Here is a 113597-nt window from a genome sequence, read left to right as displayed (position 1 = left end):
GCCCGAGGTCAACGACACGAAGAGCTACGACAACAAGGTCAAGGTCGTCCCGACCTTCCTGTTCCAGCCGACGGTCGTCACGAAGGACAACTACAAGGAAGTCCTCGTGGACTCGGGGTACTACACCGAAGCCGACCTGAAGTAGTCAGGCCCATCTCACGGACCGGAGGCGCGGTGCCAGACCGCACCGCGCCTCCAGTCCGTCTCCACCAGCGCGCCCACGCGCGCACGACGGAAAGGCGTCCACATGGCGGACACCATCCTCGAGATGCGGGACATCACCAAGACGTTCCCCGGCGTCAAGGCCCTGCAGGGCGTCTCGATCGAGGTCGAGCGCGGCCAGGTCCACGCGATCTGCGGCGAGAACGGCGCGGGCAAGTCCACGCTCATGAAGGTGCTGTCGGGTGTCTACCCGGCCGGCTCCTTCGACGGCGAGATCCTGCTCGACGGCGAACCCGTGCGGTTCGCGAACATCAACGACTCCGAGGCTGCGGGCGTCGTGATCATCCACCAGGAGCTGGCGCTCAGCCCCTTCCTGTCGATCGCCGAGAACATCTTCCTCGGCAACGAGCAGTCCAAGGGCGGCTTCATCGACTGGAACAAGACGAACCTGACGGCCGCCGAGCTGCTCAAGCGCGTCGGGCTGAAGGACAGCCCCGTCACCAAGGTCGTCGACCTCGGTGTCGGCAAGCAGCAGCTCGTCGAGATCGCGAAGGCGCTCTCGAAGGAGGTGAAGCTCCTCATCCTCGACGAGCCCACCGCCGCGCTGAACGACGACGACTCCGCGCACCTGCTCGAGCTCATCCGCTCGCTGCAGGCCGAGGGCATGACGGCGATCATCATCAGCCACAAGCTCAACGAGATCAAGGCGATCGCGGACAGGGTCACGATCATCCGCGACGGCAAGACCATCGAGACGCTCGACATGCGGGCCGACGACGTGTCCGAGGACCGGATCATCCGCGGGATGGTCGGCCGTGACCTGTCGAACCGGTACCCCGAGCGCGAGAACCCCGTGATCGGCGAGGAACTGCTGCGGATCGAGGACTGGACCGTCCACCACCAGCTCGACTCGTCGCGCGAGATCATCCACCAGGCCAACCTCAACGTCCGCGCCGGCGAGGTCGTCGGCATCGCCGGGCTCATGGGCGCCGGCCGCACGGAACTCGCGATGAGCGTCTTCGGCCAGTCCTACGGCACCGGCATCAGCGGCACCGTCTACAAGCGCGGCACCCCGATCAAGACGCACACCGTCTCGCAGGCCATCGACAACGGCATCGCCTACGTCACCGAGGACCGCAAGCGGTACGGCTTGAACCTGATCGACGACATCAAGCGGAACATCTCCGGGTCGGCACTCGGCAAGCTCGCCAACTGGGGCTTCGTCAACTCGTCGGAGGAGACCACGGTCGCGACCCAGTTCCTCAAGAGCCTCAACATCAAGGCGCCGAACGTCGACGTCGTGACGGGGAAGCTCTCCGGCGGGAACCAGCAGAAGGTCGTCCTGTCGAAGTGGATGTACGCCGACCCCGACGTGCTCATCCTCGACGAGCCCACCCGCGGCATCGACGTCGGCGCGAAGTACGAGATCTACACGATCATCAACCAGCTCGCCGACCAGGGGAAGGCGGTCATCGTGATCTCCTCCGAGCTCCCCGAACTGCTCGGCATCTGCGACCGCATCTACACCCTCTCCGAGGGCACCATCACGGCCGACGTCCCGCGCGCCGAGGCGACGCCCGAGGTCCTCATGCAGTACATGACCCAGGAACGGGAGACCCCTGTCAATGAACGCGCTTAAGTCCGCCGTCGGCTACCTCACCGGGCAGCTCCGACAGATCGGCCTGTTCATCGCGCTGATCGTCATCGTCATCTTCTTCCAGGTGACCACGAACGGCATCACGCTGGCCCCGATCAACGTCTCGAACCTGATCGTCCAGAACAGCTACATCCTCATCCTGGCCATCGGCATGGTCATGGTCATCATCGCCGGACACATCGACCTGTCGGTCGGCTCGGTGGTCGCCTTCACCGGGGCCATGGCCGGCGTGATGATCACGCAGTGGAACATCCCGTGGCCGATCGCGGTCGTGCTCTGCCTGGTGGTCGGTGCGCTCGTCGGCGCCTGGCAGGGCTTCTGGATCGCGTACTTCGGGATCCCGGCGTTCATCGTGACGCTGGCGGGCATGCTCGCGTTCCGCGGCGCGGCGCAGATCGTCCTGCAGAACCAGCAGATCTCGCCGTTCCCCGCCGGCTTCCGCTCGCTCGGCTCCGGCTTCCTGCCGTCCTTCGGCACCACCGGGTACGAGCCGCTCACGATGATCCTCGGCTTCGCCGCCGCGGCCGTCATGGTGATCGCCGCGTTCCGCGGTCGCATCACGCGTCGCAAGTACCAGCTCGAGAGCGAGCCGTTCGCCTGGTTCATCGTGAAGACGGCGTTCGGCGCCGTGCTCGTGATCTACGTGGCACTCCTGCTCGCCAGCTACAACGGCACCCCGATCGTGCTCGTCGTGCTCGGTGCCCTCGTGGTGATCTACTCGGTCGTCATGCGGAGCGCGGTGTTCGGCCGCCACATCTACGCGATCGGTGGCAACGCCCTGGCCGCGCAGCTGTCGGGTGTGAAGACGAAGCGCGTCACGTTCCTGCTCTTCGTCAACATGGGTGTCATCTCGGCCCTGGCGGGCGTGGTCTTCACCGGCCAGCTCAACCTGGCGGCACCGGGCGCCGGCAACGGCTTCGAGCTCGACGCCATCGCCGCCGTCTTCATCGGTGGCGCGGCCGTCACCGGCGGCATCGGCACCGTGCCGGGTGCGATCGTCGGTGGTCTGATCATCGGCCTGCTGAACAACGGCATGTCGATCCTCGGTGTCGGCACCGAGTTCCAGTCCCTGATCAAGGGTCTGGTGCTGCTCGCCGCCGTCGCGTTCGACGTGTTCAACAAGCGCCGGGCGGCGTCCGCGCGCAAGTAGCGGTTTCGCGCGTGCGCGTTCGCGCGTTCGCTTGGTGAGCAGAAATGGTCGGGTCCTCGATGGGGACCCGACCGTTTCTGCTCACGATCGCGACAGGACGGCCCAACCCCCGGCCGGGAGGCGCAGGGTCCCGTCCCCGAGATCGGCCCCGCCCGCCTCGACCTGCGTCGCGTCGGCCACGGGCACCTCGACGGGATCGTCCGACAGGTTCAGGGCGGTCACCACGGCGGCGTCCGCCGTCGCGGTCCGCAGCACCACGGCGGTGTTGGTCAGGTGCACGAGGTCGGTGTGCGCGCGGTGCAGCCACGGGTTCCGGCGACGCAGGGCAATGAGCGCCTCGTACGCGTGGGTCAGGTCCGTCGGCTCCGGCACCTCGGCCGGGAACTCCGGGCGGACCGCGTCGTCGCCGCCCTCGCGTTCCTCCTTCACCCCGGTCCAGCCGTACTCGTCGCCCGCGTAGACCACCGGGGTCCCCGCCACCGTGAACAGCACCGCGGCGGCGTGCCCGGCGAACCGCTCCCCCACCGCGCTCACGATCCGGGTGACGTCGTGGTTGCCGACGAACGTCGTCGGGGCGAAGGTGGCCAGCAGCGCGTCGTGCCGCTCGATCGCGTGCGCGAGCTCGTGGCCGTTGCGGTCCGCGATGCCGTGCCAGATCCCCTGCCACAGCTCGTACTGGGTCAGCGAGTCCATCGTCGAGTCGCGTGCGATCGCCGCCGCGTCGCCGTGGATCACCTCGCCGCTGAACCAGGCGTCCGGGAACCGCTCCCGCACCCGCGGCAGCACCCGTGCCCAGAACGCCGGTGGCACCGCGTACGCCGCGTCGAGCCGCCAGCCGTCCACCCCGCGGTCCAGCCAGTGGGTCATGACCTGCACCACGAGGTCCTCGGTGGCGCGGCTGTCGTGGTCGAGCGCGACGAGGATGTCGTGGCCCTCGAACAGCCCGACGGGCACGGGCTCCCCCGGCTGCCACCCGGACCAGTCGATGGCGAACAGGTCGGCGGTCGGCGCCTCCGGGCCGTGGTCGGACAACGCGCGGAAGGCCGGGTGCTCACGGCCGACGTGGTTGAACACCCCGTCCAGCAGCACCCGCACGCCCCGCTCGTGCGCCGCGGCGACCAGGGCGTCGAAGTCGGCGTCGTCGCCCAGGCGCGGGTCGATGCGGAAGTGGTCGACCGTGTCGTACCCGTGGGTCGAGCTCGCGAACACCGGGCCGAGCAACAGCCCGTTCAGGCCGAGGTCGACGACGTGGTCGAGCCATGCGGTCAGGCGGTCGAGGCGGTGTTCGAGCGGACGCTCCCCCACCGGTGCCGTCGGACGGACCTCGGCGCCGACGAAGCCGAGCGGGTAGACGTGCCACCACATCACGTGCTGGACCCAGGCCGGCTCGGACGGACGGGCGGGGACGGTGTCGGGGTTCACCGCTCCGATGCTGCCAGGCGCACCTGGACCGTGTGCGTGGTCGCTGTGCACTGCCCTGCCGGGCAGGACGAGGATGGGGCCATGGGACGGGCGATCAGGACGGAAGCCGATGCGTCGGCGTCGGAGTCGGCACACGTCGAGCGCACCTGCGCCTCGTGCGGACGACGGATGCCGTCGTCGGCGGCGCCGGAGGCGAAGTGGTGTTCCGGAGCCTGCCGTCGACACGGTCTCGACGACACCGACCGGGCTCTGGAGCAGCGCATCGACGAACTGCTCGCGGCACGGGCGCGGACCTCGAGCATCTGCCCGTCCGAGGTGGCACGCTCGCTGGACCCGGACGACTGGCGACCGCTGATGGAGCCCGCGCGTCGAGCCGCCCGCCGCATGGTCGCGCGCGGCGAGGTCGAGATCACCCAGGGCGGGTCCGTCGTCGACCCGTCGACCGCCAAGGGTCCGATCCGCATCCGCCGTCCGCGGTGATCCCGGGTGCCGTGCGCCCACCTCAGGTGCGCTCGTGGACCGTACGGATGAGCCGTTCGAGCGCGGTCACCAGCGCCCGTGTCTTCTCCTGGGTCACACGCGACGTCGAGTACTGGAAGTTCGTCTTCTCATCGGTCAGGCGCTTGAAGTGCAGGCCGGGTCGGGTGTCCGGTGCGCAGGCCGTGTCGAGCAGCCGTCGAGCGGCGGCGTGGTCGTCGCCGAGATGGTGGTGGCCGAGGATCGCACCGCAGATCGCGTCCGACGCCGCGATCCCGCCGAGCACAGCGTTCGCACCGGCGGCCTTCCAGTCCGCGTGACTCGTCGACTCGACGTAGAGGAGCGCGACCTCGAGGTAGGACTCCGCTTCGTCTCGGCGCATCGCGACTGCGGCCCTGTCGACGGCGCGCACGCGGGAACCCATCAGATGTACGTCCTGATCTCCTCGCCGAAGACTGTTCGGGCTTCTTCTCGCCACGACCCGACGAGCGGGTCTCCCTCGACCACGAACCGACGGAGATCAGCGCGGGTCACGTCGAAGACCTGGCACTCGTTGCCGGTCCACCGCCGGACGAGGTCACCGAGGCGGACGACGACGTCCGTGTCGACGGTCTCCTCGAAGACGACGAGGAGGTCCAGGTCGGACGTCGGCGTCGCGGTGCCTCGGGCAACTGAACCGAAGATCGAGACCGAGAGGACCCCGGCCTGCGCCGACGCGACGTACGCGCCGATCCGACGTTCGAGTTCGTCGCTGGCTTCGAGTCCGAGTTCCACCGCCGGCCAGAGCAGGTGTTCCCGGTTGACCCGGTAAGCAGAGTGCTGCAGACCGCGCTCGACCTGCACGAGCCCTGCCGCCTCGAGCTTGTCGAGCGCTCGTTTGATGCCGGTGTGCTGCGGAGCGCCCGCGACCCGCGCAACCTGTCGTCCGGTCATGCCCGAATCGGTCCGGGCGAGGACGCGGAGCGCGTCGGCCTGTGTGGCTCCCAGCAGCGTGGCGAGTGGTTGTGCGAGTTGCATGTCGATTCCTCCGCGGGGAGTGTACCGCTCAACGGTACAAGTGGTGCGTTCCTGTGTACACAGGACCGGCGCCGGGGCGCGGTGAGGGAACACGTGTCGCCCAACGTGGGTTGCATCGAGGGATGACTGCAACCGGATCGACCGAACCGACCCCTGCCCGCCGCGAAGCCCTGGTCGTCGGAGCCAGTGGCATCACCGGTTCCGCCCTGGTGCGCCACCTGCTCGACCTGGGCTGGGACGTGACGGCGCTCTCCCGCCGACCGCTCGCCGAACAGGGCGTCCGGACCGTCGCGGCCGACCTGCGCGACCCGGAGAGCCTGACGGCCGCACTCGCCGACGAGCACCCGACCCACGTCTTCTTCACCGCATGGCAGCGGCAGGACACCGAGGCGGAGAACATCCGCGTGAACGGCGGCATGGTCCGCGACCTGCTCGCCGCACTGTCGCACGCTCCGCTCGAGCACGTCGCCCTCGTCACCGGCCTGAAGCACTACCTCGGCCCGTTCGAGGCGTACGCCGCCGGCGAGATGCCCGACACCCCCTTCCACGAGGATGAGCCGCGCCTCGACACCCCGAACTTCTACTACGCGCAAGAGGACGAACTCTTCGCGGCCGCCGAGCGCCAGGGGTTCACCTGGTCGGTGCACCGCTCCCACACGGTGATCGGGCACGCCGTGGGCAACGCCATGAACATGGGCCTCACACTCGCCGTGCAGGCCACGCTGGCGAAGGAACTCGACCTGGACTTCGTGTTCCCCGGCAGTGAGGCGCAGTGGAACGGCCTCACCGACATGACCGACGCCGGCATCCTCGCCGAGCACATGGTGTGGGCCTCGACGTCACCCGAGGGTGCGGACGAGCCGTTCAACATCGTGAACGGTGACGTCTTCCGGTGGCGCTGGATGTGGCCGCGCCTGGCCGCGCACCTCGGTGTCGACCCCGCGCGCGTGGTGGGCTACGAGGACGCTCCGCGACCGCTCGAGGAGCAGATGGCGCCGTACGAGTCCGAGTGGGCCGGCATCGCCGAGCGCCACGGTCTCGCCGAGGCGGACATCACCCGGCTCGCCTCGTGGTGGCACACCGACGCCGACCTCGGTCGAGCGATGGAGGTCGTCACCGACATGGGGAAGAGCCGCGACGCCGGGTTCACGGCGTTCCGCCGGACCGAGCAGGCCTTCGCGGACCTGTTCGCCCGGTACCGGGCGGACCGGCTCATCCCCTGATCGGGGAGGTCGCCGATCAGAAGGCGTACCGGATCCGGCACGACGGCAGGTGCTCGGCCACGAGTCCGCGGAAGCGCTCGACGAGCTGCCCCTTCATGCCGGACCGGTAGCGCACGTTCACGGCACCGTTCTGGGACACCTTCTGCTCCTGCAGGTCCGGACGCCACAGCAGGTCTTCGGCCTTGGGATGCCACCCGAGGTTGACCTCGTGCAGGGGCTGGTTGTGGGTCAGGAAGATCACCTCGGCAGCGAGCTGCGCCTTGGCGGCCGGGGACAGCACGTCGTCGACCTGCCGGAGCAGTTCGGCCCAGTCCGACTCCCACGTCGGCGTGAGGATGACCGGCGAGAAGTTCAGGTGGACCTCGTACCCGGCGTCGACGAAGTCGTTCACCGCGGCGATGCGCTCGGCGATCGGGCTCGTGCGGATGTCGGTGACCTTCGCGGTCTCGTGCGGCATCAGTGAGAAGCGGATCCGGGTCCGTCCCATCGGGTCCCAGTCGAGCAGGTCGCGGTTGACGTACTTCGTGGCGAACGAGGCCTTGGCCGTCGGGGTCATCCGGAACAGGTCGCAGAGGTCGCGGACGTTGTCGCTGATCATCGCGTCGACCGAGCAGTCGCTGTTCTCGCCGATGTCGTAGACCCAGGCTTCCGGGTCGCACTGGTTCGGTTCGGTCTTCGGCCCCTGCTTGGCGATGTTCCGAGCCACGTGCTTGCTGATCTGGTCGATGTTCGCGAACACCGTCACGGGGTTGCTGTAGCCCTTGCGACGCGGCACGTAGCAGTAGGCGCACGCCATCGCGCAGCCGTTCGCGGTGGACGGTGCGATGAAGTCCGCGGAGCGACCGTTCGGCCGGGTCACCAGCGACTTCTTCACGCCGAGCACGAGCGCCTCGGTCTTGATCCGCACCCAGCGCTGGACGTTCCGTTCGTCGCCGTGCACCTCGGGGATGTTCCAGTGCGACTCGACCGGGACGATCTCGGCGTCCGGCCAGCGCCCGACGATCTCCTGCCCACGCTGCAGTTCGAGCGCGGCCGGCTCGGCGTAGATGCGTCGGACGTCGAGCATCGGGCGGACGCGTTCGTGGCTCATCGGCTCCTGTCTACCCGGCACCACCGACGGTGCAGACTCGGACCATGACCGCCGAACCCGACGACCACTTCTTCGCCGTGGACGGCCGACGCTGGCGCCGCACCGACCCCGCCCTGCCCGAGGAGCTCGCCGCCGCACTCCGCTCCCACCTGGGGCGCGGGCGCAACGCCGTGAAGACCGCGAAGCGCGCGGGCGACGACGAGGCCCTGGCGGCGGCGCGGCACCGGAACGGCCTGGCCAAGCACGGGCTGGGCGAACGCGGCCCCGAGTGGTGGAGCCGCCCAGAGGCCGACCGGATCGCCGACGCCGAGCACGCCCTCGCCGACCTGGACGCCTTCGACGCCGACTGATCCTTCCCACAACGCCCGCGATGGAAAGCAGAATCGGGCGTACCTGGTCGAAACTTCTCACCAGGTACGCCCGATTCGACCAGGTACGCCCGATTCGACCAGGCCGCGCGACTAGGCCTCGGTGTGACCCAGGTCGGGCTCGACGAGCAGGCACGCGGTACGGGAAGCGGCGGCGTGCAGTTCGAGCACGACGAGCTCGTTGCGACCTTGGCGGAGCACCGGCCCCGGGATCGCCAGGGTCCGCTGCGGACCTCGCGACCAGTACCGACCGAGGCAGAACCCGTTGACCCAGGCGACACCCTTCCGGAACCCGTCGAGCGACAGGTACCGGTCGTCCACGGTGTCGAGGTCGAACGAGCCAGCTGCGAACGTCGGTCCGGCGAGCACCTCACCACCGGTCGGAGCGACCTCGGACAGCGCGGTCACGGCGGCAGGTGCGATGGGGTCGAGGGCGAGCGGCGATGCCGTCCACCGGGCAACCGGGACGCCGTCGATCGAGACGCCGCCGATCAGGCCCTTCGGCTCGCCGATGCGGATGCCGTAGTCGACGCGGCCCTGGTCCTCGACGAGGAGCTCGAGCGTGCCGGCTACCGGCGGCAGGGCGATGGCGCGGTCGTGGTGCTCACGCTCCAGGACCCCGACGACGACACCGTCGGCCGACACGATCGCTCGGTCGCGCACCTCGGTGCCGACGGTCAGCACCCCTCCGGTGGGCAGGTCGACCTCGGCGCGGTAGGCGACGAAGCCGCTCGCGGCCCCGAGGGCGTCGAAGGTCGGCGGCTCGTCGTGCGCGGACCACGTCGTGAGCGTGGGCAGCAGGGAACGGAGCGACGCGACGCGGTCCAGACGGACGGCGAGGTCCGTGGCGGGGGTGATCCGGGCCTCCAGGCCGTCGCCGGACGCGTCCACGGGACCGAGGCGACCCGATCCACCCGGCTCCATCGTCGCGGGCAGCGGCGGGACGGGCGCGTAGCGTGCGATCACCGAGCGGAACGCGTGGAACTTCGACGTCGGCCGACCGGCCTCGTCGAGCGGCGCGTCGTAGTCGTACGACGTCGCGATCGGGCGGTAGACGCCCTTGTCGTTCGCGCCGTTCGTGAAGCCGAAGTTCGTGCCGCCGTGGAACATGTAGATGTTCACCGAGCCGCCGGCCGCGAGCAGGACGTCCAGGTCCTCGGCGCTGGCGGACGCCGGCGTGGTGTGGTGGTGCTCGCCCCAGCTGTCGAACCAGCCGTCCCAGAACTCCGAGCACATCAGGGGCCCGGTGGGCTGGGCCTGCCGCAGGCGCTCGAGCCGGGCGGCGGAGCGTGAGCCGAACGAACCGGTCTTGTGCAGTGAGGGCAGGGAGCCGTCCTCGAGCATCGTGCCCATCGGCTGGTCGACGCTCGTGAAGGGGACGGTCAGCCCGATGTCGCGGTGCATCTGCTCGAGTGCGCGCAGGTACTCGGGGTCGGAGCCGTAGGCGCCGTACTCGTTCTCGACCTGCACCAGGACGATGGGCCCGCCCTGGTCGATCTGCCGCGGGACCAGCACGGGGGCCAGGTGCTGCAGGTACGTCCGGACCGCTGCGAGAAACCCGGGCTCGTTGCGCCGGACGCCCACGGAGCCGTCTGCGAACAACCAGTACGGCAGCCCGCCGTTCGTCCACTCGGCGCAGATGTAGGGGCCGGGGCGGACGATGGCGTGCATGCCCTCGGCTGCGACGAGGTCGAGGAAGCGGCCGAGGTCCAGCCCACCCGACAGGTCGAACACCCCGGGCGACGGCGCGTGTGCGTTCCAGGCGACGTAGGTCTCGATGGTGTTGAGGCCCATCAGCTTCGCCTTGCGGATCCGGTCGGCCCACAGGTCGGGGTGCACGCGGAAGTAGTGGATCGCGCCGGAGAGGACCCGGTGCGGCTCGCCGTCGAGCAGGAAGTCGGTGTCGCCGATGGCGAAGCGCATGGTGTGGTTCTTTCGTTGCCGGCCGGGCCGGGCGTGGAGCGGGGCCGGGCGTGGAGCCGAGCCGGGCGTGGAGCGGGGCCGTGCGGACGTGTCCGCACGGCCCCGCGGGGATGCTGTCGAACTACTTCGACGAGACCGTGAAGCCCTGGTCCTTGCCGTACTTGGCGAGGGCCTTCTGCCAGGCCTCGAGGCCGGCGTCGAGCGAGGTGCCGTTCTCGTACGCCTGACCGACGGTGTCGGCGTAGACGCTGTTCGCGTACACCTGGTACGGCAGGTAGGTGAAGTCGTTGTCCGAGGACTTCGACGCGTCGACGAGCACCTTGTTGATCTGCTGGCCGCCGAAGTACTCCGGCTTCTCGTCGAGGAACGCCGACGAGTCGAGGTCAGCGGTGGTCGACGGGAAGCCGCCGGACTCCATGAAGACCTTCGTGGACTCCTTCGAGGAGTTCAGCCACTTGAGGAAGCCCGCGGCGAGTGCCGGGTTCTTCGACTGCTTCATGACGACCTGGGCGCTGCCGCCGTTGTTCGCGGTCTGGGCGGTGCCACCGTCGTAGGTCGGCATCGGGGCGACGCGCCAGTCACCCGAGGCCTGGGCGACGCCGGACTCCAGGTTGCCGGGCATCCAGGCGCCGGTGATCATCGTGGCGATCTCACCGTTGCCGAGCTGCTTGTACCAGTCGTCGGTCCAGCCGACCGTCTTCGACAGCAGGCCCTGCTCGACGAGCTCGTTCCAGGTGCTCGTCCACTTCTTGGTGCCCTCGTCCTGCAGGTTGATGGTCACCTTGTCACCGTCGGTGGTGAAGGGGGTGCCACCGGCCTGGGCGATCATGCTCGTGGTGAAGCCGGCGTCGCCGGAGTCCGCCGCGATGTAGGCCTTCGGGTCTGCCTCGTGCAGCTTCTTGGCCGCGGTGACGTACTCGTCCCACGTCTTCGGCACGGCGATGCCGTGCTTGTCGAAGACCTTCTTGTTGTAGAACAGCGCCATGGGGCCGGAGTCCTGCGGCAGGCCGTAGACCTTGCCGTCGATCGACACCGAGCTCCAGGTGCTCTTCGCGAAGTCCTTCTCGAGCGAGTCGAAGCCGTAGCTCGACAGGTCGAGCAGCGACTCGGACAGCGCGAACTGCGGCAGGGCGTAGTACTCGACCTGGGCGACGTCGGGGGCGCCCGAGCCGGCCTTGATCGTGTTCTGCAGCTTCGTGTACTGGTCGGCACCGGTGCCGGCGTTGACGAGCTTGACCTTCACCTTGGGGTACTGCTTCTCGAACGCGGCGACCTGGGCCTTCGCCGACGGGGTCCACGACCAGTAGGTCAGGGTGCCACCGTCCTGCAGGGCCTTGTCGATGTCGTCGGCCGATCCGCCGGAGCCGGAGCCGCCGGAGGCGCACGCGGCGAGGGCGATCGCGGCGGTGACGCCGATGGCGAGGGCGCTGAGCCCGCGCCGGAGACGCTTGTTCATGGGAGTGCCTTTCACTTCTTCGTGGAGGGGGTGGTGCTGCTGTGTGCCGGACCGGGCGGCGCGTGGCGGGGTCGCCGTGCGCCTGGTGTCCGAGGGGTCAGGCCTTGACCGACCCGGCCGCGAGGCCGGACTGCCAGAAGCGCTGGAGGAAGAGGAACGCGACCACGATCGGGATGATCGTGAGGAGCGATCCCGTGACGACGAGGTTGTAGATCGGCTGCGCGCCGGACCCGGTGGCCTGCGCGTTCCACTGGTTGAGGCCGACCGTCAGCGGGTACCACTTCGGGTCGCTCAGCATGATGAGCGGCAGGAAGTAGTTGTTCCAGGTGGCGACGACCGCGAACAGCAGGACGGTGACGACACCGGGCGCGAGCAGGCGGAGCGCGATCGTGAAGAAGATCCGGAACTCACCGGCACCGTCCATGCGGGCGGCCTCGAGCAGTTCGGCCGGGATCGCGTCGACCGCGTAGGTCCAGATCAGGTACATGCCGAACGGGCTGATCAGCGAGGGCAGGATGATCGCCCACGGGGTGTTGGTCAGGCCGACCTGCGAGAACAGCAGGAACGTCGGGACCGCCAGGGCCGTGCCGGGGACCGCGATGGCACCGAGGACGACGGCGAAGACCGCGCGGCGACCGGGGAACTGGAACTTCGCCATGCCGTAGCCCGCGACGGTGGCGAGCAGGGTGGCCCCGCCGGCACCGACGACGACGTAGAGCAGCGTGTTGCCGAACCACTGCAGGAAGATGCCGTCGTTGTACGTCAGCGTGTCGACGATGTTCTGCCAGAGGTTGAAGTCCCCGCCGAACCACAGACCGAACGTGGAGAGCAGCGACGCCTGCGTCTTCGTGCTGTTCACGAGCAGGTAGAACAGCGGCGCGAACGAGTACACGACGAAGACGACCATGACCGCGGTGAGCAGGCCGGAACGCTTCGGCTTGCGTCCGCCTTCCGCGGTGCGGAGCTGCCTGGAGGCGCGGATCGAGCGGGTGCGCGGCGCACGTTGCGTCGTGGTCGCCTCGGTCACCGTGGCCGCTGCGGGCCCGGCGGGGTGCTGGATGGTGCTCATCGGTTCTCCTCGCGGGTGCCGCGGACCTGGACGACGTAGGCGATCACCGCGGTGATCACGCCCATCACGATCGCGACCGTGGCGGAGTAGTTGAACTGCTGACCGCTGAAGGACAGCGAGTAGGCGTACATGTTCGGGGTGAAGGCGCTGCCGATGACGTTCGGGGCGAGCGTCTTGAGCAGGTTCGGCTCGTTGAAGAGCTGGAAGCTGCCGATGATCGAGAAGATCGTGGCGATGACCATCGGGCCGCGGAGCGCCGGGAGCTTGATCGAGAAGACCGTGCGCATCGGGCCGGCACCGTCGAGCTCGGCCGCCTCGTACAGCTCACCGGGGACGGTGCGGAGTGCGGCGTAGAAGATCAGCATGTTGTAGCCGAGGAACTCCCACGTGACCACGTTGCCGATCGACGTCAGGACCCAGCTCGGGCTGAACGGCTGCAGCAGGTCGATGCCGAGCGCGTCGTTCGCGGCGCCCGTCAGACCGAACTGGTTGCCGTAGATGAAGCCCCAGATCAGGGCCGCGACGACCCCGGGGACGGCGTAGGGCAGGAACACCGCGATGCGGAAGAAGCTCGTCCCCCACAGTCGGGCGCTGTCGAGGGCCAGGGCGGCGACGAGCGCGAGGCCGAGCATGATCGGCACCTGGACGACCAGGAAGATCGCGACCCGACCGAACCCGGACCAGAACTTGGCGTCCTGGAAGAGCTGCACGTAGTTGGCGAACCAGACGAACTGGTTGCCGCCGATGAGCTGGTCGCGGAACAGGCTGAGCCAGAGCGCGTAGCCGATCGGCACGATGAGCATCAGGACCAGGACGACGACGAACGGGCCGACGAACAGCCATCCGGTGAACCGTCCCCGCGGCTTGGGGCGGCGGCCGGCGGGGCGCTCGGCGGTGGGGCGCGGTGCTGCCTCACCGGGGCGCGCTGCGAGCGTGCTCATGTGACTCCTTCGTCTGCTGCGTTCGGGTGGTCGATGTCGGCGGCTCGGCCCGGGCCGGATCAGGGTGTCCGGGCGGTCACCGATGTTGACGTCAACATCGAACGACGCGACGATAGCATGGCAACGTCAACATGCGCTAGCGTCCGGGGAGGCCGACCGCTCGGCCCCTCGATCCGGAAGGAGCGCCAGCGTGACGATGGAGTCCCCCGCCGGCACCCGCCGCGCCCCCTCGATGGCCGCCGTGGCCGACGCCGCCGGGGTGTCGATGCAGACGGTCTCACGCGTCGCCCGTGGCTTCGACAACGTCAGCCCGGAGACCCGCGACCGCGTCCAGCGCGCGATGGAGTCCCTCGGCTACCGGCCCAACCGTGCCGCCCGCGCCCTGCGCTCCGGCCGCTTCCGCACCATCGGCGTGATCATGTTCACGCTCGCTTCCTTCGGCAACATGCGCACGCTCGAGGCAATCGCCGACGCCGCCGGGGTCGCCGACTTCACGATCACCCTGCTGCCCATGGCCTCGCGCACCGAGGCCGGCGTCCGCTCCGCGTTCTCGCGCCTGCACGAACAGGCCGTCGACGGCGTCGTGATCATCATCGAGTCGCACATCATCGACACCGCCGAGGTCGTGCTGCCCGACGGCGTGCCCATGGTCATCATCGACTCCACGGGCAGCACCGACCACCCCGCGATCGACACCGACCAGGCCGACGGCGCCCGGCAGGCCACGCAGCACCTGCTCGACCTGGGGCACGAGACCGTCTGGCACGTCGCCGGGCCGGAGTCGTCGTACTCGGCAGCCCGTCGTCTCGCCGCGTGGCAGGACACCCTGACGCGCGCAGGTCGGCCGGTCCCCCCGGTGTTCCGCGGCGGCTGGACGACCGAGCACGGCTACGAGGCCGGGCTCGAGATCGCCGCACGACCGGAGATCACCGCGGTGTTCGCCGCGAACGACCAGACCGCCCTCGGGGTCCTGCGCGCCGCACACGAGTCCGGTCGCCCGGTGCCGTCGTCGCTGAGCGTGGTGGGGTTCGACGACTCCCCCGAGTCCGACTCGTTCTGGCCGCCGCTGACCACCGTGCACCAGTCCTTCGACGAGGTCGGCCGCCGAGCGGTCGCGAACCTGCTCGCCCAGATCGACGGCGAGCGGGTCAGCGTCGCGGCCGACCTGGTGCCGGTGCGGCTCGTCGAGCGGGCGAGCACGGCCGCGCCGCCGGCGCGCTGACGGGGCGCGCGTTCGCGCTCCGCGACACTCCACGCGCGCGCGTCCCCGCGAGGTGTCGCCCAGGCCGTGGAGTCACCACGCGCCGGTCGGGAGGCCCGGGGCCAGGCCGCCACGGGCCTCCCGGCCGCCGCGCGGGCCACGTCACGGGCCCAGCGACAGTCCACGCGCCCGTCAGCCCGTGAGGTGTCGCCCACCCCGTGAACTCGCGCCCGGCGCGCGCGCCGCGCACGCGCAACGCGCAGAGGACGTCGGGCGCGAGCGCCCGACGTCCTCTGTGCTCACTCGACGCCCGCCGTGGCGTGCGCCGAGGCGTCTTGTCAGCCGATCGAGACGGCGGTCCAGGAGACCGGCGGGAGCTCGATCGTGACGGTGTCGCCCTCGCGGCGGACCGACTCGTTCGTGCGGAGCCCCACGCGCGAGGTGTTCTCCAGGTCGTTCACGGCGTGCAGGTCGTCGTCCCAGACACCCTCGGCGTGGACGTCACCCGTCGCACCGATGCCGGCCAGGTCGATCGTCACCGTGGTCGGCTCGGACGGGTGGCGGTTGACCAGGAAGACCGCTGCCTTGCCGTCCTCGGACACGGTGGCGGCGGAGTCCACGACCGGGACCTCACCGTGCTTGCCACCGTCGACCGTGTCACCCGAGGCCTTGACCTGCAGTGAGGTGCCCTGCGCCAGGCGCGAGGTGACCGAGAACGGGAAGAACGTCGTCTGGCGCCAGGCCGGGCCACCGGGCTCGGTCATGATCGGGCCGATCACGTTGACGAGCTGGGCGAGTGAAGCCGAGGCGACGCGGTCGGCGTGGCGGAGCAGCGAGATGAGCAGGCCACCCACGACGACGGCGTCGGCGACGGTGTAGACGTCCTCGAGCAGACGCGGGGCGACGGGCCACTCGTCGAGCGTGAAGGTCTTGGCCTTCGCCTCCCACTTCTTGATCGACCAGACGTTCCACTCGTCGAACGAGATGTCGATGCGCTTGTCGGACTTCTTCTGCGCCTGAACGTGGTCGGCGGCCGTGGTGACCGTCTTGATGAAGTGGTCCATGTTGGCGCCCGAGGCGAGGAACGACGGCAGGTCGTCGTCCTCCTCGTAGTAGGCGTGCGCGGAGATGTAGTCGACGTCGTCGTAGGTGTGCTCGAGGACGGTGCGCTCCCACTCGCCGAACGTCGGCATCGACGCCCCCGAGGAACCGCAGGCGACGAGCTCGAGGTCGGGCTGGATCTGCCGCATGGCCTTGGCGGTCATCGCGGCGAGCTTGCCGTAGTCGTCGGCGTTCTTGTGGCCGAGCTGCCACGGGCCGTCCATCTCGTTGCCGAGGCACCACATCTTGATGGCGAAGGGTTCCTGGCGACCGTTCGAACGACGGTATTCGGACAGTGCGGTCCCGGCGTCGATGTTCGCGTACTCGAGGAGCTCGATCGCCTCCTGCGTGCCGCGGGTGCCGAGGTTCACGGCGAGCATGAGCTCCGAGCCGACCTGGTCGAGCCAGTGCTGGAACTCGTGCAGGCCGACCTCGTTCGTCTCCGTCGAGTGCCAGGCCAGGTCGAGGCGGCGGGGGCGCTGCTCGACGGGGCCGACGCCGTCCTCCCACTTGTAGCCGGAGACGAAGTTGCCACCGGGGTAGCGGATGGCGGAGACGCCGAGTTCCTTGACGAGTTCGACGACGTCCTTGCGGAAGCCGTGCTCGTCGGCGGTCTCGTGGGTGGGCTCGTGGATGCCGTCGTAGACGTGGCGGCCGAGGTGCTCGACGAACCCGCCGAACAGGCGACGTCGCACCGGCCCCACGGTGAACGCGGCGTCGAGGACGAGGTGTGTGCGGGGCATGGATCTCCTTCGATCGTGGCAGTGCGGTTCGTGCGGGGAGCGGGTGGGGCCACGGACGGGAACCGAAGCGGGCCGTCACGAAAGTGAGCGCTCACCTGACAGAAACGCTACCGGGTTCCACGCCGTCGCGAAAGGGGTGGCGGATGCCGGGAGCGAGCGCTAATGTGAGCGCTCACGGAGCACCGGAAGGTCGTTCCGTGTCCGGAGCAGCAGTGCTCCGGGTCCGGAGCAGCGATGCTCCGGCGGGAGCACCGACCCTGTTCCCGAGCCCGGCCCATCCCGATGGAGTGATGCCATGCCGATCCCACCCGCAACACCCGCGTCGCGCCTCTCGCGCCGGGGCTTCCTCGCCGCCGGTGCAGCGGCCGCGACGGTCCTGCCGCTCGCCGCCTGCTCGAGCCCCCTCGCCGCCGGCCTCGCCGGCAGCGCACTCAACCCCGAGACCCTCGTCTTCTGGAACCTGTTCGGCGGCGGCGACGGCGTCCGCATGCAGGCCATGGAGGACGGCTACGCGAAGCAGCACGGCGGCTCGAGCGCGCTGCAGGGCACCACGTTCGCGTGGGGCAACCCGTACTACTCGAAGCTGACACTGGCGACCGTCGGGAACAAGCCGCCGGACGTCGCGGTCGCGCACCTGACCCGCGCGAAGCCACTCTGGGACGGTGACCTGCTCGACCCGATCACGTCCGACGACCTGGCGAGCGTCGGCCTGAGCGCCGCCGACTTCAACCAGAAGGCCTGGGCGGCGCAGAAGACCGACGGCAACAACATCGCGGTCCCGCTCGACACCCACCCCTTCGTCCTCTTCTACAACGTCGACGTCTGCAAGAAGGCCGGCCTGATCGACGGCGACGGCAACCTCGTCGACCTCAACGGCATGGACAACTTCGAGAAGGCCCTCGCCGCGGTCGCCAAGGTCACCGGCGGCACGGCGCTCAACGTCGCGAACGTGGTGCCGGAGACGGCCACCCCGTGGCGCTTCTTCTGGACCATGTACAACCAGCTGAAGGACGCCACCCCGTTCATCAGCGACGGCGGATCGAAGCTCACCGTCAACGAGGACGCCTACAACGAGGTCACGAGCCGCACCCAGAAGTGGGTGAAGGAGGGCTGGCTGAACAAGGCCCTCGACTACGCCACCGCGCAGTCGCTCATGTTCGACGGCAAGGCCGGCTTCTTCATGCAGGGCGAGTGGGAGATCAGCACCGCGCAGTCGATCAAGGGCCTGAACTTCGGCATGGCGCCGATCCCGCAGCTCTACGACAAGCCGGCGACCCAGGCGGACTCGCACACGTTCGTCCTGCCGAAGAAGGCCCGCACGCCGGAGCAGCGCAAGCAGCACATGCTCTTCATCAAGCAGATGCTCGAGCAGAGCCTGACGTGGGCCGAGGGCGGGCACGTGCCGGCCTACATCCCGACGTTCGACAGCGCCGCGTACAAGAAGCTCACGCCGCAGTCGAACTACGCGGCCGCAGCCGAGACCGCCGTGTTCGACGACGCCGCCTGGTACGGCGGTTCGGGTTCGACGTTCGAGGGCACGGTGGGCGCCCAGCTCGCCCTCGTGCAGCAGGGCAGCTCGTCCCCCGCGCAGGCCCTCAGCGCCATCAAGTCGCAGCTCGCGACGTACCTCAACACCCCGAGCCCCCTGTGACCCGGCACGCAACCGCCCGGCCGGACCACCCCGGGCAGACGACCCCCGCGATCGCCGTGAACACCGCGCGAAAGGCACGATGACGTGACCACAGCACCTGTCCTCGACCGGCCGACCGACGCGGCCACCGCGCCGCGTCTCCGCCGGAACCGCTCCTACGGCTCCAGCGTGAACCGCGGCCAGGGCCGCAGCGGCTGGCTGTTCCTCGCCCCGTTCGGCCTGTTCTACGTGGCCTTCCTGCTCGGCCCGACGGTCTGGATGATCGTCACGAGCTTCTTCAACACCTCGACCGTCCGCACCGGGCTCGGCAGCTTCGCCGGGTTCGCGAACTACGCCGAGATGCTCGGGCGCAGCGACTTCTGGTCGTCGCTCTGGCACACGCTGCAGTTCACGCTGTACACGACCCCGCCGCTCGTCATCCTGGCGTTCGTCTTCGCCGTGCTGACGAACCGGATGAACCGCGGGCAGTGGTTCTTCCGTCTGGCGTTCTTCCTGCCGTTCATCCTGCCGTCGGCGACGATCTCGCTGATCTGGGTGTTCATCTTCACGCCGAGCACCGGTCTGTGGGCGAGCCTGCAGTCGGCGATCGGCATGACGCCCGGCTCCGGAATGCTGTCGAGCCCGAACACCGCCATGATCGGTGTCGCGATCGCGACCGTGTGGTGGACCCTCGGCTTCAACTTCGTGCTCTACCTGGCCGGTCTGCAGGAGATCCCGCGCGAACTGTACGAAGCAGCCGCCGTCGACGGCGCGTCGAACTGGCAGCAGATCAAGTCGATCACGCTCCCCCTGCTCGGCCGCACGACGACGCTGGTCGTCCTGCTGCAGATCATCGCGAGCCTGAAGATCTTCGACCAGGTCTACCTGATGACGAACGGCGGGCCGGGCATCTCGACCCAGGTCTCGCTGCAGCTCATCACCGGCGTCGGCTTCACCGACAACCGTCTCGGTGCCGCATCGGCCGCGTCGGTCCTCCTGTTCATCGTGATCGTGGCGATCGCGGTCATCCGGCAGCTCGTCGAGCGCGCTGCCGCCAAGCGAGAGATCGGGGCCTGACATGACCGCCACCGAGAGCATCACCACCGGCCGCAAGCTCCGCACCGGCGTCTCGTCCGCCGCTCCCACGAGCGCCGCGAAGATCGGCGTCAGCGGTCGTGGCTTCACGATCGCGTCGGGGATCGTCCTGACGATCTTCGCGATCATCTGGCTCATCCCGAGTGTGTTCGCCCTGAAGACGTCCCTGTCCGACAACGGCGTCGCCGCCCTCGGCGCGAACGCGATCCTGTCGAACTGGAACCCGACGCTGCACTCGTACTCGTCGCTGTTCCAGGCCGGCGACATCTGGAACTGGTACCTCGCCAGCGCCATCACGAGCGTCGTCACGGCGGCACTCACCGTGCTGTTCGCGTCGATGGCGGCGTTCGCCCTGTCGCGGCTCGTGTTCCGCGGCCGCAACATCGCGTTCCTGCTCATCATCCTCGGGATCATGATCCCGACGCAGGTGCTGATCATCCCGATCTTCCAGGAGCTCAACGCGGTCGGCCTGCTCAACACCTACTGGTCGGTGATCTTCCCGCAGGTGCCCGCCGTGATCGCGGTGTTCATCTTCAAGCAGTTCTTCGACGGCATCCCGAAGGAGCTCGAAGAGGCGGCGCGCATCGACGGCGCCGGCATCTGGAAGGTCTACTGGTCGGTCATCCTGCCGCTGTCGCGTCCGGTGATCGCGGCCGTGACGATCCTGACCTTCGTCGGGGTGTGGAACAACCTGCTGCTGCCGCTGTTCGTGCTGTCCAACCCGGACCTCATGACGATCCCGGTCGGGCTCGCAACGGTCCAGGGCAGCTTCGGGCAGCGCTACGCCGACATCCAGGCCGGTGCGATCCTGGCGGCGCTGCCGCTGATCATCCTCTACCTGATCTTCCAGCGGCAGATCGTGGAGGGCGTGACGGGCTCGGGCCTCAAGGGCTGACGCCACCCACCACGGACGGGAGGCCCGGTGCCAGCTGGCACCGGGCCTCCCGTCCGTCCGTTGGTCGCGTCGCGTGCGCGGCGCGGCTGGCGAGAGCGGGCGTACCTGGCGGAATCGGGCGTACCTGGGCAGAAGTTCTGTGGCGGTATGCCCGAAAGCACCAGGTACCGCGCCCGCCAGGGGAAGGACCGGGCGTAGCGGGCGGAACCGGGCGTGCCTGGTCAGAACGGGGCGTACCGGGCCGAACCGGGTGTACCTAGCGCGACCGGGCGTACCTGGTCAGAACGGGCGTACCCGGGCAGAAGTTCTGTGGCGGTATGCCCGAAAGCACCAGACAACGCGCGCGCAAGGGGAAGGACCGGGCGTACCTGATCAGAACGGGCGTACCTGGCGTGCCCGGGCATACGTGGGCAGAACGGGCATACTCGGGCGGAAGTTCTGTAGCAGTACGCCCGAAAGCACCAGGCAACGCGCGCGCAAGGGGAAGGACCGGGCGTACCTGGCAGAACCGGGCAGACCTGGCAGAACCGGGCATGACTGGCGGGACCGGGCGTACCTGGCGGAACCGGGCGTACCTGGGCGGAACGGGCGTACCTGGGCAGAAGTTCTGTGGCGGTACGCCCGGAAGCACCAGGTGCCGCGCGGGTCAGGCGGGGACGGAGACCTTCGTCTCGTGCTTCCAGAACCCGGAGAACGTGATGCGCGACTTCGGCAGACCCGCACGGTGCAGGTGGCGGCGGCCCTCCGTTGCGAGCCGCGACTCCCCCACGACGAACGCGTAGCCCTGGTCGTCGGACGGCACGTGCCGCTGCAGTTCGGCAAGTGCACCACTGCCTGGGACGGTACCCGGCTGCCGGACGATCCAGGTCACCTGCACGCCGGTGGGGGCGTCGAGGTCGCGGATGTCGGCGGCGGACGGGACCTCTTGGATGATGCGGCCGACGGTGTCGCGCGGCAACGAGGCTGCGATGCCGACGACGCCGGGCAGGCCGGTCTCCTCGGCGGCGACGATGACCTCGCTGGTGCCGGCGGGGACATCGAAGATGCAGCCCTGGTCGAGCATCGCGAGCTCCTCGCCCGGACGTGCAGCGCAGGCCCAGATTGCGGCGCGGCCCTCGAGCTCGCCGCGGTGGTCCAGGTGCACGACGAAGTCGATGTCGAGCTCGGCGGTGCCGTCGGCGAGCAGGCGGTACGCGGCGACGGTGTAGTTCGCGCAGTGGGGACGGACGTCCTCGGGGATGCCGAGGAACGTCGGCCACCACTTCTTGCCGTCCAGGTCGGGCATCCGGAAGGCGTCCTGGTCGGGGCGTCGGACGAACAGGCGGAACCAGTGGTCGAAGCCGAGGTAGCCGAACTCGTGCAGGTCGTCCCCGGTGACGGTGACGCGCTGCATCGAGGGGGTCACCCGCTGGGTCCGGAGGACACGGGCGCGGAAGAGCCGGGGGTTCGTCGGCAGGAGCCGCGGGGTCTTCGCCATGAGGCAAGGCTAACCTAAGATGACTTCCGTGCCAGCCCCCAATCCCGTTCTGGCTTCCGGTCCGGAGGCCCCCGAACCCGACGCGTCCCGAGCCCGAGCCGGCGATGCGTCCCGCGCCCTCGGCGTCCACCGGACCGCGATGCGGCGACGGACCGCGGTGATCATCGGACTCGTCGTCGCCCTGGTGCTCGTCGCCGTGGCGAGCATGCTGCTGGGCAGCAACCGCATCGGTGTCGCCGAGGTGTGGGCGGGGCTCACACGCTCCGGGTCGAGCACCGACGAGGCGATCGTGTGGGGCTCCCGCATCCCGCGCACGCTGATCGGTGCTGCGGTCGGTGCGGCTCTCGGCATCGCCGGACTCCTCATGCAGGGACACACCCGCAACCCGCTCGCCGACCCCGGCCTGTTCGGCGTCTCGTCGGGAGCGGGGCTCGCGGTGGTGCTCGGCGTCTACGTGTTCGGGGTGACGAGCACGAGCGCGACCGTCTGGTTCGCCCTGGTCGGGGCCCTGGTCGCCAGCGTCGTCGTCTTCTCGGTGACCATCGCCGGCAGCGGCACGGCCAGTCCGGTTCCGCTCGCCCTCGCCGGGGCCGCGGTGTCGGCACTGCTCGCCGCCCTGACCTCCTTCGTCGTGCTGACCGACCAGGCCTCGCTCGACGCGTACCGGCTCTGGGTCGTCGGATCGCTCGCCGCACGACAGCTCGACATCCTCGGGGCGGTGTGGCCGTTCCTGGCCGCCGGGCTCGTGCTCGCGGTGCTGAACGTCCGCGCCCTCGACGCCCTCGGGCTCGGGTCCGAGCTGGCGAAGGGGCTCGGCGAGAACGTGCTCGTCGCCCGGCTCGTCGGCCTGGGCGGGATCACGCTGCTCGCCGCCGGCGCCACCGCTGCTGCCGGCCCGATCGGCTTCGTCGGCCTGACCGTGCCGCACGTCGCCCGCGCGCTCGTCGGCACAGGACACCGCTGGACCCTGCCGGTCTCCGGTCTGGTCGGCGCCGCCCTCGTGCTGCTCGCCGACGTCATCGGTCGCCTGATCGGCGGGTTCTCCGAGGTCGAGGTCGGCATCGTGCTCGCCGTCATCGGTGGCCCCGTGTTCGTCGCCGTCGCCCGTCGCCGATCGCTGGTGTCACTGTGAGCGGGGCAGCGGTGCGCAGCACCGGCAGCACGCCCGGCAGCACCGGCAGCACGCCCGGAAGCACGCCCGAGACCACCACGCCGGGCACGCCCACCCCCGCTGCCCACACCCCCGGCCGCGCCGGCATCCGCATCGGCCCCGTCGGCCTCGCCTGGCGCCCGCGGGTGTTCTGGTACACCGTCGGGTCGCTCGCCACCGTCCTGGTGCTCATCGTGATCGGGACGGCGGTCGGCTCGACGTGGATCGCTCCCGGGGTCGTCATCCGGTCCCTGCTCGGCCTGGAGTCCGGTCCGGACGCCTTCATCATCACCACCCTGCGCCTGCCCCGCGTGCTCACCGGCGCACTCGTCGGCCTGACGCTCGGGGTCGCCGGGGCGCTCACCCAGACCTTCACCCGAAACCCCCTCGGGACCCCGGACATCATCGGTGTCACCGCGGGCGCGAGCGTCGGTGCGGTCGCGGCCATCGTGCTCGGCGGCGGGACGTACTCGGTCTCGTCCCTGCTGCTCGGTGGCGGGATCCCGGTGGCTGCCACGATCGGCGCCCTGGTCGCTGCGGTCCTGGTGTACGGCCTGGGCTGGCGCGGCGGTGTGCAGAGCTACCGGCTCGTGCTGGTCGGCATCGGCGTGAGCGCGACGCTCGACGCCGTGACGAGCTACCTGCTCGTCCGCGCGAAGATCACCGTCGCCACCGCGGCGTCGCAGTGGCTCGTCGGCAGCCTGTCGAGCACCTCGTGGGAGAGCGTCTGGCCGCTGCTCGTGGTGGCCGTCGTCGCGGTGCCGATCGCACTGGCGACGAGTGCGGCGCTCGGCATCGGGCAGCTCGGCGACGAGGTCGCGACGGGCGTCGGTCTCGGCGTCCAGCGGCACCGGCTGCTCGTCATCGCGCTCGCGGTCGTGCTGACCGCCGCCGCCGTGGCCGCCGCGGGGCCGGTCGGCTTCGTCGCGTTCGTCGTGCCGCAGGTCGGGCTCCGGCTCGCCGGCACGAACCGGCCGCCGCTGCTGCTCGCCGGTGCCCTCGGCGCCGTGCTCGTGCTCGGCGCCGACCTGCTGTCCCGGTCCGCGTTCCCGTGGCAGGTGCCGGTCGGCATCATCACCACCGTGATCGGGGCGCCGTACCTGATCTGGCTCCTCGTCCGTCACCGCAAGGAGATGTCCCGATGACAACACCGCACCAGCAGCAGCACCCGCACGAGCACGATCACGAGCACCAGCACGAGCACCCGCACGACACCCCCGTCCTCGAGGCCACGGCCCTGTCCGTCGGCTACGACCGCCAGCCCGTGCTGCGCGACCTGGACCTGCGCATCGAACGCGGCACGGTCACGACGTTCCTCGGCGCGAACGGCTGCGGCAAGTCGACGCTGCTCAAGGCGTTCGGCCGCGTGCTCAAGCCGCAGGCCGGCGAGGTCCTGCTCGACGGCACCCCGATCCGCCGGGAACCGAACCGCCAGGTCGCCCGCAAGCTCGCGATCCTGCCGCAGTCCCCCGTCGCCCCCGCGGGAACCAGCGTCCTCGACCTGGTGATGCGCGGCCGGAACCCGCACCAGTCGTGGGCGAAGCCGTGGACCGCCGAGGACGCGGCCGTCGCCGAAGAGGCCATCGCCGCCACCGGTCTGACCGAGGTCGCGCACCGCGACGTCACGAGCCTGTCCGGCGGGCAGCGCCAGCGCGCCTGGATCGCCATGGTCGTCGCACAGCAGGCCCAGACGCTCCTGCTCGACGAGCCGACGACCTACCTGGACCTCGCGCACCAGCTCGAGGTCCTGCGGCTCGTCCGGCGGCTGAACCGCGAGCAGGGTTCGACGATCGTGATGGTGCTGCACGACCTGTCGCTCGCGGCGCGGTACTCCGACCGGCTCGTGGTGCTGCACGACGGCGGGGTCGTGGCCGACGGCACACCCCACGACGTCCTCACCCCGGCACTGCTCGAGCAGGCGTTCGGTCTGCACGCCCGGGTGTTCGCCGACCCGGTGACCGGTGCGCCGATGATCGTGCCCGAGGCGGACGAGCACGACCCCGTGCCGAGTGCCCCGACGGAGCACACGGCCCCGAGCGCCCCGACGGAGCACACGGTCCCGACGAAAACCGAAGACGTGCTGGCGAGTGCCGCGAACTTAGGTTAGCCTCTCCTAACGTGAAGACCTCCCGACGTGGCCACCTGCGCGCCGCCCTCCTGACCTCCGTGACCGTCTCGGCACTCCTCCTGACCGGCTGCTCGAGCACCGGCAACTCGAACGACTCCGACTCCGACGGCGGCACCGCCGCGTCGAAGGCGTGGTCGTACGAGGACGCCACGGGCGCCACCGTGAAGGTCGACCACACGCCGAAGCGCGTCGTCGTGCTGAACGACATCGCCCTGTCGTTCATCGAGTACGGCCTGAAGCCCGTCGGCACCTTCGGGCAGCTGACGATGGCGAAGGACGCCCGCTTCGAGGGCCTGGACACCGACGGCATCACGCAGCTCGGCACCGCCTACGGCGACATCGACCTCGAGCAGCTCGCCGCGCTCAAGCCCGACCTCGTCGTCACGTCGGTCTACCCGACCGACGCCAAGGGCACGCTCGACACGAAGCAGCCCGGCTACGGCTTCAAGGACAAGCCGCAGGAGAAGCAGATCGAGGCCATCGCGCCGGTCGTCCAGGTGAAGTGGGGCGGCAAGGGCGAGGACGTCATCGAGAAGATCGCGGAACTGTCCGAGTCCCTCGGCGCGAAGGAGTCGACGGTCGACGCCGCCGAGAAGCGCTTCGACACCGCGGCCGACGAGCTCGAGAAGGTCTCCAAGGAGAAGGACCTGTCGGTCGTCTCGATGTACGCCGACGGTGACGGCGCTTACGTCACCCGCCCGACCGACGAGCCGTCGCTGCAGATGTACGCGTCGTACGGGGTCGACTTCGTCAACCCGAAGCCCGAGGGCTTCTACTGGGGCATCTACTCGTGGGAGAACGCCGGCCAGATCACCGGTGACGTGCTGCTGCTGTCGCAGCAGGGCTACCAGGTCGCCGATCTGGAGAAGCAGCCGACCTTCGCCGACAACGCCGCGCTCGAGGCGGGGCAGGTCCACAGCTGGACGTTCCCGGCCCTCGACTACGCGTCGCAGGCCGACTACATGACCAAGCTCGCGGGTTGGCTCGAGGACAGCAAGAAGCTGTCCTAGGGCCCACGCCCAGGGCGGCCTGGAGGCGCGGTGCCAGCTGGCACCGCGCCTCCAGGCCGTTCGTGGTTCCGTTCCGGGCCGTCAGCCGACCGCGTCCGGACCGCCGCGCTACGATCCGGACATGACCCCGCTCGCGCCGCGTGTGCTGCACATCCTCTGCACGGCGTTCCTCGTCGTGGCGTTCCTGGCCTCGTTCCTCGGTGGGTACGCGAACGCGAACGAGTCCGGCGAGGGCGGCGCGAACATCGGTGCCGGTGCCCTGATGTCCTTCGGTGCACTCGCCGGCGCGGTCGGCATCGGGCTCGGCGTCACGGCGCTCGTCTCCGGCCTCGTCGCCGCCCGGCGCAGCGCAGCCTGACCACCGGTCGCGCGCCGTTCCGGACACCACGGTTGCGGTGGTGGCGGGATCGCCGGGGCCGGAGGATCATCGGCCCATGGAGTACTCGACGGCGATGCTCACCGAGGAGACGTGGCCCGACTTCGCCGCGCTCGTGACCCGCAGCAACGGCGTGTGGGGCGGGTGCTGGTGCATCGGTTTCCACCCGGACGGTCCACGCGGGACGCCCGATCCGACGGTGTCCCACCAGGAGGCGAAGCGCCGACACGTGCGGAACGGCACGAACCACCAGGTGCTCGTCTACGCCGACGGCACGGCGGTCGGCTGGTGCCAGTTCGGGCGGCCGGTGGAGCTGCCGACGATCCTGAACCCCGGCGCCTACGCCCGGGATGCCCAGGCGCCGCCGGACTGGCGGATCGGCTGCGTGTTCGTCGAGTCCCGGCACCGCGGTCAGGGGGTCGCACGCGCCGCGGTCACGACCGCGCTCGACGAGATCCGGCGGGCGGGTGGCGGGACCGTCGAGGCCTACCCGGAGCAGACGGTCGAGCGGAAGCCGCAGCGCGGGGCCTACCTGCACACCGGACCGGAAGAACTGTTCACGCAGTTCGGGTTCGTGCGCGACCGCCGCATCGCCAAGTGGCGGTGGGTGATGCGCACGACGGTGTGACCGGCGTGCCCGCTCGACGCCGCACTGCCAGGCCGGCGCGCGTACCGTGGGCACCGTGACACGCACCGCTCCGGTACGACCGCACCGCCTCGCCCTCATCGGCGCCGCCGTGGCCCTGGTGATCGGGGTCGGACTGCTCTTCACCCCCTGGGACGGGCCGGTCATCGTGCTCGCCTGGGCGCTCATCGTCGCCGCTGTCGTCCTCGGCGCCGTGACGCTGTTCCTGGTGCGGGCTCCCCGCAGCTAGACCGGGACCCCGCCGGCGCGACGGGCTGGCGTGACCCGCGCGGGTACGACCGCCTGCCCCGGCCGTCCCGTCAGCTGCGCCGTCGCGCGCCCGCCGATCGAGGCGGGTTCGCGCGCAGGTGCTCGGCCGCTCCCCCGAGGATCCGCGCGAGGTCGTCGACGTCCGCGTCCGACATCGACGCGAACAGCAGGGTGTGCAGCGCCTCGATGTGCCCGGGGAAGACGGCGGCGAGGACGTCACGACCGCCCCGGGTGATCGTCACGACCGTGCTGCGTTCGTCGTCGGGCGAGGGCCCGCGGGTGACCAGCCCACGCTGCTCGAGCAGTTGCGCCTGGTACGTCAACCCGCTGCGGCTGTAGACGACCCCGTCCGCGAGGTCGGTCATGCGCTGCTGCCCGCCCGGTGCGTCACCGAGCCGGGCGAGCAGCTGGAACTGCACGTAGCTCAGGCCGCCCACGTCGCGCAGCTGCCGCTCGACCGCGTGGCGCAGCAGGCTGCTCACCTCGGTGAAGGCGAAGTACGCCCCGAGCTGCGTCGGGGTCAGGGAGTTCGGCGCATCGGTCACGGAACCCATCCTACCTATTGCTTCGAGTTCGAAGCAGTGCTAGCGTCTCCGCTAGTTGCTTCGAACTCGAAGCACAACGAGCAACACCGACGAAGGGCACGATCATGCAGGCAGTACGGTTCCACGAGGTCGGCGGTCCCGAGGTGCTCCGCACCGAGGACGTCGAGGAGCCCACCCCGGGCGCCGGGCAGGTGCGACTCCGCGTCGCCGCCTCGGCGTTCAACGCGGCGGACAACGGGATGCGGGGCGGGTTCCTGCCGATCCCGGTCCAGCTGCCGCACGTCCCCGGCTACGACGTGTCCGGCACCGTCGACGCGCTCGGCGACGGCGTCGAGGGGATCGCGGTCGGGGACGCCGTCATCGCGTTCCTGCCGATGGAACTCGACGGCGGGGCGGCCGAGTACGTCGTCGCACCGGCCGATGCGGTGGTCGCCGCACCGACGAGCATCCCGCTGCCCGACGCGGCGGCCCTGCCGTCGGTGGCACTCACCGCCTGGCAGGCACTGTTCGACGACGGGCGGCTCGAGGCGGGTCAGCGGGTCCTGATCACGGGCGCCGGCGGTGTCGTCGGGAAGTACGCGATCCAGCTCGCCGTGCGCGCCGGGGTCCACGTCATCGCGACGGCGAGTCCGCGCAGCATCGATGCCGTCCGGGCAGCCGGCGCCCACGAGGTGATCGACCACAGCACGACCGACGTCCGCGCCGCCGTGACGGAGCCGGTCGACGTGCTGCTCAACCTCGCCCCGATCGACCCGCAGGACTTCGCGGCACTGGTCGACGTCGTGCGCGACGGCGGCGCGGTCGTGAGCACCACGGCGTTCATGGCCACGCCGGGCGACGAGTCCCGCGGGGTCCGGGCGGCGACGGTGTTCGTCCTGCGCAACCGCGAACGCCTGGCGGAGCTGGTGTCCCTGGTCGACGCCGGGGCGCTCACGGTCGAGGTCACCCGGCGCATCCCGCTGACGGAACTGCCGTCGCTGCACGCCGAGGCGGCCGCGGGACGGATCAGCGGCAAGGTCGTGGTCCTGGCCGGGTGACGGCCACGCGACCCCGCCGCACCCGCACCACCCGCAGCAGCGCCGGATACGCTCGGCGCATGACGGACCAGGGGTGGCACGAGGACGTGCTCGGAGCACCGTACGAACGGCTCGAACTGCCGCTCGGCACCGACTCCGAGGGACCCGTCGTCGCCACCCTGGTCCGCCGCCGGCACACCCCGACGGACCTGCTGCTGCACGGCCGTGGGCCCCTGCACGGGGTCGACGTGCTCTACGTGCACGGCTGGTCCGACTACTTCTTCCAGGTCGAGCTCGCCGAACGCCTCGAGCGGCTCGGTGCCCGGTTCCACGCGCTGGACCTGCGGAAGTACGGTCGGAGCCTGCGCCCGTACCAGACCCCGGGCATGGTCGACGACCTGGCGGTGTACGACGAGGACATCGCCGCGGCGCTCGACGCGATCTCGGCCGAGCACCCCGGCTCGGACCGCCGCCGGCTCGTCCCGATGGGCCACTCCACGGGTGGCCTGACCCTGTCGCTCTGGGCCGCCCGGCACCCGGAGCTCGTGCACGGCCTCGTGCTGAACAGCCCGTGGCTCGAGTTCCAGGCCACCGCGGTCGGCCGGGCGATCGTCGCACCGGTCATCAAGCTCGGTGCCCGTCGGAACCCCCTCGCTCCGATGCCCGCCGTCGACCCCGGCTTCTACACCCGCACCGTCTCGGCCGAGGGCGAGGGGTCGTGGACCTACGAACAGAAGTGGCGGCCGGAGCGCGGCTTCCCCCTGCACCCCGGGTGGCTCGCCGCGGTCTTCGACGGCCAGGCACAGGTCGAGAAGGGCCTCGGCATCGGGGTCCCGACCCTGGTGATGCTGAGCGACAAGAGCATGCTCCAGCCGCGGTGGGACCCCGGGATGGCGCGCGCCGACGTCGCCCTGAACGTCGACACGGTGGCGCACCGTTCGCTCTCCCTCGGCGAGGAGGTCACGGTCCGCCGACTCGAAGGTGCCCTGCACGACGTGGTGCTGTCCGCGCCGGAGGTGCGGGAACGGGCCTACGACGCCATCGGGCGCTGGGCGACCACCCTCCGCTAGTCCCGCGACGACAGTCCCGCGACGCTGGTCCCGCGACGCGTGCGACTCAGTCGCTCAGCCCGGCGACCGCGGCACGGGTCGCCGCGGCGACGAGCGCGTCCGACGGCTCCGCACCGGGATCGGCCCGGCTCGTCATCACGACGAGCACGATGGGCGCCCGCCCGGGCGGCGTCACGATCGCGATGTCGTTCCGCACCCCGTAGGACGCCGTGCCGGTCTTGTCGGCGACCCGCCACGACGGGTCCACCCCGGCACGGATCGTCGCGTCGCCGGTCGTGTTGCCGAGCATCGCCTCGCGGAGCACCCGCCGGTCGGCGGCGTCGAGGGCGTCCCCGAGCAGCACGGTCCGGAGGTCCGCTGCGAACCGCTCCGGCGTCGTCGTGTCCCGTGGGTCGCCCGGGGTCGCCTCGTTCAGGTCGGGTTCGACCCGGTCGACACGCGTCGTCCGGTCCCCGATGCCGCGCAGCCACCGCTCGACGGCGTCCGGCCCGCCGAGCCGCTCCACCAGCAGGTTCGCCGCGGTGTTGTCGCTGGAGCGGAGCGCGGCGTCGATGAGCTCGCGCACCGTCATCCCGGTGTCGACGTACCCGCTCGTCACGGGCGCGTACTCGAGCAGATCGCCGCGGTCGCAGTGCACGACGGTCGCCAGGTCGGCGTCGGACGAGGCGTCGAGGACCGCAGCCGCGATGAACACCTTGTTCGTCGACGCGAACGCGAACCGCTCCCCCGCACGGTGCTCGATCGTCCGACCGTCCCCGGTGTCGACGGCGACGACCCCGAGCCGTGCGTCGTACCGCCGCTCCAGCGCCGCGAAGGCCCGGGCAGTGGCCGGGTCGGTCGACGGCGCCACGGACTCGGAAGCCGACCCAGAACCAGAAGCCGTTGCGGCCCCAGAAGCCGACGCCGACGCCGACGACGTCGGCCCGGTCGACGCCCCACCCGGGCCGCCGGAGCACCCCACCAACCCGACCAGCACCAGGGCCGTCAGGGCCGCGGTCGTCGCCTTCGTCCCACCTCGCACGCCCCGAGCCTGCCCGATGACCGTGCAACTACCCTGAGCGGCATGCCAGCTCCCGCCGTCCGCCTCACCCGCCTGGACCCCACCGGCACCGACCGCCAGGAGTTGCTCGCGTTCCTGACGTCCGAGGAGTTCCCGTTCCACGTCCGACGCCGCATCAGCGCCGCCGATGCGGCGAGCGCCGTCGACTCCGGTGCCTACCGCGACGACGAGCACGACACCTCCTGGCTCGACCACGACGACCTTGGGCGGATCGGACTGGTCCGCCTCGAGGACCTGGCCGACCCCGTCCCCCTGTTCGACCTGCGCCTGGCCGGTCGGTTCCGGGGTCGGGGCCTCGGGGTCCCCGCCCTGCGTGCGGTGACCGACCACGTGTTCACGACGATGCCGGCGATCACGCGCTTCGAGGGGCAGACCCGCGAGGACAACACCGCCATGCGCCGGGTCTTCGTCCGTGCCGGTTGGGTGCAGGAGGCCCACTACCGCGAGGCGTGGCCCGTCGACGGCGGCCCGGCCGTCGGGTCGGTCGGCTACGGCGTGCTGCGCCGCGACTGGGAGACGGGCGAGACCACCCCGGTGCCGTGGGACGACGTCGCGCGGTGAGCGACTGACGGTTCCGGTTCACGATCCTCGGGGTTCGCGAACCGGAACCGTCAGCGCGCGGACACGAACCGCCGTCCCGCGCCCGTCACGTGGGCAGCAGGCGGACGGGAGGCCCGTGGCGGCGCCGCCACGGGCCTCCCGTCCGTCGGTCGGTCGCGTCTCAGGACCGCGACAGGCGCGCCACGGTGGCGTGCGCGCCGTCCGCGATGAGCCCGTCCAGGGCGTCGCGGTACGCCGCGACGAACCGTTCGTCGTCGACCAGGTCGCCGAAGACCGGGCGGTTCGCGATGAAGGCGAGGCGGTCCTCGCGCTGGGTCAGGGCGATGCGGTGCAGGGGTTCGGCGAGCCGGTCGACGATCTCGATGGGTTCACCGGACTCGTCGGTGCCCTCGTCGTAGCGGGCCCACGACGCGACGATGCCGGCAGACAGCGTGACGGGGCGACCGGCCGCCAGGTTCTCGCGCACGACGGGGAGCAGCCACTTCGGGATCCGGTCGCTCGACTCGGCGCAGAGCCGGGCGAGGGTGTCGCGCACCTCGGGGTTCCGGAAGCGCTCGATCAGGGTCGACTTGTAGTCCTCCAGGTCGATGCCGGGCACCGGGTGCAGCGTCGGCGTGCCCTCTTCGTCCATGTAGCGGCGCAGGAAGGTCGCGATCGCCGGGTCCTGCGTGGCCTCGTGCGCGTAGCGGTACCCGGACAGGTACCCGAAGTAGCAGAGCCCCTGGTGGCTGGCGTTGAGGAGCCGCAGCTTCATGAGTTCGTACGGCTCGACGTCGTCGACGAGCTGGACGTCGGCGTCCTCGTAGGGCGGGCGGCCAGCGGGGTGGCCGTCCTCGAGCACCCACTGGAAGAACGGTTCGGCGACGACGGGCCAGGCGTCGTCGATGCCGAGCTCGTCGCGGACCCAGGCGCGGTCCTCGTCGGCGGTGACCGGGGTGATGCGGTCGACCATCGAGTTCGGGAACGCCACGTGCTCGTCCATCCAGTCCGCAAAGGCCGGGTCCTGCAGCCGGGCGTAGGCGGTGAACATCGACCGGGCGACGTGCCCGTTGCCCTGGATGTTGTCGCAGGACATCACGGTGAACGGGGCGAGGCCGCGGTCCCGTCGGCGGCGCAGTGCCTCGACCACCAGGCCGAACACCGTGCGGGGTGGGCCGTCGCCGCGCAGGTCGGCCGCGACGCCGGGCTCGTCGGCGACGAACTCGCCGGTGACGTGGTCGAAGTTGTAGCCGCCCTCGGTGATGGTCAGGCTGACGATCCTGGTGTCCGGGTGCGCCATCTTCTCGACGACGGCGTCGGGGTCGTCGACGGCGAGGAGGTACTCGACGATGCTGCCGACGACACGGGACTCGCGGGTGCCGTCCGGGTGCTTGAGGACGAGCGTGTACAGCCCGCCCTGTTCGGCCATCGCGGTCGCCATCCGACGGTCCTGCTCGAGCACGCCGACGCCGCAGATGCCGTACTCGCGGGCGTCGCCCTGCTGCAGGAGCCGGTCGATCACCATCGCCTGGTGCGCGCGGTGGAACCCGCCGACGCCGAAGTGGACGATGCCGGCGGTGATGCCGTCGCGGTCGTAGGTGGGCACGGCGACACCGCTCGCGGCGATCTCGTCGAGGGTCTCCGGGGACAGGCGGACGGGCATCGGGTACTCCTTCGTACGGCGGCGGATCCGCGAGCGGTGACGCGGCGGTTCGTCCGTCCAGTCTGGCACCCGACACCTCCGGCTGAACAGTGGTGCAGCACAGGCGTTCTGCTCCGGGGGACGAACCTGGGGATGCACTCAACCTCGTTGCACCGAGTGCATCGATGCACCTAGTGTTCCATCTCGTGACCATCGCGACCGACCGCCGTGCTGCCCTCAAGGCGAAGCACCGTGCGGCGATCCTGCAGGCCGCTCGCGACCTGATCGACGAGCGCGGCGGCCGCGACTTCAGCGTGGACGACCTCGCCGCCCGGGCGGACATCGCCCGGCGCACCGTGTTCAACCACTTCGCCTCGCTCGACGAGGTCCTGCTCGCCGTGTGCGAACAGGAGCTGTCCGTCATCATCGACCGGTTCCTCGCCGACATGGCCCGGACCCCGGTCGGCGACGGCAGCCGCGCGTCGATGTTCGACGAGCTCGAGTCCGCGGCCCGCGGCGCCGACCTGGCTCCGGCGATCGCCAGCATGTACCGGATCCTCGGCGACCCCGGCAAGGACGACCCGAAGGCCGCGGTCCTGACCCAGACGGCGTTCTCGCGTGTGACCGAACGGCTCCGGCACGAGGTCGCCCGGCGCTACCCGGCCGCCGACCCCCTCGACGCCGCGCTGCTCGTCGAGTCGCTCATGAGCGGCATCGTCGTCATCGCGGAGCACTGGCTGGCGACGTCCGGCCCCGAGCTCGACCAGCCGGCGCTCGACGCGTGGGACGACCTGCTCGCCCGACTCGTGCACAGCGTCCGCAGCGGCTACATGGCCGACGACTGACACCGCCCTACCTCCTCACCCCCCAGGGGTCCACCGGCGCACCCCGCACCACCAGCACCTGACAACGAAAGGACCGCAGGCACCCGCATGGCCGGTCTCCTCTACCGTCTCGGACGGTTCTCCGCACGACGCCACTGGCTCGTGATCATCACCTGGGTCGCGATCATGGCCGTCGCGGGCGTCACGTACACGCTCTTCGCCGGCACCATCTCGTCGTCGATCACGATCCCGAACACCAAGACCAGTCAGGTGCAGGACCAGCTCGCCGACAAGTTCCCGTCGGCGAACGGCGGCAACGGCACGATCGTCTTCGAGACGAAGGACGGCAAGGCGATCTCGTCGTCGCAGCAGTCCGAGATCGACGACTTCCTGACCAGCCTCGAGAAGCTCGACGGCGTCAAGGGCACGACGAGCGGCTTCGCCACGCAGCAGCAGCTCGACGACCAGCGGCAGAAGATCGTCGACGGGCGTGACCAGATCGAGTCCGGTCGCGCGAAGATCGAGACCGGCCAGCAGCAGCTCGACGCCCAGAAGGCGCAGCTCGAGTCCGGCAAGCAGAAGATCGCGGACGCCCAGGCGCAGCTCGACGCGCAGAAGGCCCAGGCGCAGGCAGCCGGCGGCGCAGCCGTCCCCGCCGCACAGGCGCAGGCCGCGGCCGCCCAGCTCCAGCAGGCGCAGGCACAGATCGACGCCCAGCAGGCCCAGATCGACGCCGGTGAGCAGCAGATCGCGACCGCCCAGAAGACGATCGACACGAACAAGCAGAAGCTCGACGACAACGAGCAGCAGCTCGAACAGGGCTCGGACCTGCTCGACCTGTCGAAGGACATCCGCTTCGTGTCGGACAACGGCAGCGCAGCGATCGGCACCGTGCAGTTCACGAAGTCGACCTACGAGGTCCCCGCGGACACGAAGACCGCCATCGCGGACGACGCCGAGTCGGCCGACATCCAGGGCGTCAACGTGTACGTCTCGAACGACATCGCACAGGGCGTGCCGTCGATCCTCGGCCCGGGTGAGATCGGCGGTGTCATCATCGCCGCGATCGTGCTGCTCCTGATGCTCCGCACGGTCATCGGCGCCGCGGTCCCGCTCGTCAGCGCCGTCCTCGGCGTCGGAGTCGCTTCGCTCACCGCCCTGTCGTTCTCGAGCGTCGTCGAGTTCATCTCGGTCACGCCGGTGCTGGGGGTGATGCTGGGCCTGGCGGTCGGCATCGACTACTCGCTGTTCATCCTGAACCGGCACCGGACCCAGCTGAAGCAGGGCATGCAGGTGCACGAGTCGATCGGGCTCGCGAACGGCACCTCGGGCAACGCCGTGGTGTTCGCCGGTGCGACGGTCATCGTCGCGCTGCTCGCGCTGAACATCACCGGCATCCCGTTCCTCGGCCTGATGGGCACGGTCGGTGCGGTCGCAGTGCTCTTCGCGATCCTCATCGCGACCTCGTTCACCCCGGCACTGCTGTCGCTCATCGGCATGCGGATCCTGCGGAAGAAGGAGCGCGCGAAGATCGGCAACACCGACTCCACGCGGATCCCGAACAAGCCGATGTCGAGCTGGCGCGCGGTCATCACGCTCGTCCTCGGCGTCGCGGTGCTCGGCACCATCGCCCTGCCCGCGACCCAGATGCGCCTCGGCCTGCCGAGCGGTTCGTCCGAGGCGGTCGAGTCGAGCCAGTACAAGGCCTACAAGACGCTCGAGAAGGAGTTCGGCGCTGGTCAGAACGGCCCGCTGCTCGTCGTGGCGACCCTGCCGGAGTCGATCAGCAAGAGCGACGTCACCGCGACCGAGGTCACCATCGGCCAGGCGATCGCGAAGAACGACGACGTCAAGGCCGTGCTGCCCATCGGGGCCTCGAAGGACCGCGACATCATCGCGTTCCAGGTGAAGCCCGCCGGCGGCCCGGACAGCGTCTCCACCGAGAACGTCGTGAAGGACCTGCGCGAGCAGACCGTCTCCACCGACGACGGCAAGGTCACCCTCGGCGTCGCCGGCAACGCGTCGGCGAACATCGACGTGTCCGAGAAGCTCTCGAACGTGCTGCCGCTCTACCTCGTGGTGGTCGTCGGGCTGTCGCTGATCATCCTGATCATCGTGTTCCGGTCGTTCCTCGTGCCGATCACCGCCACCGCCGGGTTCATCCTGTCCGTGCTGGCGTCGTTCGGCGGGCTGACCGCGATCTACCAGTTCGGCTGGCTCGGCTCGGTCTTCGGTGTGCACGACCCGGCACCGATCCTGAGCTTCCTGCCCATCATCGAGATCGGCATCCTGTTCGGTCTGGCGATGGACTACCAGCTGTTCCTGGTGTCCGGCATGCGTGAGGCCTACGCCCACGGTGCGAGCGCGAAGGTGGCCGTCCAGCGCGGCCTGCACGCGGGTCGCGCGGTGGTCACGGCGGCGGCGATCATCATGATCTCCGTGTTCGCAGGCTTCATCTTCTCGGACTCGTCCACCATCAAGCCGATCGGCTTCGGGCTGGCGTTCGGTGTGCTGATCGACGCCTTCGTCGTCCGCATGCTGCTCATCCCGTCGGCGATGCACCTGCTCGGCAAGAGCGCCTGGTGGTTCCCGAAGTGGCTCGACCGCATCGTGCCGGACGTCGACGTGGAGGGCGCGAAGCTCGAGCGCACCCACCCGGTCGCCGGCCACGAGGACACGCACACCGGCACCCACGCGCTCCCCGTGGAGCCCGACGCGAACGCGCACGACTCGGGGCACCCGCCCGCGCACCGCGCGTAGTCGACGCACCAGCGCCACCACCCTGGAGGCCCGGTGCCGGTCCACGAGACCGGCACCGGGCCTCCAGGCCGTTGCGCCCACCGCCCCGGGTCGCGACCACGCCGCTTCGTGCACGAACGAAGTACCCTGAACGCATGACCCAGACCGCCCCGGACCCGCTCGCGCTCGACCGGCAGCTCTGCTTCGCACTCGCGGCGACGAGCCGCAGCGTCATCGGGCTGTACCGCGACCTGCTCGAACCGATGGGCCTGACCCACCCGCAGTACCTCGTCATGCTCGCCCTGTGGGAGCGGGACCCGCGGTCGGTGCGCGAGATCGCCGGCGAACTGCGACTCGACTCCGCGACGCTGAGCCCGCTGCTCAAGCGGCTGGAGGCCTCCGGCTACGTCCGCCGTACCCGCAGCGCCACCGACGAACGCCAGCTCGAGGTCTCCCTGACGACCGCCGGGCACGCCCTGCGCGACCGGGCCCAGGCGGTCCCGCTCGCGGTCGCCGACCGGCTCGGGTGGCCACTCGCCCGGCTCGAGTCCCTGAAGGACGAGCTGACCGAGCTGCTGGAGCGCGTCGACCAGGTGTGATCCGCGGCCATCGGTGCCATAATGGTTCGTGCACGAACGAAAGGATGCACCGTGGGACGCTTCGGCCAGTGGTACGAACGGTGGAACACGACGCTCATCAACAAGATGGGCCCCTCGCAGATCGGCGCCGGTCGCCCCGAGGGCATCGACGACCGGACGATCGACCGGGGGTGCCCCCTGTGCGGCAAGCCCCTCTCGCAGCACCAGGTGATCCGGCCCGAGGGCCAGGTCCGCTCGTCGACGCTGGTGTGCCCGCGCGACTGACCGCGCTGCCTGAAGAAGTGCTCCGAGGCGGAATTGCATCGGACAACTCGTCGTTCGCCCTGAGGTGAAGCTCTTCGAACCCGCCTCCATCGGCGCCCTGTCCCTGTCGAACCGCGTCGTCATGGCCCCGCTCACGCGCACCCGCGCCGGCGAGCACGGCGTCCCGAACGACCTGCTCGTCGAGCACTACCGGCAGCGCGCCGGCCTCGGCATGATCATCACCGAGGGCACCTGGCCCGTGCAGGAGGGCCGCTCCTACCCCGGGCAGCCCGGCATCGAGACCGACGACCAGATCGCTGGCTGGCGCCGCGTGACCGACGCCGTGCACGCCGCCGGCGGCACGATCGTCATGCAGCTCATGCACGGCGGCCGCGTCTCGCACACCGACATCTCGCAGACCCCACGCATCGTCGCCCCGTCCGCCATCGCCGCCCCCGGGCAGACGCACCTGGCCGACGGCTCGAAGGCCGACATGCCCGTCCCGCACGAGCTGACCACCGCCGAGGTGCAGGAGGCCGTGCAGGGCTTCGTGCAGGCCGCCCGCAACGCGATCGCCGCCGGGCTCGACGGCGTCGAGGTCCACGGCGCCAACGGCTACCTGGTGCACGAGTTCATGTCGCCGGTGTCGAACACCCGCACCGACCAGTACGGCGGCTCCCCCGAGAACCGCGCACGCTTCGCGATCGAGGTCACCACCGCCATCGCCGAGGCCATCGGCGCGGACCGCACCGGCATCCGCCTGTCGCCCGAGCACGGGATCCAGGGCGTCATCGAGGACGACGCCGCCGACGTCCGCGCCACCTACACCGCCGTCGCCGAGGGCCTCGCGCCGCTGGGGCTCGCCTTCGTCGACGTCCTGCACGCCGAGCCGACCGGCGACCTGGTGCAGCACGTCCGCCGCACCGCGGGTGCGCCGTTCATCGTGAACTCGGGCTTCTCGTCGCTCACCACCCGCGACGAGGCCATCGCGATCGTCGAGGGCGACCACGCCGACGCCGTCGCCGTGGGCCGCGCCGCGATCGCCAACCCGGACCTCGCGCACCGCTGGGAGCACGACGCCGAGCTCAACGAGCCCCGTCCGGAGCTCTTCTACGGCGCGACCGCCGAGGGCTACACCGACTACCCGTCGCTGGCCGAGGCGCGCGCGACCGTCGCGTAGTCGACGCACCACCTGACGGACGGGAGGCCCGTGGCGACACCGCCACGGGCCTCCCGTCCGTCGTGCGCGACTGAGCGCTTCATCAGACGATCGTCTGTTGAAATGCAGGGCCGTCCCAAGTTGAGGGACGAAGTTGCTCGGACCATGCCGCGGCCATCAGCATCGCACAGTGCGATCAACGGCCAGCGGACGCTCGAGGCAACTGAAGGGGCACCCCCGTGCACATCTCGCGCCGAACTGCGCTCATCGGCATCACCGCCACCGTCCCGCTCGTCACGACCGCGCTCGCGGCCCCGGCCGACGCCGCCACCCCGTCGGGCGCCGCCGACTCAACCGGATCGACCGGCTCCTCCGGTTCCGCTGACTCGGGCGTGCTCGCCGTGCAGCGCTGGCTCAACACGACCTTCGGGCACCTGCACGGGTGGGTGCACGTCGACGAGGACGGACTGACCGGCAGCGGCACGGTGCTCGGGATCGTGCAGGCCGCCCAGTCGCTCCTCGGCATCTCCCCCGTCGTCGCGACGTTCGGGCCGACGACCCGTCGGAAGCTCGAGCAGCACGGCGACGTCGGGGCCGAGACGGGTGCCGACGCCGCGACGTGGTGCCGGCTCGTCCAGGCCGGACTCGTCTGCAAGGGTGCGGCGACCGTGACGCTCACCGGCGAGTACGACGCGGCCACCGTCGCGGCCGTGCAGGCGCTCCGGTCCGACCTGGGTGCCGAGCCCGGCGCACTCCCGCTGTCGGCCCACCTGTTCGGCGCCCTCCTGACCGTCGACCCGGTCCGGCTCGCCTCCGGCGGATCCCGAGCGGTGCGCGCGGTGCAGCAGTACCTCAACCGCACCTACGCCGAGGCGACCGGCGGCGCGTACGGCAGCACGAGCGGGCTCGTGGACACGAGCACGTACTCCGCGGCGATCCGCGCGGTGCAGGTCGCGGTCGGCGTCACGGTCGACGGCGCCTGGGGACCGGGGACGGCTGCCGCGCTCCGTGCCGCGGGACCGAGCGTCGTCGGGGTCGGGGCCACCGGCGCCTGGGTGCTGCTCGTCAAGGCGCTCCTGGTGCTGAACGGCGAGCGCGTCGTGTTCAGCAGTGCCTACTCGGCAGCGGACGCCGCGGTGGTCCGTGCGTTCCAGCAGTTCCAGGCGTTCCCGCCGGCCGAGCAGACCGGGACGTGCGACGCCGGCACATGGGCGGCCCTGGCCGCGAGCACGGGCGACCCGGACCGTGCGACGACCGGTGCCGACACCGCGGTGCGCCTCGACGACGCCCGCGCGGCCGCCGTCCGTGCGTCCGGTGCCACCGGCGTCGGCCGCTACCTCACCAACCACCAGCAGTCCGGAGCGCTCGACAAGGCCCTGACCCCCGACGAACTCCGTGTGATGGCGAGCGCCGGGCTCGGGCTGTGGCCGATCTTCGAGGAAGGCGGGTTCACTGCCTCGTGGTTCACCGAGGAGCAGGGTGTCCGCGACGCCCACCGCGCCCACGACGCTGCCCGACAGCTCGGGATCCCGAAGCAGACCACCGTCTACTTCGCCGCCGACTTCGACGCTTCGGCGGCGCAGGACGAGTCGCTCGTGGTGCCGTACTTCCGTGGCGTCGCCGCCGGCCTGCGGGACCGCGGGAACCTGTACAAGGCGGGCGTCTACGGCTCCCGCGCCACGTGCACCGCCGTGAGCAGCGCCGGACTCGCGCACTTCTCGTTCGTCGCCGGGATGTCGCCAGCCTGGGCGGGCAACCAGCTCGAGCCCCTGCCGGGCAACTGGTCGCTCAACCAGATCCAGAACCGCACGGTCGGGTCGGGCAACGGATCCACCGAGATCGACGCCGTGGTGGACTCCGGGCGCGACCCCGGCGTCCCCGCGGCTCGGCTGGTCGGCTGACCGGCTGCCGACCGGGATCGAGCACCGCCGTGACCACCACGACCCCGCGTGACGACGAGCCGCACGCCGCGTTCCCGCACCGTGCCACCTACGTCTTCTCGAACTTCGAGGAGGCGATCTCGATGGACTGCTACTGCGACGAGGGCGCCGACCACTTCGGCGTCTACCCGTTCTACGACGAGGTCATCAAACCGATCATCGACGATCTGACCCGACGCGTCCGGCGCCGGTTCGGGAAGGAAACCCCGTGAACACCGCACACCCCACCACCCCGACCACCGCCCGGCACCGCAGCCGCCGGACCGCCGCGACGGCCCTGACCCTCGGGCTGCTCGCGGCGGGCATCGCCCTGCCGACCACGGCTGCGAACGCCGAGCCCCTGCCCACGTCCGCCGAACCGACGGGTTCCACGATGACCATCTCCCACGACGGTTCCCGTCCCGCGGCGTCGACGGCGGAGCTCGACACCATCGGCGCGCTCATCCTCCGACGGCTGGAGCTCGCCGACCCGGTGGCGGAGTCGAAGTGGCTTAGCGGCAAGCCGATCGCCGACCCGGTGCGCGAACAGGCCGTCGTCGACGAAGCGGTGACCCTGGCGGAGCAGCAGGGCGTCGACCCCGTCCTGGTCACCCGGGTGATCCGCGCGCAGATCGCCGCGAGCAAGGTCGTCCAGCGTGGCCTCATCAACCACTGGACGCACAACCCGTGGACCGCACCCACCACGGCGCCGGACCTGACGACCATCCGGCCCCAGCTCGACGCCATCGACACGGACCTGGTCACCGCGCTCGGCCAGGCCCAGACCGTCGCCCAGGACCACCGGTGCGCACACCTGGTGGACGCCGAGCGGAAGCACCTCGACGTCGGACTCGACTCGCTGCACCGGAAGGGGATCGACGTGGCCTGGCACACGTTCTGCGCCGCCTGACGCGGGCAGGGGACGGGCCGTCATCATGAGCGGCCCTAGGATGTGGTGTTCACTGATCGCTCAGCTCCGGGCGAGGAAGGACACCACGCCAGATGAACCAGCGGCAGCTCGCCATGGAGGCGTCTCGTCGAGCCATCATCGACGCCGCGGGGCAGCAGTTCGCGGCCTTCGGCTACGAGGCGACCACGTTCTCCCGTGTCGCCGAGGCGATGGGCAAGCCGAAGTCGGCGATCGGGTACCACCTGTTCCCGTCGAAGAAGGACCTGGCGACGGCGGTCATCGAACTGCAGCAGCAGCGCTGGCGTGAACTCTTCGACGCACTCCCCGCGCAGCCCGGCATCGAGCGGCTGACGGTGTTCCTCCTGACCACCGGGATGGACGTCCGCCGGGGCTCGGTGGCGGGCGGCGCGGTCCGGCTCCTGCACGAACTCGGCAAGGCCGGCGTGCCGGTGCCGCGCGGCTTCGACTGGTTCGAGATGACGCGGGGCGAGCTCGTCAGCGCCGGGGTCGCGGCGGCGGAGGTCGACGCGGCCGCGGTCCAGCCGTCCGTCCTGCTGCTCCTCAACACGACGCTGGGCATGGTGGACGGTTCGACGCAGCTGACCGACGACGAGCTCGTGGCCCAGCTCAAGGCCCTGTGGGCGCCGCTCTTCACGTCGTTCGGCATCGCCGGCGCCTCGGAGGTCATCGCGGCGGCCCAGCCGTACTCCCCCGAGTCCTGACCCGGGTCGCTCAGTCACCCTGCCGCGGGACGTCGTCGCGGAGCGTCTGGCTCGGTGACCGGCCGTAGGCCTCGCGGTAGGCGGTGGAGAACCGCGTCGCGTTGCTGAACCCCCATCGCAACCCGATGGACGCGACCGTCGCTCCGGCGTCCGGATCCGCCACCAGCAACTCGAGGTGTGCCTCGGCCAGCCGCACCCGCCGGACGTAGGCTGCCGGGCTCACCCCGAGCTCGCGCTGGAACGCGGACTGCAGCCCGCGGGACGACACCCGGGCGGCCGTGGCGATGTCGGGGACCGAGATCGGTTCGGTGAGGTGGTCGTCGATGTACTGCACGGCACGGCGCACGACCCCGCCGGCAGTCGCCGAGGTCGGGACGATCGCGTCCGGCTCGATGTGCACCGGGAACACCTGGAAGGCCGCTGCGGCGACGTGGCGGAACACCTCGGCGCGGACCAGGTCGTTCCCGAAGGCCCGCTCATCACTCGTGACCGCGTGCGCGTGGCCGATGACACTCGCCCAGTAGCCCGCCAGTTCCGGACGAGGCGCCCGACCGTCGACGACGAGCCGTCCTCGCTCCGCGCCCTGCTGCTGCAACCCGACCCCCAGCAGGACCGACACCGGCAGGCTGACGACGCTGAAGTCCACGTCGAGGGTGTCGTTGTGGACCATGCCGAGGCCGTGCAACGACCCGTTCGGCACCCCGCCCGTCCCGCGCGGGGCGAAGTCGCCGCCGTGCACCTGGACCGACACCAGCGTGTCCGCGATCTCGGCGGTCGTCTCCATCGAGCCGCCGAAGTGGTGCCGTTCGACGGTCATCACGCCGTCGCCGCGCACGTGCTGCTCGTACCGGAAGAGCGGGCCGACGTCACGGATCTCCGGGCGGTCGTACAGCGCCCCCAACGCCGTGGCGGCGACCTCGGCGTCACGGGTCGCGAAGTCGATGGACAGCACAGGCACCTCGTTCTCCGTTCGGACCGACTCACCATCGTCACCCCGTGGACCGGGGATCGCCTGCGAAGACGCGCCGCCGTGCAACGACGAAGGGCCCCGGTGGAATCCACCGGGGCCCTTCGTCCTGCTTGCCTGTGCGCTCGAAGGGACTCGAACCCCCAACCTTCTGATCCGTAGTCAGATGCTCTATCCATTGAGCTACGAGCGCGTGGCCTTGCGGCCGTGGAAGACTCTACAACAGGTGCGGCCCGGGCGCCAATCGAGGCGCTCCGGCCCCCGTGCTCGGCGTGTCGCGAGCGGTCTCCGACGGCCGCACCGTCACAGCGCCGCGGGCTCCTCGTCGAACACCTCGGCCAGGAACACGCGGAGCGCCTGCCACGATCGGCGGTCGGCACGCTCCTGGTACTGCGCGCCGTGGTCCGGGGCGTCGGTGCCGGGCACCGCGAACGCGTGCATCGCACCGGAGTACGTCACGACCTGCCAGTCGACGTCCGGCGCCGCCCGCATCTCGTCCTGCCACGCGTGCACGGCCTCGTCCGGCACGACGGGGTCGGCGCCCCCGGTGAGGACGAGCAGCTTCGCCCGGATGTCGGCGGCGTCCGAGGGGTCGTGCGCGATGAGGCCGCCGTGGAACGCCACGGCACCGACCAGGTCGGCCCCGGTCCGTGCGAGTTCGAGTGCGGTCGAGCCGCCGAAGCAGTACCCCATGACGACGACGCGGGCGGGGTCGACGTCGGGGTCGGCGAGCAGTCGCTCGAGTCCGGCGGTGGCGCGGGCGCGCAGCAGCGGCAGGTCCTGGTAGAAACCGCCGGCGACCTGGGCCGCGGTGTCGTCACCGGGGCGGACGCCCGCTCCGTAGATGTCCGCGCCGAAGGCGACGTAGCCCAGTCGGGCGAGCATCGTCACCCGGGCCTCGACGTGCTCGTTCACGCCGTGCCAGTCGTGCACGACGAGGACGGCCGGACGACGGCCCGCGATCGCGGCGTCCTTCGCGAGCACGCCGAGCAGTTCGGTGCCCTCGTGGTCGTAGGGGACGTCGTCGACACGGATGTCGGCGCCGGCGGGTTCGGGAACGGTCTGCAGGACGTCGTCGGTGGTGTTCACGTCGCCCGACGCTACGCCGCCGCTCGGACTCAGGCCTCGATGTTGTCCCAGCCGTCGGGGCCGACGGACCCGGCGGCGTACTCGTCGAGGGGTGCCTTGCCTGCCTTCCACGCGTCGAGGAACGGCCCGACGACCTTCCAGCCCTGCACGGCGCTGTCACCGCGGACCGACAGCGTGGCGTCACCCTCGAGCACGCCGGCCAGCACCTCGCCGTAGGCGCTCAGGCGCCCGGGGTTGAAGGTCACCTCGAGGCTCGTGTGGTCGATCGTGTACGGGTCACCGGCGCCGTTGACGTTGAGCTCCAGCTGCATCTCGTCCGGGGCGATCCAGATGCGCAGCCGGTCGGGCAGCTCGGTGCCGGTGAGCCCCTCGGGCACGTGCGGGGAGTCCTTGAACGTGATGACGATCTCGCGGCGCTGCGCGGCGAGCGCCTTGCCGGACCGCAGGGTGAACGGGACGCCGGCCCAGCGCCAGTTCGCGATCTCCAGGGTGAGCTGGGCGAGGGTCTCGGTGCCGAGCGACGGGTCCACGCCGTCCTCGTCGACGTACGACGGCAGCTGGCGGTCCCCGACGGTGCCGGCGGTGTACCGGGCGCGCTTGCCCGCGGTGACGACGTCGCCACCCCAGGGCCGGACGGCCCGCAGCACGAGCTCCTTCTGGGTGCGCAGGTCGTCGGCCTTGATCGAGGCGGGGGCCTCCATCGCGACGACGGCCATCACCTGCAGCAGGTGGCTCTGGATCATGTCGGTGAGCGCCCCGGCCTTGTCGTAGTAGCGCGCCCGGCCCTCGAGCCCGAGGGTCTCGTCGTAGACGATGTCGACGCGCTCGACGTGCTGCGACGACAGCAGCGGCTCGATGATGCGGTTGGCGAAGCGCAGCCCGAGCAGGTTGAGCACGGTGGAGCGGCCGAGGAAGTGGTCGACGCGGTGGATGCGCTCCTCGGGGATGAACGAGTGCAGCAGGTCGTTGAGGTGCGAGGCGCTGTCGGCGTCGGTGCCGAACGGCTTCTCGAGCGCCAGGCGGGTACCGGCGGGAAGGTCGAGGTGGGCGAGCTGCTCGCAGCTCTTCTCGGTGACCGCCGGCGGCAGTGCGAAGTAGATCGCCGGGTCGTGGTCGCACGCGGCGAGCAGCGCTCGCAGGTCGTCCGGGTCCGTGACGTCGGCCTTCCGGTAGGTCGAGGCGTCGACCACGGCCTGCAGTCGGTCCGGCAGTGACGTCTCCCCCGAGGCGCCCTCGTCCTCCTCGTTCTTGGACGCCTGCGCGTTCTCGAAGGACTCGCGCACCTGCGCCTTCCAGTCGGCGTCGGACAGGTCCTCGACACCGGCCCCGACGAGCTGGACGTCCCAGTCGTCCTTCACCTGGAGCAGGGTGGCGAGGCCGGGCAGGAGCAGGCGCTTGGACAGGTCGCCGCTGGCTCCGAGGATGAGCAGGCTGGTCTGGAGGCTCGACATGCACCAGACCGTACTCACCGTCCCCCGGGGACGGCCGGGCCGCTACGGTGGTGTCAGTCCGGCGCGAGGGAGCACCATGAGCAGTGGGTACGAAGGGCGACGCCTCCGTGTCGCCGTGGTCGGGACGGGCATGATCGCCGGGGTCCACGCCCGGGCGGCCCGGGCCTCCGGTGCCGAGGTGCTCGGGGTGCTCGGCCGGAACGCCGCCCGGTCGGAGCAGGTGGCGGCGCAGCTCGACCTGCCCCGCGGTTACGCCTCCCTCGACGAGGTCATCGCCGACGCCCCCGACGTCGTGCACATCTGCACCCCGAACGACCAGCACCACCCGCAGGCGCTCGCGGTGATCGCGGCCGGCATCAACGTGGTGTGCGAGAAGCCCCTGGCGATCGACCCCGCGCAGGCCGCCGAGCTCGTCGCCGCCGCTGCCGAGGCCGGTGTCGTGGCCACGGTGCCGTTCGTGTACCGGTACCACCCGATGGTCCGCGAGATCCGGGCGCGCATCGCCGACGGGGAGCTCGGCCGACTGCTCGCGGTGCACGGCCACTACCTGCAGGACTGGATGCTCGACGAGGACGCCTCGAGCTGGCGGGTCGACCCGACCTCGAGCGGGCTGTCCCGCGCCTTCGCGGACATCGGCTCGCACTGGTGCGACCTGGTCGAGTTCGTGACGGGTGAGCGCTTCGCCTCGGTGTCCGCGGCGACCGACATCGTCTACCCGACCCGGCCGGCCGCGTCCGGTCCGTCGTTCTCCGGCTCCCCGGACCCGGACCCGGTGGCCGACGCGGCCGAACGCGCCGAGGTCACCACCGAGGACACCGCCGTCGCCACCTTCCGCACGGCCACGGGCCGCATCGGCAACGTCGTGATCTCGCAGGTCGCCTCGGGCCGCAAGAACCGCCTGTGGTTCGAGGTCGACGGCACCCGCGGCAGCGCGGCCTTCGACCAGGAGCAGCCCGAGTCGGCCTGGTTCGGCAACGAGCGCGGCGCGCAGATCGTGGTCCGAGACCCGTCGCAGGGGTACCCGGACCAGCGCCGGCTGGCGATCGTGCCGGCCGGGCACCCGCAGGGGTACCTCGACGCCTTCGCCGCCTTCGTCGCCGACACCTACACCGCGGTCCGCACCGGGGTGGCCCCCGACGGGTTGCCAACCTTCGCGGACGGCGCCCGCTCCGCCGACATCATCGAGGCCGTGATCGGCAGCGCGGCCGAGACGACCTGGCGGGAGATCCGGTGAAGCTCGGCATGCTGACCGCCTGCCTGCCCGGCTGGTCGCTCGACCGGATCGCCGGGTTCGCCCAGCAGCAGGGCTACGAGCGGCTCGAGGTCGCCGTCTGGCCGGGCGCCGGCGGCCGTGACTTCGAGGCGGCGCACCTGCCGGTCGCCACGTTCACCGACGAGGACGCCCTGGCCACCCGCGACCTGCTCGACCGCACCGGGCTCGAGATCTCCGCGCTCGCCTACTACGAGAACAACCTGCACCGGGACCCGGAGCACCGTGCCGCGGTGCGGACCCACCTCGAGCACGCGATCGACACCGCGCAGACGCTCGGCATCCCGTACGTCGGCACCTTCATCGGGCGCGACACCACGAAGTCCGTCCGCGAGAACATGGCCGAGGGGAATCGGGTCCTGCCCGAGCTCGTCGACTACGCCGGCGAGCGCGGTGTGCGGCTGGTCATCGAGAACTGCGTGATGGAGGGCTGGCACCCGGACGGGTACCCCGGCAACCTCGCGTACTCCCCCGAGCTCTGGGGCTGGGTGACCGGTCTGGGCTTCGGGCTGAACTGGGACCCGTCGCACCTGACGTGGATCGGCATCGACCCGGTCGAGACGATCCTGCCGTTCGCCGAGCACATCGTGCACGCCCAGGCGAAGGACCTCGAGCTCTTCCCCGAGCGGCGCAACGAGTACGGGTTCTTCGGCAAGGTCGACAAGGGCGACGACCCGTGGGACATGGGTTGGTGGCGGTTCCGCGTGCCGGGCCGCGGTGTCGTGGACTGGCCGCGCGTCGTCGACCGCCTCTACGAGGCCGGCTTCGACGGCACGCTGAGCGTCGAGCACGAGGACCCGCTCTGGGGCGGCACCGACGACCGGGTGCTCGAGGGGCTGCGCATCGCGCACCGCACGCTGCGTCCGCTGATCGCGCAGGAGCCGTAGGCGACACCGAGCACCAGCCAGCACAGGCGCCCTGGTCTGGAGGCCCGGATCACGTGACCGACGTCGGTCACGTGATCCGCGCCTCCAGTCCGGTGCCTGTGAACGGACCCGTACGCGCCCGCGCACGCTGGTGCCATGAGCACGACCGTGAGCGACTTCGTCATCGACCGCATCAAGGCGTGGGGGGTCTCCCGCGTGTTCGGGTACCCCGGCGACGGGATCGGCGCCTTCGACGGCGCGCTCGGCAAGGCGGCGTCGACGGGCGACGGCCTGGAGTACGTCCGCCCCACGCACGAGGAGATCGCGGCGCTGATGGCGACCGCACACGCGAAGTTCACCGGCGAGGTCGGGGTCTGCGTCGCGACGTCGAGTCCCGGCGCCTTCCACCTGCTGAACGGGCTGTACGACGCGCAGATGGACAACCAGCCGGTGGTGGCGATCGTCGGCCAGCAGGGGCTCGCGGCGATGGGGTCGTTCACGCAGCAGGAGTCGAACCTGGAGCGCGTGTTCGCCGACGTCGCCTGCTACGTGCAGACGGTGGCCACGCCCGAGGCCGTCGGCGTGGTGCTCGACACCGCGTTCCGCACTGCGTCGCTGCGCAAGCAGCCGGCCGTCGTCGTGCTGCCCCACGACGTGCAGGCGATGAATTACGACGCACCGCCGCTGGAGCACTGGGCCTCGCGGTCGAGCGACGTCCCCGCGTCCACCCGGATCACGCCGCCCGCCGACGAGGTCCGGAAGATGGCGGAGATCATCAACGCCGGGTCGAAGGTGACGTTCCTGGTCGGTGCGGGCGCGCGCGGTGCGACGGCCCAGGTGCTCGCCGCCGCCGAGAAGGCGGGCGCGGGGATCATCACCGCGCTCCGTGGCAAGGACGTGATCCCGTCCGACGTGCCGTACCACTCGCAGCAGCTCGGGCTGCTCGGGTCGCTGCCGTCGCTGCACCAGATCCGCGACTGCGACACCCTCGTGCTGCTCGGCACGAACTACCCGTACGGCGAGTACATGCCGAAGTCGGGGCAGGCCCGGGGCATCCAGGTCGACATCAAGCCGGAGCAGCTCGGCCTGCGGTACCCGACCGAGCTGAACCTGTGGGGCGACGTCGGCTCGACCCTCGACGCCGTGCTCCCGCTGCTCGAGCAGAAGACCGACAGGTCCTTCCAGCGGACAGTCGCCCACGAGATGCGCGAGTGGGAGTCGGAGATGCGTGCGCAGTCCGAGGTCGCCTACGACGACGGGGTGAACCCGCGCCGGGTGATCCAGGCCGTGAACGACCGGCTGCCCGACGGCGTCACGGTCACCGCGGACGCCGGCACGACCGCCGACTGGTACGGCCACCACGTCCGGCTGCGCGAGGGCATGCGCGGCGACATGTCCGGCAGGCTCGCGACGATGCTCGCGGCGATGCCGTACGCGGTGACGGCGAAGTTCGCGTTCCCGGACCGTCCGGCGGTGTGCACGATCGGCGACGGTGCTTTCCAGATGCTCGGCATGAACGAGCTGATCACCGTGAAGAAGTACCTGGCGGCCTGGCCGAACCAGCAGCTCGTCATCGTGGTCATGCACAACGACGACCTCGGCCAGGTGTCGTGGGAGATGCGCACCGAGGACGGCAACCCGATGTGGCGGGGCTCGCAGGACGTCGAGTCGATCGACTACGCCGGGTACGCGACGCTGCTCGGGTTCCAGGGCATCGCCGTGCACGAGGACTCCGAGGTCGAGGCCGCGGTCGATCGGGCGTTCGCCCACCAGGGGGTGACCCTCATCGACGCGTACGTCAGCCGGAGCGTCCCGCCGCTGCCCCCGCACATCACGAAGGAGTACGCGATCAACACGGCGAAGAGCCTGCTGAAGGGCGACCCGGTCGAGTTCGACGTGGTGAAGGATTCCGCCAAGGCGATGGCGACCGAGGTCACCGAGCGGGTGAAGGGCGCCCTCGGCCGCGACTGAACCGGGTCGGGCGGGCCCAGGGGGACGGCCGTGTGAACGTCGTGTGACGACTTGCGACGGGGTCTGGCGCGTCGCCTGTGCGTCTTCGTAGGTTCGACGGCGATGAACACTTCCCACACCACCGGAACCGCCGGTGCGACGACCCGACGACGCCTCGGCGCCGGCGCGGCCCTCGCCACCGCCGGGGTCCTGGTCGCACTCTCCGTCCCGTCCGCAGCCGTCGCCGCCGAGGGCGACACGACGATCGACATCATCGACGTCAACGACTTCCACGGTCGCATCGAGTCCGAGGGCACCGGTGCCGACAAGGCCGCCGGTGCCGCGAAGCTCGCCGGCGTCGTGCAGTCGTACCGCGAGGCCAACCCGAACACGATCTTCGCCAGCGTCGGCGACAACGTGGGCGCCTCGACCTTCACCTCGCTCATCCAGCAGGACTCCCCCACGATCGACGCCCTGAACGCCATGGACCTCGACGTCAGCGCGATCGGCAACCACGAGCTCGACAAGGGCCAGGACGACCTGCGGAACCGCATCGACGACCGCGCCGACTGGCCGTACGTCTCGGCGAACATCGTCAAGGCCGGCACCACCGACCCAGCGTTCACGCCGTACTCCATCGTGGAGAAGGGCGGCGTCAAGGTCGGCTTCATCGGCGCGACCACCGAGGACCTCATCCCCGGGCTCGTCAGCCCCGGCGGGGTCGAGGGCCTCGCGATGGCCCCGATCGTCAGCCAGGTCAACCGGTACGCCGTGCAGCTCACCGACGGCAGGGACGACAACGGCGAGGCCGACGTGCTCGTCCTGCTCGTGCACGAGGGCGCCACCACGAGCGCGCTCGCCGACGCCACCGGCACCGGTGCCTTCGGCAAGATCACCTCCGGCGTCTCGTCGAAGGTCTCGGCCATCGTCTCGGCGCACACCCACGCGACGTACAACCACTCCATCGCCGGCCCCGACGGCACGAAGCGTCCGGTGATCCAGGCCGGGTCCTACGGGGTGAACCTCGGACACCTGCGCCTCACCGTGGACGCGGACAAGCAGCTCACCGGCATCACGTCCTCGGTCACCTCCGTCAACGACGACAAGCGTGTCCCCGCCGACACCACCTCGGTCACCGAGGTGAGCGACATCGTGACCGCCGCGAAGGCCGTCGCCGACGTCAAGGGCGGCGAGAAGCTCGGCGAGATCACGGGTGACCTGCGTCGCGCCGTGCAGTCCGACCGCAAGGCCGAGAACCGCGGTGGCGAGTCCGTCCTGGGCAACTACATCGCCGAGGTCCAGCGCAGCGCGACCGCCCGCAACGGCTCGAAGATCGCCTTCATGAACCCGGGCGGCCTCCGCACCGACATGGTCTACGCGTCCAGCGGCGCCGGCGACCCCGACGGCACCGTCACCTACAAGGAGGCCGCGCTCGTCCAACCGTTCGCCAACACACTGGTGACGAAGGACATGACCGGCCAGCAGATCAAGAACGCCCTCGAGCAGCAGTGGCAGCCGGACGGCCTCGAGCGTCCGTTCCTGAAGCTCGGCGTCTCGGACGGCTTCGCGTACACCTACGACCCGTCGAAGGGCCGCGGCGAGCGCATCACCGGCATGACCCTCGGCGGCAAGCCGATCTCGCTGACCGACACCCTCAAGGTGACCGTCAACTCGTTCCTGTCGACCGGTGGCGACAACTTCGCCGCCTTCGCGACCGGCACGAACGTCGCAGACTCCGGCCAGGTCGACCTGCAGGCCCAGGTGGACTACTTCGTGGCGAACAAGAAGGTCACACCCCAGGTCGACCAGCGCGCCGTCGGCGTCACGGTCACGCCGACCCCGGCCGGTGGGTTCCAGCCCGGTGACGAGATCGAACTCGACCTGTCGTCGCTCGTGTTCAGCAGCGAGGACCCCGCGAAGGCCGGCACCGTCTCGGTCAGCGCGGACGGCAAGGAGCTGGCGTCGTCGGCGATCGACCCGACGATCACCGACAAGAACGACGAGCAGGGTCGCGCGACCCTGACCGTCACCGTCCCCGAGATCGAGGCCCCGGCGGCACGCGCCGCCGCCCGCACCACCGGCTCCGTCTCGCTCGCCGCGGTGGCCGAGCCCGTCGCCACGACGGACGCACCGCTCGTGGTCACCCTGCCCGGGCAGACCATCACCCTCGCCGTGACGATCCCGGTCGCCGCAGCGGTCGACCCGACCGACCCGACGGACCCCACCGACCCCACGGACCCGACGGACCCGGTCGACCTGACCCCGGGCACGGGCGGCGGGGTCACCCCCGGCCCCGGCGCGGGTGGCGCTGATGACGCCGGCATCGGTGGCGTCGGCGGGACCGACGACGACCCGCGCGCCGGTGGCGACCTCGCCTACACGGGTGCGGACCTGACCGCTCCGGCGATCGCGGCGGGCCTGCTCCTGCTCGCCGGGATCACGGCGCTCGTGGTCCTCCGCCGCAACCGCGCACGACGTGCCGCGACGGTCCTGACGGACTGACCCCGAGCCTGCGGGCACACACGCGAACGGGCCGTCTCACCCTGGTGAGGCGGCCCGTTCGCGTCGGTCAGGAGGCCCGGCACAGCTCCGGCGCACGCGTCGCGCGACCCGGCGGTCACGGTTGCTGTCCCATCCCGGTCGATCACTGCGGATCCGCGGATCCGCGGGGTACTCTCGGGGTTGTCGCACCGCGACGCGTCGTGCCGGGTCGCTTTCAGCAAGTCGACGGTGGTTCCGTTCGGCGAGACTCCGCGACGCGGGCGTCCTCCGCCTCCAGGGAAACGGCGGAGGGCGCCCACCCTGGCGTCTCAGCGACTCAGCTCATCGGAAGAGCTGCTCGCCGATGTACGACCCCTTGCGGGGTGCCGGCGGGACGGCGAACACCGCGGACCCGATGTGCGAGACGTACTCGTTCAGCCGGTCCGAGGCGCCGAGCTTCCGCTGCAGCCGCGTGAAGTGGTCCGGGTCGTTCACGTAGGCGATGAACAGCAGCCCGGCGTCGAGCTGGCCGTACTCGTTGAGCCCGTCGGTGTAGTTGTACGGCCGCCGCAGGATCTTCACGCCGCCGTTCGCCTCGTGCGCTGCGAGGGCGATGTGCGACGTCGCGTCGATCTTCGTCGCACCGTCGTCGTCCTTCGCGTGGAAGTCCGGCGTGGTGTGCTCCTGTCCGCCGGAGAGCGGTGCGCCCTGGATCTTCGTCCGCCCGAACACCCGCTGCTGGTCGCTGACGACGTCGGCGTCCCAGGTCTCGATGTTCATCCGGATCTTCCGCACCACCTGGTAGCTGCCGCCGGCCATCCACCCGGCGTCGCGGTCGAGCCAGACGAACCGGTCGTGGTCGGCGTCGGTGGTGATGTTCCGCGTGCCGTCCTTGAACCCCATCAGGTTGCGGGGCGTGCTCTGGTGCGGTCCCGCCGATGCCCGGCCGAAGCCGAGCACGGTCCAGCGGACGGTCGCGGTGCCGCGGGCCATCCGTGCCAGGTCGCGCACCGCGTGGTACGCCACCTGGGGGTCGTCGGCGCAGGCCTGCAGGGACAGGTCGCCGCCGGTCAGCCCCGGCTGCAGGTTGTCGCTCGGCAGCGTCGGGATGTCGGCGAGCGACGCCGGGCGCCGGTCGGCCAGCCCGAAGCGCTCGTCGAAGACGCCGGGTCCCAGGCCGACCGTGACGGTGAGGGACGCGGGCCCGAGGTCGAGCGCCTCGCCGGTGTCGGCGCCGACTCCGTTGCCGTGCGCCGGTTCGACGCTGCCGACGGTCTTGCCGGCCTGCAGCTGGGCGATCGCGGCCGACCAGCGGGCGAGGAGCACCTGCAGGTCGGTCGTGACGGTGGTCGACAGGTCGAACGTCATGTAGACGCAGTACCGCTGCGGGGTGGTGCGGATCCCGCCCTGCGGCTGCCGTGCCGCGGTGGCGTAGAACGGCTGGCTCTGCGACAGGTCGATCGACTCGTCACCGTTCGTCGCCGCCGTGAACGGGTTCACGCCGGTCGCCGCGGTGGCGCCGCCGATCCCCGCTGCCGCGCCGACCCCGGCACCGGCCACGGCCAGGCCGGCGCCGAACAGCCCGCGGCGGGAGACGTTCGCCCGGGGTGCCTCGTCCGGCTCGGTCACGCGGTCGCGACCTTCTCGGCCAGGCGGGACAGCGGGTCCTGGAGCGCCTGGATCTGCTGCGAGATCGTGTTCGCGTCGGACTTCTTGGTGGCGGCGTCCCAGCTGGCGAAGCCGCCCAGGTCGTCGGCGTCGCGGTAGCCGTCCATCAGCGTGTTCGTGGCGTCGAACTGCTTCGCGATCTGCTTCGTCAGGGTCGGGTCGAGCTTGGTCAGCCCCGGCTTGAGGTACGCGAAGGCCTGACGGGCACCCTCGACGTTGGCCGCGAGGTCGACGAGGTCGATGTGGCTGTACGCCTCTTCCTCGCCGGTGATCTTGTTCGACTGCACCTCTTCGAGCAGGCCGGCGGCACCGTTCGCCAGGTCCTCCGGCTTGTAGTCCAGGGTCGGCACGAGCTTCGCGAGCAGCTGCACGTCCTCGGTCAGGTCCGCTGCGGTCTGCTTGGTCGACGCGGTGATCTTCCCGGCCTGGAACAGGTCCTTCTCGACGGCGTGGAACCCGCTCCAGCCGACGGCCGGGTCGAGGTTCGAGGCGCGCATGTCGATCAGGTAGTCGAGGTTGCCGGCGTTGTCGGTGGCCTTGAACCCCTTCTTGACGAAGCCGTCGACGTCGCTCTCCACGTGCTCGTAGAACGGACGGGCGTTCGCGTAGTCGGTCTTCGCCGCGTCGAGGTCGCCAGCGTCGATGTCCTTCTGCAGCTGCTGGACCGCGGCGACCATGTCGGTGACCTGGCCGTCGACGTAGGTCGCGTAGCCCTTCGTCCCGTCGCGGAGCAGGGTCGAGGCGCTGCTGTTCGCGGTCGACGCGGCCTTGCCGGTGACGGTGAAGTCCGTCAGCTCGGTCTCGGCGCCGGGGCAGTACACCTGGTACTTCCCGCCGGTCAGCGTGGCGGTGAAGCGGACGGCGTCGAGGCCGGGCGCCAGGTTCTCCTTCTCGCCGAGGATCCGCTGGTCCTGCAGCAGCTCGACCTCGGTGATCGCGGTCGACGACTCGTTCTTCACCGTGAAGGTGACGGGGCCCGCGGGGACCTTCGTCGAGGACACCGCACAGGCGTCCTGCCCGTCGTTGGTGAGCGTGATGGTGACGCGGGAGACCTTCGCGTCGCCGGAGCCGGAGCCGCCGGCCTCGGCGGACCCACCGGCGCAACCGGTGAGTGCGAGGGCGGTGACGGCGCCGAGGGCGCCCAGGGTGATCAGGGGTCGGACGGGCTTACCGAAGGACATGGTCGGTGCTCCTTGCAGGGTCCGCGGCCGGAGGGCCACGAGCGGGGACGGGTTCGGGGGTGGGGACGGTGGGGAGTCGCCGGCGACGGCGGTCACGGAGGGCCAGCAGCGCCTGCACGGCGGCCGCGGCGCCGAGGGCGATCGGCAGCCAGGCCTTCCAGAGCAGCAGGTCGGCTGATCGCGAGTCCGCTGCGGCCACCGAGGCGGCCGACCGCTCGACGCGGGCGTCGGGGACGGACCAGACGGTGCGGTCCAGGGTCGTGGTGCGCGCGGACGGGAGGCCCCCACCGCTCAGCGTCAGCACCTCGCGTTCGTCGCGGGTCGCGTCCAGGACCCCACCGCGGACCGTCCACAGGGTCACCGTGTCGCGCACGGCCCAGCGGGCCGCGAACGGACCGGGGTTCGTCGACGGGGAGACCCCGACGGGCAGGCGGCCGAACAGGGTGACGAGGTCGTCCAGGGTCAGCGTCGACGGACGGTCGGCACCGCTCCCCTGCCCACCGGCCCCGTCCTGCACGACGCGCCACCGGTCGGCGGTCACGCCCGCGCGGGTGACGCGGCGGTGGGCCGACGTCGGCAGGGCGAGTCGGGCCTCCTGGCCGGTTCCGGTGCCAGCCACCCGCAGGACACCGGACGCACCGTCGACGCTGGCGGAGACGGAGCTGGCGTCACCGCTGACCGCGGTCGTGCGGGGCAGGTCGACCCCGCCCGTCGGCACGGCGATCGCGAGCGCCGCTGCGGCCACGGCGAGAGCACCGGCGACGACGGCGCGCACCCGGGGCACGCGGTCCGGCGACGGACGCCAGGCGCGCGGCCAGAGGGTCAGGGCCAGCACCGGGACGACGTAGAGGAACCAGCCGAGCACCTCGATGACCCGCGGGTCCGGCGGGATGCCGAGCACGCCGGTGACCAGGGCGCCCTGCACCGAACCGTTCGGGGCGAGCCACGACAGGTCGACGGTGCGCTGCTGGCCGATGACGATCCAGCCGGCCTCGTGCGCGCGGCGGAGGACGGTCAGCACCAGGCCGCCGGCGACGAAGACCAGGAAGACCCCGGTGCCGGTGAAGAACCGCGACAGGTTGAGGCGGACGCCACCGGTGTAGATGCCGAAGCCGACGACGACCGCGGCCGCGATGCCGATCACGGCACCCAGGGCGGCGAGGCCGGTGTCCGACGACGCCTGGAACGTGGCGAGGAGGAACACCGAGGTCTCGAAGCCCTCCTTCAGGACGGCGAGGAACGCCATGCCGGCGAGTGCCCAGGCGGTGCCCCGGCCGAGCGCCGCGGTGGCACTGGCCTCGAGGTCGGCCGTCAGGGTGCGCGCGTGCGTGCGCATCCAGACGATCATGCCCGTGACGAAGACGACGGCGACGATGCCGATGACCGCTTCCATGCCCTCCTGCTGGGCCTGCGGCAGCGCCTGCTCGACGGCCTGCAGCCCGAAGCCGACGGCGATGCTGAGCAGCACCGCGAGCCCGACGCCCGACCACATCGGGGTGAGCGGGACGCGGTTGCGACGCAGGAACGCGGCGATGATGCCGACGATGAGCGTGGCTTCGAGGCCTTCACGGAGACCGATGACGAGAGTGGCGAGCATGACGAAGGTGAGGCTAACCTAACCGCGGAACGGCCCGCCAGTCGTGCGACGTGATGTTTGATGGTTCTCATGAACCTGCTGTCCGTCGACGGCCTGGCGTCGGTCACGAACGTGCTCGACCTCGCCGGGGTCTTCGCGTCCGCCCTGCTCGGCGGCTCCATCGCCCGCGCGATGGACTTCGACCTGTTCGGGTTCCTGGTCGTCGGGTTCGTCTCCGGACTCGGCGGCGGGATGCTCCGCGACACCCTGCTGCAGAACGGACCACCCGTCGCGCTCGTCGACCCGCTCTACGTGCCGGTCGCCGTCGCCGGGGCGCTCATCGCGTTCCTCGTGTCGTTCTCCGAGGTGACGTGGGACCGGTTGTTCACCGTGCTCGACGCCGCCGTGATCGGTTTCTGGGCCGTGGTCGGCGTGCAGCGGACCTACGACGCCGGGCTCGAATGGCCGGCCGCGATCATCATGGGGACCATCACCGCGGTCGGCGGCGGGGCCATGCGCGACCTGCTGCTGCGGCGGGTGCCGGCGGTGTTCGGCGGGAACGCGCTGTACGCCACCGTGGCCGTCGCCGCGTCGGCCGTGATGGTGATCGCCTCGGCGCTCGGGTCGCCGTCGCTCGGCATCCTGCTCGCGATCACCCTGTCGCTCGGGCTCCGCTGGGGAGCGGTCCGCCGCGGCTGGGGGCTGCCGAACGGCCGTGAGTGGCAGCCGAAGTCGACCCTCGGTTCGCTGCTCCGGCGGGGTCGGAGCCTGCGACCTGACGCGCTCCGGTTGCTCCGGCGCCCGGGCCGTCGGACCGGCGCCGGCAGTGTCCGAGAAGAGCACGAGGACTGAGGGGCTGTCCCCCGCGGCTCCGCGACGCTACGATCAGTACCGCCGGGTATCGTCCTGGCAGTTCTACCGGGGATGATCCCGGTGAACGCTGTCCGCACAGCACCGACGCGACCCGAACGCGCCGGTTCCGAGCAGACGTGGGGATGGGGGCTTCGCTGATGCCGCGCGGGATCAGACGCGCGGCGCGGCAGGTCTCCCCACCACGGCACGGCCGAAACAGGAACCGATGAGCGACGACGCCTCCCCCACCCCGCGCATCCCGCGGGCCGAGGTCCGAGAACGCCTGCTCGCCGCCGGTGCCGAGGTCTTCGCCGAACAGGGCGTCTACGGGGCGCGACTCGACGACGTCGCAGCGCGCGCGGGGTTCAGCAAGGGTGCGGTCTACTCGAACTTCTCGTCCAAGGAAGACCTGCTCGCACAGGTCATGCAGCGGTCCACGAACGTCGTGCTCGGCTCACTGCAGGAGCTCGTGCACGCCGACATCGCCGCCGTCGACGTCGGGGACGTCCTGCGCGCTGCGTTCGGCCAGCACGACCAGAGCGAGCAGTTCGCGCTGCTCTCGGCGTTCCGCGGGTACGCCGTGCGCCACCCGGAGTTCCTGCCCGAGTTCATCCGGCAGCGCCGGGTCCTGCAGGACGGGGTGCTCGAGTTGGTGCGGCTGTGGCTCGGTGCCCACCCCGAGGTCGACGTCGGCATGACCCCGGAGGAGTTCGCGACCGTGCTCATCGGGGCGAACGTCGGCCTGGTGTTCGACGCGCCGGCGCTGCCCGGGGTCGACCCCGGCGAGCTCGTCGCGACGCTGGTCGAGGCGGTCGTCCGCCGGCGCTGACGCGCGGCGCGGCGCGCTCGAACGGTGCCGCGGCCGCGCCGCTCGAACGGTGCGAGGTTCCGTAGTCCGTGCGGGGCCGCGCCGGTCGCACGGAGTACGGAACCTCGCACCACTCGGCGCACCCCTCGCACGGTGCGAGGCTCGCACGGTGCGAGGCACGCGCAAGCGCCCGCGTCAGGCCGTGCGACGATCGCGACGCCGGGGCTTCGGCCCGTCGTGGGACCAGGCGGACGACGGCAGCAGGCTCGGCGGCAGCAGGCGCGACCGCACGACGCGCAGGGCGGGCACCGACGCGTCGAGTGCGGCTCGAGCTTCGCGGACGTGCCGCTCCAACGCCGAAGTGTCCACCGATGCGACCCCGTCGGCGGCGAAGCGCTCCCGATCGACCGCGTCGACCGTGGCCTCGAGGTGGGGCACGACCGAGGCCGGCAACCCGGGCCGTAGTCGTCCGAGCACGGCTCGGGCGGTCCGGGCCACGGCGGCGGCATCACCCGGCGGCGCGATGCCCGGGGCGTACCCGTGGTCGGCGACATCGTCGAGCAACTCCCGCCAGGCCTGCACGGCGGGCGACCGGCCGGCGGCGATCGCCGACAGCCTCGACCGGCGGCGGACAGCGCGCACGAGGCCCGGGGCGACGAGGACCGCGAGCACGAGCAGCAGCCCCACGAGCAGTCCGACGGGGCCACCTGCGTCGCCGGAGCCGGACGCACCCGCGGCACCCGGCGCCGGGGAGGCCGACGGGGTCGGTGACGCGGAATCCTGCGCCGGGGTGGTCTGCTCGGGCGCCGGCAGCGGGGTCTCCGGTGCCGCCGCGGTCGGCGAGGCCGAGGGCTCCTCGGACGGCGCGGCCTCGTCGGAGTCGGGCGTCGGCTCGAAGGCGACCCACCCGGCGCCCTGGATGTACAGCTCGGGCCAGGAGTGCAGCTGCCGGTTCGACACCGCGTACTCGCCGTCGGGCTGCGGCGACCCGGCCCGGTACCCGACCGCGATGCGCGAGGGGATGCCGAGCGTGCGGGCCATCACGGCCATCGCGGACGAGAAGTGCACGCAGTACCCGTCGCGGACCCGCAGGAACGTCGAGACGACGTCCATGCTGTCGCCGTCGTACCCCTGCTCGACGGGGGCGGTCTCGGAGTACGTGAACAGGTCGCTGCGGAACCACTGCTCGAGTGCCCGCGCACGCCCGTAGTCGTCGGTCGCGGCTGCGGCGACCCGGGTCGCGGTGGTCGAGATGTTCGCCGGCAGGTCGTCGGGCAGGGCGAGGTCGGTGCGCAGCTGCTGGCGGCTGGGCTCCCGGAAGCCACGGCCGTCGGAGCGGGCGAGCACCCCCGAAGCGGCGACCGCGTCGAGGTAGTCGTTGGCGAAGGTCGAGGCCCCGTAGACCTCGTACATCGCACCGCGGGCGGTCGCGGCTCCGGTCGACCGGACGGTGCTCGAGTTCCCCATCCACCGCCACTGCGACAGGTCGAGGTTGGTGGACTGCGACTCGATCGACACCGCGCCCGACGGCACCGGCAGGTAGGTGCTGGACAGCCCGGTGATCCGGACGGTCACGTCGCCGCGGCTCGCGAGGCGCGGGTTGACGCCCTCGGCCCACTGCTGCTCGTCGGCCGTGTCGGCCTCGGCCGCGTTCGTCACGGTCGGTACCCAGTCCCCCGTGCCGAACTCGTCCAGGTCGGCGAGCTTGAGGTACTCGGGCTGCCCGTCCGACGAGCGGTAGCGGAACACCTCGAGCTCGCTCGGGCGGCGCAGGTCGTTGCCGAGTTCGAGCAGGGTGCCGGGCCGTCCGGGCTGGATCGGCGACTGGATCGCACCGGTCACGCCGGACAACCAGCTGGCGTTGAGCGGCACGATCGTCGGCAGCCCGATGGCCACGACGAGCCCGATCGCCCCGACCACGGCGGCCGGCAGTGCGCGCTGCACGGGGCGGACGGACAGCCAGAGCAGGGCGAGGAACGCCACCGCCGTGGTGATCACGAGCGGGGTGCCGGCGGGCTGCCCGGTGATGACACCCGGAACGATCAGGATGACGAGGGCCGGGGCGGCGGCGAGCGACGGGATCCGCGCGATGGCGGCGAGGAACAGCGAGACCGCCGCGACCCAGCCGATCGACGCGGTGACCACGAGCCGGATCGCGTCGGTCTGCGGCAGCGGTGCAGGGTTCAGGCGGATCGCGGCGAGCGTCTCCCCGAGGGCCCCGTCCGCGTCGAGCCACCCGAGCGGTTGGATGTCGTTGACCAGGGCGGCGGCGCACGAGCAGGCGATGACCGTGCCGACCAGGACGACGAAGCGGATACCGGGCGTCTGGCGGCGCACCGCGAGCATCACGGCGACGAGCACGGCGACGACGACGACGCCCGATGCCCACCAGGCGATGCCCTGCACGAGCGGCCGGATGGCGAGTGCGGCGAGGAGCACGGGCACCGGCGCGAGGGCCACGACCCAGGCGCTCGGGACGTCACGCAGGTCGTCGTCGCGCTCGAGGATCTCGCGCACGTCGGCACGGCCACGCGCGGGTGCGCTCACCCCGGTCACCGTGCGGCTCCGGACGGCGTCGCGCCGACGACCGGCACCACGAGGGTCCGCCAGCCGCCACGGTCGAGGATGCCCCGCACGGCCGGGTCCGGCGGCACGATCGTCGCCAGGATGCCGCGGCTCGACCCGCTGGTCGCGCTGACGAGCTCGGCGGCTTCGTCCGCGGTGCAGGTGCCGGTCACGACGGCGGTCATGCCGTGCACGTCGCGGCCACGGACCTCGGGCAGGACGTCGGTCACCTGTCGCGCGTCGGAGCGGAGCCGGACGTCGGCGAGCCCGACGAGCACGTCGGTGAGCCCGCCGACGTCGCCCGCGTGCCGGGTCGCGCCTTCGGGACCGTCGAACACGAGCACGACGCGGGAGGTCCGGGCGGCGAGCGCCCGGGCGACACTGGCGGCCACCACGACGGCGTGCTCGAAGGCCTGGTCGCCGCCCAGGTCGGAGAGCTCGGCGAGGTCCTCGCGACCGAGCCGCTGGTAGGACTCGCGCCGGACGTCGAGGGCGATCACGGCCTCGGGCGGCTGGGCCTGGGTGGTCTGGCGGACGTGGAGTTCACCGCGCCGTGCACTCTGGGCCCAGTGCACCCGGCGGATCGGGTCGCCCGGTCGGTACGGGCGGAGTTCGCTGTCGTCGGCGGAACCACCCTGTCCGACCCGGCCCTCGTCGGCCGAGACCGCACCGGCGAGCGCGCCGGCGTCGATCGCCCCGAGGGGTGCCGAGGCCGGGACGACGACGACCTCTTCAGCAGCGACGACGGGACGGTCGATCCGGAGCAGGCCGAACGGGTCCTCCACCCGGATCGTCACCGGCCCGACGAGCGTCCGGCCGCGGTGCATCGCGAGCGCCTCGACGTCGAGCACGGCCGGCGGCAGGTTCGGCCCGACCTCGGCGTAGGTCTCCGCCTCGGCCAGGCTGGCGAAGGCGTCCTCGAGCTGTTCGCGCACGAGCAGCGTCGCCCTCGGGCCGATCCGCAGACTGGTGCTGCCGAGGGTGATGCGTTCCCGGTAGACCTCGCCCACCTGGACGATCGCCCGAGCGGTGCTGCGGCTGCCGCGGAGCGGGGTGGCGACGACGAACGCCATCGCGATGCCGAGCACGACGAGCACGAGCAGTAGCAGGCCGGCCGTGACGGCGACGCTCGTGGTGCCGACCAGGCCGCCGCCGACCAGGCCGATGCCGACGGCGATGACCGTCCAGCCCCGGATCGTCGGGCGCGGGAACGGGGTGCGGCGTGCCAGTGACAGCCCGCGGCGGCCGAACCGTGCCGCCGTGGACCGCGCGGCACCGACGCGTCGCAGCAGCGACGGCGGTGCCGATGGACTGGCCATCAGGAGCGGACGGGGGTGGCCGTGAACGGGATGGCGGTGTCGGAGACGATGCGGACGACGATCTCGCGCACGGTGTCCTCGCCGGTGCCGCCGAGCCCACGGGCGACCGGCACGAGCCGGTGGGCGAGCACGATCGGGGCGAGCGTCGCGACGTCGTCGGGGGTGACGAACGGGCGGCCGAGCAGTGCGGCGTGCGCACGGGCCGCCTGCGCCAGGTGCAGCGTCGCTCGGGGACTCGCACCGAGCACGAGGTCGGGGTGGGTGCGCGTCGACCGGACGATCGCGATGATGTACGCCTCGACGTCGGGGGCGATGTGCACCCCGGCGACGGTCTGGATGATCGCCCGAAGCGTGCCGACGTCGACGATCGGCCGCAGGCGCGACAGCGGGTCGCTGCCGCCACGGTTCGCGAGCATCTGCCGTTCGGCGTCCACGCTCGGGTAGCCCATCGCGATGCGCGCCATGAAGCGGTCCCGCTGCGCCTCGGGCAGCGGGTACGTACCCTCCATGTCGATCGGGTTCTGCGTCGCGACGATCATGAACGGCCGGTCGAGCGGGCGCGTGACACCGTCGACGGTGACCTGCGACTCCGCCATCGCCTCGAGCAGGGCCGACTGGGTCTTCGGGCTGGTGCGGTTGATCTCGTCGCCGATGACCACGTTCGCGAACACCGGGCCGGGCGAGAACCGGAAGGTGCCGGACGACTGGTCGAAGATGTTCACGCCCGTGACGTCGGACGGCAGCATGTCCGAGGTGAACTGGATGCGGTTCACCGACCCGCCGACCGAGGCACCGAGCGCCTTCGCGAGCACGGTCTTGCCGACGCCGGGGACGTCCTCGACGAGCAGGTGTCCCTCGGCGAGCATCACCGTCAGGGCCGTGCGGATGGCTTCCGCCTTGCCGTCGATCACCGTGGCGACGGAGGCCACGATGTCGTCGCCCACCGCCCGCACGTGTTCGAGCGGGAAGGCGGGGTCGGTCGGGTCCGGCACGCAGGGCTCCATCGTCGGGGACAGGTGTCGTGCATGCTACATCGGGCCGGTGACAGCACCCGGTACGGGTGCACGGACTGGTCGTTCCGCGCACCGGTGGCCGATCCGCGCGTGGTGGGGCCGGGAGGCACGACCCACCACACGCCGATCCGTCACCCCGTGCGCGGAACGGCCCACGGGCCTCCAGGCAGGGACCGGGTCAGCTGACGGACGGTCAGGACCGGGGCGCCAGCGCCGCGTCCGCGGCGCGCAGCACGCGCGCGGCGACCGCGACCCCTTCTTCGCGCCCGAGCTCGGTGTCCTCGTGCTCGATGTTCACCCACATGTCCGGGTCGATCGCACGCAGGGCCTCGAGGAACGTCGTCCAGTACGCCTCGTCGTGCCCCTTGCCGAGCGCGACGAAGTCCCATGCCGACGGCTTCGGCCACTCGTTCGCCCACTCGTCGCCGCCGAGGTTCGTGCGCGACTCGTCCGGCGACAGCCGTCGGAACGAGTTGTCGAGCACCCCGTTGATCGCGGCGTGCGGGTTGATCCTGACGTCCTTGGCGGCGGCGTGAAACACGAGCGGACCGAGGTCGCGGGCGACCGCCACCGGGTCCATCTGCTGCCAGAACAGGTGCGAGGCGTCCAGCTCGACCCCCACATTGGTCAGCCCGCCGCGCTCGACGAGCTCCCGGATCGACGCCGGGTTGAACACGAGGTTCTGCGGGTGCAGCTCGAGCGCGACCTTGACGCCGTGCTCCCGGGCCAGGTCGTCGATCTCCTGCCAGAACGGCACCGCGACGCTCCACTGGTGCTCGAGGACGTCGAGCGCGGCCGAGTTCCAGGCGTTCACGATCCAGTTCGGCCGCGTCCCGCCCGGCTCCCCCGCCGGCAGTCCGGACATCGTGACGACGCGGTCCTGCCCGAGGCGGGCCGCGAGGCGGATGCTGCGCCGGACGTCCTCGGCGTGCGCGGGGCCGATCGCCGGGTCGGGGTGCAGCGGGTTGCCGTTGCAGTTGAGCCCGGCGATCTCGACGCCGGTCCCCGCGAACTGCGCGAGGAACGCGTCACGCGCCCCGTCGTCCTGCAGGATCGCGTCGATGTCGGGCACGTGCACCGGGGGCAGGAACCCGCCGGTGTTCAGCTCGATGCCGGTGAGGCCGTTGGCCGCGATGACCCGGAGTGCGTCGGCGAGGGGCCGGTCGTGCAGGATCGCGTTGTAGAGACCGAGCTTCATGCGCGGACCCCCTCGGCGGTCACGGCGTTGGCGGTCACTGCGTCGGCCTCCGCCACGTCGACGGATGCACCCCCGGCCGCTGCGGACCGTGCCACGGCGTCGAGGACCTCCATGTTGTGCACGCCGTCGTCGAACGTGGCGTTCGCGGGCAGGGCGTCGGGCACGGCGCCGGTCAGCCCGGCGATCTCGTCGAGGAACGCCCGCGCCTGGTACTCGAACATCTGGTTCTGCCCCCAGCCGACGCCCGGGGCGTCCATCGCCATGCCGCCCGCGACGTAGGGGTGGTCCGGGCCGAGCACGACCTGTCGGTACCCACCCGTGCGCGAGCCGTCGGACTGCAGCGCGAGGCCGATCTCGGAGGCGCGCTCCTGGTCCCAGCGGGCGGCGCCGCGCTCGCAGAACACCTCGATCACGAGGCCGTTCGGGTGCCCGGCCGCGACGCGCGAGGCCTCGAGCGACCCGACGACCGTGCCGTCACCGAACCGTGCGCTGAACGTGGCGTAGTCGTCGTTGCCGACGGCCGCGGTCTCACCGGTGAGCGGGACGGCCTGCCCCCGCAGGGCGTGTCCGGCGGCGACGGGGCGCTCGGTGATCGACGTGGTGAACGTCCCACCGCTGACGCTCCGGACCGGACCGGCCAGGAACTCGGCGACGTAGGACAGGTGCGAGCCGACGTCGGCGAGCGCGCCGGACCCCGGCTCCCCCGCGAAGCGCCACGAGAACGGGACGTCGGGCGAGGCGCCGTAGTCGGTCCAGTACCGGCCGGAGACGTGCAGGACCCGGCCGAGCGTGCCGTCCTCGACGAGCTCCCTGATGGCCGCGAGGCCGGGAGCCCGGCGGTAGGTGAACCCGATGCGGCCGAGCACCCCGCGCTGCGCGGCCTCGGCAGCGGCGGACGCCATCGCGCGTGCGTCGTCGAGCGAGTCGGACAGCGGCTTCTCGCACAGCACGTGCTTGCCGGCGGCGAGCAGCCCCTCGACGATCTCGCGGTGCAGGGTGTTCGCGACGACGACGCTCACCACGTCGATGTCGTCCGCCGCCGCGATGGCCCGCCAGTCGGTGTCGTGCCGCTCGTAGCCGAAGCGCCGTGCGGCCTCGGCGGCGAGGGGCTCGTAGACGTCCCCGACCGAGACGAGCCGGACCGGCGGCAGCGTCGCGGTGAAGAGGGAGGGTGCGTTCCGCCACGCAGCCATGTGGGCCTTGCCCGCCATGCCCGCGCCGATGACGGCGACGCCGATGCTGTCGCTCATGTTCTCTCCTTCGAGAAGGTCGCTGGATCCCGATTCTGGAACGTTCCAGAACGTGTCGGTAGACTGTAGCCGCACCAGCCCATGTCCTGTCAAGCACCGTGCCGGAAAGGCTCAGCGTGACCCCTCGCCCGCCGACGATCATCGACGTCGCCGCACGCGCGGGCGTCTCGAAGTCCCTGGTGTCGATGGTGCTGCGCGACGACCCCGGGGTCTCCCCGGCCCGCCGCTCCGCGGTGTTCGCCGCCGTCGCGGAGCTCGGTTACCGCCCGAACCGCGCCGCCGCCATCCTCGCCGGCACCCGGACCCGCACCATCGGGGTCATCGTCGACGACTTCCGGAACCCCTGGTACGTGCCGATGCTCGACGGCATCCGCGAGGCCCTCGCCCCGCACGGACTCCGCCTCACCCTGGCCGACACCCGGGCCAACGCCCACCTCGGCTCCTCGCCCTTCGACGACCTGGTCTCCCTGCGGGTCGACGGCGTGGTGCTCGCCGCCGAGGGCTTCCCCGACGTCGTCATCCCCGCCGACACCCCGGTCGTGATCGCCGGCGCGCGCGAGGACGTACCGGGCGGACTCGACGTGGTCGCCTCCGACGAAGCCGCCGGCGGGCGGTTGGCAGCGGATCACCTGATCGGCCTGGGTCACCGCCGCATCGCCCACGTCACCGGCTCGGGAGGCCCGGCTGCCGTCCGCCGCCAGGCCACCGTCGCGCAGCTGGCCGCGTCCGGCATCGAGCCGCTGGTGTACGGCTCCGGCCCGACCTCGGAGACGACCGGCTACGAGGGCATGCGGCTCGCACTCCGGGAGCACCCCGACCTGACCGCGGTGTTCGCCGCGAACGACGTCATGGCGATGGGCGCGATCGCCGCCGTGCAGGAAGCCGGACTCCGCGTGCCGCAGGACGTCTCGGTGATCGGCAACGACGAGACCCCGCTGGCCGCATCACCCCTGCTGCGCCTGACGACGGTCGACCCGCACAACGACGAGGTCGGGCGCCTGGCGGCTGCGCGGTTGGTCGAGCGGATCGGCGCGGTTGCGCGGACGCCGGCGGATCCCCTCCGGACACTCGTGCCGCCGACGCTCGTCGTGCGGTCGACGACGGGGCCGCCGCGCGCCTGAGTGGTGACCGCCCCGGGGCCGACGCCGGCGGGGCGGAGGTGCGCCGGGCCTCCAGGCCGGGTGCGAGGTGACCCGAGGTCAGACGCGCGCGCCCTCGAGCCGCTCGACGGACTCGGCCAGGTCGGCGAGTTCGGGGACCTCGTGCGCCTCGGCGAGGGCGCCCTCGAGCGCCGCGGCGTGGATCGGCGTCGCACGCTCGAGCAGGACCTGCCCGGCATGCGTGAGCTCCGTGTAGAGCCCGCGACGGTCGTCGGCGCACAGGACGCGGGTCAGCAGGGCGCGCTCCTCGAGCCGGTTCACCAGCCGGGTGGTCGCACTCGGGCTGAGGGCGGCCGCGCGGGCGAGCTGCTGCATGCGCATGTGGAAGCCGTCCTGGCGGCGCAGGGCATCGAGCACCGTGAACTCCACGACGGACAGGTCGACCTGCCGGAGGTCCCGCTCCAGGCGCGTCTCGATCAGGCCGTGCAGTGCCGCCAGGGTGCGCCAGCCGTGGGCGCGGACGGCGGTGGAGGTGTCGTCGACGGACATCGGGGCTCCTTCGGTCGGTGCAGACGGCAACAGTTGCTTGCGCGGATACCCCGCGTGTGCAACTATCAATGTCCCGCGTCTGCAACAATCAGCGTACGCGGCACAGCTGCACGACGGAAGGACATCCATGCCCGCGGGACTCATCGCCCTCGCACTCGGCGGATTCGGCATCGGCCTGACCGAGTTCGTCATCACCGGCCTGCTGCCCGAGGTGGCGGCCGACTACGGCGTCACCGAGACCACCGCCGGCTGGCTCGTCACCGGGTACGCCCTGGCGGTCATCGTCGGGGCCCTCGGGCTCACCGCCGCGACCACCCGGCTCCCCCGCAAGCCCGTCCTGCTCGGGCTGCTCGTGCTGTTCATCGTCGGCAACACCCTGTCCGCGATCGCCCCGACCTACGGCGTGATGATGACCGGCCGTGTCATCGCCGCCCTGTGCCACGGAGCGTTCTTCGGCATCGGCTCGGTCGTCGCCGCGAACATGGTCGAGCGGTCCAAGCGCGCCTCGGCCGTCGCCCTGATGTTCACCGGGCTCACCGCGTCGAACGTGCTCGGCGTGCCGTTCGGCACCTTCCTCGGCCAAGCCGCCGGCTGGCGTGCGACGTTCTGGGCGATCGCGGCCATCGGTGTCGTCGCCCTGATCGGCGTCCTCGTCCTCGTCCCCGCGGTCCGCTCCACCGAGGTCCCGTCGCTCGCCCGCGAACTCAGCGCCTTCCGGTCCGGGCAGGTCTGGCTGTCGCTCGGCATGACCGTGCTCGGCTACGGCGGGATGTTCGGCGCCTTCACCTACATCGCGTACACGCTGACCTCGGTGTCCGGGTTCCCGTCGTCGGCGGTGCCGTGGCTGCTCATCGTGTTCGGGATCGGGCTGTTCGTCGGCAACTTCGCCGGCGGCAAGCTCGCGGCCCGCTCGATCGACCGCACGTTGCTCGTGGTGCTCGTCGCGCTGACCGTGGTGCTCGCGGCGTTCGCCCTCGTCGCGACCTCGCCGGTGCTCACCGTGATCGCCCTCGTGCTGATGGGGGCGTTCGGGTTCGCGACCGTCCCGGCCCTGCAGACGCGGGTCATGCAGTACGCCGACCACGCGCCGACCCTGGCGAGCGGGGCAAACATCGCCGCGTTCAACCTCGGCAACGCGCTCGGGGCCTGGATCGGCGGTCTGACCATCGCCGCCGGGCTCGGGTACACGTCGCCGATCTGGGCGGGGTCGGGGATCACCCTGGCGGCCGTGGTGCTGACGCTCGTGGCCATGGGCGCGGTGCGTCGGGGGCGCGCGGGAGTGCGGACCACGACGACGGGGAGCATCGCGACGGTCTGACGCGAGCGCTTCGGGCGCCAGGAACGACGAAAGCCCGGTCCGATCGGACCGGGCTTTCGTGCTGCAACTGTCAGGGCTGCAGTTTTCAGTACTGCGGAGACGGAGGGACTTGAACCCTGTCCGACGTTATCTGTATGCGTCTCACTCGTGCTCATGCGTTGCATCTTCCGGGATCGACCCCTCCAGAATGCCGCCACGTCCCTCATGGCTCTCTGGAAAGTGTGTGCGATTGGTGCGGCCCTGAGGGGTCTGCCCTAACCCCGTACTTGTACGCTCCACACCGATGTAAGACCTGAGCCGATCGAGGCGTGGTCGTTCGCGCTTCGCTTGCCCTCCCAGCGGTCCGCGACGGGTTCCACCTGCACCTTCTTGTCGCCGACCTTCACGACTGCAGCTTCGTGGAACGTCGCGGACGATCGCGCGATTCGATACGCCCACCGGCGCCCGCGCCGCAGTTCACCCAGCTCCGCCATGCCAGGCATCGTCCCAACAGATACGGCTCGGACGCTAGCGCTGTGCCGCAATCCAAGCAACCGCGGCTTCGGGGAGGCGGAACTCGTAGCCTTGGCCCTCCCACGCGGTTCCGGGCACGATGCCCCCTGCTGCCACGACGCAATGAAGCACTTCAGTCGGGATCCGCTCCTCAGCGTGCTCGAGGAGACATGTACGGATGCACTCATTGAGCTTCGGCCACCAGTTCTGGACCCCGAGGATGCCGCGATCGCGCCACTCGCCGTCGACGAGCTCGGAGACCACGTTGCCGTACGGACCCGTGCGGAAGGGTCCGTCCGCCTGGTCAGGCCGTTCGTTGTCGTTCTCGATCGCGTAGCTCGTGGCGGAGATCGTGGCAGCTGTGGTCCGCTCTGGCCAGGGTGCTGAGCATAAATCAGTACTCGATCAACATCCTCAATGCGACCAAGAACACGACCATCTCAGCCAAGTATTTCGACACCGACGACACGTTCATGTACTTCTACGACGAGGAAAACGTCGTCGTCTACGCCCGCCAGAAGAGCACAGTGCTGTCGGTCCGGAAGGCCTAGTAGCCAGTCAAGTACCACAGACCCCCTCGAGCTCCCAAAGGAGCCGAGGGGATCTGTGTGTTCAGTACGTCGCCCCGGGTGATGCTCCGCAGCGGGCGCGTTACGCCGGGGTGTTGCCCGAAGACGGGTCGGCCGGAAGCGGCCCACGCTTGCCGTCAGTTATGTACCGCCACTCCCCGGTCGCCTCGTACCGGCGGACCGTCTTGTAGTGCGCGTTCATGCCCTGCGTAACGGCTGCGCGGATCAACACGAATGAGATCGTCAAGCTGACGGCAATGATCAGGATGATGAAGATGAGGCTGCCGAGACCGCTCGCGCCGGAGTTTTCGTACATGGTGGTTCCCCCTTGGAGTCGATCAGACGCTACTGGTTTCGCGGGCGAGGCGCGGCCCCCAGAACTAGGGAAAGCCTTGCCCCTCGCATGGAGGGGCAAGGCTTTGTTGCGTCGGAGCGAGAGCCCTCCTCGACCTCCCAGAGGAACCCGAGGGGGTCCGTGGTCTGACCCGGGTTGATGAGCGGTGGGCTACCGGCGGTGATGACCGCACCCGCGACATGCCGTGAGAGGTGACTTGACAAGGATCCCCGGGCTTCTTGGTATACCTGCGTCGACACAGTATGCCCGCCCGAGATGGCGGGCATGCTGCCTTAGTGGGTCACTCGCCTGTCGACACGATCGCCTCGTCGTCCTCGTCCGGCAGGACGGAGTCCGAAATGAAGTTGAACAGCTCTTCGGCGAGTGCCTCTTCGCTCCCATGAGTTTCGCCCAAGCGGTTTACGACACCCATCAGGACCCAGTGCCAGCCGACGTCGTCCGCCCGGTTGTCCGACTCCGCCTCGATCAAAGCGGCGAGAAGTTGGTACTTGGTCGCCATCAGTGCTTCGTGTCCTTCATGCTCGATTCGTGACCTCGATGCGTGGTATCGCTGTCGCGCCACTTCCCATCGCGCCCCTGGATGCGTACGTCACCGCCACCAGCGTTGTCGGTGATCTCCTTGGCACGAGCGATCGCCTCTGCCTGAGTGCGCGTGTGTGCCGACGCTCGGTCTGCGTCTTCCTTCTTCACGTCCCATCCCCCTCGCTCCGAGTTCGGGGCGACATAGCGGTTGTTGTCGTTGCCTGCAGGCATCTGAACCTCCTCGTTCCTAGCGGACGCTACCGAACGGCTTCGATTCCCGCTACCTTCAGCCGTCGCGAGCGCGGCCGCTCCTTGTCCTTCTCCTTCTCCTTCTCCCTTTCCTTTTCCTTTTCCTTTTCCTTTTCCTTTTCCTTTTCCTTTTCCTTTTCCTTTTCCTTTTCCTTTTCCTTCGACTCTTTCACGACGTCCTCGAACGCATCGCGGTAGGCCACGGCAATCCCCTGCTGCCACGACTGGACTGCCACGACGACGATCATCAACACGACGAATGCGATGAGGGTGGTTCCCACCAGCGCGAACGTGTTGAAAGCCGAATTGAACGCACGGTCGACCATGTCTGAGGCAAGCTGCTTCGTAACCTCTCCTCGCTGCGTTTGCCCAGCGGCAGTAAACTCGTCTGACTTCTTCAGCCAGTACTGCGAAAAACCGATGCTTGAGTTCGACGTCGCGATCACGATGCTGAAGCCGATCGCGATCAGTGAGGTCATGCCGGCGACGGCGGCGGAGACCGTCGGAGCCAGCCATGCGCCCGTTGTCGTCGCACGCGCACGCCACATTGCGAGTGCATCGGTTCGTTCCTCAGGGCTCGCCTGGCCGAACTTCTTGACGCGGGCAGCGAAGTCCCGGCGCGTGAAGTATTTGTGCTTCCCCATTTGAGATGCCCCCCCCCTTTTCCCGGAGACACAGTACCGGAACGCGAGCGACCCTCATTTGGGGGTGATTCGCTGTCGGAGCCACTTCGGGTTGGCTGGGTCAAGGATGGTGACCTAGCACCCGCAGCACACCGCGCCTGCGACAACAACCGCGGTTCGACTCCGGGTACCTAGAGGTGTAGCGAGCGGCGTGTGACGGTGAACCGCTGCGAACGAGGGGTACCAAACGGGGTCTCCCATCGGACCTCGGCGAAGGTGACTCGACGGCGCCATCGGGGAGTGCGCGCCTCAAGATGCTGGTGCGCGATGAGGAGCTCTAGGCTGTCGGGAAGTTGGGCGTCGGGAAGCCTTTCAACCTTCCCTCCCGCCGCTACTTTGACCCAGGCGAACGCCCCATAGGCAACACCTGCGGGGTCCATCTCGAGCATCAGCCGAACGTTGTGGGCCGACCCTGCCCCGATGTTCTCCAAACCGAGGGGCTTGATCTGATCGTGGTTAGGGCCAAGGTGCTCGTTCTCCGGCCAATCGAGGGTGAAGCGCGCCTCGAACTGCAGTCGTCGTTTCGTGATTTCGTTCCAGACGGCATACCCGAGGTTCAGCGCGCTGATCCCAAGGGCTAGCCACGCAACGGGGCCCTGTTCCATACGGAGCAAGTTAGCGGACCTCATCGGTCCGCCCCTACGCGATCCTGACGGTCGAGACGCGGCGGCGTCCGCGGTAGTCGGTCCAGTCGACCCGTACACGCTTGTCGAGAATCCGCTCGCGTCGCCCATTCGGACGTTGGATGTCTCCTGTCCTCGATTCTCCGCCGCTGTCCGGCGGGGACGTCGCCGAAAACGCACAAGCGGCGGACGCTCGTGTTCCCGAAGCTGCTCGTGCCGGCGCTCGCCAAGGCGTGCGATGGCAAAGATCCCGACGACCTGGTATTTCCCGGCCCGGACGGCTCCTACACGCGGCGCACGAGGGCGTCGAAGGGCAGCAAGTCCTGGTTCGTCTCTGCGCTCGCGGAGTGCGGGCTGGACCCGATGACGCCCCACGATCTTCGTCACCCGGCCGCGTCGCTGGCGATCAGCTCGGGCGCGAACGTGAAGGCGGTGCAGCGGATGCTCGGTCACGCGTCCGCGGCGATGACCCTGGACGTGTACGCGGACCTGTTCGACGACGACCTGACAGCCGTCGCGAACGGGCTCGACGACGCAGCGCGTGCAGCAGATGTGTTCGATCTGTGGGGCTCGGCCGCTTCCTGAAACGGCGGAAGCCCCTCCGTCCCGCGTGTTCATGCGGATCGAAAGGGCTTCTCGTGTGGTGCGGAGACGGAGGGATTTGAACCCTCGGTCCCCTCAAAGGGGACTCCACCTTAGCAGGGTGGTGCACTCGGCCGGACTATGCGACGTCTCCAAGCGCTCTCGCGAGCGCTGCGACCACCATACAGGAGGACCGCGCCACTCTCGACCCGACGCACGCCCGCGCGTGGCACGACCCGTCGCACTCGGTCCCCCGAAGTGGGGACACGTGGGGGTTGTCGGGGCGTACCCCACTGCATAGCATCATCGGGACGCGGCAATCACGTTCCGGGGCTCGTCCCCGTCGTCGCGACACAGCACCCGACGTCGTTCCCCGCGCGGGCCCGGCGCGCCCGATCGCGTGGCGCCCGGCGGGGAGCGACTCCCCTGGGGGCGCGGCCCACCACCGCGCCCCCGTTTCTGCGTTCGGGGCGGGTGCACTGCTGACGTCCCGGCGCACGCGCCCACGGCAACGGCTGGGCCCACGAAAGCGACACTGCGCTGCGGAGCTCGGCCGTCACTGGCGCCAGGGCGACAGAGTGCCGCGGATGTTCGGCGGCAGTCTGTCGCTTTCGCGAAAGGGGCGAGGGACCAGGCGCAGCCGACCGCGCCCGCGCCGCGCCTCAGTACCCGAACGCCTTGGAGCAGGTCTGCTGGTCGGCGGACTGCCCCTCGAGTCCGTCGATGGTCTCGGGCGTCGCCGAGGGGGTGCGCGGCGCGGCGGACGACGGCGCTGCCGGGGTCGCGGGGGTCGCGGGCGCCGGCGCAGCCGCTGGCGCCGAGGGTGCCGCGTTCGGCTGCGTCGGACTCGTCTCGGACCCGATGCCCGTGCTGTTGGCCCCGAGGGAGAACGACTGGTCGGCCTTGATCTTCGCGAACAGCCGGTCGGCCAGGTACGTCGTCGGCTCGACCTTGCCCTCGTAGACACCGGTGCCGCCCGTGGTGCCCGGATACTGCACGAAGTTCACCTGCGCCAGCGGCAGGTCCCGCAGCGCCAGGCCCATCTGCACCATCGTCCCGATGTCGTTCAGGCTCTGGGACAGCTGCATGTTCGACGCCGCCGCCCGGGCCAGCTTGTACAGGCGGGCCGGCGAACCGAGGGTGTCGTTCGACTTCACGGTGCGGAGCAGCGACGACAGGAACACCTGCTGGCTCGAGATCCGGCCGAGGTCCGACCCGTCGCCGACCCCGTGCCGGGTGCGCAGGAACGCCAGGGCCTCGTCGCCCTGCAGGGTCGAGGTACCGGCGGGCAGGTTCAACCCGGTGTACGAGTCGGTGATCGGCTGGGCGACGCAGACGGGCACGCCGCCGATCGCGTTCGACATCTCGATGACACCCTTGAAGGACACCGCGGCCGAGTACTGGATGTCGAGTCCGGTCAGCCCGGCGACCGTCTGCGTGACGCAGTTCAGGCCACCCTCGCCGAACGAGGTGTTGATCGGCTGCGCGGCCATCGCCGGGGCCGTGCCCGTTTCGTCGGTCTTCTTGCAGGCTGGGATCGGCGTGACGAGGTCACGCGGGATGCTCACCGCGGTCGCGTTGGTGTGGTCGGCCGAGACGTGCAGCAGGATGTTGACGTCGTTGAGGGTCGCGTCACGCTCCCCGAACGCCGCGCTCTGGTCGGGGTCGTTGTCGGTGCCGACGACGAGCATGTTGAACCCGCCCGTGAAGGCGCTGAGCGGCTTCGCGCCGCCCTGCGCCTGCGGTGCGGGCTGGCCCTGGATCTCCACGCCGTCACCGAGGTCGTCCGTGACCTGCTTCGCCGCGATCGCCGTCACCGAGACCGAGCTCACCAGGGCCACTGCGACGACGGCGGACACCGTCTTGGCAGCGGTCGCCAGGGGACTCGAGCGCCGCAGACGTCCGTGCCGTGCGATCCCGGGTGCTCGGTTCAAGCGGTGGGATCGATCGCGGACGTCGTTCACGGGCACTCCTGTCGTCGGTGGACACGCCGGGGACGGCAACCGGTCAAGGCTGCCACGACGTTGCCTGACGATCCAGTGCGAGGGGCGCCGCCACCGCGCACTGCGCGGCGGCGGGACCTGCGGACCACGGCGGCGGACGCGGACCTGAGCGGATCCGCAGCCGCCGCCGGTTCAGGCCGACACGACCACCCGGAAGCGGTCCGGCAGCGCGATCAGGGCCGACGACAGGTCGAGGAGCGCCGCGGCGCAGTCGTCGAGGGCGTCTCGCTCCGCGGCGTCCGCGGCCCGTTCGACGATCTCGACCCGTCGTCGCCGGTCCACAACGGCGTCGATCCCGTTCGCCAGGGCGACGTCGTCGGTGAAGAACATGTCGAGCACGATGCGCTGCGACAGCAACCAGTCACCGCTGACCGACGACCCGCGCCGCCGCAGGTACCAGGCCCCGAGTTCGACGAAGGCACCGGCTTCGGTCCAGCACTCGCGCAGCCACGCCCTGTCGAACCGGTCGTGGTACCCGACGGAGTTCGACGGCGGATCGACGAGCAGGGCCTGGGCGATCCGCAGTCGCTCGATCATCTGGTCGACCGACCACTGCGCGATCACGACACCGACGTACCGCTGCACACTGGCCAGCTGCAGGGACTCGAGGGTCACGAGGGCTTCGCGCACCGGTGTGCGCGACACCCGCATGTCCGATGCGAGAGTGTCGAGCCGCAGCCGCTGCCCACGGCGGTACTCCCCCCGCAGGACGTGGTCGAGCAGTCGCAGGAACACCGCGTCGCGCAGCAGACTGCGGCGCAGGCCGTGGGGATCGAGGCCGTCGGCCCCGGCTCGGGCGGGAGTGTGCTCCATCACCCCAGGTTCACGCACGGGCGGCACCCCCGAGGCGAGGGCGGTCGCTGCCGTGGATCGTGGTCGCCGGTGTCGTGCTGTGGAGGAGTGCCATGCACGCACAGTGACAGCGCTGCGACGGCGGCGCTAAACACTCTGAATACAGAATGTCAGGCCGCCGCCGCCGGGTTCACCTCCGGTCGGACTTCGCGTCCCCGGTGAGCACCGAGAGTGGTTGGGTGACGTCCTCCAGCCCCTTCCGCGCGGCGTCGACCCCGAAGATCAGGGCCACCACGCCGCCGCCGATCATCACCGCGGACCCGAGCAAGTACCCCCAGAACAGCGGCTCCCGCGACGACCCGTCACCGATGAAGGCGCCGTAGATGGCCGGCGCGACCGCACCGAAGATCTGCGCCAGGGCGAAGAAGTACGAGATGGCCTGCGACCGCAGCTCGAGCGGGAAGATCTCACTGACGGTCAGGTAGGCGCTCGACGCCCCGGCCGAGGCGAAGAAGAACGAGACGCACCAGAACGCGACCTGCACCGTCGCCGAGATCGCGTCGGCCCGGAACAGGAACGCCGACGTGGCGAGCACGAGGCCGGACACCAGGTACGTCAGGAAGATCATCTGGCGACGACCCCAGGTGTCGAAGAAGCGCCCCAGGATGATCGGGCCGAGCAGGTTGCCGATCGCGAACGGGAAGAAGTAGACCGCTGTCTCCGCCGTCTTCAGGCCGAAGAAGTTCGTCAGGACCAGGGCGTAGGTGAAGAAGATCGCGTTGTACAGGAACGCCTGCGTGATCATCATCGTCGCGCCGACGAGCGTGCGGGTCGGGTACTGCTTCAGCAGCACGCGCGCGATGGCGAGGAACCCGACGCGGTCGGTCGGCGTGACGGTCATCGCCTTCGACTGGTCGACCTCCGGCAGGGGCTTGCCGGTCGCCTTCTCCACCGACTCCTCGATGCGGGAGACGGTGGCCTCGGCCTCTTCCTCCCGCCCGTGCGTCATCAGCCAGCGCGGACTCTCCGGGATGTGCCGTCGCAGGAAGATGATCGCGATGCCGAGCACCGGGCCGAGGAAGAACCCGATGCGCCAGCCGATGTTCTCGGCGAAGTAGGACGTGTCGAGCAGGTAGATGTTCGCGAACGCGCCGAGTGCCGCACCGCCCCAGTACGTGCCGTTGATGGCGATGTCGACGTGCCCGCGGTACTTCGCCGGGATGAGCTCGTCGATCGCCGAGTTGATCGCCGCGTACTCACCGCCGATGCCCAACCCCGCGACGAACCGGAAGGCCGCCAGGAACCAGAAGTCCTGCGCGAGGCCCGCGATGCCCGAACCGACCAGGTAGATCGCGAGCGTCAGGATGAACAGCTTGCGGCGCCCCAACCGGTCGGACATGCGCCCGAACACCAGGGCACCGACGACCTGGCCGACCAGGTAGATCGTGCCGAGGGACGTCACCTGCTGCGTGGACAGGTTCAGGTCCGCCTGGAAGCCCGCGTTCGACACGATCTGGATCTCGAGACCGTCGAGGATCCAGGACACGCCGAGTCCGACGACGACGCTCCAGTGGAACCGGGTCCACGGCAAGCGGTCCATCCTGGCGGGCACCAGGCTCTTGATGGTTGCGTTCGCGCTGCTCACGAAATGGGACCGTACGCCGAGATCGCCGATGTGGTTCAGATGCGGAACGAGCAACCGGGGGCGGAGCCGGATCCCCCTACTTCGAATCCGGCTCCGTCGCCGGGATCTCAATGATCGCAAGTGCGATGGAAACCCACAAGCGGACGGACGGGAGGCCCGTGGCGGGCCCCGCCACGGGCCTCCCGTCCGACAAGGCGTAACGTCCAGAACGTGACCCGACCTGACATCCGCACGGTCGGCGAGCTCCGCACCTCTGGTCACGTCCAGAAGACGGTCCGCGCCGAGATCCGCGACAACCTGCTCACCGCCCTGCGCCAGGGCACCGATCCGTGGCCCGGCCTGCACGGCTTCGAGACCACCGTCATCCCCCAGCTCGAACGCGCCCTGATCGCCGGCCACGACGTCGTCCTGCTCGGCGAGCGCGGCCAGGGCAAGACCCGGCTGCTCCGCACCCTGCAGGGCCTGCTCGACGAGTGGACACCGGTCATCACCGGCTCCGAGCTCGGCGAGCACCCGTACGAACCGATCACCACCGCGAGCATCCGGCGTGCCGACGACCTCGGCGACGCCCTGCCGATCAGCTGGCGGCACCGCGACGACCGCTACGTCGAGAAGCTCGCGACACCGGACACGAGTGTCGCCGACCTGATCGGCGACGTCGACCCGATGAAGGTCGCCGAGGGCCGCAGCCTGGGCGACCCGGAGACCATCCACTTCGGGCTCGTCCCCCGCGGGCACCGTGGCATCGTCGCGATCAACGAACTGCCCGACCTGGCCGAACGCATCCAGGTCGCGATGCTCAACGTGATGGAGGAGCGCGACGTCCAGGTCCGCGGCTACGTGCTGCGTCTGCCGCTCGACGTGCTCGTCGTGGCGAGCGCGAACCCCGAGGACTACACGAACCGCGGCCGGATCATCACACCGCTGAAGGACCGCTTCGGCGCCGAGATCCGCACGCACTACCCGATCGAGCTCGACGACGAGATCGCCGTCATCCGGCAGGAGGCCCAGCTGACGGCCGAGGTCCCCGACGCCCTGATCGAGATCCTCGCCCGGTTCACCCGGGCACTGCGTGGTTCGAGCGCCGTCGACCAGCGCAGCGGTGTGAGCGCCCGGTTCGCGATCGCCGGTGCCGAGACGGTGTCCGCCGCCGCGGTGCACCGCGCAGCACGCCAGGGCGAGGACGAGGCGGTCGCGCGGCCGATCGACCTCGAGACCGCGGTGGACGTCCTCGGCGGCAAGATCGAGTTCGAGAACGGCGAAGAGGACCGGGCCGACGAGGTCCTCGAGCACCTGCTCCGCACCGCGACCGCCGAGACCGTGCGCTCCCGGTTCAAAGGCCTCGACTTCGCGGTGCTCGTGGACGCGCTCGACGGCGGAACGATGGTGACCACGGGCGAGCGGGTCAGCGCCCGGGCGTTCCTCGAAGGCCTGCCGTCGATCGGTGAGTCCGACCTGTACGACCAGGTGTGCGACCGGATGGGTGCCACGAACGACGGCGAACGCGCCGGCGCGATCGAGCTCGCCCTCGAGGGCCTGTTCCTGGCCCGGCGCATCAGCAAGGAGTCCGGCGGGGGCGAAGCCGTCTATGGCTAGGCAGAACCGGCGCCTGACGCGCGACACCCGGTACGGCCGGTACACCGACGGACCCGACCCGCTCGCCGCCCCGGTCGACCTGGCCGAGGCGCTCGACGCCATCGGGCAGGACGTGATGGGCGGCACATCGCCCGAGCGCGCGATGCGGGAGTTCCTGCGACGCGGCGGCCGGACGCAGCGCGGCCTCGACGACCTGGCCCGACGGGTGGCCGAGCGCCGCCGTGAGCTGACGAGCAGGAACAACCTCGACGGCACCCTGCAGCAGGTGCGCGAGCTCCTGGACCAGGCGTTGCTCGCCGAGCGCGGGGAACTCGCCCGCAACGTCGACCTCGACGACGGCGACCGGGCCCTGGCCGAACTGCAGCTCGACAGCCTGTCGCCCTCTCCCGCCGCCGCGGTGCAGGAACTCGGCGACTACGACTGGACGAGCCCGACCGCGCGCCAGAAGTACGACGAGATCAAGGACCTGCTCGGCCGCGAGGTGCTCGACCAGCGCTTCGCCGGCATGAAGCAGGCGCTCGAGGGTGCCACCGACCAGGACCGGGCCGCGGTCAGCGCGATGATGCAGGACCTCAACGCGCTGCTCGAGGCGCACGCCCGCGGCGAGGACACCCGGCAGCAGTTCGACGACTTCATGGACCAGCACGGGGAGTACTTCCCGTCGAACCCTGCGAACGTCGACGAGCTGCTCGACGACCTGGCAGCCCGCGCGGCCGCGGCACAGCGCATGCGGAACTCGATGACCCAGGAGCAGCGGGACGAACTCGACGCCCTCGCCCAGCAGGCCTTCGGCTCCCCCGACCTGATGGGGCAGCTGTCCCAGCTCGACGGCACCCTGCGCGCGCTGCGTCCCGGCGAGGACTGGGGCGGATCCGAGCGCATGGAGGGCGAACAGGGCCTCGGGCTGGGCGACGGCACCGGGGTGTTCCAGGACATCGCGGACCTCGACGCCCTCGCCGACCAGCTCGCCCAGTCCGGGCCGGGCTCGGAGCTCGACGACCTGGACCTCGACGCGCTGTCCCGGCAGCTCGGCGACGAGGCGGCGGTCGACGCGAAGACCCTGCAGCGCCTCGAGCAGGCGCTCCGGAACTCCGGGGCGATGCGCCGCGGAGCCGACGGGCAGCTCCGGCTCACCCCGAAGGCGATGCGGCAGCTCGGCAAGAGCCTGCTCAAGGACGTCGCCCAGCGGATGTCCGGTCGCCAGGGCGCGCGGGACCTCCGTCGCTCGGGCGCCGCGGGCGAACCCTCGGGGGCGTCGCGGCAGTGGGCGTTCGGTGACACCGAGCCGTGGGACATCCCCCGCACGATCACGAACGCCGTGGTGCGGACGGCGGCCAGCGGTCGACAGGGTGCCGGCGTGCACCTGAGCATCGAGGACGTCGAGGTGCAGGAGACCGAGGCACGCACCCAGGCCTGCGTCGCGCTGCTCGTCGACACGTCGTTCTCGATGGCGATGGAGGACCGTTGGGTGCCGATGAAGCGCACAGCCCTCGCGCTGCACACCCTGGTGTCGACCCGGTTCCGCGGCGACGACCTGCAGCTCATCGCCTTCGGTCGCGAGGCCGAGGTGATGGACGTCGAACAGCTCGTCGGTCTCGACGCGATGTGGGACAAGGGCACGAACCTGCACCACGCCCTGCTGCTCGCCAACCGGCACTTCCGCAAGCACCCGACGGCCCAACCGGTGCTCCTCATCGTCACCGACGGCGAGCCGACGTCGCACCTCGAGCCGAACGGGCAGGTCTGGTTCGACTACCCGCCCGACCCGGTGACGATCGCGCTGACCGTGCGGGAGCTCGAGAACGCCGGACGCCTCGGCGCCCAGACGACGTTCTTCCGGCTCGGTGAGGACCCGGGGCTCGCCCGGTTCATCGACGCGATGGCGAAGCGGGTGGACGGCAGCGTCGTGGCACCGGAGAACGACGACCTCGGGGTCGCCGTGGTCGGCTCGTACCTCGGCTCGCGTCGCGGGGCCGGTGGCGCGCTCTTCCGCGACGACTGGGGGCTCTGAAGCCCACACGAAACGGACTGGGGGCCCGTGGCGAGACCGCCACGGGCCTCCAGTCCGTTGTCGGGTGCGTCTAGAACAGTGGCCAGGGCACGGCGGGGCCGTGACCGGGCGGCGGCGGGAAGATCCCGACGGCACGCAGGGCCGCGCAGCGCGCCCGGAGCGTGTCGATCTCCTCGTCCGTCAGGTGCTCGGCGAGCTCGTCGCCGAGACCACCGCGCAGGGCTTCGGACACGCGGTCGAGGCCCTCGAGCTCGTCCGGACCGAGGGGCTCCCCGATCCAGCCCCACAGGACCGTCCGGAGCTTGTGCTCGACGTGGAAGGTGAGCCCGTGGTCGACGCCGAAGCGGTGGCCGTCGGGCATCGCCAGCACGTGCCCGCCCTTGCGGTCGGCGTTGTTCACGACGACGTCGAAGACGGCCATCCGGCGCAGGGCCTCGGAGTCCTCGTGCACGAGCGTGACGGGCTGGTCGTGCTCGTCGATGGCCTCGAGCACGGGCAGCCAGGGCGAATCCGCTGCCTCGGCGAGCTCCGGCGTCACCAGGTCGACGGCGTCCTGCTCGGGGTCGACGTCCTGCCAGCGCTGCACCATGCCGGGCCCGAACGGACCGTCACCCATCCACGTGGGCGGCACGACCCCCCAGCCGAACGCCTCGGAGACCAGGTGCGCGGCGATCTCGCGGCCGGCGAGCGTGCCGTCCGGGAAGTCCCACAGCGGGCGCTCGCCCTCGATGGGCTTGTAGACGACGGTCGCACCGTCGAGTTCGGCGAGGAAGGTGGCGTTGGACGCCTCGCGGATGCGCGCCCGGACGGAGAGCGAGCCGTCGCTCATGCGTCGCCGGGCGGACGACCGGCGGCGACGACCTCGCGCGTGCGCTCGACGAAGGCCCGGGCGGTGCCGACCGGGATCTTCACCTGGAACAGCTCGGCGGGCTCGGGGATCTCGACGACGGCCTCGATCTCGATGCCGTCCTCGCTCTCCTCGGACACGATCTCGACCTCGTCGTCGATCGGGTACGCCTCGATGACGACCTGCGCGGTGGCCGGGTCGAAGCCCAGGCTCAGGGCTCCGGCGCGGAACTCGGCCTCGACGGGCTGGTCGAGCGGCTCCGGGTCGCGGAGCTCGGCAGGCACCGACGGCGGCACACTGAAGCGGTTGTCGTCGACGGTCGCGACCTCGTCGAGGAGCTCGTCGATCTTGTCGGCGAGCACGGCGGTCTGCTCCTTCTCGAGCGCGACGCTGGTGACGCGCCGACCGGAGCGGGCCTGGATGTAGAAGGCGCGCTCACCCGGACGGCCGATGGTGCCGACGACGAGGCGGTCCGGCCAGTCGAAGCCGTGGACGATGGTGGGCATACCCGCATTGTAGGAGCGCTCGGCTCCGGCCGTTCAGGGTCGGGCAGGACCCGCGGGCGCGTCGGGTGCCGGGTTGCCCGCGCCGCCGCCGACCGCGGCGTCCCCGCTGGGTGCCGGGGCGGTGCGCAGCCAGGACAGGTCACCGGACTCGGTGTTCGTCGCGACGACCTCGGGGCGGTGCTCGCCGTAGCGCACGACGGACACCGAGGCCGGGCCGACACCGATGCGCTGGAACAGGTCCAGGTGCATGCCGAACGCGTCGGCGAGGACGCTCTTGATGATGTCGCCGTGGCTCACCGCGACCCAGACGGCGCCGGGCCCGTGCTCCGCCTCGACCTCGGCGTCGATGCGACGGACAGCCGCGACGGCCCGGGACTGCATCGTCTGCATGGACTCACCACCGGGGAACACGACGGCGCTCGGGTTCGCCTGCACCGTGCGCCAGAGGGGCTCCTTCGCCAGGTCGGCGAGCTTCCGGCCCTGCCACTCCCCGTAGTCGGCCTCGGTGATGGCCCGCTCGATCAGCGAGGCGGGTGGCCCGGCCGGCCGGTCCGTCTGTCGGTCCAGGATCGCGCGGGCGGTCTGCCGGCAGCGCTCGAGCGGACTCGACACCACGGCGACGACGGGCACCGCGGCGATGCGCTCCGCGGTCCGCTCGGCCTGGGTGCGGCCGACGGCGTCGAGTCGCACGCCGGCGGTGCGTCCGGCCAGGACGCCGGTGGCGTTCGCGGTGGTGCGTCCGTGACGGACGAGGAGGACGGTCGCCATGCGCCCGATCCTAGGCGCGGGACGCGGTCGCCCTTGACGGGCCGCCCGGGGACCGATCAGATGGGGGGCATGGCCGGGCGGCATCGACTCGCACTCTTCGCCACGTCGACGGTGACCGGGTTCGGGATCGCGACGTGGATCACCCGGACGCCCGCGATCCGCGACGAGCTCGGTGCCTCGATCGAGGCGATGGGCCTCGTCCTGCTCGGGCTGTCGATCGGGTCGATGATCGGGATCCTCGGTGCCGGGGCCCTGGTGCGACGGCTCGGAAACCGCCCGCTCATCCTGCTCGGGGGCGCGCTGCCCGTCGTCGGCACGGTGCTCGTCGCGCTGCTCGCCCCGGCGCAGGTCGCCGCCGGGGTGTGGGTCGGGCTGTTCCTGATCGGCTTCGGGGCGGGAGTCGCCGAGATCGGGCTGAACGTCGAGGCCGCCGCGGTCGAACGGCTGATCGGGCGACCGGTCGTGCCGGTGCTGCACGCCTGCTTCAGCCTCGGCAGCGTGGTCGGCGGGGTCGTCGGCATCGCCATGACGGCGGCGGGGACCCCGGTCCGGGTGCACCTGCTCGTCGGCGCCGCGGTGATGGCCGCGCTGGCGGTGTTCGCGGCGCTGAACCTGCGGCCGGTGCCGCGTGACGCACCGACCGATGCGCCTGCCGTTGCCCGTGGCACCCGTCGGGGAGCCCGCCGCTCCGTCCTCACCGTGCAGCTCGCCATGATCGCCGTGATCACCCTGGCGATGGCCTTCGCCGAGGGTGCCGCGAGCGACTGGCTCCCGCTGCTGATGACCACCGACCACGACGCCCCAGAGTCCGTCGGGTCCCTCGTGTTCACCGGGTTCGCCCTCGCCATGCTCATCGGTCGTGCGGCCGGCACCCCGCTCGTCGCCCGGTTCGGTCGCGCCCCGGTCGTCCGGGTCTGTGCCGCGGTCGGTGCGGTGGGGGTCCTGCTCGTCGTGCTGTCACCGAGTCCGGTCGTCACCGCGGCGGCCGCCGGCGTCTGGGGGCTCGGCATCGCCCTCGGGTTCCCGCTGTCGATCTCCGCCGCGGGCGACCACCCCACCGACGGCGACCGCCGGGTGTCGGTGGTGGCCACGGCCGGGTACATCGCGTTCCTGGTGGGGCCGCCGCTGCTCGGCTTCGTCGGGGAGCACCTCGGCCTGCAGACGGCGATGCTCGTGCCCCTGGTCCTGCTGGTCGCGGCGTTCGTGGTCGCCCCGGCGACGCGGGGACGGGACACCGGGCGGACGATCGAGCCGACGGAACCGGCGCGTCGGCCGTCCGGTCGGTAGCGTCTCGGGCATGCCGTTCTTCCGCGACGCTCCGCGCCCGATCACCCCAGCCGCTCCGTCCAGGGTCCAGGCCGCGTGGTCCGACTCCGCCGGGCACCTCGCGACCCGCTGCCTGCAGCTCATCATCGTCGTGGTGGTCGTCGCCGGCATCGTCTGGGCGAGCAACGTCCTGAGCGTCGTCACGATCCCCGTGCTCCTCGCGCTCATCATCGCGTCGGCCATGCACCCCGTGGTGTCGTGGCTCCGCAAGCACCGGGTGCCGTCGGTGCTGGCCACCCTCGCGGTGCTCATCGGCGTCCTCGCGATCCTGGGGCTGATCGGCTGGCTCATCGTCGTCGCGGTCGAGAACCAGTGGGCACAGCTGCAGAAGTCCGCCGTCGACGGGTTCCAGCAGCTGCAGACGTTCGCGAAGAACCTGCCGTTCTCGATCTCCGGCAAGCAGATCGACGACGCTGTCGCGTCGGCGTCCGACTTCGTCACGAGCGCGCAGTTCGGCTCCGGTGCGCTCGCGGGTGCGTCGGCCACCGCGAACTTCCTGACCGGGCTCGTCCTGATGATCGTCGTGCTGTTCTTCTTCCTGAAGGACGGCCCGAGCATCTGGGAGTTCCTGCTCCGCCCCTTCACCGGTGAGCGCTACGCCCGTGCACGCCGCGTCGGCGACCGGGTCGTCTCGACCCTCGGCGGGTACGTCCGCGGTACGGCCACCGTCGCCGCAGTGGACGCGATCGGCATCGGTATCGGCATCGCGATCGTCGGCGTCCCCCTCGCCCTGCCGCTGGCCGTCATCGTCTTCATAACGGCGTTCATCCCGATCGTCGGTGCCACCGCGGCCGGCATCCTCGCCGCCCTCGTCGCGCTCGTGGCCCTCGGCCCGGTGCAGGCGCTCATCGTGATCGGCATCGTGATCGTCGTGAACCAGCTCGAGGGCAACTTCCTGCAGCCGGTCCTGATGGGTCGCACCCTCAAGCTGCACGGCCTCGTCATCCTGATCGGGCTGACCGCCGGCACCGTCCTCGCCGGCATCACCGGCGCGATCATCTCGGTGCCGCTGATCGCCGCGGCCTGGGGCGCGATCCTGGTCTGGGACGGCCCGAACACCCCGGCACGACCGTGGCGGAAGAAGCGCAACGAGGACGTCACCGCGCACGAGCTGCCGCAGGGCTGATCCGCGGCGCCGATCCACGGGGCGCGTTGCGGACATCCGCTTCGCGCAGCGGCCTTCCACCCAGCAGGATGGAGGAGTGCTCGTCTCCATCGTCTACATGAGCCGTGCCGTCGTCCCCTTCGACGACCAGGCCATGGCGGTGCTGCTCGCGGAGTCCCGGCTGCGCAACGAAGCGCTCGGGGTCTCCGGGCTCCTGCTCGCCAAGGGCGGTCGGTTCATGCAGCTGCTCGAGGGGCCGGCGTGGAGCGTGCAGGACCGGTACGACGTCATCGCGAAGGACCGCCGTCACGGCGAGGTCAAGTCGCTGGTGCGCGAGGACATCGAGCGCCGACGGTTCGACGGCTGGTCGATGGCCTACCGCGCGCTCGACGACTCGGACCTCCGCTCCGAGGAGGGCTTCAGTCCCTTCCTGTCCGGCACGATGGACTTCCCGCGCTCGTTCGACCGGACCAGTGCGGCCTGGCTGCTGAAGTGGTTCCGCGACCGCGAGCTGCACGACCTCTGACCCGCCGGCAGCGCCGCACCGCACCGCATGCCGCGCCGTACCCAGCGGTTCAGTCGGTGCCGAACGCGTCCTCGACGACGGCGAGCAGCCGATCGCGGTGCTTCGGGTCCGCCGTCGCCGCGATCACCACGCGCCACATCGTCGCCACCGCCGGCATCAGGTCGGTGCGCCGCGTCCGGACGTCGGACACGAGCTGCACGCCGGTGAAGTACGGCACCACCGTCGAGCCGAGCTGCTCCGCGGTCAGGTCCGTCCGGAGTTCCCCGCTCGCGATCGCCAACCGGAACACGTCGACGATCCCGCCGATCCACTGCTCGTAGAAGCTCAGCGTCGCGGTCTGGAACTCGCCGCGCTCCAGCGACAGCCGGATGCCCGCCCGCACGATCGGGTCGGTCCGGAGCAGGTCGGCGATGCCGTGCGACGCCCCGATCAGGGCGGCGACCGGCGAGCTGTCGGTGTGGCTGACGACGTCGAAGGTGCGGGCGTTCTGCTCGCCGATGACGCCGAGCGCCAGGGCGAGCTTCGTCGGGAAGTGGAAGTGCAGCGTGCCCTGCGAGACGCCCGCCGTGCGGGCGATGCCCGCGATCGTCGCGCCGGCGAAGCCGACGCGGTCGAACTCCTCCGCCGCGGCCACCAGGATCTGCTCACGTCGTTCCACGGGACCAGTCTGTCGGTCTGGAGGGACGGTGCCAGCTGGCACCGCGCCTCCAGTCCGAGGGGTGGTCCGTCTCAGCGCGTGCCGGCGGTCCGAGGGGTGGTGCGGCTCAGGCCGCGTGCCGGCCGAGCGTGATGCGCTCCTCGGGCAGGTCCTGCAGGTCGCGGCCACGGAACCAGCGGAGCAGCCAGTCGGCGGGCGTGCCCGCCACCCCGGTCGGCAGACCGGTGCGGTCGCTGAGGAAGGTGCTGAACCCGGGCTCGTCACGGAGCTCGTCCCCGGTCGGGCTGCCGAACGCCATCGCCCAGCCGTCGAACCGACGCGTGCTGATGGACTCACGCGACAGCGACTTCACGCCGGTGTGCCGCGGGTCGCGCTCGATCGCGGCGAAGCGGTCCTCGACACTCCAGACCGGACCCTCGAGCACCTGCATGAAGCGGCCGCCCTTGGCGAGCAGGAGCCCGGAGACGCCGAGCGCGTGGTTGCGGAGCCGCGCCTCACGCAGCATGGCGACCAGCTGGTCGTCGGTCAGGTCGTCGACGGCGACGGACATGTAGACGAGGGAGGTGAGCGAAGTCATCCCCTGCAGTCTGGATCGTGGTCGGCGGCACGGTCAACGCGTCGTCCGCACACCGCACCGGACGGTGCGGCATGCGGACGACGGGCGGGGTGTCGGGTGTCGGGTTTCGGGTGTCGGGTTTCGATCAGGTGAGGGCGAGCAGGTTGTTGACCTGTTCGTTGACCCCGGTCAGCGTCGAGATCGGCTTGCCGTTCGCGTAGACGTCGTCGAAGGCGGGCTGCAGCAGGGCCTGCACGTCGGCGGGGTTCTTCGTGACCGGGAACAGGAACGTGGTGTCCTCCTCGACCTGCCGGGTGAACGCCGAGACGTCGAGCCCGCGCTTCCGGAACGAGGCCACCGCGGCCTCGGTGCCCGCGGGACGAGCGGGGAACACGATCCCGCTCTCACCGACGATCCGCTGCGCCTCGTCGCTGCCCAGGAACGCCACCCACTTCGCCGCGGCCTCGGGGTCCTTCGCCTGCTTCGTGATCGAGTCGCCGAGCCCGTTGAACATCGACGCCCGGTGACCCGACGGGCCGATCGGGGTCGGGGCGACCGCGACGTCGAGGTCCTCCATGCCGAGGTACGAGCCGATCATCCAGGAGCCGTTGAAGGACAGCGCGCACTTGCCGGCGCCGAGCTGGACCTCGGGGCCGGTCGTGGTCGAGAACACCCCGTACTTCGCCATGTAGCCCTTCTCGGCCAGCCGGTAGTACCAGGCGAGGGTGTCCTGCACGACCCGCTCGTCGTAGCGGAACCGGTCGCCCCACGGGTTCTCGTTCGTGTAGAACCAGTCGACCGATCCGGTGAACGGCGACCACTGGGTCTGTCCGAAGCCGTCGCCGCCCGAGCCGTTCGACGAGATGCCGTAGACGGCGACGTCGTCCTTGTCGAAGCCGTCCTCGTCGCCGCGTCGGCCCTTCGAGTCCACCGTCAGCCGCGCGAGCATCCGCTCGAACGTGCCGCCGTCGTCCGGGTTCCACGCGAGCGACCCGAGTTCCTCGGCGGAGACCCCGGCCTTCGCCATCGCCTTCTTGTCGTAGAACATCGCGACGGTGTCCCAGTCCTTCGGGGAGCCGTAGCGGTGCCCGTCCTGGCCCTTCCACAGTTCGGCGAGCCCGGACTGGTAGTCGTCGTCACGGATGCCCTTCGTGGCGTCGAGTTCGTCGAGCTTGTAGAGCACGTCGAGGTCGGCGTACTGCGGGAACTTCGTCAGGTGGTCGGTGAAGACGTCGGGCGCGGTGCCGGCGATGAAGCCCGCGGTGAGCTTGGTCCAGTAGTCGTTCCACCCGAGCTGGGTGATCTTCACGGTGATGTCCGGGTTCGCGCGGTGGAACGCGTCGGCGACGGCCTGGTACGCGGGCTGCTGGTTGGCGTCCCAGAGCCAGTAGCTCACGGTCCGCGCACCCGACCGGTTCGTCGTGCGGCGACCGGGCGACGAGCAGGCGGCGAGCGCGCCGAGGGCCAGTGCAGAGGCGCCGCCGGCGAAGAGCGTGCGGCGGGTCAGTTGGTTCGTCATGGTGTTCGTCCTGTCCGACAGCCGGGTCACTTGATCCCGGAGAAGCCGATGGAGTTGACGATCCGCTTGGCGAAGACGCCGAACAGCAGGATCATCGGGAGCGCCGCCACCAGGGTCGCGGCCATGAGCCCGGCCCAGTCGGTGCCGGACTGCGGGGTCTGCGACTTGAAGACGCCGAGCGCGACGGTCAGCACCCGCGAGCTGTCGGTGTACGACACCATGAGCGGCCAGAAGTAGTCGTTCCAGCTCGTGATGTACGTCAGCACGGCGAGGGTGGCGATCGGGGCCGCCGCCATCGGGATGACGAGCCGGAAGAACACGCGGACCTTGCCGGCGCCGTCGATGAGCGCCGCCTCTTCGACCTCCTTCGAGATGCCGAGGAAGAACTGCCGCAGGAAGAACACCGCGAACGGGGTCATGAACATCGTCGGCAGGGCGATGCCGAGCAGGTTGTCGACGAGCCCGAGCTGCTTGATGAGCGTGAAGTTCGGCAGCAGCGTGAAGATCGCGGGGACCATCAGGCCGGCCAGGAACACCCCGAACACCTTGTCGCGACCGGGCCAGCGCAGCCGGGCGAAGGCGTAGGCGGCCGCTGCCGAGAAGAACACCTGGCCGACGGTGACGAGCGTCGACACCAGGATCGAGTTGAGCAGGTACCGCCAGAAGTTCAGCGCGGCGCCGGACCCGCCCTGGGCCAACGCCTCTTCGGTGGACTGCAGACCGAAGACCCGCTCGAACCCGCCCAGGCTGAACCCGACGGGCAGCAGCGAGGTGGGGTCGGAGTTGATCGCGGTGTTCGACGACAGCGCGGTGCGCAGGATCCAGTAGAACGGGAACAGGGTGACGACGATGACGAGGATCATCGCGACCCAGGCGAGCACGCGGCCGAGTGACGGGCGACGACGGTGGCCGGCCCCCATCCGCGGCGGGCGGGACGTGGTGACGGAACGGGTGAGTGTCGTGGTCATGGCGCTTCCGTTCAGTCCAGGTCGGACTCACCCGAGCGGGTGAGTCGGTACTGGATGATCGTGATGATGCTGAGGACGATGAGGAGCGCGACCGAGACCGCGGACGCGTAGCCGAACTGGAACCGGCCGAACGCCAGGTTGTAGATGTAGTTCTGCACGACGTTCGTGGCGTTCGCGGGGCCGCCCTGCGTGGTGACGGCGACGGTGTCGAACACCTGGAACGACCCGATCACGGTGATGATCAGCACCAGGGACAGGATCGGGCGGAGCAGCGGCACCGTGATGCGCCAGAACATCTTCCACTCGCTCGCACCGTCGATGCGTCCGGCCTCGTACACGGTCTCGGGCAGCGACTGCAGGCCGGCGAAGATGAGCAGCGCCGTGTAGCCGACGTGCCGCCAGACGTTGATGAGCGCGATCGAGGGGATGCCCCAGACGTCGCTCTGCAGGAACGGGATGCGATCGAGCCCGAGTGCGGCGAGCATCTCGTTGCCGATGCCGAGCTGGGTGTCGAGGATCCAGAGCCAGACGAGGGCGGCGACGACGTTCGACACCAGGTACGGCGCGAGCACGATGCCGCGCACGAAGGTCGACTTGGTCAGGCGGTGCATCATCACGGCGATGAACAGCGCGACGACGGTCTGGATGACGATGTTGATGAGCACGTACTCGACGGTCACCACCATCGAGTGCCAGAAGATCGAGTCCTGCACCAGGCGGGCGTAGTTCTGCAGGCCGGTGAACTCGGGCTCGGTGAGCAGGTTGTACGAGGTGAAGCTCAGGTAGATGCCCCGCACGGTCGGCCAGGCGAGGAACACCGCGAACCCGACGGCTGCCGGGGCGATGAAGACGAGCGCGAGCCACAGGTCGTTCCTGGGGCGGCGCCGTGGTGCGGTGGTGCGGGCACGGGCGAGGTCGGCGGACCGACTCCTCCGTCTCGTGCTGGCGGTCGTCAAGGGTGACGACACAGGGCTCTCGGTTGCCATCGCGACTCCTTCGTCTGCGGTGGACTGACGTGCAGCAGTCCGTGAGCCGGGAATCTACACGTGGGGACCACCGCTGGCAAGAGTGGGTTTCCGGGCCGTGGACAGGGGTTGTCACGTGTAGACAACGTGTGTCAGGATGGCGCTCGATCGCATCGGAGCGACCCGCTCGGCGACGCATCCCACACCCTGGAAAGGTCACTGATGATCTCTGTCGGAATGGTCGGCGCGGGCCAGTTCGCCCCCCAGTTCGCCAAGCTGTTCAAGCTCCACCCCGACGTCGACCGGGTCTACGTCACCGACCTCGTCGGCGAGCGCGCGTCCGAACTCGTCGAGACCCAGCACCTCGACGGCACGTTCCCGGACTTCGACGCCGTCCTCGCCTCGGACGTCGACGCCGTCGCGATCTTCACGCAGCGCTGGACCCACGGTCCGCTCGTGGTCAAGGCCCTGCGCGCCGGCAAGCACGTGTACTCCGCCGTGCCGATGGCGATCTCCGTCGACGAGATCCGCGACATCATCCAGGCGGTCCGCGAGACCGGCCTGACCTACATGATGGGCGAGACGAGCTACTACAACCCCGCGACCGTGTTCGCCCGCAAGCAGGTCACCGCCGGTGCATTCGGCCGGGTGTTCTACGCCGAGGGTGACTACGTGCACGACATGGACCTCGGCTTCTACGCCGCGTACCAGTACAGCGGCGGCGACGAGTGGAAGCGCACCGCCAGCTACCCGCCCATGCTCTACCCGACGCACTCGGTCGGTGGGGTCCTCGGCGCGATCCCCGGGCACGCGGTCAGCGTCAGCTGCATCGGCGTGAAGGACGACCGCGGTGACGGCGTCTTCGACAAGGACGTCAGTCAGTTCGACAACGACTTCTCGAACGCCACCGCCCTGTTCGAGCTCGACAACGGCGGGGTCATGCGCATCAACGAGATGCGTCGCGTCGGCTACCCGTCGCACATCCGCGAGTCACGGTTCCGGTACTTCGGCACCGAGGCCAGCTTCGAGCAGCTCGCGAAGACCAGCGTCTGGCAGGACAAGGAGGACTCGTACGACATCAGCGACAAGATCGACACCCAGGCGACGATGTCCCTCGACGACCCGCGCCTGGCCGACGTCGACCCCTCGCTGCGCGACGCGTTCGTCTCCGGCTACGCCGAGGTGCACGACACCGACCGTCTGCCCGCCGAGTACGACGGTGTGCCGACCGGACACGAGGGCAGCCACCAGTTCCTCGCCGACGACTTCGTCCGTGCCGTGGTCGACCGAACCCTGCCGCCCGTGAACGCCTGGACCGCCGCACGCTTCACCCTGCCGGGCATCATCGCCCACCAGTCCGCGCTGCAGGGCGGCGCCCGCCTCGAGGTGCCGGACTTCGGTGACGCACCGGAGACGACGAGCACTGCGACGACGAGCGCACCGACGACGGCCGGAGCCGCACCGTCGGCTACGATCGCGTCCGAGTAACACGTGTCGTTCGGGTGCCGGTCCGTCGTGGGCCGGCACCCGAACGACGCTCCCGGACCCGACGAAGGTGGCACCCGTGACCGTCCCGACGAACCCCAGGGCGGTCACCCGTGCGGACGTCGCCCGCTACGCCGGGGTCAGCACCTCCGTCGTCAGCTACGTCGTGCACGACGGACCGCGCCCCGTCGCCGCCGCCACCGCCGCCCGGGTGCGCGAGGCCATCCGGGTCCTCGGCTACCGCCCGAACGCGAGCGCCCAGGCCCTGCGCACCGGCTCGTCGAAGATGCTCGGCCTGATCGTGCCCGAACTCGACAACCCGTTCTGGTCCGAGCTCGCCGTCGCCGTCACCCACGCCGCCGCTGCACGCGGCTACGACGTCCTGCTCGCCAACAGCGACGGCGACGCCGCGCAGGAACGCGAACGGCTCCGCAGCCTGTCCGCCCGCCAGGTCGACGGCATCATCGTGACGAGCATCATGACCCACCCGGACCTGTCGACCGTCACCGACCCCGGTCTGCCGATGGTCCTGCTCAACACGTTCTTCGAGGTCCCCGAGTACGCCAGCATCGGCGTCGACGCCCTGCGCGGCGCCCTCGACGGCACGCAGCACCTGGTCGAGCACGGCTACCGCTCGATCGGCCTCGTGATGGGGCACACGGGCTCGATGGAGCTCCGCGAGCAGGGCTGGATGCGCGCTCTGCGCCAGGCCGGCCTGCCCGACGGCCCCATCGTCCGCACCGACTTCACCCGGCGCGGAGGCTACGAAGCCGGCCTCCGCATGTTCGCCGACGAGACCGGCCCCCGAGCCGTCTTCGTCAGCTCCGATATGCAGGCGATCGGCGTGATGCGCGCACTGTGGGAACTCGGTCTGCGCGTCCCCGAGGACGTCGCGATCGTGTCGTTCGACGGCGCGGCCGAGGCGGACTACACGAACCCGCAGCTCACCACGGTCCAGCAGCCGATCGAGACGATGGCGGTCGCCGCGGTCGACCGCGTGCTCGGCCTCGACGCCGACAACCAGTGGCACCGCGACCTGGTCCCCGCCGAGTTGGTCCTCGGCGCGAGCTGCGGGTGCGACGTGCGTCGCTGACGCACCCACCGACAGTCTGGAGGCGCGGGGCGGGGCCGCCACGGGCCTCCTGGCCGTCAGCTGGTCGCGTTCACCGACATGCTGCTCCGCACTCGCTTCCACCATGGCCTGCGTTCCGCCTCCTCGTAGGCGGCCAGCCATACGGCAGCGACCCTCGACTTCAGCTGCCGAACGATGGCGCTCAGGAAACAAACCACGAAGAGAATCACGGTCGCGGTGACGATCGCCACGTAGAACACGATGCTGAACTCAAAGGCGGTTTCGGAATCCGATGCCGCAATCGATGAGATGACCGATGCTGCCGTCGTCGCCAAGACTGCGAACATCGCCGTCCCCGCCCCAAGCAGCTGCAGGAACATGCCCGGACCGAGCTGAGACCGATCTCGCAATTCTCCGAGGACCTTCTGCCGCAGATCCGCGTCGTTCGCTGCCTGCAAGTACGCGATGACGTCGGCCTCGGTTGGTACGCGCCCGTTCGTCCGTTTGGGCATGAACCGCTCCCAGCGTTCCTGCTCGGACTCGGTCTCGATTCGATCTCGTTCTCTCACATCGATGACTATCGGCATCACACACATCCACGTCACGAAGCTGGTGCGTCCTCCATGACGGCGCGGAGGCGCGCGGTCGGGATGCGCTGCTGCGCATCCACCGTCACGGCGGCGGCCTCGACCGCCTCGCCGGTCTCGGCGTCAACGAAGCGCAGGTCCGACGCCCGCTCGGACGGGCGGTGCCGGTCGGCCCAGCCGCCGAGGGCGAGCAGCACGAGCGACAGGTCGCGGCCGGCGTCGGTCAGGACGTACTCCTCGCGGGCACGTGCCCCCTCGGGCTTGTAGGTCGTGCGCTCGAGCACTCCCCCGTCGACGAGTGAGGCCAAGCGTGCGGTCAGGACCTCGCGCGGGATGCCGAGGCTCTGTTGGAACTGGCTGAAGCGGGTCGAGCCGCCGACGGCGTCGCGGACGATCATGAGCGTCCACTTCTCGCCGAGGACGTCGAGGGAGCGTGCGATGGGGCAGCGCTCGTCGCCGCCGAGGATGCCGAGCATGTGTTCATCCTAGCTGGGTTCGATTTCCGGACACAACGTGCTAGGTTCGGATTCCGTACTCAACTTCTCTCGTCTGGAGCACTCATGACCGACCTCACCAACGCCGTCGTCCTCGTCACCGGAGCGAACGGCGGCCTCGGCGCCGAGTTCGTCCGCCAGGCCCTGGAGCGTGGCGCCACCAAGGTCTACGCGACCGCCCGCAACCCGCGCACCTGGGACGACGAGCGCATCGTCCCGCTCGCCCTCGACGTCACGAGCCAGGAGAGCGTCGACGCCGCGGCCCGCACCGCAGCCGACGTGACCATCGTCGTGAACAACGCCGGGATCGCCGGCTCCGACCCGCTCGTCGACGTCTCCGTCGAGGAGGTCGAGCGTATCTTCGCCACCAACGTCTTCGGTGCGCTCCGCGTCGCCAAGGCCTTCGCCCCCTCGATCGCCAACGGCGCGTTGATCGACGTGCACTCCGCCCTGAGCTGGGTCGCCCTCGCCGGCGCGTACTCGGCGTCGAAGGCCGCGTTCTGGTCGATCACGAACTCCCTGCGCCTCGAGCTCGCCCCCCAGGGCACCCAGGTCGTCGGCGCCCACCTCGGTTACACCGACACCGGCATGATCGCCGACCTCGACGTCGAGAAGTCCGACCCCGCCGACATCGTCCGGTCGATCTGGGACGCCGTCGAGGCCGGCGAGCACGAGGTCCTCGCCGACCAGGTCAGCCGCGACGTCCGTGCCGGCCTGAGCGCCCCGCTCACCGCGCTCTACCCGATGCTCGCCAGCGCCTGAAGGCCGTCCCCGTCGGGTCAGCCGCCCGCGCCGCGGTCGGTGATCCGACGGTTCGTCGCGGTGATGGCGGCGCGCTCGTCGTCGGACAGGCCACCGGCGTGGAGGATCCGGCTCAGCACGTCGCTCTTCCGCTCGATGTAGTCGTCGATGTCCTCGGCCTCGGTGGCCGCCCGGCGTTTCACGGCGGCGTACTCGTCGCGGAGCGCCGGGTCGGCACGCAGCACGTCGCGGACGCCCAGGTGGTTCCGCAGCGCGAGCGACCCGGCTGCGACGACGTAGGTGTTCGTCGGGGCGAAGCGCGCCGGAGCCCGGAACGCCTGCCGCCCCGGAACCCCCAGGTCACCACGCGGCGCGAACCCGATCGTCGCCATCGCCGCCACCGCGGCCGGCACGTCATCGGTGTCCACCACGACGTCGACGTCGAGCACGGGCTTCGCCGCCAGGCCCGGCACGGACGTGCTGCCCACGTGCTCGATGCTCCGGAACGGCACGTCGGCGTCGTCGAGTGCGGCGGCGTACGCATCGTGCAGCTGCCGGAACCGCTCGGGCCAGGCAGGTCGGTACTCGACGACCTCGATCACGGGGCCGGCGTCGGCGCGAGGAGCTGGAACATGACGTGGTCGCGCCAGACCCCGTCGATCTTGATGTACTCCGGCGCGAAGCCGTAGCGGGTGAAGCCGGCAGACTCGAGTGCGCGCTGCGAGCCGACGTTCTCGGGCAGCGTCTCGGCCTGCACGCGGTGCAGGCGGAGCACGTCGAACGCGTGGGCCGCAGCGGCGCGGACGGCGCGGGATGCGTGGCCCTGGCGCGTGCGGTCAGAGCGGATCCAGTAGCCCATCGCGCACGACTGCAGCGCACCGCGGGCGACACCGCTCAGCGTGATCCGGCCGAGGAGTTCCCCGTCGGTCGACTCGATGACGAACGGCACCGCGTTGCCGGCCCGCTGCGCGGCGAGGGCCTGCGTGATGACGTCCCGCTGCCCGGACTCCGTGTAGTACGACGGCGCTCGGGCCGGTTCCCACGGACGCAGGAACTCGGCGTTCTCGGTGATGACCGCAGCCAGGACGGCCGCGTCGTCGAGGCGGAGTGGGCGCAACCGTGTGTCCATCGCGGAGGTTCACCAATCGGTCTGTGCAGAGAGATCCCGCCAGTCGGCGTCATCCCCTGTGGGGACTGCATCCGGACGACAGCGAGGTGTGCGTTACATCACGGTAGCGGCAAGGGCTCTGTGGCACGGCGGTCCTCTGAGCCCGCTTACGTGCTCGACGACCTCCGATCGGTCCGCCTCCAGGTGAGTTCTTGAAGGCATCGTGGATCCCCCAGGTGATCGAGGTCTCCTCACTCTTGATTCAGCTCACACTGCCGAAGACCGACCTCGATGCGCCAGATCTCGAGTGCACCACCCAGCCGAGCGCGGCCGCTCCAAACGACATCGCCGCAGCTAGCCAGAAGATTGCCGGGGAGTACCCCGGCACCACGAGCGGCAACAATGCGCCGAGAACCGTCCCCACCTGCGTCACCGCCATGTACGCGCTCGCCCCAGCCCCCGCATCCGACCCTCGAACGTCAGAGAGCAGCAACAGGCCGACACTCTGGAATCCGGCTCCGACGAATGAGTAGAGAGCTTGCACGATGAAGAGTGCCCAGATGCCGGTCGATGAGGCCATCAGGACGAACACGGCGATGGAAACGCTAGCGACGACGACGGAGGCGAGAGCAGATCCCTGCCGTCGCATAAGCATGCCGAGAATCGGCAGCATCGCAAACTCCAGCAGTGACCCGACCATGAAACTCGCCGAGATCAGTGACGGCTCGATACCACCGGAAGCCGCAACCAAAGGAAGGTAGAGCCCTCGAAGAGTGTCCACCGACTTGAGTAGAGCGACAACGACCAGCGCGGCGCAGACCACCAATGCTGGCGGACGCCGAAGCGGTGAGCGCGTCGCCTCCCACAAAGCCCTAGGCGACGGAGCCACCTTGCCTCGAAACACTGAGGACACCGGTCCGGTCAGGCACAGGCTCGCGACGAGTGCCGCTACGAGAAGAGGGTCCAGGTGCAGCGCTACACAGACGCTGTACAGGAGGAGACCGGCGATGTAGCCCGCGATGAGCACTCGCCTGAACCGCAGGACCATCGTCGTCGTGATCTCTCCACCCAGGGCAGTTCCAGCTCGCCCGAAGATCTGGGGCACGACCGCACTCACGCAGAGCATGAGCACTCCGCCGGTGTAGAGGACCTCAGGCTGGTCCGCCGAGCGCGCCACGAGGAGAGTCCCGACCGGCACACAGCAGAGCGTTCCGATCAACGCCAGCCGCGGGTACCCCGCCCGGCGGATCCTCGGGACGAGCACAGTGTTGTAGAACACTGCCACGAACGCATTGGACACGAAGAACACGGCTATGGCGGCCTTCGAGAGGCCTGCACTGTTCAAGGCGAGTGGGAGTCCGACGGCCGTGAGCCCTCCGAACATCGCGTTGAAGAGCAGAACCAGTTCGTAGGGCCGAGATCCCGGGCGACCCGATGGGCTTGGCGCAGGTGCCTGCTCGTGACCTTGTTCCCCCTCTCCGCGCCTCATCGGCTACCTGTCCGATCGACTCGATGAGCGAGTCGTGAGGCCTCCGCGGTCACGAATTCAGACCAATGGGCAAGGAGTGGTCTGAACCGCTGCGTTATGACTGCCCGATCGAATTGACCTTCGTTGAAGAGAGTCGCCATGCCGAGAGACGAGACGAGACCGGGGTCGTGCTCCGAACGGCTGCGGTGGACGCATGGGTCGAGGACCACGTCGTCAGCGCCAATCGGAATCTCCGGGACACCGAAGTAGACAATCCGCTCCGGGCCGGGCTCCGTGCGTCGTAACGGAGCGCACGGCGTCATCCGTCGAAGCTCCGCTTCGAGGAGCTCGCCTTCGACTTGCTCGCTCCGGGCCGAGGGACGGACTGCGCGGTAGAACTCCACCCACACATCGTCGTACTTCCGTTGCATCGCCCGGAGATTGCTATCGTTCTCGGCCGCCTTTTGCGTCGAGCTCAGATCAGCGACTTCAGGAATCTCCAAAGCCCAGGCCGCCCGTTCCCACCTGACCTGACATCCGGAGGCAAGAAGACGGTATCCGAGATCGATGTCCTCGACTCCATAGCTCCTGAAGTTCTCGTCAAATCCGCCGACATCGGAGAAGGCGGTCGCAGCCACCGCTACGTTACGGCCCCAGAACAAGCGCCACGGCATCATGATTTCGGCAGGGTGAACTGCGGCTGCGAGGGCCAGCTCTCGGTAGTCCGCAACGCCGGGGATACCGAAGAAGCGATGCGGCTGGAAGTCGGCGCCAGCGTCGCAGAAGACCCTTGCGACGTAGGAGGCGTACGGCGGCGCGACGTCATACCCGTACGTTGGCCCCATCGCAACGAAGTCAACCGACGATGCTCGCTCTGCTGCTGCAAGGTATGTCTCCACCAACCGCGGTCCGGGCAACGTCCCGCAGTCAAGGAACACGAGGAGCGCGCCGCTCGCTGCGCTCGCCCCCAGGTTCCGTGCCGCCGCCAGTCGAAATCCGTCACGCTCCTGCCGAACGTGCGTCATCGGGAACGAGAACGTCCCCTCGACTTCATCAACAACGGGGTGTTTTGAACCATCGTCAGCCACGACGACCTCGAACGAAGACGACGTCTGCCTGTCGAGTGCCTCGAGTGTCTGGGAGAGTTCCCTCGATCGGTTGAAGGTCGGGATGACGACCGACACCTCGGTGCGCGTCATCCCGCTTCCTCGTCCATGAATCTCTTCGCGAATGCCCTGGTGGCATCGAAGACGTCCATCTGTTCGAGGATCTCGGCGCGCGTGAACCAGCCGCACGCTTCCACCTCTGCAAGGTCGACGGTGGTCGTCAAACCCGCGCCTTCTCTCACGGACAACCGAAAGATGTGATCGATGTGAATATGCGGTTTCCCGATTCGAGAGTCGCCGTGTCCGATGAACTGCGCGGATACCGCGATCGGTGCGGGCAGTTGCACGTCAATAACACCTCCGAGTTGCAGGTCCCACTGGACTGCGGGGTGAATTGCTTCGACCCCGGTCTCCTCAAGAACCTCACGGAGGACTGCGTCGTGTGCAAGTTCGCCGTCCTCGACGTGCCCTCCCGGAGGTAACCACCGCCGCAGCTTGCGGTGGGCGACGAGCAACAGCCGCACCTGGTCCGGCGTGGTCACGTATCCGGAAGCAGTGTCGTGACGCTGGTAGTCGTACATTCCCTCAATCACGCTCACGCTGACGTTCCCATCGTCTCCTCAATCGCGCGCTCGATCCGGCCGAGGTCCGACTCGGTCAACCCCTCATGCGTTGGGAGGGTCACAAACTCGGCCAGAGCTCGTTCCGCATTCGGCGTGTCAGCGGATCTGTACTCCGCGAAGAGCGGCATGCGGTTCAGCGGTACGCCTCCGAATCGGAAGATGTCTGACACGATGCCTCGACTGTGCAGGACACGGCCAACGCCCGTGGCGTCGGAACCACGGGGCCCCTCGACCACCAACGAGTAGTGATTCGGCGTTCCCGACTCGACAGGCCGTGGTCGGTAGTCGTGGCGCAAACGACGAACTGCCTCAGCGAGACGTGCCGCGTTCGCCGTCCTTGCCGCTATCTTGCGGTCGAGCTTCAGCAATTGCTGCCTTCCCAGAGCCGCCGCGATCGCTGATGTTCTGAAGTTCAGCCCGAATGCGTGCCCGTAGGTCCCCGCCAGAGCCGCAAGAGACGGATGGGCAGGGTCGATCTTCCCGAAGTCACGGATCTCCCGGACTCGACGCGCGAGGTCGACGTCGTCTGTAAGGATGAAGCCTCCTACTCCGGTGGACACCATTTTTCGCTCCTGAGTGCTGAAGAAACTGGCATGGCTGGTGCGGCCGGCCAGTCGCCCGTTCCCCTCAACGGTCCCGTGCGCGTGCGAAGCGTCTTCGATCACTGGAATCGCCCAGTCAGAAGCAAGGCTTTGCACCTCTTCGACGTTCGTCGGATATCCCCACATCGGCACCGTGACAATCAGCCGAGTGCGGGCGGAACGCGCGAGCTCGAGGCCCCGCAGGTCTAGGCCGAACGTCGTCGCAGCGATATCCACGAACACCGGGCACGCCCCCGAAGCGATGATCGGAAGCACCGTCATCACCGGAGCAGTCGGTGGAAGAATCACCTCGTCACCCGGGCCGATGCCGTACGCATAGAGCAGGACTTGCAATGCCGCCGTACCGCTCGAGACAGCAAGCGCGAACGCCGATCCGAAGTACTCAGCGAGCTCGGTCTCATAGACTCGAACCAGGGGCGAGGTTCCCGAGAGCGCTCCTGACTGTACGGCCGCCACGACTGCCGACACGTCTCGCTCATCGATGTCGATGTTCCGGTTCTCAAGCAGCTTCAAGGACATTCGCCGCCTCCATCCTGTCCATCAACTCGTACATCGGCAAACAGGCAGCCAAAGTCGGAGCCATTTGAGCATGCGAGGTTTTGTCGTTCAGAAAAGATTCGAACTGCAGAGTGAAGCCATTGCGCCTGTGACCGGTCGACACCGGACTCGGTCGCCAGCTGCTTCGCCACCACTTCGGGCCGACCCCGAGAGGATGAGTGACTCCTTGAGTCGATATCTCGATCTCCAGCAGCGAGTTGATCGTGATCATCGAACCGTTGTCAGAGATTGCTTGGAGACTCCAATCGAAGAACGGAGCGGACGACGAGGCGACCAATTCAAAGGTGAAGGGGTTTCCAGATCGTCGGCTCACGAACTGTTTGTTGAGTGACATGAGTACCCCAACCTGACTGTCGTACGCAGTGAAATGCTCGTCATCACTCGCAGGCTCACCAGCCTCGAAGACGACACCCAACGCATGGATAACTTGTGATAGAAGAAAATCCCGGCGGTGATTGTTCTGCAACCAAAGCGGCTGGTCGGGTTTGTTGTTCAGATGGTTGATACGCATGTACGCCAGGTTGCCAAAGGCCGCGTCCTGCATGGCCTGGAGCGCTATCTGCACTGGCTCGGAGTAGCTGAAGTTGAGCCCCACCCGGGTAGGCGTGCCCGACGTGCGATTCAGCCGCAGGAGTTGTTGAAGGCCACTCGTCGTCAACGTAGGAGGCTTCTCGACGAACGTCGGGATCCCGCGCGGGATAGCCATTTCCAGAACACGCTGGTGCACTGTCGGAGTCGACGCGACGATCAGTGCATCCGGTGTAACTGAGCCGAGGAGCTCTTCAACTGATCCGAATTGAACTGCTTTCAACTTCTCCGCAGCTCGGGAGCGCGCGACCGGGTCGGTGTCACAGACCCAATCGATACGCACGTTCGGTATGGTCGCGAGGCTGGGCACGAGATTCGTCCAGGCCTGCTCACCAACCCCGATCACCGCAATTTTTTCATACTCGCCATTGAGTCCCCCTCGTGGTCAGTGAAGGTACCACAACGTACCCCCATCAGGGCACGCTAGCATGAGCTCCGGTTCGCATCGAATCAGTTCTCGACGAATCGAGGAACGGAGGGATTCCCTTGCGGGTGTTATTCTTCCCTTGGGGTGGCGGGAACGGGCACGTCGGCCGACTTCTGCATATCGCGCGTGAAGCAAACGAAGCCGGCCATTCGTGCGCGATGGCGGTCTCGACTCAGAAGCACGTCGATCTCGTCGCACGGTCCGGTGTGCATCCCGTCGTGTACCCAGAGGGTCTCATCTCGGCCGGTTACTGGGACCGCTGGACCGACCCGGCGTACTTTTCCTTGTCAGTCGAATGGGACGCGAGCACGCTGCGAGCGTTCAACGCAAACCTCGCGGTGCACGACGGTCGCCCATCAGTGGGATCGGCCGCGGCGCGGTTCGGCATACCCGTGACGTCCGTGCTCCAATCGCTGCATCTTCCCGGGCACCGGTACGCCGGGCGAGCGTCCGAGCAGATCTGGACAGACATGGCGGATTCACTCGGCGCAGGGCGACTCGTCGACGGCCGTGAACTCTTGGCAGTAGGCGGCGTTGGTGTTCCGAGTGTGCCGCAGATCGATCAGGTACCGAAGGGCTTCAGGGGGAAGGTCACGTACCTCGGACCGTTGACGGGTCGACAGACGCCTTCTGGTCCAACGTCGCCAGACGGCCATCGAACGCTCTTCTACGGCGTCGTTCCCGAGTCCGACGACGTGGACGCCTTTCTTGGCGCTTTCGCTGATCTGGGCCCGTCACTGTCCGTGGCGTGGGGGCGAACGCCCCCGACGCGGCTGGCGCGGACGTTACGTGCGATCGGTGTCGATTGCTTGGAGCTGGCCTCCGACGATGTACTTGCTTCGTGCGACAGCGTGGTCTTTCACGGCGGCCACGGCACAACTTTGCTGCTCCTTCAGTTCGGCCTCACCGGGGTTGTCCTGCCTGGGGGAAGCCCCGAGCGGTTGGCGAATGCGCACGCCCTCCGGCGCCTCGGGCTTGCTCAAATCATCGAGACCAGCGGTGAGACGTCGTGGGCGGCACACGATGCGGGCACCGTCCGACCCGATTGGCGGGGAGTCCGCGCTCGACTGGACTCGCTGCGCATCGATGAGTCAGCACGGGCAGCTGCTCATCGTTGGAGGAAGACGTTGGCAGGAGCTCCTACCGAGAGTCCATGGACCAAGGTGCAAGCAATCGCAGCGCAGCCGCGAACAGTGGTGGATCGCTAGCACGTTCTTGGGCCGTTCGGACTCCGAACGGCCCACCGCGGAGGGTGTGGGATTCGAACCCACGAGACATCTCTGCCCACCTGTTTTCAAGACAGGCTCCATCGGCCGCTCGGACAACCCTCCAGTGACGCGACCACGTGGCGAGACGTGATCGCGTCCCGGGAAGTCTACCCGGGCCTCCAGGCTGGGGTGCGCGCGAGCGTGGACTAGCGGGGCAGGGAGTCGAGCGCCGCTGCCAGGCCGTCGTCGGTGATGCCGCCGGTGAGCTCGTTGCCGGCGTCGACGACGTCGTCGGGAGCCTGGCCCATGACGACCCCGCGACCGGAGGTCGAGGCCCAGCGGAGCATGTCGATGTCGTTGCGGCCGTCGCCCGCGGCGAAGACGCGCGATCGCGGGATGTCGAGCCACTCGCGCACGCGCTCCATCGCGGTGGCCTTCGTCACGCCCTCGGGAGCGATGTCGAGCCACGACGTCCAGCCGACGGAGTACGAGACCTTGTGCAGACCCATCTGCTCGACGATCTGCAGGAAGTCCTCGGTGTCGTGGCCGGGCGAGATGACGACGACGCGAGTGGCCTCGACGCCGAGCAGCTGCTCGAACGGCACGTGCTCGCCCTCGACGGTCATGGTGTCGTCGGGGAAGTTGCCGGACAACAGGAAGTGACCGGTCTCGTCCTCGACGCCGAACGCCGCGTTCTCGAGCGCGCCGTGGATGGTCTGCAGCACCTCGGACGGGTCGAACCGCTCGACGTGTTCGCGCACGTAGGAGCCGTCGGCGCGGCGGGCCAGGATGAGCGCACCGTTCGCGCACACCAGGTACTTGGGCCGGATGCCGAGGGTCTCGAGCAGGGGCACGGTCATGCCCTCGCTGCGGCCGGTCGAGAGCATGACCTCGTGCCCGGCGGCCTCGGCGTCACGGACGGCGGCGACGACTGCCTCGGTGACGACACCGTCCTCACGCATGGTGGTGCCGTCGATGTCGAGCGCGACCAGCCAGCGCTTGGTGCGGGCGGGCGCGTCGCTGCCCGCGCCCTGCGAGGTGCCGTCCACGAACCGTCCCTGGGTGCTCATCGGGGCTCGATCACCTCGACGCCACCGAGGTAGGGGCGCAGGACCTCGGGCACGACGACGGAACCGTCGGCCTGCTGGTGCGTCTCGAGGATCGCGACGATCCAGCGGGTGGTGGCGAGGGTGCCGTTCAGGGTGGCGACCGGAGCGGTCTTGCCGCTCTCGGTGCGGTACCGGATGTCGAGACGGCGGGCCTGGAACGTCGTGCAGTTCGACGTCGAGGTGAGCTCGCGGAACGTGCCCTGCGTCGGGACCCACGCCTCGATGTCGTACTTCTTCGCCGCGCTCGTGCCGAGGTCGCCGGCGGCGACGTCGATCACGCGGTAGTGGAGCCCGAGGTCCTGGAGCATCTGCTCCTGGTGCGAGACGAGGCGCTCGTGCTCGGCCTCGGCCTGGTCCGGGTGGACGTAGGCGAACATCTCGAGCTTGTTGAACTGGTGCACGCGGAGGATGCCGCGGTTGTCCTTGCCCGCCGAACCGGCCTCGCGGCGGTAGCAGGTCGACCAGCCGGCGTAGCGGTGGGCCTGTCCTTCCTCGAGCGGCAGGATCTCGTCGGCGTGGAACCCGGCGAGGGCGACCTCGCTCGTGCCGGTCAGGTACAGGTCGTCGGCTTCGAGCCGGTAGACCTCGGCCGCGTGCTCACCGAGGAAGCCGGTGCCGGCCATCGTCTCGGGGCGGACGAGCGTCGGGGTGATGAGCGGCTCGAAGCCGGCGGCGATCGCACGGTCGAGGCCGAGCGACATCAGCGCGATCTCGAGCCGGGCGCCCATGCCGCGCAGGAAGTAGAAGCGCGATCCGGAGACCTTCACGCCACGCGGGATGTCGATGATGCCGAGGTGCTCGCCGAGGTCGGCGTGGTCCTTCGGCTCGAAGTCGAACTCGGGCTTGGTGCCGACGGTGCGGAGCGTGACGAAGTCGTCCTCGCCGCCCTCGGGCACCCCGGGGAGCACGACGTTCGGGATGCCGCGGACGACGGTGTTGAAGGTGTCCTCGGCCGCGGTCACGGTGGCCTGCGCCTCCTTCACCTTTGCGGCGAGGGCCTGGGCCTGCTGCACGAGCGCGGCCTTCTCGTCCTTCGGGGCCTTGGCGACGGTCTTGCCGAAGGCGTTCTGCTCGGCGCGGAGCGACTCGAACGAGGTGATCGCACTGCGGCGGGCGGAATCGGCGGCGACGGCTTCGTCGACGACGGCCACGGAGGCACCACGCGCCTGCTGTGAAGCCTTGATGACGTCCGGGTTGTCGCGAAGCAGCTGTGGATCGATCACCGCCCCATCCTAGACGGGGGCAACCGCACGCAGCCTCGATCGGTAGCGTGGACGTATGTCGACCCCTTCGGAGACCGCGCCCGCGGACCAGGACGCCCTCCCCACCGAGCAGCGGACGGCCGCGGTGGTCTACAACCCGGTCAAGGTCCACCTGCCGACCCTCCAGCGCACGGTCGCGGAACACCAGCAGCAGGCCGGCTGGGCCGAGACCCTGTGGTTCGAGACCTCGGAGGAAGACCCGGGCGGCGGCATGGCCCGCGCGGCGATCGAGGCCGGTGCCGACGTCGTCGCTGCGGCCGGCGGTGACGGCACGGTCCGTGCGGTTGCCGAGGTCGTGCACGAGTCTGGTTCGACCCTCGCGCTACTGCCGAGCGGCACCGGCAACCTGCTCGCCCGCAACATGAAGCTCCCCCTCGACGACCTGGCCGCGAGCGTCCGGACGATCTTCCACGGCGACGACCGCAAGATCGACTTCGGCATGCTCAAGATCGAGCGCCCCGGCGGCGAGCGCGAACGCTTCGGCTTCCTGGTGATGGCGGGCCTCGGGCTCGACGCCCGGATGCTCGTGAACACCCGCCCCGAGCTGAAGAAGAAGGTCGGCTGGCTCGCCTACGTCGACTCGCTGTTCCGTTCGGTGCGCGACGCCAACGCGTTCGAGTTCCGCTACCAGCTGGACGGCGACGGCAACCACTCGCTCCGGGCGCACTCGCTCATCGTCGGCAACTGCGGGATGCTCCAGGCCGGCGCGATCCTGCTGCCCGACGCCGAGATCGACGACGGGGTGTTCGACATCGCCGTGATGCGTCCCCGCGGGTTCTTCGGCTGGGTGCGGATCGGTGCCCGGGTGTTCTGGGAGAACGGGATCCTGCGGGCGTTCCGCCGGTCGAACCTGGGCAAGACCGCCGTCGGCAAGAAGATCGTGTCGCGTTCACGCGAGGAGCGCCCCCTGCGCTACCTGCGCGGGCAGGAGTTCACGGCGCGGCTCGAGCGGCCCGACGAGTTCGAGATCGACGGCGACCCGGTGGGCGAGGTCATCGCCTTCCGTTCGCGCATCGACCCGATGGGGCTCTCCGTGCGCGTGCCGGACCCGGCGGACGACCGCCACGGCTCGCGCCAGGTGCCCTGAGCCGACCCGATCGCTCGCTCCGTCGCTCCGTCGCTCCGTCGCTCCGTCGCTCCGTCGCTCCGTGCGAGGTTCCGTCGTCCGTGCGAGGGCCGCGGGCTCCCACCGACTACGGAACCTCGCACCACACGGCGTCACGGCACCGCGGAGCACCGCGGAGCGCCGCGCCGAGCTAGCGCGCCCCGGGCTCGCCCGACACGATCGCGCGCAGCCAGTCCCGCGCCTCGACGAACGCGGCGTCCGAGTAGCGCGCGGGCACCTCGGGGCGGGCACCGTCGGCACGCGGGTACGACCCGAGGAACGTCACGCGCGGGCTGAACCGACGCAGGCCGAGCAGCGCGTCCGCGACCCGCTCGTCGCGCACGTGCCCGTCGAGGTCGATGACGAACCGGTAGCGGCCGAGCTCGTCACCGATCGGGCGTGACGACAGCAGCCCCATGTTGATGCCCCGCGTCGCGAACTGCTCGAGCATGTCGACCAGGGCGCCGGGGTGGTCGGCGGGCAACTCGACGATGACGCTGGTCTTGTCGGCGCCGGTCGGCTCGGGCAGGGCGAGGGTCTTCGACACGAGCACGAACCGGGTGACCGCCGAGGCGTTGTCCCCGATGGACGATGCGAGCACGACGACGTCGTGGTGGTCCGTGATGCCGGGCGGCGCGACGGCGGCGTCGGCCGTGGGGTTCGCCTCGAGCAGGGCGAGCGCCGCGGCGACGTTCGACGACGCCGGGATGTGCCCGTGGCCGGGCAGGTTCGCCTCGAGCCAGTTGTGGGTCTGCGCGTAGGCGACCGGGTGTGCGTTCACGGTGCGGACGTCGGCCAGCGTCGTGCCGGGCCGGGCGACGAGCACGAAGTCGACGGGGACCAGGTACTCCCCCACGATCCGCACGCCGGGGATCCGGGCCAGGGCGTCCTGCGTGGCGCTGACTCCGCCGTCGACGCTGTTCTCGATCGCGATGACGGCCCCGATCGACCGGCCGGACATGACGTCGTCCAGGGCCTCACCGACGTTGTTGACGCTCCGCCAGGGCTTGCCGGCGGCGGCCTCGACGAGCTTCAGGGCCGCCTCGGTGAACGTGCCGGCGGGTCCGAGGTAGGAGTACGTGTCGGACGGCGCGGCGGGGTCGGTCATGCGGCGAGCCTATTGCAGGGACGCGGCGGCCAGGCGGCCTCAGTCCGTCGCCGCACCCGTCAGTCGCTGCTCGCAGATCGCGGTGTCGTCGTCCTCGCGCGGGTAGGTCAGCGCTGCGAAACGCCCCTCGGGGTCGAGCCGCGTCAGGAGCGACGCCGCGATGCCGTCGAGCTGCGCGACCTGCTCGTCGGAGAGCGCGTCGATGACCACCCGGCGGGCGGTGCGGACGTGGTCCGGAGCTGCCTCGACGATGGTGGCGTACCCGGCGTCGGTCAGGCGGACGTCGGTGGCGCGGCGGTCGGAGGTCGACGGGCACCGGGTCACGAGCCCGCGCTTCTCGAGGCGGGACACCACGTGCGACAGCCGCGGCAACGAGGCGTTCGTGGCCGAGGCGAGCGCCGACATCCGCAGGGTCCGGGTGTCGGTCTCGGAGAGCATCGCGATGACCATGTAGTCGAAGTGCGTCAGGTCGGCGTCGCGCTGCAGCTGCTGGTCGAGCGCCGCCGGCAGGAGTTCCATGACCGCGACGAGCTTCATCCACGCGCGCAGCTGCTCGCGGGTGAGCCACGGGGTCTCGTCGGTCATGACCTGATCATACCGAAAGGTTGTCCCTTTAACCAGTGGTGCGCACGGCGGACGAACCAGACGAACCGGACGAACCAGACGAACCGGACGAGCCAGACGAACCGGCAGCGCGACGCGACCGCACCACTCCGACCACGAGCACCACCACCACGACGACGAGCAGCGCCCCCTCGACGAGCAGCAGCCGCGTGCCGTAGTCGAACGGCAGCACGGTGGGGTTCTTCTGCCCGTGGTCCTTCGCAGCGATCTCCGGCAGGACCACCAGGGCGAGCACGCTGCCGAGCACGATCGCCGCCTGCACGACGACGAGCACCCAGGCCCGCAGCGAGCGTCCGGCCCGACGCAGCAGCAGCCCGGCACCGACCACGAACGGGGACAGGACCGCGTCGTGCAGCACCACCGCCGCGAGCAGCCACACCCCGAGCCCGCCGATGCGGTTCGGCTTGACTGACGTCACGAGCACGTACGCCCCGAACGCGATGACCAGCACGCCGATCACCACGAGCACGATCCGCGCGGCCTTCACCGGAGCACCTCGATCTTCTCGATCCACTTGGTCTGCAGCACGCCGGGCCGCCCGGGAGCGATGATCCGCGCCGGGAACCCGTGGTCCAGGTCGAGCGTCGCACCGTTCAGCTCGAGGGCGATGAGCGTCGTCGGGTCCTCGGCGTACTCCGGCCCCATGTCCATGATCCGGTAGCCGCCGTGCCGTTCCAGGCTCGTCACCCGCACGTGCGACCCCTGCGGCGCCTGCACGGCGTCGAGCAGGTCGCGCATCCGCACGCCCTTCCAGGTCGCCATCTGGCTCCACCCCTCGACGCACGAGATCGGCAGGTCGACCTGCGCGGTGCCGAGTGCGACGAGTTCCGCCCGGACGAACGTCCGGCTCACGTCGTGGCCGACGACGGTGAGCGTCCAGTCGGCGGCGGTCGCGCTGGCGAGCACACCGGCCGCACGCGCGGTCCGGTTCACCGGCAGTCCGTTCGCGCCGATGCCGCGGCCACGGGCGCCGAACACGTTGAACGGTTCCGCGAGCTTCGAGGACTGCCCCGCCGTGAGCGCGACGACACCGACGGTCGCCGCCGTCACGCCGGCGAAGAACCCGCGTCGGGCGATGCGCTGGCGTCGTCCGGTGGCTGCGTCCGGCGTCGGCCTGGAGGCCCGGCTCGGCTCCCCCACGTCGGCCGTCGGCTCGCCGGGACTCGGCTCCTCGGACACCTCGCGGGTCTCCGGCGCCGCGTCCGGTCCGGTGGGCCGGGACTCGGCGCCGCCGCCGGGAGCGGCGTCGACGCCGTCGATCCAGCGGAACACGCGGCCCAGCAGGCCGGGGGCGGTGGACCCGGTGGTCTCGGCGCCCGCAGCGTGCGGGGCGGACGCGGGACGAGCCTCCAGGCCGGGTGGGAGCAGCTCACTGCCGGACGCGGGGTCCGCGATGAACCGGCCGTGCGCGTCGTAGGAGTCGCGCTTCCGCCAGTAGCGGGCGATGACCGGCAGCTTGGCGGCGATGTGGATGGCCAGCGACCCGATGATCACGTAGGCCATCGCGTTGTGCACCTGGCGGAACGGGAACGGCCACGGGTACCACTGGTACGTGTTGAGCAGGCCGGTGACGACCTGGATGATCGACGCGGACACGAGCACCGCGATCGACAGCCGCTCGAGCAGGTGCAGCACGCCGCGCACCGGCGGCACCTGCACCAGGGCGGGCATGACGGTGTTGAGCTTGGCGAGCAGCAGCGGGATGATCGCGATCCCGGTCGTGATGTGCAGGCCCTGCGTGAACTGGTACAGCTGCGTCGGACGGGTCGGGAACCGCATCCAGCCGAGCGGTTCCTGCAGCAGGTGGCTGTAGATCCCGGTGCCGAAGCAGATCAGGAACGCGATGCCGAGCAGACGCCCGAGCACCACCGCCGAGCGGGCGTTGCGGTTGGGGGACGCCAGAGCTGCTCGTCCGTCGTGCAGCAGGCGCTGGAGGCCGGATAGCCTCGACGGACCATGAGCGACCGACTGCGTGCCTTCCGACCGTCCCTGGCCGACGGCACCGCCGTCCGGATCGGCACGGTGCTGGCCGTCGTGGGAGTACTCGCCCTGTCGGGCGTCATCGCCGTCGGCGTCACGCATCTGGGGTTCCTCCGATCGGGCCATCGTTCTGCATTCGTTGCGTGGACGCTGATCGCTTGGACCGTCTTCGTGATCGCCGTGCTCGCGGTGCGTTTCGTGCCCGTCCGGTGGATGACCACCATGGTCATCGGCGGAGCGGTGGTGATCGGCATCGCCGCGCTGGTCGGACCGCCGAACACGAGCACCGACTCCGCCCGGTACGCGTGGGACGGCATCGTCCAGCATGCCGGAGTCTCACCGTACGCGCACACCCCCCAGTCCGCGGCACTGTCCGGTCTCCGACCCGACTGGTTGTTCCCCGACAAGGTGGACGGCACGTGCGATCCGCTGAAGCCCCGGTTCCGTGGGCTCGGCGACGGCGCCGACGGGCACTGCACCGCGATCAACCGGCCGGACGTCACGACGATCTACCCGCCGATGGCGCAGCTGTGGTTCGCCGCGGTGCGGTTCTTCGTGCCGGCGACCGCGCAGTACCTGCCGTTCCAGGTCGCCGGGCTGCTCGTGTCGCTCGGTGTGACCGTCGGGCTCGTCCTGGTGCTCCGCCGCATCGGCCGTCCGACCTGGTGGGCGGCGCTCTGGGCCTGGTCGCCGCTCGTCGCGTCCGAGGCGGTCACCAACTCGCACGTCGACGTCGTCGGCGCCGCCCTCGCCACGGCCGGTGTCGTGCTCGTCGCCTTCGGCCGGCCGATCTGGGGCGGCATCGCGCTCGGGGCCGCGACCGCGACGAAGCTCATCCCGGCGATCGTGTACCCGCCGTTGCTCGGCCGCGGTCGGGCCTGGTGGGCGATCCCGATCGGCATCGCGGTGTTCGGGCTGCTCTACGTGCCCTACGTGCTGACGACCGGGCTCGACGTGCTCGGGTACCTGCCCGGCTACCTGAACGAGGAGGGCTACGAGGACGGCTCCCGGTTCGCGCTGGTGTCGCTCGTGGTCAAGGGCGACGCTGCGACCCTGGTGGTGGGGCTCCTGGTGCTGCTGGCGGCGTTCGTGGCGTGGCGGTTGTCCGACCCGGCGCGGCCGTGGTCGGGTGAGGTCCTGATGATCGGCGTGACGTTCCTCGCCGTCACGCCGCGCTACCCCTGGTACGCGCTGCTGCTCATCCCGTTCGTGGTGCTGTCCGGGCGGTGGGAGTGGTTGTCGATCGGCCTCGCCATCGCGCTGCGCGGGGTGTGGCCGTCGGCGGACGCCTACCGGTGGTGGTTGCTCGCGGCTGTGGTGGTCATCGTGGTCGTCACGCTCCTGCGCACGGAGCGGGCCGAGTGGCGGCGGTGGTGGGAGCGGCTGTCGTTCCGGCGTGTGGAACACGTACGCTGACGACCATGGCACCCGCGATCCTGCTCGGCACGACCGGCTCCGTGGACCCGGCTCCCGCCGGGCTCGTCGACCGCTTCGGGCGTCGCGCCGTCGACCTCCGGGTGTCGCTGACCGAGCGCTGCAACCTGCGCTGCACCTACTGCATGCCCGCGGCCGGACTGCCGTTCGCCCCCGACGAGGCCCTGATGACGGCGAGCGAGATCGAGCGCCTGGTCCGGATCGGCTCGTCGCGGTTCGGCGTCCGCAAGGTCCGGTTCACCGGCGGGGAGCCGATGCTCCGGCACGACCTGGTCGACGTGATCGCCCGGTGCGCCGCGCTGCCCGACGCACCGGAGCTGTCGCTCACCACGAACGCGATCGGCCTCGCCCACCGCGCCCAGGGCCTGTACGACGCCGGGCTGCGGCGCGTGAACGTGTCGCTCGACACCGTCGACCCCGACGTCTTCACCACCGTGACCCGCCGCCCGTTCCTCGACAAGGTGATCGCCGGACTGTCGGCCGCGCACGACGCCGGATTCGACATCAAGGTGAACGCGGTGCTGCTGCGCGGGATCAACGACGAGGCCGCCCCGGAGCTCCTCCGCTGGTGCCTGGAGCGTGGCTACGAGCTGCGGTTCATCGAGCAGATGCCCCTGGACCCCGACCACGCCTGGGACCGCACCTCGATGATCACCGCCGCCGAGATCCGCGCGCTGCTGGCGACGTCGTTCGTGCTCACTCCGGACGACGCCCCGCGCGACGGGGCCCCGGCCGAGCGGTACCGCGTGCACGACGCCGTGACCGGCGAGCCCCTCGGCACCGTCGGCATCATCGCGAGCATCACCGAGTCGTTCTGCGCCGACTGCACCCGCACCCGGCTGACCGCCGACGGGCACGTGCGCAGCTGCCTGTTCTCCGACGAGGAGACCGACGTGCTCGGGCCGATGCGCTCCGGGGCGGACGACGACCAGGTCACCGAGCTCTGGCGGCTCGCGATGTGGGCGAAGCCGCGCGACCACGGTGACGACAGCGACGAGCTCGTGCACCCGACACGCGGCATGAGTGCGATCGGCGGCTGAGGCGTGACCACGATCCGGTTCTTCGCCGCTGCCCGCGCTGCCGTGGGCGTCGACTCCCTGACCACGACGGACCCCACCATCGAGGCCGCCCTCGGCGCGATCGACGCGGCCGACGTGGCGGATCCTGCGCGCTGGAGTGCGTTGCAGGAGCGCTGCTCGTACCTGGTCGACGGCGTGACCACGCGTGACCGGGCGACGTCGCTCGACGGTGTCGAGGTCGTCGACGTCATGCCGCCCTTCGCCGGCGGCTGAGTTCGGCGGCTGAGTTCGGCGGCTGAGTTCGGCGGCTGAGCGGTACGCCCGTTCCTTCCCAGAACGCCCGTTCCTTCCCAGAACACCCGCGATACCTGGTGCTTCCGGGCGTACCTGGTGCGAACTTCCGACCAGGTACGCCCGATTCGACCAGGTACACCCGGAACGACCCGGCACGCCCGACCCGACCCCGTGCCCGCGCACCCCGCACCCGTTCCTTCCCAGAACACCCGCGATACCTGGTGCTTCCGGGCATACCGTGTCGGAACTTCCGACCAGGTACGCCCGATTCGACCAGGTACGCCCGGAACGACCCGGTACGCCCGACTCGACCCCGTGCCCGCGCACCCCGCACCCGTTCCTTCCCAGAACGCCCGCGATACCTGGTGCTTCCGGGCATACCGTGTCGGAACTTCCGACCAGGTACGCCCGATTCGACCAGGTACACCCGGAACGACCCGGCACGCCCGACCCGACTCGCCCCGACCCCGTGGCCGCGCACCCCGCGCCCGTTCCTTCCCAGAACGCGCGCTATACCTGGCGTTTCCGGGCATACCTGGTGCGAACTTCCGACCAGGTACGCCCGATTCGACCAGGTACGCCCGGAACGACCCGCCCGACCCGACCCCCCGCCC

The 113597-nt window shown here is 70.3% G+C and carries 107 protein-coding genes and 3 tRNA genes (1 of these 110 running past the window's edge); 51 read left to right on the top strand and 59 right to left on the bottom strand.

Features of this window, described 5'->3' with window-relative positions:
• The 3 genes from chvE to mmsB all read left to right on the top strand — a co-directional run.
• Positions 1 to 145 carry the end of a multiple monosaccharide ABC transporter substrate-binding protein gene (chvE, locus tag DEJ00_RS13030; RefSeq protein WP_027466162.1) on the top strand. Its footprint begins 983 nt before the window's first position, so only the last 145 of its 1128 coding nucleotides appear in the window; its start codon lies beyond the left edge, outside the window; its stop codon occupies positions 143 to 145.
• Between the two features lie 102 nt (positions 146 to 247).
• The gene (gene mmsA / locus DEJ00_RS13025; RefSeq protein WP_111057638.1) at positions 248 to 1801 is read left to right on the top strand and encodes a multiple monosaccharide ABC transporter ATP-binding protein; all 1554 of its coding nucleotides are present in this window, start codon (positions 248 to 250) and stop codon (positions 1799 to 1801) included.
• Positions 1788 to 2969: a multiple monosaccharide ABC transporter permease gene (mmsB, locus tag DEJ00_RS13020; RefSeq protein ID WP_027466160.1), complete on the top strand. Its 1182-nt coding sequence runs from the start codon at positions 1788 to 1790 to the stop codon at positions 2967 to 2969. The genes mmsA and mmsB overlap by 14 nt, the downstream gene beginning before the upstream one ends.
• 81 nt (positions 2970 to 3050) lie before the next feature.
• Here the strand turns inward: mmsB and DEJ00_RS13015 are convergent, their stop codons facing one another.
• Complete coding sequence (locus tag DEJ00_RS13015; RefSeq protein WP_258373680.1) at positions 3051 to 4391, bottom strand: alpha-amylase family glycosyl hydrolase; 1341 nt, start codon at positions 4389 to 4391, stop codon at positions 3051 to 3053.
• A gap of 81 nt (positions 4392 to 4472) precedes the next feature.
• Between DEJ00_RS13015 and DEJ00_RS13010 the strand changes: the two genes are divergently transcribed.
• A complete protein-coding gene (locus tag DEJ00_RS13010) occupies positions 4473 to 4871 on the top strand; it encodes a DUF3253 domain-containing protein (protein ID WP_111057637.1) in 399 nt (132 codons plus the stop codon).
• Between the two features lie 22 nt (positions 4872 to 4893).
• On the opposite strand, the gene DEJ00_RS13005 is transcribed toward DEJ00_RS13010, so the two are convergent.
• Together DEJ00_RS13005 and DEJ00_RS13000 are read right to left on the bottom strand one after the other, a co-directional pair.
• Entirely contained in the window at positions 4894 to 5280 is a 387-nt protein-coding gene (locus tag DEJ00_RS13005) for a hypothetical protein (protein WP_146247968.1), read from the bottom strand.
• Between the two features lie 11 nt (positions 5281 to 5291).
• On the bottom strand, positions 5292 to 5885 hold the full coding sequence (locus DEJ00_RS13000; protein WP_111057635.1) for a nucleotidyltransferase domain-containing protein: 594 nt from the start codon (positions 5883 to 5885) through the stop codon (positions 5292 to 5294).
• 122 nt (positions 5886 to 6007) lie between these two features.
• On the opposite strand from DEJ00_RS13000, the gene DEJ00_RS12995 reads away from it, so the two are divergent.
• Positions 6008 to 7108, top strand: coding sequence for an SDR family oxidoreductase (locus DEJ00_RS12995; RefSeq protein WP_111057634.1), 1101 nt, complete (start codon positions 6008 to 6010; stop codon positions 7106 to 7108).
• A 16-nt stretch (positions 7109 to 7124) separates the two neighbouring features.
• Here DEJ00_RS12995 and DEJ00_RS12990 read toward each other — a convergent pair whose 3' ends face one another.
• Positions 7125 to 8198 carry a spore photoproduct lyase family protein gene (locus DEJ00_RS12990; protein WP_111057633.1) on the bottom strand — a complete coding sequence of 358 codons (1074 nt, stop codon included), beginning with the start codon at positions 8196 to 8198 and terminating at the stop codon, positions 7125 to 7127.
• A gap of 44 nt (positions 8199 to 8242) precedes the next feature.
• On the opposite strand from DEJ00_RS12990, the gene DEJ00_RS12985 reads away from it, so the two are divergent.
• Positions 8243 to 8548, top strand: a complete 306-nt coding sequence (locus DEJ00_RS12985) for a biopolymer transporter Tol (RefSeq protein WP_111057632.1) — start codon at positions 8243 to 8245, stop codon at positions 8546 to 8548.
• A gap of 111 nt (positions 8549 to 8659) precedes the next feature.
• Here DEJ00_RS12985 and DEJ00_RS12980 read toward each other — a convergent pair whose 3' ends face one another.
• The 4 genes from DEJ00_RS12980 to DEJ00_RS12965 all read right to left on the bottom strand — a co-directional run bounded on the left by DEJ00_RS12980 (position 8660) and on the right by DEJ00_RS12965 (position 13955).
• Complete coding sequence (locus DEJ00_RS12980; protein ID WP_111057631.1) at positions 8660 to 10489, bottom strand: beta-galactosidase family protein; 1830 nt, start codon at positions 10487 to 10489, stop codon at positions 8660 to 8662.
• 121 nt (positions 10490 to 10610) lie between these two features.
• Positions 10611 to 11945, bottom strand: a complete 1335-nt coding sequence (locus DEJ00_RS12975) for a sugar ABC transporter substrate-binding protein (protein ID WP_173034953.1) — start codon at positions 11943 to 11945, stop codon at positions 10611 to 10613.
• 97 nt (positions 11946 to 12042) lie between these two features.
• Positions 12043 to 13014 (bottom strand): carbohydrate ABC transporter permease, encoded by a 972-nt coding sequence (locus tag DEJ00_RS12970; protein ID WP_027466151.1) that lies wholly within the window; start codon positions 13012 to 13014, stop codon positions 12043 to 12045.
• Positions 13011 to 13955, bottom strand: a complete 945-nt coding sequence (locus DEJ00_RS12965; RefSeq protein WP_027466150.1) for a carbohydrate ABC transporter permease — start codon at positions 13953 to 13955, stop codon at positions 13011 to 13013. The genes DEJ00_RS12970 and DEJ00_RS12965 overlap by 4 nt, the downstream gene beginning before the upstream one ends.
• 196 nt (positions 13956 to 14151) lie before the next feature.
• Between DEJ00_RS12965 and DEJ00_RS12960 the strand changes: the two genes are divergently transcribed.
• Entirely contained in the window at positions 14152 to 15177 is a 1026-nt protein-coding gene (locus tag DEJ00_RS12960; RefSeq protein WP_035808788.1) for a LacI family DNA-binding transcriptional regulator, read from the top strand.
• 317 nt (positions 15178 to 15494) lie between these two features.
• Here the strand turns inward: DEJ00_RS12960 and DEJ00_RS12955 are convergent, their stop codons facing one another.
• Positions 15495 to 17000: an alpha-N-arabinofuranosidase gene (locus DEJ00_RS12955; RefSeq protein ID WP_111057630.1), complete on the bottom strand. Its 1506-nt coding sequence runs from the start codon at positions 16998 to 17000 to the stop codon at positions 15495 to 15497.
• A 295-nt stretch (positions 17001 to 17295) separates the two neighbouring features.
• On the opposite strand from DEJ00_RS12955, the gene DEJ00_RS12950 reads away from it, so the two are divergent.
• From DEJ00_RS12950 to DEJ00_RS12940, 3 genes are all read left to right on the top strand, one after another.
• A complete protein-coding gene (locus DEJ00_RS12950; protein WP_027466147.1) occupies positions 17296 to 18651 on the top strand; it encodes an extracellular solute-binding protein in 1356 nt (451 codons plus the stop codon).
• Between the two features lie 84 nt (positions 18652 to 18735).
• A complete protein-coding gene (locus DEJ00_RS12945; protein ID WP_027466146.1) occupies positions 18736 to 19707 on the top strand; it encodes a carbohydrate ABC transporter permease in 972 nt (323 codons plus the stop codon).
• Position 19708: 1 nt separating this feature from the next.
• Entirely contained in the window at positions 19709 to 20620 is a 912-nt protein-coding gene (locus DEJ00_RS12940; protein WP_027466145.1) for a carbohydrate ABC transporter permease, read from the top strand.
• A 646-nt stretch (positions 20621 to 21266) separates the two neighbouring features.
• Here DEJ00_RS12940 and DEJ00_RS12935 read toward each other — a convergent pair.
• Positions 21267 to 22097, bottom strand: coding sequence for a siderophore-interacting protein (locus DEJ00_RS12935; protein WP_111057629.1), 831 nt, complete (start codon positions 22095 to 22097; stop codon positions 21267 to 21269).
• A 28-nt stretch (positions 22098 to 22125) separates the two neighbouring features.
• Here DEJ00_RS12935 and DEJ00_RS12930 point away from each other — a divergent pair, with 28 nt between their 5' ends.
• The 7 genes from DEJ00_RS12930 to DEJ00_RS12900 all read left to right on the top strand — a co-directional run bounded on the left by DEJ00_RS12930 (position 22126) and on the right by DEJ00_RS12900 (position 27636).
• Entirely contained in the window at positions 22126 to 23229 is a 1104-nt protein-coding gene (locus DEJ00_RS12930) for an iron ABC transporter permease (protein WP_231495694.1), read from the top strand.
• Positions 23230 to 23240: 11 nt separating this feature from the next.
• Entirely contained in the window at positions 23241 to 24392 is a 1152-nt protein-coding gene (locus DEJ00_RS12925; RefSeq protein ID WP_111057646.1) for an iron chelate uptake ABC transporter family permease subunit, read from the top strand.
• Positions 24389 to 25354: an ABC transporter ATP-binding protein gene (locus DEJ00_RS12920; protein WP_111057628.1), complete on the top strand. Its 966-nt coding sequence runs from the start codon at positions 24389 to 24391 to the stop codon at positions 25352 to 25354. Before DEJ00_RS12925 ends, DEJ00_RS12920 begins: the two co-directional genes overlap by 4 nt.
• Positions 25355 to 25365: 11 nt before the next feature.
• Positions 25366 to 26385, top strand: a complete 1020-nt coding sequence (locus DEJ00_RS12915) for an ABC transporter substrate-binding protein (RefSeq protein ID WP_071404231.1) — start codon at positions 25366 to 25368, stop codon at positions 26383 to 26385.
• Positions 26386 to 26506: 121 nt separating this feature from the next.
• Positions 26507 to 26743, top strand: a complete 237-nt coding sequence (locus DEJ00_RS12910; RefSeq protein WP_111057627.1) for a hypothetical protein — start codon at positions 26507 to 26509, stop codon at positions 26741 to 26743.
• 76 nt (positions 26744 to 26819) lie between these two features.
• Positions 26820 to 27389, top strand: coding sequence for a GNAT family N-acetyltransferase (locus tag DEJ00_RS12905; RefSeq protein WP_220038876.1), 570 nt, complete (start codon positions 26820 to 26822; stop codon positions 27387 to 27389).
• A gap of 55 nt (positions 27390 to 27444) precedes the next feature.
• Positions 27445 to 27636 (top strand): hypothetical protein, encoded by a 192-nt coding sequence (locus DEJ00_RS12900; RefSeq protein WP_110862603.1) that lies wholly within the window; start codon positions 27445 to 27447, stop codon positions 27634 to 27636.
• Positions 27637 to 27706: 70 nt separating this feature from the next.
• On the opposite strand, the gene DEJ00_RS12895 is transcribed toward DEJ00_RS12900, so the two are convergent.
• Positions 27707 to 28210 (bottom strand): MarR family transcriptional regulator, encoded by a 504-nt coding sequence (locus tag DEJ00_RS12895; protein ID WP_220032970.1) that lies wholly within the window; start codon positions 28208 to 28210, stop codon positions 27707 to 27709.
• A 95-nt stretch (positions 28211 to 28305) separates the two neighbouring features.
• Here DEJ00_RS12895 and DEJ00_RS12890 point away from each other — a divergent pair, with 95 nt between their 5' ends.
• Together DEJ00_RS12890 and DEJ00_RS12885 are read left to right on the top strand one after the other, a co-directional pair.
• Entirely contained in the window at positions 28306 to 29238 is a 933-nt protein-coding gene (locus DEJ00_RS12890) for an NADP-dependent oxidoreductase (protein WP_111057626.1), read from the top strand.
• A 59-nt stretch (positions 29239 to 29297) separates the two neighbouring features.
• Positions 29298 to 30287 (top strand): alpha/beta hydrolase, encoded by a 990-nt coding sequence (locus tag DEJ00_RS12885; RefSeq protein WP_111057625.1) that lies wholly within the window; start codon positions 29298 to 29300, stop codon positions 30285 to 30287.
• Positions 30288 to 30333: 46 nt separating this feature from the next.
• On the opposite strand, the gene bla is transcribed toward DEJ00_RS12885, so the two are convergent.
• On the bottom strand, positions 30334 to 31308 hold the full coding sequence (gene bla, locus DEJ00_RS12880; RefSeq protein ID WP_111057624.1) for a class A beta-lactamase: 975 nt from the start codon (positions 31306 to 31308) through the stop codon (positions 30334 to 30336).
• Positions 31309 to 31350: 42 nt separating this feature from the next.
• On the opposite strand from bla, the gene DEJ00_RS12875 reads away from it, so the two are divergent.
• Positions 31351 to 31908 (top strand): GNAT family N-acetyltransferase, encoded by a 558-nt coding sequence (locus tag DEJ00_RS12875; RefSeq protein WP_111032873.1) that lies wholly within the window; start codon positions 31351 to 31353, stop codon positions 31906 to 31908.
• Positions 31909 to 32068: 160 nt separating this feature from the next.
• Here DEJ00_RS12875 and DEJ00_RS12870 read toward each other — a convergent pair whose 3' ends face one another.
• Positions 32069 to 33550, bottom strand: coding sequence for a mannitol dehydrogenase family protein (locus DEJ00_RS12870; RefSeq protein ID WP_111057623.1), 1482 nt, complete (start codon positions 33548 to 33550; stop codon positions 32069 to 32071).
• Positions 33551 to 33735: 185 nt separating this feature from the next.
• Between DEJ00_RS12870 and DEJ00_RS12865 the strand changes: the two genes are divergently transcribed.
• The 9 genes from DEJ00_RS12865 (at position 33736) to DEJ00_RS12825 (ending at position 42644) form a co-directional block, all read left to right on the top strand.
• Positions 33736 to 34374, top strand: coding sequence for a TetR/AcrR family transcriptional regulator (locus DEJ00_RS12865; RefSeq protein ID WP_027466131.1), 639 nt, complete (start codon positions 33736 to 33738; stop codon positions 34372 to 34374).
• An 87-nt stretch (positions 34375 to 34461) separates the two neighbouring features.
• Positions 34462 to 37113, top strand: a complete 2652-nt coding sequence (locus tag DEJ00_RS12860) for an MMPL family transporter (RefSeq protein WP_111057622.1) — start codon at positions 34462 to 34464, stop codon at positions 37111 to 37113.
• Between the two features lie 134 nt (positions 37114 to 37247).
• Entirely contained in the window at positions 37248 to 37691 is a 444-nt protein-coding gene (locus tag DEJ00_RS12855) for a MarR family winged helix-turn-helix transcriptional regulator (protein ID WP_111057621.1), read from the top strand.
• A 51-nt stretch (positions 37692 to 37742) separates the two neighbouring features.
• Positions 37743 to 37955, top strand: coding sequence for a hypothetical protein (locus DEJ00_RS12850; protein ID WP_027466129.1), 213 nt, complete (start codon positions 37743 to 37745; stop codon positions 37953 to 37955).
• Positions 37956 to 38019: 64 nt separating this feature from the next.
• A complete protein-coding gene (locus DEJ00_RS12845) occupies positions 38020 to 39114 on the top strand; it encodes an alkene reductase (RefSeq protein ID WP_027466128.1) in 1095 nt (364 codons plus the stop codon).
• A 218-nt stretch (positions 39115 to 39332) separates the two neighbouring features.
• Positions 39333 to 40994, top strand: a complete 1662-nt coding sequence (locus DEJ00_RS12840) for a glycoside hydrolase domain-containing protein (protein WP_111057620.1) — start codon at positions 39333 to 39335, stop codon at positions 40992 to 40994.
• A gap of 29 nt (positions 40995 to 41023) precedes the next feature.
• Positions 41024 to 41245: a hypothetical protein gene (locus DEJ00_RS12835; protein WP_027466125.1), complete on the top strand. Its 222-nt coding sequence runs from the start codon at positions 41024 to 41026 to the stop codon at positions 41243 to 41245.
• Positions 41242 to 41922 carry a gamma subclass chorismate mutase AroQ gene (gene aroQ / locus DEJ00_RS12830; RefSeq protein WP_258373678.1) on the top strand — a complete coding sequence of 227 codons (681 nt, stop codon included), beginning with the start codon at positions 41242 to 41244 and terminating at the stop codon, positions 41920 to 41922. The genes DEJ00_RS12835 and aroQ overlap by 4 nt, the downstream gene beginning before the upstream one ends.
• A gap of 92 nt (positions 41923 to 42014) precedes the next feature.
• Entirely contained in the window at positions 42015 to 42644 is a 630-nt protein-coding gene (locus tag DEJ00_RS12825; protein ID WP_111057619.1) for a TetR/AcrR family transcriptional regulator, read from the top strand.
• 10 nt (positions 42645 to 42654) lie between these two features.
• Here the strand turns inward: DEJ00_RS12825 and DEJ00_RS12820 are convergent, their stop codons facing one another.
• From DEJ00_RS12820 to DEJ00_RS12805, 4 genes are all read right to left on the bottom strand, one after another.
• Positions 42655 to 43602 carry an AraC family transcriptional regulator gene (locus DEJ00_RS12820; RefSeq protein WP_146247967.1) on the bottom strand — a complete coding sequence of 316 codons (948 nt, stop codon included), beginning with the start codon at positions 43600 to 43602 and terminating at the stop codon, positions 42655 to 42657.
• A 129-nt stretch (positions 43603 to 43731) separates the two neighbouring features.
• Positions 43732 to 43804, bottom strand: a tRNA-Arg gene (locus tag DEJ00_RS12815).
• A 110-nt stretch (positions 43805 to 43914) separates the two neighbouring features.
• On the bottom strand, positions 43915 to 44700 hold the full coding sequence (locus tag DEJ00_RS12810) for a dienelactone hydrolase family protein (protein WP_071246870.1): 786 nt from the start codon (positions 44698 to 44700) through the stop codon (positions 43915 to 43917).
• 29 nt (positions 44701 to 44729) lie between these two features.
• The gene (locus DEJ00_RS12805) at positions 44730 to 46151 is read right to left on the bottom strand and encodes a glucose-6-phosphate dehydrogenase (RefSeq protein ID WP_111057617.1); all 1422 of its coding nucleotides are present in this window, start codon (positions 46149 to 46151) and stop codon (positions 44730 to 44732) included.
• Positions 46152 to 46227: 76 nt separating this feature from the next.
• Between DEJ00_RS12805 and DEJ00_RS12800 the strand changes: the two genes are divergently transcribed.
• The 4 genes from DEJ00_RS12800 (at position 46228) to DEJ00_RS12785 (ending at position 52739) form a co-directional block, all read left to right on the top strand.
• Positions 46228 to 47385 carry a Gfo/Idh/MocA family protein gene (locus DEJ00_RS12800; RefSeq protein ID WP_035808774.1) on the top strand — a complete coding sequence of 386 codons (1158 nt, stop codon included), beginning with the start codon at positions 46228 to 46230 and terminating at the stop codon, positions 47383 to 47385.
• Complete coding sequence (locus tag DEJ00_RS12795) at positions 47382 to 48308, top strand: sugar phosphate isomerase/epimerase (RefSeq protein WP_111057616.1); 927 nt, start codon at positions 47382 to 47384, stop codon at positions 48306 to 48308. The genes DEJ00_RS12800 and DEJ00_RS12795 overlap by 4 nt, the downstream gene beginning before the upstream one ends.
• A gap of 135 nt (positions 48309 to 48443) precedes the next feature.
• On the top strand, positions 48444 to 50258 hold the full coding sequence (locus DEJ00_RS12790; RefSeq protein ID WP_111057615.1) for a thiamine pyrophosphate-requiring protein: 1815 nt from the start codon (positions 48444 to 48446) through the stop codon (positions 50256 to 50258).
• Between the two features lie 102 nt (positions 50259 to 50360).
• Positions 50361 to 52739 carry a bifunctional UDP-sugar hydrolase/5'-nucleotidase gene (locus DEJ00_RS12785; protein WP_111057614.1) on the top strand — a complete coding sequence of 793 codons (2379 nt, stop codon included), beginning with the start codon at positions 50361 to 50363 and terminating at the stop codon, positions 52737 to 52739.
• A gap of 321 nt (positions 52740 to 53060) precedes the next feature.
• Here DEJ00_RS12785 and efeB read toward each other — a convergent pair whose 3' ends face one another.
• The 3 genes from efeB to efeU are packed head-to-tail and all read right to left on the bottom strand — an operon-like array spanning position 53061 to position 57164.
• Complete coding sequence (gene efeB / locus DEJ00_RS12780) at positions 53061 to 54347, bottom strand: iron uptake transporter deferrochelatase/peroxidase subunit (RefSeq protein WP_111057613.1); 1287 nt, start codon at positions 54345 to 54347, stop codon at positions 53061 to 53063.
• A complete protein-coding gene (gene efeO / locus DEJ00_RS12775) occupies positions 54344 to 55567 on the bottom strand; it encodes an iron uptake system protein EfeO (protein WP_027466119.1) in 1224 nt (407 codons plus the stop codon). The genes efeB and efeO overlap by 4 nt, the downstream gene beginning before the upstream one ends.
• On the bottom strand, positions 55554 to 57164 hold the full coding sequence (gene efeU / locus DEJ00_RS12770; RefSeq protein WP_111057612.1) for an iron uptake transporter permease EfeU: 1611 nt from the start codon (positions 57162 to 57164) through the stop codon (positions 55554 to 55556). Before efeU ends, efeO begins: the two co-directional genes overlap by 14 nt.
• 69 nt (positions 57165 to 57233) lie before the next feature.
• On the opposite strand from efeU, the gene DEJ00_RS12765 reads away from it, so the two are divergent.
• Together DEJ00_RS12765 and DEJ00_RS12760 are read left to right on the top strand one after the other, a co-directional pair.
• Positions 57234 to 57995, top strand: a complete 762-nt coding sequence (locus DEJ00_RS12765) for a trimeric intracellular cation channel family protein (protein ID WP_027466118.1) — start codon at positions 57234 to 57236, stop codon at positions 57993 to 57995.
• A gap of 226 nt (positions 57996 to 58221) precedes the next feature.
• Positions 58222 to 58824: a TetR/AcrR family transcriptional regulator gene (locus tag DEJ00_RS12760; protein ID WP_111057611.1), complete on the top strand. Its 603-nt coding sequence runs from the start codon at positions 58222 to 58224 to the stop codon at positions 58822 to 58824.
• Positions 58825 to 58998: 174 nt separating this feature from the next.
• On the opposite strand, the gene DEJ00_RS12755 is transcribed toward DEJ00_RS12760, so the two are convergent.
• From DEJ00_RS12755 to DEJ00_RS12735, 5 genes are all read right to left on the bottom strand, one after another.
• Positions 58999 to 61350 carry a DUF3488 and transglutaminase-like domain-containing protein gene (locus DEJ00_RS12755; RefSeq protein ID WP_146247966.1) on the bottom strand — a complete coding sequence of 784 codons (2352 nt, stop codon included), beginning with the start codon at positions 61348 to 61350 and terminating at the stop codon, positions 58999 to 59001.
• Positions 61351 to 61355: 5 nt separating this feature from the next.
• Entirely contained in the window at positions 61356 to 62687 is a 1332-nt protein-coding gene (locus tag DEJ00_RS12750) for a DUF58 domain-containing protein (RefSeq protein ID WP_111057609.1), read from the bottom strand.
• Positions 62687 to 63691: a MoxR family ATPase gene (locus tag DEJ00_RS12745; RefSeq protein ID WP_071246894.1), complete on the bottom strand. Its 1005-nt coding sequence runs from the start codon at positions 63689 to 63691 to the stop codon at positions 62687 to 62689. Before DEJ00_RS12745 ends, DEJ00_RS12750 begins: the two co-directional genes overlap by 1 nt.
• A 202-nt stretch (positions 63692 to 63893) precedes the next feature.
• A complete protein-coding gene (locus DEJ00_RS12740; RefSeq protein ID WP_111057608.1) occupies positions 63894 to 64898 on the bottom strand; it encodes a sugar phosphate isomerase/epimerase in 1005 nt (334 codons plus the stop codon).
• A complete protein-coding gene (locus tag DEJ00_RS12735) occupies positions 64895 to 66148 on the bottom strand; it encodes a Gfo/Idh/MocA family protein (protein WP_111057607.1) in 1254 nt (417 codons plus the stop codon). The genes DEJ00_RS12740 and DEJ00_RS12735 overlap by 4 nt, the downstream gene beginning before the upstream one ends.
• 116 nt (positions 66149 to 66264) lie before the next feature.
• Between DEJ00_RS12735 and DEJ00_RS12730 the strand changes: the two genes are divergently transcribed.
• Positions 66265 to 67269 carry a LacI family DNA-binding transcriptional regulator gene (locus tag DEJ00_RS12730; protein WP_111057606.1) on the top strand — a complete coding sequence of 335 codons (1005 nt, stop codon included), beginning with the start codon at positions 66265 to 66267 and terminating at the stop codon, positions 67267 to 67269.
• A gap of 78 nt (positions 67270 to 67347) precedes the next feature.
• Here the strand turns inward: DEJ00_RS12730 and DEJ00_RS12725 are convergent, their stop codons facing one another.
• Complete coding sequence (locus DEJ00_RS12725; protein ID WP_111057605.1) at positions 67348 to 67797, bottom strand: MarR family winged helix-turn-helix transcriptional regulator; 450 nt, start codon at positions 67795 to 67797, stop codon at positions 67348 to 67350.
• Between the two features lie 127 nt (positions 67798 to 67924).
• Here DEJ00_RS12725 and DEJ00_RS12720 point away from each other — a divergent pair, with 127 nt between their 5' ends.
• Both DEJ00_RS12720 and DEJ00_RS18575 read left to right on the top strand, forming a co-directional pair.
• Positions 67925 to 69115, top strand: coding sequence for an MFS transporter (locus DEJ00_RS12720; RefSeq protein ID WP_111057604.1), 1191 nt, complete (start codon positions 67925 to 67927; stop codon positions 69113 to 69115).
• Between the two features lie 872 nt (positions 69116 to 69987).
• Entirely contained in the window at positions 69988 to 70158 is a 171-nt protein-coding gene (locus DEJ00_RS18575; protein ID WP_181440181.1) for a hypothetical protein, read from the top strand.
• A gap of 100 nt (positions 70159 to 70258) precedes the next feature.
• Here the strand turns inward: DEJ00_RS18575 and DEJ00_RS12710 are convergent, their stop codons facing one another.
• From DEJ00_RS12710 to DEJ00_RS12690, 5 genes are all read right to left on the bottom strand, one after another.
• On the bottom strand, positions 70259 to 70492 hold the full coding sequence (locus tag DEJ00_RS12710) for a hypothetical protein (RefSeq protein WP_111057602.1): 234 nt from the start codon (positions 70490 to 70492) through the stop codon (positions 70259 to 70261).
• Positions 70493 to 70811: 319 nt separating this feature from the next.
• Positions 70812 to 71030, bottom strand: coding sequence for a hypothetical protein (locus tag DEJ00_RS12705; protein ID WP_111057601.1), 219 nt, complete (start codon positions 71028 to 71030; stop codon positions 70812 to 70814).
• Positions 71030 to 71284, bottom strand: a complete 255-nt coding sequence (locus tag DEJ00_RS12700; protein ID WP_111057600.1) for a DUF2188 domain-containing protein — start codon at positions 71282 to 71284, stop codon at positions 71030 to 71032. Before DEJ00_RS12700 ends, DEJ00_RS12705 begins: the two co-directional genes overlap by 1 nt.
• A gap of 26 nt (positions 71285 to 71310) precedes the next feature.
• Positions 71311 to 71946, bottom strand: coding sequence for a hypothetical protein (locus DEJ00_RS12695; protein ID WP_146247965.1), 636 nt, complete (start codon positions 71944 to 71946; stop codon positions 71311 to 71313).
• Positions 71947 to 72116: 170 nt separating this feature from the next.
• Positions 72117 to 72590 (bottom strand): hypothetical protein, encoded by a 474-nt coding sequence (locus DEJ00_RS12690; protein WP_146247964.1) that lies wholly within the window; start codon positions 72588 to 72590, stop codon positions 72117 to 72119.
• A 147-nt stretch (positions 72591 to 72737) separates the two neighbouring features.
• Here DEJ00_RS12690 and DEJ00_RS18820 point away from each other — a divergent pair, with 147 nt between their 5' ends.
• On the top strand, positions 72738 to 73193 hold the full coding sequence (locus DEJ00_RS18820; protein ID WP_111057597.1) for a tyrosine-type recombinase/integrase: 456 nt from the start codon (positions 72738 to 72740) through the stop codon (positions 73191 to 73193).
• A 61-nt stretch (positions 73194 to 73254) separates the two neighbouring features.
• On the opposite strand, the gene DEJ00_RS12680 is transcribed toward DEJ00_RS18820, so the two are convergent.
• The 4 genes from DEJ00_RS12680 to DEJ00_RS12665 form a co-directional block, all read right to left on the bottom strand.
• Positions 73255 to 73344, bottom strand: a tRNA-Ser gene (locus tag DEJ00_RS12680).
• Positions 73345 to 73852: 508 nt separating this feature from the next.
• Positions 73853 to 75124 (bottom strand): LCP family protein, encoded by a 1272-nt coding sequence (locus DEJ00_RS12675; RefSeq protein ID WP_258373677.1) that lies wholly within the window; start codon positions 75122 to 75124, stop codon positions 73853 to 73855.
• A 201-nt stretch (positions 75125 to 75325) separates the two neighbouring features.
• Complete coding sequence (locus DEJ00_RS12670; protein WP_111057595.1) at positions 75326 to 76006, bottom strand: GntR family transcriptional regulator; 681 nt, start codon at positions 76004 to 76006, stop codon at positions 75326 to 75328.
• Positions 76007 to 76175: 169 nt separating this feature from the next.
• A complete protein-coding gene (locus DEJ00_RS12665; RefSeq protein ID WP_371836744.1) occupies positions 76176 to 77630 on the bottom strand; it encodes an MFS transporter in 1455 nt (484 codons plus the stop codon).
• 210 nt (positions 77631 to 77840) lie between these two features.
• On the opposite strand from DEJ00_RS12665, the gene DEJ00_RS12660 reads away from it, so the two are divergent.
• Positions 77841 to 79226, top strand: coding sequence for an AAA family ATPase (locus DEJ00_RS12660; protein WP_111057594.1), 1386 nt, complete (start codon positions 77841 to 77843; stop codon positions 79224 to 79226).
• A complete protein-coding gene (locus tag DEJ00_RS12655; protein WP_111057593.1) occupies positions 79219 to 81237 on the top strand; it encodes a VWA domain-containing protein in 2019 nt (672 codons plus the stop codon). Before DEJ00_RS12660 ends, DEJ00_RS12655 begins: the two co-directional genes overlap by 8 nt.
• Positions 81238 to 81307: 70 nt before the next feature.
• Here the strand turns inward: DEJ00_RS12655 and DEJ00_RS12650 are convergent, their stop codons facing one another.
• Genes DEJ00_RS12650 through DEJ00_RS12640 form a run of 3 tightly spaced genes read right to left on the bottom strand, consistent with a single transcriptional unit; the run spans position 81308 to position 83358 of the window.
• A complete protein-coding gene (locus DEJ00_RS12650) occupies positions 81308 to 82066 on the bottom strand; it encodes an SCO1664 family protein (protein ID WP_111057592.1) in 759 nt (252 codons plus the stop codon).
• On the bottom strand, positions 82063 to 82590 hold the full coding sequence (locus DEJ00_RS12645) for a DUF3090 domain-containing protein (RefSeq protein WP_027466105.1): 528 nt from the start codon (positions 82588 to 82590) through the stop codon (positions 82063 to 82065). The genes DEJ00_RS12650 and DEJ00_RS12645 overlap by 4 nt, the downstream gene beginning before the upstream one ends.
• Before the next feature lie 33 nt (positions 82591 to 82623).
• Positions 82624 to 83358 (bottom strand): MSMEG_4193 family putative phosphomutase, encoded by a 735-nt coding sequence (locus DEJ00_RS12640; protein ID WP_111057591.1) that lies wholly within the window; start codon positions 83356 to 83358, stop codon positions 82624 to 82626.
• Between DEJ00_RS12640 and DEJ00_RS12635 the strand changes: the two genes are divergently transcribed.
• The 3 genes from DEJ00_RS12635 (at position 83332) to DEJ00_RS12625 (ending at position 86315) form a co-directional block, all read left to right on the top strand.
• On the top strand, positions 83332 to 84645 hold the full coding sequence (locus DEJ00_RS12635; RefSeq protein WP_375537595.1) for an MFS transporter: 1314 nt from the start codon (positions 83332 to 83334) through the stop codon (positions 84643 to 84645). The two genes, DEJ00_RS12640 and DEJ00_RS12635, sit on opposite strands and share 27 nt — an antisense overlap.
• A 10-nt stretch (positions 84646 to 84655) precedes the next feature.
• On the top strand, positions 84656 to 85810 hold the full coding sequence (locus tag DEJ00_RS12630; RefSeq protein WP_111057589.1) for an AI-2E family transporter: 1155 nt from the start codon (positions 84656 to 84658) through the stop codon (positions 85808 to 85810).
• Positions 85811 to 85886: 76 nt separating this feature from the next.
• Complete coding sequence (locus DEJ00_RS12625) at positions 85887 to 86315, top strand: BLUF domain-containing protein (protein ID WP_027466101.1); 429 nt, start codon at positions 85887 to 85889, stop codon at positions 86313 to 86315.
• Positions 86316 to 86364: 49 nt separating this feature from the next.
• Here DEJ00_RS12625 and DEJ00_RS18570 read toward each other — a convergent pair whose 3' ends face one another.
• The 5 genes from DEJ00_RS18570 to DEJ00_RS12600 all read right to left on the bottom strand — a co-directional run bounded on the left by DEJ00_RS18570 (position 86365) and on the right by DEJ00_RS12600 (position 91002).
• Positions 86365 to 86973 (bottom strand): ScbR family autoregulator-binding transcription factor, encoded by a 609-nt coding sequence (locus DEJ00_RS18570; protein WP_051596848.1) that lies wholly within the window; start codon positions 86971 to 86973, stop codon positions 86365 to 86367.
• A gap of 106 nt (positions 86974 to 87079) precedes the next feature.
• The gene (locus DEJ00_RS12615) at positions 87080 to 87550 is read right to left on the bottom strand and encodes a BLUF domain-containing protein (protein WP_051596847.1); all 471 of its coding nucleotides are present in this window, start codon (positions 87548 to 87550) and stop codon (positions 87080 to 87082) included.
• Between the two features lie 124 nt (positions 87551 to 87674).
• On the bottom strand, positions 87675 to 89048 hold the full coding sequence (locus DEJ00_RS12610; protein WP_214524401.1) for a sugar ABC transporter substrate-binding protein: 1374 nt from the start codon (positions 89046 to 89048) through the stop codon (positions 87675 to 87677).
• Positions 89049 to 89074: 26 nt separating this feature from the next.
• A complete protein-coding gene (locus DEJ00_RS12605; protein ID WP_027466099.1) occupies positions 89075 to 90016 on the bottom strand; it encodes a carbohydrate ABC transporter permease in 942 nt (313 codons plus the stop codon).
• A gap of 11 nt (positions 90017 to 90027) precedes the next feature.
• Complete coding sequence (locus tag DEJ00_RS12600; RefSeq protein WP_228516654.1) at positions 90028 to 91002, bottom strand: carbohydrate ABC transporter permease; 975 nt, start codon at positions 91000 to 91002, stop codon at positions 90028 to 90030.
• Positions 91003 to 91203: 201 nt separating this feature from the next.
• Between DEJ00_RS12600 and DEJ00_RS12595 the strand changes: the two genes are divergently transcribed.
• Positions 91204 to 92469, top strand: a complete 1266-nt coding sequence (locus DEJ00_RS12595; RefSeq protein WP_375537594.1) for a Gfo/Idh/MocA family protein — start codon at positions 91204 to 91206, stop codon at positions 92467 to 92469.
• 76 nt (positions 92470 to 92545) lie between these two features.
• Positions 92546 to 93559 (top strand): LacI family DNA-binding transcriptional regulator, encoded by a 1014-nt coding sequence (locus DEJ00_RS12590; protein ID WP_258373676.1) that lies wholly within the window; start codon positions 92546 to 92548, stop codon positions 93557 to 93559.
• A 56-nt stretch (positions 93560 to 93615) separates the two neighbouring features.
• Here the strand turns inward: DEJ00_RS12590 and DEJ00_RS12585 are convergent, their stop codons facing one another.
• The gene (locus DEJ00_RS12585) at positions 93616 to 94125 is read right to left on the bottom strand and encodes a hypothetical protein (protein WP_146247963.1); all 510 of its coding nucleotides are present in this window, start codon (positions 94123 to 94125) and stop codon (positions 93616 to 93618) included.
• A 14-nt stretch (positions 94126 to 94139) separates the two neighbouring features.
• Positions 94140 to 94601 (bottom strand): helix-turn-helix domain-containing protein, encoded by a 462-nt coding sequence (locus tag DEJ00_RS12580; RefSeq protein WP_111057583.1) that lies wholly within the window; start codon positions 94599 to 94601, stop codon positions 94140 to 94142.
• Between the two features lie 84 nt (positions 94602 to 94685).
• On the opposite strand from DEJ00_RS12580, the gene DEJ00_RS12575 reads away from it, so the two are divergent.
• Complete coding sequence (locus DEJ00_RS12575; RefSeq protein WP_027466094.1) at positions 94686 to 95381, top strand: SDR family oxidoreductase; 696 nt, start codon at positions 94686 to 94688, stop codon at positions 95379 to 95381.
• Positions 95382 to 95398: 17 nt separating this feature from the next.
• Here DEJ00_RS12575 and DEJ00_RS12570 read toward each other — a convergent pair whose 3' ends face one another.
• The 10 genes from DEJ00_RS12570 to serS form a co-directional block, all read right to left on the bottom strand.
• Positions 95399 to 95962: a GrpB family protein gene (locus DEJ00_RS12570; RefSeq protein WP_111057582.1), complete on the bottom strand. Its 564-nt coding sequence runs from the start codon at positions 95960 to 95962 to the stop codon at positions 95399 to 95401.
• The gene (locus tag DEJ00_RS12565; RefSeq protein ID WP_258373675.1) at positions 95959 to 96477 is read right to left on the bottom strand and encodes a GNAT family N-acetyltransferase; all 519 of its coding nucleotides are present in this window, start codon (positions 96475 to 96477) and stop codon (positions 95959 to 95961) included. Before DEJ00_RS12565 ends, DEJ00_RS12570 begins: the two co-directional genes overlap by 4 nt.
• Positions 96478 to 96730: 253 nt before the next feature.
• Entirely contained in the window at positions 96731 to 97852 is a 1122-nt protein-coding gene (locus DEJ00_RS12560; protein ID WP_111057580.1) for a hypothetical protein, read from the bottom strand.
• A gap of 101 nt (positions 97853 to 97953) precedes the next feature.
• Positions 97954 to 99135 (bottom strand): glycosyltransferase, encoded by a 1182-nt coding sequence (locus DEJ00_RS12555; protein ID WP_111057579.1) that lies wholly within the window; start codon positions 99133 to 99135, stop codon positions 97954 to 97956.
• The gene (locus DEJ00_RS12550; protein ID WP_139179084.1) at positions 99132 to 99641 is read right to left on the bottom strand and encodes an NUDIX hydrolase; all 510 of its coding nucleotides are present in this window, start codon (positions 99639 to 99641) and stop codon (positions 99132 to 99134) included. The genes DEJ00_RS12555 and DEJ00_RS12550 overlap by 4 nt, the downstream gene beginning before the upstream one ends.
• Complete coding sequence (locus DEJ00_RS12545; protein ID WP_111057578.1) at positions 99638 to 100786, bottom strand: DegT/DnrJ/EryC1/StrS aminotransferase family protein; 1149 nt, start codon at positions 100784 to 100786, stop codon at positions 99638 to 99640. The genes DEJ00_RS12550 and DEJ00_RS12545 overlap by 4 nt, the downstream gene beginning before the upstream one ends.
• Positions 100767 to 101759, bottom strand: coding sequence for a Gfo/Idh/MocA family protein (locus DEJ00_RS12540; protein WP_181440180.1), 993 nt, complete (start codon positions 101757 to 101759; stop codon positions 100767 to 100769). Before DEJ00_RS12540 ends, DEJ00_RS12545 begins: the two co-directional genes overlap by 20 nt.
• A 1327-nt stretch (positions 101760 to 103086) precedes the next feature.
• Positions 103087 to 103171, bottom strand: a tRNA-Ser gene (locus tag DEJ00_RS12535).
• A gap of 83 nt (positions 103172 to 103254) precedes the next feature.
• Entirely contained in the window at positions 103255 to 104118 is an 864-nt protein-coding gene (locus DEJ00_RS12530; RefSeq protein WP_083404355.1) for an HAD family hydrolase, read from the bottom strand.
• Complete coding sequence (gene serS, locus DEJ00_RS12525; RefSeq protein WP_027466078.1) at positions 104115 to 105380, bottom strand: serine--tRNA ligase; 1266 nt, start codon at positions 105378 to 105380, stop codon at positions 104115 to 104117. The genes DEJ00_RS12530 and serS overlap by 4 nt, the downstream gene beginning before the upstream one ends.
• A gap of 55 nt (positions 105381 to 105435) precedes the next feature.
• On the opposite strand from serS, the gene DEJ00_RS12520 reads away from it, so the two are divergent.
• Positions 105436 to 106506, top strand: a complete 1071-nt coding sequence (locus DEJ00_RS12520; RefSeq protein WP_111057577.1) for a diacylglycerol kinase family protein — start codon at positions 105436 to 105438, stop codon at positions 106504 to 106506.
• Positions 106507 to 106675: 169 nt separating this feature from the next.
• Here the strand turns inward: DEJ00_RS12520 and pheA are convergent, their stop codons facing one another.
• The 4 genes from pheA to DEJ00_RS12500 are packed head-to-tail and all read right to left on the bottom strand — an operon-like array spanning position 106676 to position 110125.
• Positions 106676 to 107632: a prephenate dehydratase gene (gene pheA / locus DEJ00_RS12515; protein WP_071406510.1), complete on the bottom strand. Its 957-nt coding sequence runs from the start codon at positions 107630 to 107632 to the stop codon at positions 106676 to 106678.
• 39 nt (positions 107633 to 107671) lie between these two features.
• Positions 107672 to 108217 (bottom strand): MarR family winged helix-turn-helix transcriptional regulator, encoded by a 546-nt coding sequence (locus DEJ00_RS12510; RefSeq protein ID WP_027466075.1) that lies wholly within the window; start codon positions 108215 to 108217, stop codon positions 107672 to 107674.
• Between the two features lie 28 nt (positions 108218 to 108245).
• Entirely contained in the window at positions 108246 to 108743 is a 498-nt protein-coding gene (locus tag DEJ00_RS12505) for a hypothetical protein (protein ID WP_111057576.1), read from the bottom strand.
• Complete coding sequence (locus DEJ00_RS12500; RefSeq protein WP_111057575.1) at positions 108740 to 110125, bottom strand: molybdopterin-dependent oxidoreductase; 1386 nt, start codon at positions 110123 to 110125, stop codon at positions 108740 to 108742. Before DEJ00_RS12500 ends, DEJ00_RS12505 begins: the two co-directional genes overlap by 4 nt.
• Positions 110126 to 110212: 87 nt before the next feature.
• Between DEJ00_RS12500 and DEJ00_RS12495 the strand changes: the two genes are divergently transcribed.
• From DEJ00_RS12495 to DEJ00_RS12485, 3 genes are read left to right on the top strand one after another with little or no spacing between them, the layout of a single operon-like run.
• On the top strand, positions 110213 to 111652 hold the full coding sequence (locus tag DEJ00_RS12495) for a glycosyltransferase 87 family protein (protein WP_051596835.1): 1440 nt from the start codon (positions 110213 to 110215) through the stop codon (positions 111650 to 111652).
• Between the two features lie 5 nt (positions 111653 to 111657).
• Positions 111658 to 112710: a GTP 3',8-cyclase MoaA gene (gene moaA, locus DEJ00_RS12490; RefSeq protein ID WP_111057574.1), complete on the top strand. Its 1053-nt coding sequence runs from the start codon at positions 111658 to 111660 to the stop codon at positions 112708 to 112710.
• 3 nt (positions 112711 to 112713) lie between these two features.
• Entirely contained in the window at positions 112714 to 112962 is a 249-nt protein-coding gene (locus DEJ00_RS12485; protein WP_111057573.1) for a MoaD/ThiS family protein, read from the top strand.
• The last annotated feature ends 635 nt before the right edge of the window (positions 112963 to 113597 follow it).

It is taken from the genome of Curtobacterium sp. MCLR17_039, from assembly GCF_003234745.1.
Lineage (GTDB): Bacteria > Actinomycetota > Actinomycetes > Actinomycetales > Microbacteriaceae > Curtobacterium > Curtobacterium flaccumfaciens.
This window is presented reverse-complemented; position numbering and strand designations above follow the sequence as displayed.

Bases quoted from the DNA above. Each gene is read 5' to 3' on its own strand.
- mmsA (WP_111057638.1), top strand. From the start codon at position 248: ATGGCGGACACCATCCTCGAGATGCGGGACATCACCAAGACGTTCCCC.
- mmsB (WP_027466160.1), top strand. From the start codon at position 1,788: ATGAACGCGCTTAAGTCCGCCGTCGGCTACCTCACCGGGCAGCTCCGA.
- DEJ00_RS13010 (WP_111057637.1), top strand. From the start codon at position 4,473: ATGGGACGGGCGATCAGGACGGAAGCCGATGCGTCGGCGTCGGAGTCG.
- DEJ00_RS13000 (WP_111057635.1), bottom strand. From the start codon at position 5,885: ATGCAACTCGCACAACCACTCGCCACGCTGCTGGGAGCCACACAGGCC.
- DEJ00_RS12995 (WP_111057634.1), top strand. From the start codon at position 6,008: ATGACTGCAACCGGATCGACCGAACCGACCCCTGCCCGCCGCGAAGCC.
- DEJ00_RS12990 (WP_111057633.1), bottom strand. From the start codon at position 8,198: ATGAGCCACGAACGCGTCCGCCCGATGCTCGACGTCCGACGCATCTAC.
- DEJ00_RS12985 (WP_111057632.1), top strand. From the start codon at position 8,243: ATGACCGCCGAACCCGACGACCACTTCTTCGCCGTGGACGGCCGACGC.
- DEJ00_RS12980 (WP_111057631.1), bottom strand. From the start codon at position 10,489: ATGCGCTTCGCCATCGGCGACACCGACTTCCTGCTCGACGGCGAGCCG.
- DEJ00_RS12975 (WP_173034953.1), bottom strand. From the start codon at position 11,945: ATGAACAAGCGTCTCCGGCGCGGGCTCAGCGCCCTCGCCATCGGCGTC.
- DEJ00_RS12970 (WP_027466151.1), bottom strand. From the start codon at position 13,014: ATGAGCACCATCCAGCACCCCGCCGGGCCCGCAGCGGCCACGGTGACC.
- DEJ00_RS12965 (WP_027466150.1), bottom strand. From the start codon at position 13,955: ATGAGCACGCTCGCAGCGCGCCCCGGTGAGGCAGCACCGCGCCCCACC.
- DEJ00_RS12960 (WP_035808788.1), top strand. From the start codon at position 14,152: ATGGAGTCCCCCGCCGGCACCCGCCGCGCCCCCTCGATGGCCGCCGTG.
- DEJ00_RS12955 (WP_111057630.1), bottom strand. From the start codon at position 17,000: ATGCCCCGCACACACCTCGTCCTCGACGCCGCGTTCACCGTGGGGCCG.
- DEJ00_RS12950 (WP_027466147.1), top strand. From the start codon at position 17,296: ATGCCGATCCCACCCGCAACACCCGCGTCGCGCCTCTCGCGCCGGGGC.
- DEJ00_RS12940 (WP_027466145.1), top strand. From the start codon at position 19,709: ATGACCGCCACCGAGAGCATCACCACCGGCCGCAAGCTCCGCACCGGC.
- DEJ00_RS12935 (WP_111057629.1), bottom strand. From the start codon at position 22,097: ATGGCGAAGACCCCGCGGCTCCTGCCGACGAACCCCCGGCTCTTCCGC.
- DEJ00_RS12920 (WP_111057628.1), top strand. From the start codon at position 24,389: ATGACAACACCGCACCAGCAGCAGCACCCGCACGAGCACGATCACGAG.
- DEJ00_RS12910 (WP_111057627.1), top strand. From the start codon at position 26,507: ATGACCCCGCTCGCGCCGCGTGTGCTGCACATCCTCTGCACGGCGTTC.
- DEJ00_RS12905 (WP_220038876.1), top strand. From the start codon at position 26,820: ATGGAGTACTCGACGGCGATGCTCACCGAGGAGACGTGGCCCGACTTC.
- DEJ00_RS12895 (WP_220032970.1), bottom strand. From the start codon at position 28,210: ATGGGTTCCGTGACCGATGCGCCGAACTCCCTGACCCCGACGCAGCTC.
- DEJ00_RS12890 (WP_111057626.1), top strand. From the start codon at position 28,306: ATGCAGGCAGTACGGTTCCACGAGGTCGGCGGTCCCGAGGTGCTCCGC.
- DEJ00_RS12885 (WP_111057625.1), top strand. From the start codon at position 29,298: ATGACGGACCAGGGGTGGCACGAGGACGTGCTCGGAGCACCGTACGAA.
- DEJ00_RS12875 (WP_111032873.1), top strand. From the start codon at position 31,351: ATGCCAGCTCCCGCCGTCCGCCTCACCCGCCTGGACCCCACCGGCACC.
- DEJ00_RS12870 (WP_111057623.1), bottom strand. From the start codon at position 33,550: ATGCCCGTCCGCCTGTCCCCGGAGACCCTCGACGAGATCGCCGCGAGC.
- DEJ00_RS12860 (WP_111057622.1), top strand. From the start codon at position 34,462: ATGGCCGGTCTCCTCTACCGTCTCGGACGGTTCTCCGCACGACGCCAC.
- DEJ00_RS12855 (WP_111057621.1), top strand. From the start codon at position 37,248: ATGACCCAGACCGCCCCGGACCCGCTCGCGCTCGACCGGCAGCTCTGC.
- DEJ00_RS12825 (WP_111057619.1), top strand. From the start codon at position 42,015: ATGAACCAGCGGCAGCTCGCCATGGAGGCGTCTCGTCGAGCCATCATC.
- DEJ00_RS12805 (WP_111057617.1), bottom strand. From the start codon at position 46,151: ATGTCGAGCCTCCAGACCAGCCTGCTCATCCTCGGAGCCAGCGGCGAC.
- DEJ00_RS12800 (WP_035808774.1), top strand. From the start codon at position 46,228: ATGAGCAGTGGGTACGAAGGGCGACGCCTCCGTGTCGCCGTGGTCGGG.
- DEJ00_RS12790 (WP_111057615.1), top strand. From the start codon at position 48,444: ATGAGCACGACCGTGAGCGACTTCGTCATCGACCGCATCAAGGCGTGG.
- DEJ00_RS12785 (WP_111057614.1), top strand. From the start codon at position 50,361: ATGAACACTTCCCACACCACCGGAACCGCCGGTGCGACGACCCGACGA.
- efeO (WP_027466119.1), bottom strand. From the start codon at position 55,567: ATGTCCTTCGGTAAGCCCGTCCGACCCCTGATCACCCTGGGCGCCCTC.
- efeU (WP_111057612.1), bottom strand. From the start codon at position 57,164: ATGCTCGCCACTCTCGTCATCGGTCTCCGTGAAGGCCTCGAAGCCACG.
- DEJ00_RS12765 (WP_027466118.1), top strand. From the start codon at position 57,234: ATGAACCTGCTGTCCGTCGACGGCCTGGCGTCGGTCACGAACGTGCTC.
- DEJ00_RS12760 (WP_111057611.1), top strand. From the start codon at position 58,222: ATGAGCGACGACGCCTCCCCCACCCCGCGCATCCCGCGGGCCGAGGTC.
- DEJ00_RS12750 (WP_111057609.1), bottom strand. From the start codon at position 62,687: ATGGCCAGTCCATCGGCACCGCCGTCGCTGCTGCGACGCGTCGGTGCC.
- DEJ00_RS12745 (WP_071246894.1), bottom strand. From the start codon at position 63,691: ATGGAGCCCTGCGTGCCGGACCCGACCGACCCCGCCTTCCCGCTCGAA.
- DEJ00_RS12740 (WP_111057608.1), bottom strand. From the start codon at position 64,898: ATGAAGCTCGGTCTCTACAACGCGATCCTGCACGACCGGCCCCTCGCC.
- DEJ00_RS12735 (WP_111057607.1), bottom strand. From the start codon at position 66,148: ATGAGCGACAGCATCGGCGTCGCCGTCATCGGCGCGGGCATGGCGGGC.
- DEJ00_RS12725 (WP_111057605.1), bottom strand. From the start codon at position 67,797: ATGTCCGTCGACGACACCTCCACCGCCGTCCGCGCCCACGGCTGGCGC.
- DEJ00_RS12720 (WP_111057604.1), top strand. From the start codon at position 67,925: ATGCCCGCGGGACTCATCGCCCTCGCACTCGGCGGATTCGGCATCGGC.
- DEJ00_RS12710 (WP_111057602.1), bottom strand. From the start codon at position 70,492: ATGTACGAAAACTCCGGCGCGAGCGGTCTCGGCAGCCTCATCTTCATC.
- DEJ00_RS12705 (WP_111057601.1), bottom strand. From the start codon at position 71,030: ATGGCGACCAAGTACCAACTTCTCGCCGCTTTGATCGAGGCGGAGTCG.
- DEJ00_RS12700 (WP_111057600.1), bottom strand. From the start codon at position 71,284: ATGCCTGCAGGCAACGACAACAACCGCTATGTCGCCCCGAACTCGGAG.
- DEJ00_RS12695 (WP_146247965.1), bottom strand. From the start codon at position 71,946: ATGGGGAAGCACAAATACTTCACGCGCCGGGACTTCGCTGCCCGCGTC.
- DEJ00_RS12690 (WP_146247964.1), bottom strand. From the start codon at position 72,590: ATGGAACAGGGCCCCGTTGCGTGGCTAGCCCTTGGGATCAGCGCGCTG.
- DEJ00_RS12670 (WP_111057595.1), bottom strand. From the start codon at position 76,006: ATGGAGCACACTCCCGCCCGAGCCGGGGCCGACGGCCTCGATCCCCAC.
- DEJ00_RS12655 (WP_111057593.1), top strand. From the start codon at position 79,219: ATGGCTAGGCAGAACCGGCGCCTGACGCGCGACACCCGGTACGGCCGG.
- DEJ00_RS12650 (WP_111057592.1), bottom strand. From the start codon at position 82,066: ATGAGCGACGGCTCGCTCTCCGTCCGGGCGCGCATCCGCGAGGCGTCC.
- DEJ00_RS12645 (WP_027466105.1), bottom strand. From the start codon at position 82,590: ATGCCCACCATCGTCCACGGCTTCGACTGGCCGGACCGCCTCGTCGTC.
- DEJ00_RS12640 (WP_111057591.1), bottom strand. From the start codon at position 83,358: ATGGCGACCGTCCTCCTCGTCCGTCACGGACGCACCACCGCGAACGCC.
- DEJ00_RS12630 (WP_111057589.1), top strand. From the start codon at position 84,656: ATGCCGTTCTTCCGCGACGCTCCGCGCCCGATCACCCCAGCCGCTCCG.
- DEJ00_RS12615 (WP_051596847.1), bottom strand. From the start codon at position 87,550: ATGACTTCGCTCACCTCCCTCGTCTACATGTCCGTCGCCGTCGACGAC.
- DEJ00_RS12610 (WP_214524401.1), bottom strand. From the start codon at position 89,048: ATGACGAACCAACTGACCCGCCGCACGCTCTTCGCCGGCGGCGCCTCT.
- DEJ00_RS12605 (WP_027466099.1), bottom strand. From the start codon at position 90,016: ATGACCACGACACTCACCCGTTCCGTCACCACGTCCCGCCCGCCGCGG.
- DEJ00_RS12600 (WP_228516654.1), bottom strand. From the start codon at position 91,002: ATGGCAACCGAGAGCCCTGTGTCGTCACCCTTGACGACCGCCAGCACG.
- DEJ00_RS12595 (WP_375537594.1), top strand. From the start codon at position 91,204: ATGATCTCTGTCGGAATGGTCGGCGCGGGCCAGTTCGCCCCCCAGTTC.
- DEJ00_RS12585 (WP_146247963.1), bottom strand. From the start codon at position 94,125: ATGCCGATAGTCATCGATGTGAGAGAACGAGATCGAATCGAGACCGAG.
- DEJ00_RS12580 (WP_111057583.1), bottom strand. From the start codon at position 94,601: ATGCTCGGCATCCTCGGCGGCGACGAGCGCTGCCCCATCGCACGCTCC.
- DEJ00_RS12575 (WP_027466094.1), top strand. From the start codon at position 94,686: ATGACCGACCTCACCAACGCCGTCGTCCTCGTCACCGGAGCGAACGGC.
- DEJ00_RS12560 (WP_111057580.1), bottom strand. From the start codon at position 97,852: ATGTTCGGAGGGCTCACGGCCGTCGGACTCCCACTCGCCTTGAACAGT.
- DEJ00_RS12555 (WP_111057579.1), bottom strand. From the start codon at position 99,135: ATGACGCGCACCGAGGTGTCGGTCGTCATCCCGACCTTCAACCGATCG.
- DEJ00_RS12545 (WP_111057578.1), bottom strand. From the start codon at position 100,786: ATGTCCTTGAAGCTGCTTGAGAACCGGAACATCGACATCGATGAGCGA.
- DEJ00_RS12530 (WP_083404355.1), bottom strand. From the start codon at position 104,118: ATGAGCACCCAGGGACGGTTCGTGGACGGCACCTCGCAGGGCGCGGGC.
- DEJ00_RS12520 (WP_111057577.1), top strand. From the start codon at position 105,436: ATGTCGACCCCTTCGGAGACCGCGCCCGCGGACCAGGACGCCCTCCCC.
- pheA (WP_071406510.1), bottom strand. From the start codon at position 107,632: ATGACCGACCCCGCCGCGCCGTCCGACACGTACTCCTACCTCGGACCC.
- DEJ00_RS12510 (WP_027466075.1), bottom strand. From the start codon at position 108,217: ATGACCGACGAGACCCCGTGGCTCACCCGCGAGCAGCTGCGCGCGTGG.
- DEJ00_RS12495 (WP_051596835.1), top strand. From the start codon at position 110,213: ATGAGCGACCGACTGCGTGCCTTCCGACCGTCCCTGGCCGACGGCACC.
- moaA (WP_111057574.1), top strand. From the start codon at position 111,658: ATGGCACCCGCGATCCTGCTCGGCACGACCGGCTCCGTGGACCCGGCT.